Genomic DNA, 90128 nt, shown 5'->3' with positions numbered 1-90128 from the left:
CAGAGCTGGATAAATTGATACAAATTCCTGGCTTGACTAATGCGTGGGTGATGCCGATAAAAACCCGAATTGATATGTTGGCTACGGGTATTAAAACCCCGGTTGGTATTAAAGTGGCGGGCAGTGATCTGGCGGTGATTCAGCGCATTGGCCAAGATATCGAACAAATTCTTGCGCAAATGCCTGGCACCGCTTCGGTTTACTCAGAGCGAGTAGCTGGCGGACGTTATATTAAGGTCGATATTAAACGAGAACTGGCGTCTCGCTACGGACTGAACATTTCAGATGTACAACAAGTGGTATCGACGGCTATAGGAGGCATGAATGTAGCAGAATCCGTTGAAGGATTAGAGCGTTATCCGATTAACCTGCGTTATCCGCAAAGTTATCGTGATTCTCCTGAGCAATTGGCTTTGTTACCTATTGTCACGCCAAGTGGACAACGTATTGCTTTAGCTGACGTAGCAAAAGTGTACGTGGAAGACGGTCCTCCGGGGATAAAAAGTGAAAATGCGCGGATCAACGGCTGGACCTATATTGATATTAAGGATATTGATGTGGGTAACTACGTGCAAAATGCCACGGATAAATTATCTGCAGAGTTAGATTTACCAGCGGGTTACAGTCTAACTTGGGCAGGACAATATGAATATATGCAGCGCGCGAAACAAAAATTAACGTATGTATTACCACTAACGCTGGCGATTATTATTGTTTTGTTATATCTGAATTTTCGTAGCTTTGTTGAAGTTGCGATCATTATCGGCACCTTACCCCTAGCCCTAATAGGTGGCATTTGGTTGCTGTATTTAGAAGGATTTAATTTGTCTGTGGCTTCAGGTGTAGGTTTTATCGCGCTGGCGGGTGTAGCTGCAGAAATAGGTGTGATTATGTTGGTCTATCTCAATCAATCCTATACTGACTTACAACAAACTCACAAAAATAACCATACTCAGCCTAGTCTAGAAGACTTGGTTGAAACCGTTATGCAAGGCGCCGGGCTTAGAGTAAGGCCAGTGATGATGACTGTTGCTACTATCATGCTAGGTTTATTACCGGTTTTGTATGGTTCAGGTACGGGATCTGAAGTGATGAGTCGCATTGCTGCGCCTATGGTTGGCGGCATGGCAAGTGCTTTAGTGTTATCGCTGATCATTGTGCCTGTTGTGTATTTATTGTGGCGCAAACAAGCACTTAAGTGATGCATAAATCCGCGCACTTTAACCGGTTAAAGTGCTGGGAACTGTTGATAAAGTGAAACACACTATGAATGCGCACTTCCAATTAAAGATAAACCTTCATCTATCCAGCCGGTTATACCGCCAATCATTTTTTTCACTGGACGGCCCAATTCAGCTAGCTTAATGGCTGCTTTTTCGGTGCCATTGCAGTGGGGACCTGCGCAATACACCACAAATAATGTAGCGGCTGGATAGTCGATTAAGTTTTCTTTGGTAAGGCGTTTGTGGGGGATGTTCACTGCATTATCGATATGGCTTTGTTCGAACAATATTTCACTTCGTACATCCACTAATACAAAGTCTTGACGATTATTACTGATTGCAAAGTGTACATCCCAACAGTCTGTTTCAAATTGTAGAAGCTTTTGAAAGTGGGCGAGAGCAACGTCGCTTGATGCGCCGGGTATTCTAGAGACAACTGAAGACATAACATTTCCTTGTGCAGATTATGACTGAAAGCATTTTTATTAAGGCGGGCGTTAGTTTGCCTTAAATCAGAGGTGTTGGCTGGTGGCGTATTCGCCATTCTTCGATAATAACAAGCCAGAAAAGCAGGGGCTAATTCTAGGCATAAAAAAAGGCGAGCTGATGCTCGCCTTAAAACGTCATAAAATTTTTACTTTAAATATTTAACTAATATCTGCACAACTTTAGGGCTACCAGCAACAATGTTGCCTTTGTGCATTGGGTCGTTACCACCAAAGAAATCTGTCACTAATCCGCCAGATTCACGAACTAATAATTCTCCAGCTGCGATATCCCAAGGTTTAAGCCCGCTTTCCCAGTAACCGTCATAACGGCCTGACGCAACGTAAGCTAAATCTAAGGCTGCAGAACCACTGCGACGTATATCGCCTGCTTGCATAAATATCTTGTTAAAACCTTCTTGATACTGAGGCAAAGTGGTTTTGTTTCTAAAAGGAAAAGAAGTGGCTAGGATAGTTTGGCTTAATTCTTTGGCTTTACTGGCTCGAATACGAAAACCGTTTAATTGTGCGCCTGCACCTCGACTGGCACTAAATAGCTCGCCACGTATTGGATCAAATACCACTGCCTGATCTAAACGATCTTTGTGCATTAGTGCTATAGATACGGCAAAATGAGGGATGCCTTTAATAAAATTAGTGGTGCCATCTAATGGGTCAATGATCCATTTGAAATCGTTGTCACCTTCAACTACGCCGCCTTCTTCCCCAACAAAACTGTGTTCAGGATAGGATTGCTTAATTTTGTGAATAATCGCTTGTTCAGCTTCTTTATCGACACGTGTAACGTAATCGTTGTCGCCTTTTGCTTCAATTTGCAATTCGGCCTGATTCTCAAACCCTTTAGCAATAATGTTGCCCGCCGTCCGTGCAGCACGGATCGCTATATTCAGCATAGGATGCATAGTTAACCACCAATTTTAAAAGAACATTAAATATAGCCCAGCGATTACTAGATGTAATCTACTGAACAAAAAATCGCCGCGCAGTGTATCAAAATAGGTAAATTTAGCAATCAGAATATTTCAAGTGATTGTTGGTTTTTCTCCGAAGGATAAAGTGTAAAGCTGGTTTTAATCTCACTCAGAGAGTAATTACTTATGGCGATTGGTATTAAACGTGGTTTTGAGGTGGCATATGTATATGCTATTATCCGCGCCCTAAAATTAGCTGCCTAAACGAAAGATACCATTCATCATGTTAGAAAATATTCGCATAGTGTTAGTCAACACCTCGCACACCGGCAACATTGGTTCGGCAGCTAGGGCGATGAAAACCATGGGTTTGAGTCAATTGATCTTGGTTGATCCCATCACTGCACCGGATGGTAAATCTAGTGCTTTAGCCGCAGGTGCAGGTGATGTATTAGCCAATGCCAAAACGGTAAGTTCGCTGGCTGAAGCTGTGGCTGATTGTGGTTTAGTGATAGGTACTAGCGCTCGTTCACGCACGTTATCTTGGCCGATGTTAGAGCCTAGAGGGTGCGGTGAAAAGTTAATTAGTGAAGTATCGAAATATCCAGTCGCACTAGTATTTGGTCGCGAAAATAATGGCTTGAGTAATGAAGAGTTACAACAGTGTCATTTTCACGTGTGTATTCCGGCTAACCCCGATTATAGCTCGCTTAACCTCGCAGCAGCGGTACAGACTTTGTGTTATGAAGTACGCATGGCCTATTTAAATTTGTCCCGAGGCGAGTATCCTGAGAGTCATCCTGAAGATAACGAGTATCCATTGTCTGAAGATCTAGAAGGTTTTTATAGTCATTTGGAACAAACCCTTATCAAAACGAATTTCATCATTCCCAAACATCCCGGTATGGTAATGACCAAATTACGTCGGTTGTTTAATCGCGCTCGGCCAGAAACAGCAGAGTTGAATATCTTGCGTGGTATTTTGGCATCGATTGAGAAAATCACAAAAAACCGGGAACAGTAGACTTTAATTATGTTCAGCAGAATGAAAGAAGATGTGCAGAGTGTTTTTCATCGTGACCCTGCTGCACGCAATACCTTTGAGATACTTACTAATTACCCAGGTTTGCACGCCATTTGGTTTCATCGACTCAGCCATAAATTGTGGAAAGCCAATTGGAAATGGTTAGCACGCTCTATTTCTACTTTCTCCCGTTGGTTAACGGGTATTGAAATCCATCCAGGCGCTAAATTAGGTCGGCGTTTCTTTATCGACCACGGTATGGGTGTGGTTATAGGTGAAACAGCAGAGATTGGTAACGATGTGACCCTTTATCATGGCGTTACTCTTGGCGGCACAAGTTGGAATGCTGGCAAGCGTCACCCAACCTTAGAAGACAATGTAGTAGTGGGAGCCGGTGCCAAAGTATTGGGCCCAATCACAGTGCACAAAGGTGGGAAGGTTGGATCTAACTCAGTGGTAGTGCGCGATGTGCCAGAAAACGCCACGGTAATTGGTATTCCTGGTCGAGTAGTGGTGCAGCAGAATAAACCTGACGCACCGACTAATGGCGAGAGAGAAAAAATTGCCAAGAAGTACGGCTTTGATGCCTATGCAGTAGCAACAGATAACCCTGATCCCATAGCACATGCTATTGGTGTGATGGTGGATCATGTTCATCTTGTTGATACAAAAGTAGAAGAAATGTGCAAAGCCATTAATAAGATGGGTGGTGATGTCTGCGGTAAATCTCTACCAAGTTTAGACTTAGAAGATTTTGCTGATAATGAGTTAGTAAGTGACATAAAAAAGGCCTGTGATGCCTTTGACCCGCAGATATAAGATATACATAATACTTGACTAAAACACTAGGTTAAATACTTGACTAAAATAGTCGGGTATGTGAAAATTCGACCTAAGTTTGGTATTGGATTAATTACTATGAAATTGACTTCTAAAGGTCGGTACGCAGTTACAGCGATGTTGGATGTATCTTTACACTCGCAACGTGGGCCTGTGTCTTTAGCTGATATATCCGAACGACAAGAAATTTCTTTATCGTATCTTGAACAATTGTTTTCCCGTTTACGTAGAGAGAAGTTAGTAGACAGTGTTCGTGGTCCCGGTGGTGGTTATAAGTTGGGCCGTGAGGCTAACGAAATATCTATTGGTGAAGTCATTCGAGCCGTCAATGAGTCTGTTGATGCAACTAAATGCCAAGGTCAAGGCGGTTGCCAAGGCGGAGAACGCTGCTTAACCCATAATTTGTGGGAAGGCTTAAGCGATAGAATTAGTGTATTTCTAAATGGTATTACCTTGGGTGAACTCATGCAGCAGCATGATGTGAAACAAGTTGCCGAAAGACAAGACAAACATAAACATCATAATCAAATAGCGTCAAACGACATCTCTATCAGTTTGCAGCTTTAAGCGGAGTAAAAAATGAGCGAATTAAAGCTTCCGATCTATCTGGATTATTCTTCAACTACACCAGTAGATCCTCGCGTAGCAGCCAAAATGGCTGACTGCTTAACCACTGAAGGCGTATTCGGTAACCCCGCATCTCGTTCACACAAGTTTGGATGGGTTGCGGAAGAGGCAGTGGATATTGCGCGTAATCAAATCGCAGATTTGGTTAATGCCGATCCAAGAGAAATTGTATTTACTTCAGGTGCGACTGAATCAAACAACCTAGCGATTAAAGGCGCTGCTAATTTTTATGGCAAAAAAGGCAAACACCTTATTACCCTTAAAACTGAGCACAAAGCCGTACTAGATACTATGCGTCAGCTAGAGCGTGAAGGGTTTGAAGTGACTTATCTTGATCCTGAGCCAAATGGTTTGGTAGACATGGATAAGTTGGTTGCTGCTATTCGTCCAGATACTATTTTGATTAGTGTCATGCACGTTAATAATGAAATTGGTGTGATTCAAGATATCGCAGCTATTGGTGAAATGTGTCGTGAACGCAAGATTTTATTCCATGTGGATGCAGCACAAAGTACCGGTAAGGTACCAATCGATTTACAAACTACTAAAGTAGATTTGATGTCGTTTTCTGCTCATAAAACCTATGGCCCTAAGGGTATAGGCGCATTATTTGTACGTCGTAAACCACGTATTCGCTTAGAAGCGCAAATGCACGGTGGTGGTCATGAGCGTGGTATGCGTTCTGGCACTATGGCGACTCACCAGATAGTGGGGATGGGCGAAGCTTTCCGTATTGCTAAAGAAGAAATGGCGGCTGAAAACGAACGTTTGATGATGTTACGTAACAAATTATGGAACGGCATCAAGGATATGGAAGCTGTGTATTTGAATGGTGATATGGAACATCGTATCGCAGGTAACTTAAATGTGAGTTTTGCTTACGTTGAAGGTGAGTCTTTGATTATGGCCCTGAAAGATATGGCCGTGTCTTCTGGTTCAGCTTGTACTTCTGCCAGTCTTGAGCCTTCCTATGTACTTCGTGCATTAGGCTTGAACGACGAATTAGCACACAGCTCAATCCGTTTCACTATGGGGCGTTTTACCACAGAAGCTGAAATTGATTATGTGATTGGTGTCATTCGTAACGCCATTGAAAAGTTACGAGACATGTCTCCACTTTGGGATATGTACAAAGAAGGCATAGATTTAAGCACGGTAGAGTGGGCTCATCACTGAGTCGTCAACTAAGAATTAATTTTAATGTGTTGCGGCAATAAACGCGGCAGCACATAACCAAAAGGTAAAAGATCATGGCTTATAGCGAAAAAGTAATCGACCACTACGAAAATCCACGCAACGTCGGTGGTTTTGATAAAAACGATCCTACAATAGCAACGGGTATGGTTGGCGCACCGGCTTGTGGTGATGTAATGAAGTTGCAACTTAAAATAGATGCAAATGGCATTATTGAAGACGCAAAGTTTAAAACTTACGGTTGTGGTTCGGCCATTGCTTCAAGCTCATTAGTAACAGAATGGGTAAAAGGTAAGTCTATTGATGAAGCTACGGCTATCAGTAATATGGACATCGCTGAAGAACTGGCTTTACCACCAGTAAAAATTCACTGTTCTATTTTGGCTGAAGATGCCATCAAAGCAGCAGTTGAAGATTATAAAAGTCGTCAAAAGTAAGTTTATTAAAGTTAAGTAGGAGCAACCAGTGGCAATTACCGTATCCGATTCCGCAGCATTACGTGCTAAAACCTTCCTTGAAAATAGAGGATCAGGTTTAGGGCTGCGTCTGGGTGTCAAAACAACTGGCTGTTCTGGCTTAGCTTATGTACTTGAGTTTGTTGATGATGTGAATGACGACGATAAACTGTTTGAAGATAACGGCGTAAAAATTATTGTTGACGGTAAAAGTTTGGTGTACCTAGATGGCACTCATTTGGATTTCGCTAAAGAAGGCTTGAATGAAGGTTTTCTGTTTACCAACCCTAATGCCAATGGTGAGTGTGGTTGTGGCGAAAGCTTCAACGTTTAATGCTATTTTTGTTAATCTGTGCCGCAATTAAAATACAGCAAGCCTAATAAAACCAGATGAATTATTTCGAACTCTTTAATATGCCTGTGTCATTTGACGTAGATCTGTCTGTGTTGCCGCAAACTTATCAACAACTTCAGCGCTTAACGCATCCAGATAAATTTGCTAGTGGCAGTGAGCAACAAAAGTTAGTCGCTATTCAAAAAAATGCCCAAGTAAATGACGCCTACTCAGTGCTCAAATCCCCATTATCCAGAGCAGAATATATACTGAGCTTGCGCGGTATCGATTTACAGCATGAACAACAAACCATAAAAGACACTTCTTTTTTAATGCAACAAATGGAGTGGCGTGAAGAGTTGGCTGAAGTAGATCAGCAGTCAGATCCATTGAATGTTTTAAGCGCATTAGAAGACGAAATTAGTCAAACGATTAAAAGTGATTTGGCTCAGTTAAAAGCATTTCTTGCAAGTGAAGAAGTAGATGCCGAAAAACAAGCTGCTGATATTATCCGCCAACTTAAATTTTTATATAAAATGCTGTCAGAAATTGAACTAAAAGAAGACTCATTGAGTGACTTCTAACCTTATTTATTGCAACCAAAAAGAAACGAATTAGACCATGGCATTACTGCAAATATCTGAACCCGGTCAAAGCGCCGCTCCACACCAACGTAAATTAGCCGTTGGTATTGATTTAGGTACAACTAACTCCTTAGTGGCATCGGTACGTAGTGGTGAAGCCCTTACATTACCTGACTCCCAAGGTCGGCATTTATTACCATCAGTGGTGAGATATTTAGCTGATTCAGAGGTGATAGGCTATGACGCTAAGCAACAAGCTAGTGCTGACCCGTCTAATACTATTGTTTCGGTTAAACGTTTTTTAGGCCGCTCAGTTCTAGATATTCAAAAGGCTTACCCTCATTTACCTTACCAATTTACCGATTCTCTATCGCCGGTTATGACGGTTACCTCGGGTAATGTAAACCCAGTTCAAGTATCAGCAAAAATATTAACTGAGCTTAAAAAGCGTGCCGAGCAAACTTTAGGTGATGAGTTACAAGGTGCTGTTGTTACGGTTCCAGCTTATTTTGATGATGCACAACGCCAAGGTACTAAAGATGCTGCTGCGTTGGCTGGTTTAAAGGTATTACGTTTACTCAATGAACCCACAGCTGCAGCTGTAGCTTATGGCTTAGATTCAGGCCAAGAAGGCGTAATCGCGGTTTATGATTTAGGTGGTGGCACCTTCGATATTTCTATCTTACGTTTAAGTAAAGGTGTGTTTGAAGTGCTGTCAACGGGTGGCGATTCGGCACTTGGCGGCGACGATTTTGATGCCTTACTGGTGGCGTTTATTCGAGAGCAGTGTGGGCTAAACGGCGATTTATCAAAAGGTTTGCACCGGACTCTTTTAGATAAAGCCAAAGAAGCCAAAGAAACACTGAGTCAAGAATCTGTGTTTACCGTGCAATTTGACGATGACAGTGGACAAAAGCACTCGCTGATAATCACGATCGAAAAATTTGAATCACTAGTAGCGCCATTAGTTAAAAATACCTTAAGAGCATGCAAACGAGCGTTGAAAGACGCCGAACTCGAAAAAGAACAAGTGATTGAAGTGGTGATGGTAGGTGGGTCGACCCGCGTGCCTTTAGTTTGCCAACAAGTAGGTGATTTTTTTGCACGTACACCACTAACCTCAATCGACCCCGATAAAGTGGTAGCTGTAGGCGCTGCGATCCAAGCTGATATCTTGGTTGGCAACAAACCCGATAGTGACATGTTATTACTAGACGTTTTGCCGTTATCTTTGGGAATAGAAACCATGGGGGGGTTGACGGAAAAAGTGATACATCGCAACACCACAATCCCCGTTGCCAAGGCGCAAGAGTTTACCACTTTCAAAGATGGTCAAACTGCGATGATGGTACATGTGGTGCAGGGCGAACGTGAGTTAGTTAAGGATTGCCGATCTCTAGCTAAATTCACCTTACAGGGTATCCCTCCTATGGCCGCTGGTGCTGCGCATATACGGGTAACTTTTCAAGTGGATGCTGACGGATTGTTAAACGTCAGTGCCATGGAAAAGTCTACTGGGGTCAAAGCGCAAATTCAGGTTAAACCATCTTACGGCTTAGAAGACAGTGAAATAGCCGAGATGTTAAAAGCCTCTATGGATTATGCTGACGAAGATATGCAGGCGCGTATGCTCAAAGAACAACAAGTTGAAGCTGCCAGAGTACAAGAAAATCTGCAAGCTGCCTTAGATATTGATGGAAAGGCCTTACTTGAACCAGCAGAAATACAAAACATCGATGCTGGGCTTGCGAAGCTTAATGAGTTTGCCAAAGGCACAGATAAAGAAGCAATCAAAGCCGCTATTGAACAAGTAGACAAATTAAGCGAAACCTTTGCCCAGAAACGCATGGATCAATCCATTAAAAGTGCCTTTTCTGGTCAATCGGTTGACCGAATATAAACTGACTGAATATTAGGAATTTAACTATGCCACAAGTAATCTTTTTACCACATGATGAGTTGTGCCCAGATGGTGCTGTTTTAGAAGGTGAAAAAGGCACCTCAGTATTAAATCTGGCTTTAAAGAACGGAATTGGCATTGAACACGCCTGCGAAAAAGTGTGCGCTTGTACCACTTGTCACATCATTGTACGTGAAGGTTTTGATTCACTAGAAGAAGGCGACGAGTTGGAAGAAGACATGTTAGACAAAGCATGGGGTCTTGAGCCCGATTCTAGACTAGGTTGCCAAGCTATTATCCAAGATGAAGACTTGGTGGTAGAAATTCCTAAGTACACAGTCAACATGGTGAGTGAAGGGCATTAGTCTGACCTTTAAGTTTTTACCTTGATTGAAAGAACCAGCCATGAGCTGGTTTTTTATTGTCTACAGGTTACACTCTTTTGATAAGAATTTTATATTTTACTGTTTATACATACAGTTGTTGTGTTAGTCTTATACTATAAAGTTAAACAAAAGAGAGCAAATTATGGCCGTAATCACACGTTATGTTGTTGAACACAAAGGGGTGGAGAAGTTTGTGACCGCAGATAAAAAAGAAGCCGATCAATACGATAAAATGCTCGATGTGGCAGATAACCTAAGTGAATACATTGAAGGCAAAGGGTTCAAAATTGAAACCAAAGTATTGGAAGAGCTATCCATTATGTTGTCGAAAAATAAAGACTCTCTTAGTAAATTGTTAAAAGGCACAACGGCAGATACGCTTTTGACTGAGGAAAAAGCAGAAGTAGTGGCGTTAGATAAAAAGAAGGCGTAGTTCAGTAGAAGCTCTTTGTAAAATGGTCACGCTCAATTAGGAACTAAAGATATCTACAATGGCGTTGCTTTTTTATGTTTGGCTAAGCGCCTCTTTTTATCAAGTGCCGAAGGTGTAATGGGCCAAAAAAGTTGTTCTGGCCAGGCCGCCTTAAGCATACCCTTTACACCATATTGTCTTGGGTAACGTCGCGTAATTTTAGCTGTGCCAAACAACACATCCCAAAAAAATAATAAGTTGCCATAATTGCCTTTGTAGGTCGTGATCCCGTCTTCGTCATTGTAACCATGGTGTGCGCTATGGGTAGCTGGAGTTGAAATTAACCTCTCAACTATCCACATTAATTTACTGGTGTATTTATTTTCGTAGAGCCTCTTATCCCATTTCCATTCTGCATGTGCGCCTATAATTACAGTTAGTTTAATCGTGACATAAATAGCATATGCCCACCCCAAACCTAGATAAATCAAGATCCCAGAACACCATAACGAAGGCATGATGGCGTAATAAAAGAAGTTATTTCGAAATACGATCCTTACACTCATATATTTAGCATTATGGTGAGCGCGATGTAAATTGTACAACCATGGTGTTGAATGACATTTTCGATGCCACCAATACTGGGTTAAATCATCAAAAATAAGCAGCAATAATATTTGTATGCTTATAGCGGTATTAGCAAGTACGTCAGCCAATTCTGGAAAGACAATGGCCATTAAAAATACCGCGCTAAACAAAACTATCGGCTGTGAAATCGCAAATAACAAAATAGTACTGCCTACCTCAAAAATTCTATCCGCAGGCTCCTCATTTGTCTTATTGAAGAGGCCACTGTGTAAAGCTTCTTTTAAAGCAAATAACACAAATACAATAATAATAACCATTTGATAATTCATAAATTAAGCCAATGATGGATTGATACACTTTTCGGAATGTAGCAAGGTGCAGGCAGCATAAAAATATACTAGTATATTTTTATGCTGCCTTTGTTGGATACTTTAGTGACTATTCATTCGAATATATTAGAAAAAGCATTGTTGTTCGGTCGATGTATAGAATATCAAGACAATGAAACTATTCATGCCCGAGGTGATTTGTTACCAGGCTTGTCGGTTGTGTATTCAGGGCAAGTGAGAGTCGGAAATTATGGAATTGATGGTTGTTATCAATTGACCACAATTTTAGAAAGAGGAGAGACCTTTGGCGAATTTACCTTATTCGCCAATTTGCCCCGCACCCATAATGCTGAAGCAATGGGTAAATCTCAGGTCATACAAATGAGCGTGTCTCAGTACAATGGGTTTATTAGTGAGTATCCTGAAGTGGAAAAGATGTTACTGAGTAGTTTAGCCAATAAATTGCACCAAGCATTAGAGAATTTAGATGATGTACTACGATTACCGACCCATATTCGTTTAGCAAAAGTATTGTTTAAATTAAGTAAACAGCAACAAACTCAAGAGCATAAAATCAAACAAAACCAATGTGCACAGTTGCTTGGTGTTACGGTATTATCGGCGCATAAAGCCCTCAAAAAACTTCAGAAAGCACAGTTGATAAGAACAGCGTACGGAGGAATACATATTGACAGTATTGATGGTTTGCGGGAATGGTTGCTGAAACAATCATCCATTTTTCCAGTGTAGTCTTAATTCTGCGGCGTTGATTAACATCCATTGAGCTATGAAAACTGCTTAGATGGAGATAAACGCCTAAATTATTTAGCCTAAGTAACATCGATATTGTGGTGATTTATTGTCATTGCTTTACGGCATCATAAATTTATATTCACTGGTAGTTTGTTAGACGGCATTACTAATTCATTACGCGAATGTTGAAGAGGTACAAAAATACAAAACAAAAATGGCTTTACACTTATTGAACTAATTATTGTTATTGTCATTTTGGGTATCTTATCAGTTACCGCTTCACCACTTTTTATTGATATCAGTACAGACGCGCGAATTGCTAAGCTCGATGCTTTAGAGGGGAGTATGCGTTCAGCATCTGAACTGGTTAATTACAAAGCGAGGATCGAAAATAAAACAGATTGTTTAATCGATCCCACAATTGAAGTGGCAGGAGAATCTATCACCTTACGCTGCGGATATCCTTGTCCCCATCCTAATGGTATTACCAATTCGGTTGATGCTGATGAAGGCTTTGATTGGGTTGGCGGTAATTGTGCCGGGCGTTTGGGAGCTAAAGATGTGCAAATTACTGACGCTCCTGATCCCAGTAACTGTAAAATTCGGTATGCGGCAGCTAGATCAGAAGACAGCTCACCGATTTTCACAGCAACCACTAGCGGTTGTTGATAAATGCTCAAAGATATTGTTATAAACGCAGTTAACAACTTCCCTGTTATGTCAGCCTTAGTCTAAGGCTTCACTCAGTCGTTTCTTCAACTGTACTTGTTCGGCTTGGGTGAGAGGCTGATCAAGTTCGTTGCTTACGATAAATAAATCTTCTGCTCGTTCGCCGATGGTGGATATTTTTGCTTGGTGTAATTTAAAATTTAGCGCAATAAATTGTTCGCTGATATTAGCCAACAGTCCCGGCGCATCTAGTGCTTCAAGTTCAACTAAAGTGACGTTGGTTTGGCTGGGGTAAAATCTGACTTTTGTTTTCACATCTAACTGTTTCATTTGCCTAGACATTTTACGTCTATTGATATGCTCTTCACCGGGTTTGTTTAACTGGGTTTCTACTGCTTGTCGTAGACTATCCAAGCGTGAGGTTGAGGTGATCCTGTCGCCGTTATGTTCAAAAATAATAAAACTATCGAACATATAACCATCATGAGTACGCATAATTTGTGCGTCGTGGATAGAGCAGTTTCGGCTGTCTAGTACAGAGGCAATTTGGGCAAACATCATAGGTTTGTCTTTACCGTATACAATAAGTTCTGCACCTGATTTAGATGTGTTGGCACTAGTACCCACCAGTAAAAAATCGTCGGTCATTGGGTGGGCAGCTAATATGACATTGGCGTGCCATGCAATTTGCGCCGGTTTAAAACGGGTAAAGTAGTCGTCGCTTAGGCGTTGCCAAAACTGTGAAATTTGACTTTCATTCATACCTTGCTCAAGCAGTGCAGCCATCGCTTTAGATTGGTGTTCGCTGACTCGGTCTTGTAAGGCTACTTTGCATTCTAAACCATTGTCGAGGGCCTTTTGGGTGAGCAAATACAGCTCGCGTAATAAGGTGGCTTTCCAATCGTTCCATAGGTTGTCATTGGTAGCGCGGATATCAGCCAAGGTTAATACATATAAGTGGTTTAAATTGTTGTGTGTACGTACCGATTGAGCAAATTCGTTGATCACGGTTGGATCGTAGATATCCCGTCTTTGTGCAATAACAGACATTAATAAGTGGCTTTCTACTAACCACCTAATCAATTCGGTATCTATGGCATTGATGCCATGGAGCATACAGAACTCTTTTACATCTACGGCCCCCAACTTGGAGTGATCGCCATTTCGGCCTTTGCCAATATCATGATAAATAGCGGCAATATATAGCAGTTCAGGCTTATCTAAATTTTTCACTATATTTCCACAACGAGGAAATTCTTTGTTCTCTGGCTGAGCATAGTGATAGATGTTTTTTACCAGTCTATGTGTATGCTCGTCGACCGTATAGGCGTGGAATAGGTCGAATTGCATCATGCCTACTATGTTATCCCACTGTGGAATATAGGCCTGCAAAATGCCATGTTTATGCATGATGTCCCAACTCAGAGCGAAAAAATTGGGATGTTTCACTAACTGCATAAATAGTGTGCGGCATTCCTCTCGCTCTACATAGTATTGCTTGCGAAACTCTCTTCTAGCGATGCGTAATTGGCGCAGGCAATTTGAGTGTAAATCTTGTATTGCAGGGGTATCGGCAAGTAATAAAAGAAATTGCAAAATGGCTTCGGGAGAAGAGAACGCATCCTCGTGGATAGGTGCTATATAGCCGTCTAGTAATTCAAAATCTTTATTGATCTTGGTTTGTTGTTTAACCTTTAAGCTCAACACATCTTGACTAAAACGTTGCATTAACATCTTGTTCAATTCACTAATGCGTCTGACGGTTCTGAAAAAGATTTTCATCATCTTCTCTACTGACTTTTTCCCGTCGTCGCCATAACCTAGTCTGGTAGCCACATCTGCCTGGTAGTCAAACAATAATCTGTTTTCACTGCGTCCAGCCACTATATGCAAGGCAAATCTAATTCGCCAAAGGATTTCGCGGCACTCAATCAATTCATCAAATTCTTGTTGATTAAAATAACCATGCTCTAATAAATCTTTGCCATCAGTTGCGTTGAAGTGTTTCTTTGCTACCCAGCCAATAGATTGGATGTCGCGCAAGCAACCAGGACTTTCTTTAACATTGGGTTCTAAGTTGTAAGAGGTGTCTTTGAATTTTGCATGGCGTGCTTTTTGTTCTTGGTATTTGGCTACGAAAAAATCTTTACTGGTCCAATATCCACGGGCACTGAGTTTATCTTGTAAACTATCAAAGGTCTTTTGACAGCCATTTAGTAATCTAGCTTCAACCAAATTAGTGGCAATTGTGACGTCTTGTTTAGCCAATTGAACGGTTTCTTTGATCGTTCTAACTGATTGCCCAACATCTAATCCAATGTCCCATAATAGGGTAATGAATTGGCTGATACGTTCTTGTTGTTCCTTAGATAAGGCTTTTTTACTGAGTAGTAATAAATCAATGTCTGAATAGGGTTGCAGTTGCCCTCGTCCATATCCGCCTACAGCGACTAAGGCTAAATTTTGTTCATTGTGTAAATTCATTAGTTGCCAAATATGCCTGAGCAATGTGTCAACTAATGTGGCCCTACCTAATACGAGTCCTGTTATTTCACCTGTACCTAACTCACTGTCTAACCACTCGTAGCTATTTGCGACTATGGTTTTGTAGGCAGCAATATTATCAGTACTGTTAATCAATTTTATTTGGCTAAGTAGGCTTTGAAGAGACAATATAAATACCTTAAAGGAATAACGGCTAGCTTTATTGTCACAAATTACGTGAATATTGAGTTATGACAAATAACTATTTACAGCTAACAATAATTATTTATCATAAGGTTTGATTTATCTTACTTAACTACTTCTAGATTAGTGGTTAATAATACGATCGATTTGTTCGTCGTCTCGCAAGGTTAATATTTCCACGCCGTTTGCTGTGACTAATAAGGTATGTTCCCACTGCGCACTTAAACTGCGATCTTTTGTGACCACAGTCCATTTATCGGGTAACACTTTTGAATAACGTTTACCTGCATTAACCATAGGTTCAATAGTAAAACACATACCCTCTTCAAGCGTTTCACCGGTATTGGGTTTTCCGTAATGCACGACTTGTGGCTCTTCATGGAAATTAGCACCAATACCGTGTCCGCAATATTCACGCACAATTGAATAGTTATGACTTTCGGCATATTGCTGGATAACATGACCAATGTCGCCCAAACGTGCACCAGGTTTAACCATTTTAATTGCTTTATATAAAGACTCTTGTGTCACTCTGATTAATCTCTCGGTCAGAATTGACGGTTTGCCTACTACAAACATTTTGGATGTGTCGCCGTGATAACCATCTTTAATAACAGTGACATCAATATTCACTGAGTCACCCTCTTTAAGTTGTTTATCAGCTGGAATGCCATGACAGATAACATGGTTAACTGATGTGCAAATAGATTTAGGGAAAGGAGGACTACCGTAATTCAGAGGAGCGGGAATGCCCTTTTGCACATCTACAATGTAGTCGTGACAAATCTGATTAAGTTCATTAGTGGTCACACCTTTTTTGACGTGTTCACCGATCATTTGTAATACATCTGCTGCGAGACGGCCAGCGACGCGCATTTTTTCTATTTCAGCTGCAGTTTTAATTGTGGCGGGCAATGGGTTATTCCTACTAAATATATTTGCTCTAATTGGCTCTATTGTATCGTTTAGTCATGTATCCCGCCAGAGCTGAATAAGTATCTAATTTGAATTTACTTGGGTAGTCGAAAGTTATTGGCATAAAGCGACATGTTCATAAGGTTATTGTTTTAAAGTTCATAGGTTACTTCAGCAAAAATAAGCAAGGCACGATCTGAAGCGGGATGTTTATAAATCCTCTGTTTTTAGGTGCTGTTTGTGTATATTAACAGCAATTAGTCATACTTTACTTGAACCTAAACTATCCCCATGCTATAAAGCGCACCGCTGAAATTAATGAGGGTGAAAACCCCACGTAATTATCGCGAAGCAGCTAAATAATTTAGCTTAAATATCACACATACATCGACACATTTTTCGGGGTGTCTGCAAAGAGTTATTCTGAGTGGATCGAAATCTGGGATGTATGGAGGCCTAACCCCATATTGAGGAATCTTTATAATGGCAAATGTATCTATGCGCGACATGCTTCAGGCAGGCGTACACTTTGGACACCAAACTCGTTACTGGAACCCAAAAATGAAACCTTTCATTTTCGGCTCACGTAATAAAGTTCATATCATCAATCTTGAAAAAACTGTTCCTATGTTCAACGAAGCACTTAACTTTGTTGGCGGCGTAGCTTCTAAGAAAGGTAAAATCCTTTTTGTTGGAACTAAGCGTGCAGCAAGTGATGCGGTTAAAGAAGCAGCAGACAAATGTGACCAATTCTATGTTAACAAACGCTGGTTAGGCGGTATGTTAACGAACTGGAAAACAGTTCGTCAGTCAATCAAACGTTTAAAAGAGCTTGAGCAGCAAAGCCAAGACGGTACGTTCGAAAAATTGACCAAAAAAGAAGTGTTAATGCTTACTCGCGAAATGACTAAGCTTGAAACTAGTCTAGGCGGAATTAAAAACATGGGTGGTTTACCAGACGTGTTATTCGTTGTTGATGCTGACCATGAGCATATTGCTATCACTGAAGCTGGCAACTTGGGTATCCCAGTTGTTTCAGTTGTTGATACTAACTCAAACCCAGATGGTGTTGATTACATAGTACCTGGTAACGATGATGCTATCCGTGCCGTTCAACTTTATTTGAACGCTGCAGCTGATGCGGTTATCGAAGGTCGTGATCAAAACCTAGAAGCGCAAGCTGAAAAAGGTGAGTTTGTAGAAGCTGCTGAGTAATCAATCTAGCGACAAACAACACTATAGGTAACGAGTTCCTCGTTACCTAACACGAATAAATTGAACAGGGGCCGTCGCCCCTGTTTTTAAATGTATAATTTCATGTGATTTGTTTAAATAAATTAATCAAATTATTTTGTTGAGGAAACGAAAATGGCAGTTACTGCAGCCCTAGTTAAAGAATTGCGCGAGCGCACAGCCGCCGGCATGCTTGATTGTAAAAATGCCTTGGTTGAAACTGATGGCGACATCGAGCTAGCAATTGAAAACATGCGTAAAAATGGTCAAGCTAAAGCCGCTAAAAAAGCAGGTCGTATAGCCGCTGAAGGTGTTATTTTGACTAAAGTTGCTAACGGTGTAGCAACTATGATGGAAGTGAATAGTGAAACTGACTTCGTTGCTCGCGACGATGGATTCATTAAGTTTGGCCAACAGTTAATTGAAGTAGCCTCTGCTAATAAAATTAACGACATGGACACGCTAAATAACACTGAAGTTGATGGTGTTAAAGTAAGTGATTTACGTGACACTTTGGTGGCTAAAATTGGCGAAAATATCAGCCCTCGTCGTGTTATCTCTGTTGAAGGTGATAACCTTGGTGCTTATGTTCACGGTGCTCGAATTGGCGTTATCGCCATTTTACAAGGTGGTGATGAAGAGTTGGCTAAAGACATCGCTATGCATGTTGCAGCTTCTAATCCTCAATTTGTTAAGCCTGATCAGGTTCCAGCTGAAGTTGTTGCTAAAGAAAAAGAAATTCAACTTGATATCGCACTTCAGTCTGGCAAACCAGCTGAAATTGCAGAGAAAATGGTTTCTGGTCGTATGAAGAAGTTCACTGGTGAAATTAGTTTGACTGGTCAACCGTTTATCAAAGACCCTTCAATGTTAGTTGCTGACTTACTTAAATCAAAAGGTGCTGATGTGATTAACTTCGTACGTTTTGAAGTAGGCGAAGGCATCGAGAAAAAAGAAGAAGATTTTGCTGCTGAAGTAGCTGCACAAATGGCAGCAGTTAAAAAATAAGCAAGTTACAGAGCTAAATCTGTCAAACAATTTTAATTGATGTTGAAACATGCATTTTAACGTTGTTTGGGTATAATACTGGCACCTCAAATTGAGGTGCTTTTTTATATATGCGTTTGTTGTTTTGAAACTGTGGTTTTGAGACAACATAGGCATATGTAGAATTAGTTTACAGGCCCTTTAGTAACGCAGCCTTTTATCACCTTGAGGAAATATCAATCTATGAGTATCGCACCTAAGTCCGCTTATCGAAGAATATTGTTAAAACTAAGTGGTGAAGCGCTAATGGGAGAAGAAGGCTTCGGCATCGATCCTAAAGTGTTGGAACGTATGGCTCAAGAAATCAAAGAAATAGTTGAGCTAGGCGTTGAAGTGGGATTAGTGATTGGCGGTGGAAACCTTTTTCGAGGAGAAGGTTTGGCAAAAGCCGGTATGAACAGAGTTGTGGGAGACCACATGGGTATGTTAGCCACCGTTATGAATGGTTTGGCGATGCGAGATGCCCTACACCGCGCTTTTGTAAATGCTCGACTGATGTCCGCCATTCCACTGAATGGGGTGTGTGACGCCTATAATTGGGCTGAAGCAATTAGTTTGTTAAAGTCTGGTCGTGTTGTGATTTTTTCGGCCGGTACAGGCAACCCATTTTTTACAACCGATTCAGCAGCCTGCTTACGTGGCATTGAAATCGAAGCTGATGCCGTGTTAAAAGGCACCAAAGTGGATGGTGTTTATGACGACGATCCAGCAACCAATCCAGATGCCAAATTATATAAGACCTTGTCGTATGACGAAGTTTTGGATAAAGAATTAAAAGTGATGGATTTAGCTGCCTTTACCCTTGCTCGCGATCATAATGTGCCCATTCGTGTATTTAATATGAATACACCTGGTTGTATGAAAGCAGTTGTGATGGGCGAAGATGTAGGAACTTTGATCTGCCACTCTGAAGAAATAAAATAATAATAGGAAAACTACTGTGATTGACGAAATTAACGATGACGCGCGTCAGCGCATGGAAAAAAGTATTAGTGTATTAAAGGGCCAGTTTACAAAAATTCGTACTGGACGTGCACATCCTAGCCTACTAGATAGCATCATGGTGCCTTATTATGGCGCCGATACACCACTTAAACAGTTGGCCAATATTATTGCTGAAGATTCGCGTACATTAGCGTTAACCGTGTTCGATAAAAGTTCTGCTCAAGCGGTTGAAAAGGCGATTATGCAGTCTGATTTAGGGCTAAACCCTATGAGTGCCGGTTCTGTTATGCGTATTCCTATGCCAGCTTTGACTGAAGAACGACGTAAAGATTTAATCCGCGTTGTACGTCATGAAGCAGAGCAAGGAAAAGTGGCTATTCGTAATATTCGTCGTGATGCTAATAGCGATATTAAAGAATTGCTCAAAGAAAAAGAAATCAGTGAAGATGATAGCCGCAGAGGCGAAGATGATGTGCAAAAACTTACAGATGCTTTTGTTAAAGAAGTGGACGTGATTCTTCTTGCGAAAGAAAAAGACTTAATGGAAGTGTAATTGAGTTATATCTGATAAATGAATTCACCTGAACAATTAGTCGAAAAAAATAGTCCACAACATGTTGCTATCATTATGGATGGCAACGGTCGCTGGGCTAAGAAAAAAGGTAAGATTCGCACTTTTGGCCATAAAGCTGGGGTGAAAGCGGTCAGAGCTTCGGTTTCGTACGCCTTAAAAAATGGTGTGCAAGTGCTCACCCTATTTGCTTTTAGCAGTGAAAATTGGAATCGACCGGCTGAGGAAGTTGGAGTTCTTATGGAACTCTTTAAGATGGTACTTGGCAGTGAAGTGAAAAAACTACATAAGAATGATGTTCGCCTGAATATCATAGGTGATACTAGTCGGTTTGATAGTAAGTTGGTCAGTAAAATACGCGAGGCGGAAGAACTGACTGAAAACAATGACAGCTTAGTGCTGAATATTGCTGCTAACTATGGCGGTCGCTGGGATATCGTTAATGCGGCTAAACAGTTGGCTACGCAAGTGCACACCGGCAAAATTGATGTGGCAGATATCGACGAAGAAACTTTTTCGCGCCACACCTGCGCAGCGGATTTACCCGCAGTGGATTTATTGATCCGCACCGGGGGGGAACAAAGAATTAGTAATTTTTTGTTGTGGCAAATTGCCTACGCAGAATTGTATTTTTCAGAAGACTTTTGGCCAGATTTTGATGAAGCTGCTTTCCAAGTTGCCGTAGATGTTTTTGCTGACCGGCAAAGGCGTTTTGGTAAAACTTCAGAGCAATTAAGTTAATTATGAGACTAATTAAAAATAATCAATATAAGGGGCTAATGTGTTAAAGCAACGTATTATTACTGCACTTATTCTTGCCCCGTTGGCATTATTTGCCATTCTATATCTGCCACTATTTAGCTTTCAGATTATGATCGCTTTAGTGATGGGTTTAGGTGCGTGGGAATGGTCAAGCATGTCTGGTATGACTCGCTCATATACTAAAGGAGCATATGCGGCTCTCATGGTAGTAATGTGTTTGGCGCTGTGTGCGCTGCTACCTACTAATCTGATTTGGTATCAAGGCCATTTAAACAGTCTATATACTTATATTCTCTCGATTTCTGTCATTTGGTGGATCATATCTTTTGGTATGATCCTAGCATATCCCCGCTACAGCTCTATTTGGTATACCAGTAAAGTATTACGTGGCATATTTGGAATTTTGACACTTATTCCAACCTGGGTCGCAATAGTCTCTTTGCGAGCTCATGAGTATGGAGAGCTTCCTTACTATGGTGCATCACTTATATTTTATGTGTTAGGTATTGTTTGGGCTGCAGATATAGGCGCATTTTTTGTTGGAGTGAAGTTTGGTAAACACAAATTACGTCCAGAGGTGTCACCAGGTAAAACGCTAGAAGGATTAATGGGAGGCGTTTTTGCATCATCTGCGATCATTGCTTTTGCCGCATTGCATTTTAAATATGATTCCTCACTCATTTGGTTACACATAGTTGTAGGAGCCTTAACTGTAGGAGTGTCTGCACTAGGTGATTTAAATGAAAGTATGTTTAAACGATGCGCGGGCATAAAAGACAGTGGAAAGTTACTGCCAGGACATGGCGGTATTATGGATAGAATTGATAGCCTGACAGCAGCCTTCCCGGTTTTTGCTTTTTGTTATGTCATGTGGATGGCGTAATGCAAAAGGTGCCAAAAGTGCAAAAAATTAGTGTTTTGGGGGCGACGGGTTCAATAGGTAAAAGTACTATTGATGTAATTCTCAGACATCCCGAATTATTTAGTGTCTTTGCATTGACGGCGAATAGCAATATTGAGTTGTTATTGCAGCAAGCTAAATTATGCTCTCCAGAATATGTAGTCATTGCCGACCCAAAACAGTTTAGTCACGCTAAAGCATTATTTTCAGAGCATCAACTGACTTGCGAAGTTTTAGCCGGTCATGAGGCATTGCAACAAGTCGCGTGCGCGCCGGAAGTGGATACTGTGATGGCAGCCATTGTGGGTGCCGCAGGATTGATGCCTACGTTAGCTGCGGTTAAAGCAGGAAAGAAAGTATTACTGGCGAATAAAGAGTCCTTAGTGATGTCTGGGGATTTATTTATTCAAGCGGCCAATCAGAATAACGCGCAGATTTTGCCTATCGACAGTGAACATAATGCCATTTTTCAATGTTTGCCTGTTGATTTTAAATATGGAGATCTTTGTTCCGCAGGGATCAATAAGATACTTTTAACGGGGTCTGGTGGACCATTTTTGACTACGCCTATGGGTGAGTTACATCAGGTTACGCCAGATCAAGCCTGTGCCCATCCAAATTGGGATATGGGGCGAAAAATATCAGTCGATTCAGCTACCATGATGAATAAAGGTTTAGAATTTATCGAAGCTAGGTGGTTGTTTGGACTGGAAGCATCTGATATTCAAATAGTGTTACACCCGCAAAGTATTATTCATTCTATGGTCCAATACCTAGATGGTTCTGTGTTAGCGCAAATGGGTAACCCGGATATGCGCACACCAATCGCTCATGCATTGGCTTTCCCAAAGAGAATTGAATCCGGGGTGCCCCCTTTAGATTTTAATCAATTGGCAAATTTTAGTTTTACTGAGCCAGAAGCTGACAGATACCCTAATTTAGCACTTGCCATGCAAGCAAGCGAAGCAGGGCAATATGCAACGACCACACTTAATGCTGCAAACGAAGTAGCAGTGGAAGCGTTTTTACAAGAAAAAATAGGTTTCATGCAAATTGCACAGGTGAATGAGCAATGTTTACAGCAAACATCCGCTCATGACTTAGATACGATTGATGCTGTGCTTGAAAGTGATCAGACTGCTAGAAGACTCAGCATGAATATTATTGAGCAACTCAGTCACTCTTCTATGCAGAGGGTTGTGTCTTGAGTTTTCTAATTAGCCTAGTTTCTTTCATCGTTGCGTTGGGGATTTTAGTCGCTGTGCATGAGTGGGGGCACTTTTGGGTTGCTCGTAGATGTGGAGTTAAGGTCGAACGATTCTCTATTGGTTTCGGCAAGGCGTTATGGCGCAGAACAGATAAGTTGGGCACTGAATACGTTATAGCGGCCATTCCTTTGGGTGGCTATGTGAAAATGCTTGACGAGAGAGTCGATGAAGTATCAGAACAAGATCTACCCTATGCATTTAATCGCCAACATGTTTTAAAACGTATTGCTATTATTGCTGCAGGACCAGGCGTGAATTTTCTGTTCGCTATTTTTGCTTTGTTTGTCATGTATTCAATCGGTTTACAAACCGTTAAGCCGGTTGTCGGTAACATTGAACCTGATAGTATTCTTAGCCAAAGTAACATCCCCAAAAATGCTATTTTAACTCAAGTTGGCGACAGAAAAGTCGTTGACTGGGAAGATGTCGCGTATGAGTTTATGTCGTTTATTGGTCATGATGAAATGCTTATTAACTGGACTGATGAAAGAACTACATATGAAAAATCAGCCACAATCAACATAAGCGAGTGGAAATTCGACCCAGATAAGATGTCTGTTTTTACCAGTTTGGGGCTTACGCCATTTCGTCCTAAAGTGCTTGGAATATTGGGCTCCGTAGAAAAAGGCTCGGCGGCTCAGCGCATTGGATTACTGACAAATGACAAAATTGTCAGTTTAAATGGAACTAGTATGCAGAATTGGGAACAAATAGTGGGTTATGTTTCCACAAGACCTAATCAACCTGTTCAAGTTGATGTGCTTAGAAATGGACAAATTGTAAGCTTGAGTGGAACTATTGGTAGTAAGACTGACGAACAAAAAACTAAGGGATATATGGGGTTTACTCCCACCCTTGAACCTTGGCCAGAAGGAGTGGTGTTTGTTCATCAATATGGTTTTGTTAAAGCCATGTCCAAAGCAATGGACAAAACATGGCGTTTGATGACTCTCAGTATTGAGATGCTTGGAAAGCTAATAACGGGTGATGTTTCAGTGAAAAATTTGAGTGGTCCTATTTCGATCGCTCAAGGTGCAGGCTCTAGTGCCAGCTTAGGTTTAGTGTATTTTTTAGGCTTTTTAGCGTTAATTAGCGTTAATTTGGGCATAATTAACCTTTTACCTCTACCAGTACTTGATGGTGGGCACTTACTCTATTACTTTATAGAACTTTTTAGTGGTCGCCCTGTCCCAGAATCAGTGCAAGAAGTAGGTTTTAAAATTGGTGGCGTTTTGCTACTGCTATTAATGAGTGTTGCGATATTCAATGATATTGCGCGTTTATAATTTTTATCGGTCAATGTGTGCCATTCACAACATATACCTTGTGCGTTTAGGAAGAATATTAATAAATGAAGTTTAAACAGTTAGTTGTTGCCGGATTAATATTATCCATTGCTAGCTTTGCAAAAGCAGCTCCGAATAGCGAATTTGTCGTTAAAGATATCAGAATTGAAGGTCTACAGCGTGTAGCCTTAGGTGCTGCTTTGACTTATTTACCTATTACAGTCGGCGATGAAATGAATAGCTTCCGGATTGCACAAGTTATTCGGTCTATGTATGCCTCAACCCATTTTGAAAACATCAAAATTTTTCGTGATGGAGACACTCTGTTGGTGCGGGTAACTGAAAGGCCTACTATCAGTAGTATTGTATTTGAAGACAATGACGATATTAAAGATGAGCAACTACAAGAAAGTCTAAACGACGCGAATATATTAGTTGGTGAGCCATTAGATAAAACCGTTTTGACTTCGATTGAAAATGGCTTAAAAGACTTTTTCTATAGTATTGGAAAGTATAACGCTGATGTAACAGCGATTATTACACCTTTACCAAGAAATCGAGTCGACCTTAAATTGTTATTCGAAGAGGGTGACTCAGCAAAAATTCAGCAAATCAACATAGTGGGTAACAGCACCTTCAGCGACCCTGAATTGTTAGAGCTGGTTGAATTAAAATTTGATACACCTTGGTGGGACTTTTTGTCGGAAACTCGCTATCAGAAACAAACCCTAACAGGTGATATGGAAACCATTACCAGCTATTACAAAGACCGAGGGTATTTGCGTTTTAATATCGATTCAACCCAAGTATCAATGACTCCTGATAAAACTGGTATATATGTCACCTTAAATGTGGAGGAAGGTGAACAATACACTATCTCTGACATAGAGCTAATCGGTGATTTGTTAGGTTATGAAGACTACATCAAACTGGTACTTCCATTAACCAAGGGCGAACTATATAACCAAGCTGAAGTGACTTACACAGAAGAGTTTATTAGTAAGTATCTCGGCCGTTATGGTTATGCTTACCCAACTGTGACTACTATTCCTGATATCAACGAAGAAGACAAAACAGTGAAGTTGGTTTTGTCTGTTGACCCAGGTAAACGTATTTATGTAAGACGAATTAATTTTGCAGGAAATATCAGTACGGCTGATGAAGTACTTCGTCAATCAGTGTCTCAAATGGAAGGTTCATGGTTATCTAATGCTACGTTAGAGTCGTCAAAAAATAGTCTGTCACGTTTGACCTATATGGAAAATGTTGATTTTGAAACGGTTCGTCTTCCGGGTGAAGAAGATAAAGTCGATGTAAACTTTACCGTTAAGGAACAACCATCTGGTGCCTTTAACGCAGGCATTGGTTATGGCGATCGCACTAAGCTAAGTTTACAGGCAGGGATCCAGCAGGATAACTTCTTAGGTACAGGTAAGCGTATTGCATTTAATGTGAGTACAGTTTCTTACCAGAAGAGTGTGCAACTGTCTTACACCGACCCTTATTTCACTATTGATGGCATCAGTTTAGGCGGTTCAATATCTTATAGCGAGTTTGATGGTAGTTCGGCTAATCTAATTCAATACAATAGTAAGCAGTTTTCAATAGGCAGTAATATTGGTTATCCAATAGACCAATTTAACCGAATTAACTTTGGCTTAACTTACAGCACGGTTGAATTATTCCAGAATCAACCTTTTGTTCAAACTACACGTTTTAATAACCAGTTTGTCGATGAAAATAATCCCGATGCTGCAATTAATTATGACAGTTTCTTAGCTTCAGTAGCTTGGTCTCGTAGCACCCTTAACCGAGGGATATTCCCGACAGCAGGTTCATCACAGCGAGCATCATTTGGTATCACTACGCCAAACTCGGATGTTAACTATTTTAAAACAGAACTTGATGGAAAATGGTATTTCCCATTGTCGCGCAATCAGCGTTGGTCGTTCTTAGCCAGGTTGAAAATGGGTTATGGTAACGGTTATGGAGACGTGGGTGGTATTGATCAAATATTACCATTCACCCAACATTTCACCGCAGGAGGATCTGATTCACTAAGAGGGTTTGAAAACAATACAGTAGGACCCCGTGGTGTTCAGGTGACACCATCTAGAGTCATCACAGACCCCAATGGCAAAGTGATTTTAGGTGACAACTCTAACGATTCAATCTCAATTTCTACTCGTTCATTAGGCGGTAATGCCATGATTTTGGGTGGCATTGAGTTAATCGTGCCGACACCCTTTGTTGAAGTCGATTTTGATAACTCAGTACGTACTAGTTTATTTGTCGATGTAGGTAATGTTTGGGATACCGAATTCGATTTCGATCGTTATAAAACGCTAAATGTGAATAATTCATTCAACGATGATGGTTTAATTGATTATAGTGACCCATCACTCTATAGAGCATCGGGTGGAGTTTCTGTACAATGGCTATCACCTATGGGGCCGATGGTGTTTAGTTTCTCGAAAGTGATTCAAGACAGAGAAGGTGATGATTCTAAATTCTTCACTTTCAACATTGGTCAAACATTTTAATTTTTGGTTGGGATAGACTGACCGTAGAACAACAATAAGAAGTAGGAGTTCCTTTTGAAAAAGTTTACTAAAAGTTTAATTGCAGGTGCATTATTATCAACCGCTATGGTTAGTTCAGCTGTACTTGCGGAACAAAAAATTGGTGTTGTGAATGTACAGGGTGTTTTTCAATCTATGCCACAAGCTGCTAGTATTCAAGCGACTATCGCGGCTGAATTCAAAGATAAAACAGAAGAAGTCAGTCGTTTAGAAAAAGACATCAAGTATTATATGGAAAAAAACCAGCGTGATGCAGCGACTATGAGCGCCAAAGAAAAAACTGAACTTGAAGGGAAAATCATCGCTTTACGTGATGAGTACACTGGTAAAGCTCAGCCCTTACAACAAGAAATCCAAAAGCGTTTACAAGAAGAACAAAATAAGTTGTTAGGTTTGATTAAACAAGGCATTGACGCAGTAGCGGCAAAAGAAAAATACGACGTAATATTGAACTCTAATGCTGTCGCTTTTATTAATCCAGAAAATGAAATTTCTAAATCGGTTCTAGAGCAAGTTGGTAAAATCAACTAGATCGCTTAGTGGTTCGAACGGAGGTACTTTGAGTCACGCAATTAGTCTTATTCAATTAGCCCAGAGCATAGGTGCCGAGTTGCACCTATCTGGGGCTGATACTCAAGATACACTCATTAGTGGTTTATCTACTTTAGTGAAAGCTGGCAATGGTCAGATTTCCTTTTTGTCAAATAGTAAGTATCGTAGCCAGCTTCAGGACACGATGGCGCAAGCCGTTATTTTGCACCCAGACGAATTACCCCATTGCAACTGTTCCGCCCTTGTTATGAAAAACCCCTATGTAGGGTTTGCTAAAGCGGCACAATTGCTAGATACAACACCAGAACCCGCGCATGAGGTATCCCCTCACGCTGTCATTGGTGAAAATGTCAAACTAGGGCAAGACGTTAAAATTGGTGCGAATGCTGTTATTGAGTCAGGAGTGATACTTGGCAATAATGTTGTGATTGGTGCAGGCTGTTTTGTTGGTAAAAACGTACAGCTGGGTGCTAATACAAAATTATGGGCCAATGTGACTATTTATCATAATGTGATAATGGGTACAGATTGTTTGGTGCAAGCCAATACCGTGATCGGTAGTGATGGTTTTGGTTATGCCAATGAGAATGGTCAATGGATTAAAATCCCTCAGCTTGGCAGCGTAATCATTGGTAACAGAGTAGAAATTGGCGCTAGTACTACAATAGATCGTGGTGCCTTGGACAATACTATTTTGGCTGATGGCGTGATCATCGACAATCAATGCCAAATTGCACATAACGTTGAAATTGGTGAAAATACTGCAATGGCGGCATGTTCTGTGATTGCAGGCAGTACTGTTATTGGTAAAAATTGCAGCATGGCTGGTTTAGTGGGCATCAATGGTCACATTACCATTTGTGACAATGTGGTTTTTACTGGCATGAGTATGGTCACCAAAAGTATTTCAGAGCCAGGTGTGTATTCTTCTGGTATACCTGCTTCAGCCAACAGAGAATGGCGTAAAAACATGGTAGCATTACGAAATATTACTAGCCTCAATCAGCGCGTCAAAACATTGGAAAAAAGCCAGCAGCTGTAGTGATTTAACTACCGACTGGTTAGTTTAGGAGAACACCTTTTGGCTAATAATTTAAATACTCTCGAAATAGAAGATATCATGGAGTTACTTCCCCATCGTTATCCATTTCTATTAGTAGATAGAGTGACGGATTACACTCTGAATGAGTCTATCTCCGCTTATAAAAATATCACCTTTAACGAACCTTGTTTTACGGGGCATTTTCCAGGTAAACCGATCTTTCCGGGTGTCATGATCCTAGAAGCCTTAGCCCAAGTGGCTGGTGTATTAGGTTTTAAAACTGCAGGAAATTCTGACGATTTATATCTCTATGCAGGTATAGATAAAGCGCGCTTTAAAATGCCGGTAGTACCAGGCGACCGCATGGATATGGAAGTCACCTTAATTAAGGAACGTCGTGGAATTTGGAAGTTTCATGGTGTGGCTAGTGTGGATGGAAAACCTGCATGTGAAGCTGAGTTTATGTGTGCTATGAGGAAATTGTAACAAGTGATCCATTCTACTGCCGTTGTGCACCCCTCTGCCAAACTGGGTAAGAATGTCTCGATTGGGGCATTTTGCCTAATTGATGCTGATGTCAGTATAGGTGATGACACCGTGCTTGAATCTCATGTCGTAGTCAAAGGGAAAACTAGCATTGGCAAAGGCAATCATATTTTTCAGTTCGCTTCTGTTGGCGAAGATTGCCAAGATAAAAAATATGCTGGAGAGCCTACCGAACTCATTATAGGTGACAACAATATCATCCGTGAGTCGGTAACCATTCATCGTGGCACCATTCAAGATAATAGTGTGACTAAAATTGGTTCGAATAACCTTTTGATGTGTTTTGTACACGTGGCGCATGATTGTGTGATTGGCAACAATAGTATCTTGGCGACTAGTGCAATACTTGCAGGACATGTTCACATTGGTGATTGGGTGATTATGGGCGGCGCGACAGCCTCACATCAATTTTGTCGTATAGGCGATCACAGTTTCGTGGGTGGAGGGGCGATAGTTTTAGCTGACGTACCACCTTTTGTTATGTTAGGAAATGATAGTAGGCCTCGTGGTATTAACTCCGAAGGTCTAAAACGTCGTGGTTTTACTAGCGACACTATTTTGCAAATTAAACGCGCCTATAAAATATTATATAGACAAGGTCATGGAGCTGAAGAGGCCGTTAGTTTGATTTTGTCTATGCCAGGTAACTTACCCGAGATACGACTCTTGGCTGATTTTGTAGCCCATTCTTCTCGAGGAATTGCGCGCTAACTCATGAGCGAAAAAACACTTAAGGTAGGTATAGTTGCTGGCGAAGCGTCAGGCGACATTCTTGCCGCAGGTCTTATCAAACAACTCAAAAAGCGTTATCCAAATGCTACTTTTGAAGGTATCGCTGGGCCAAAAATGCAGGCGCAAGGTTGCCAAAGTTTGTTTGATATGGAAGAACTGTCAGTGATGGGATTAGTTGAAGTCTTGTCAAGGATCCGCAGATTAATGTTTGTGCGTAAATCGATGCTAAACCATTTTTTGCTTAACCCACCTGATGTGTTTATTGGCGTCGACGCGCCTGATTTTAATTTGGGACTTGAATTAAAACTTAAAAAGCATGGTATTAAAACTGTGCAATATGTCAGCCCTACGGTTTGGGCATGGCGTGAAAAACGTATATTTAAGATAGCCAAAGCGACCAACCTAGTCTTGAGTATCTTCCCCTGTGAAAAACAAGTATATGACAAGCACCACATTCCATGTGAATTTGTAGGCCACACTATGGCCGATGATATTGCTATCAAGCCAGATAAACAAAAAGCTCGTCATTCGTTGCAACTTAAAGATGAAGAGGTCGTTTTAGCTGTATTGCCAGGCAGTAGACAACGAGAGGTGGATACATTACTCGATGTGTTTATCCAATCTTGTTTGTTATTAAAGTCAGAGATACCAAGGTTAAAAGTGTTAATTCCAGTGGTCAATCGTCAACGTAAAGATCAGGTTGATGAATATATCCAAACCCACACGCCAGATTTGACTATACAAGTGGTCATAGGCCATGCCAGAGAAGTCATGATTGCCTCTGATGCCGTATTATTAGCATCTGGAACAGCTACGCTTGAAGCCATGTTATGTAAAAGAAATATGGTGACAGCATATAAGTTAAGTAGCTTGACCTATCAAATGATGAAGTGGTTATACAAAGCAAAATATTTTGCTTTACCCAATGTATTAGCAGATGAGAAGTTAATTCCAGAGTTGTTACAAGACGATGTGACGCCAGAAACAATAAGCACGTTACTATTGCCTATGCTGACCGCACAAAACGGTGATGAGCAACAGTCACTCATTACTAAATTTGAATCCCTTCATAAGTCACTTAAAAAAGATGCTGATGTGCAGTCGGCATTGGCAGTGGCTAAATTAATTGAGCAACAGCCATGAGCCCAAAAAAGGACATGAATCAGTTTATTGCCGGCGTAGATGAAGTAGGGCGCGGCCCTTTAGTGGGTGATGTGGTGACAGCAGCCGTTATCCTTGATCCAAAGCACAAAATAGTTGGATTGGCAGACTCAAAAAAATTATCTGAGAAAAAACGCGATATTTTGGCTGCAGAAATTAAACAATATGCCTTAGCTTGGTCAATTGGCCGAGCCAGTCCAGCAGAAATTGACCAGCTAAATATTTTGCAGGCCACCATGTTGGCGATGACCCGAGCGGTACAAGGATTGTCGATACAACCAACTCATGTGATGGTAGATGGAAACCGTTGTCCAAAATGGGATTATTCGAGTGAAGCCGTGGTCAAAGGTGATGGTTTAATTGCAGAAATTTCAGCCGCTTCCATTATTGCAAAAGTAACCCGGGATAAGGAAATGTTGGATTTGGATCAACAATACCCAGAATATGGCTTTGCCAAACATAAGGGATACCCCACAGCATTTCATTTGGCTAAGCTAGCGGAGCTTGGACCATTACCTCAATATCGAATGAGTTTTAAGCCGGTTCAGCAGTCTCTAGTTATGCGTGACGGTCAATTGGCGGGTGTTTAAATGACAGAGCAAACAGAACAAGCAGAACAAACAGAACAAACACCGCAACCAGCAGTCGATTTTGTACATTTGCGTGTGCATAGCGACTATTCCATGTTGGATGGGCTAAATAAGGTTAAACCTCTTATTGCCCATGTTAAAAAATTAAATATGCCGGCAGTGGCTATTACTGACCAGATGAACATGTGTGGCTTGGTGAAGTTCTATAGTCAGGCGCATGATAACGGTATCAAACCCATCATTGGTGTGGACTTTTGGGTACAAAGTGACCAAATAGAAGACTCGTTGTTTCGCCTAACATTGTTGGCAATGGATAACGATGGCTACAAAAACATCACCCTATTGATCTCTAAGGCCTATTTACGCGGCAGTATTAAAGATAGAGCGGCAATCGATAGAGATTGGTTAGTTGAACACAACAAAGGTGTGATTATCCTATCTGGAGGTAAATCGGGCGATTTAGGTATGCTGCTGACCAAAGGCAATATGGATATCGCAGCTAATGTCACTCAGTTTTATCAGCAACATTTTGCAGATCGCTTTTATCTGGAATTGACCCGAACCGGCAGGGTTGGGGAAGAAGATTATATTCACCGCGCAGTAGACTGGGCGCATCAATTCGATTTACCAGTAGTTGCTACCAATGAAGTGTGTTTTGTTGATAGACAATATTTTGATGCTCACGAAATTCGTGTGGCTATCCACGACGGTTATACGTTAAACGATCCCCGTAGACCTAAACAATACAGTGAACAGCAATATCTGCGTACAGCTGAAGAAATGGCAGAACTATTCTCAGATATTCCTGAAGCCATCCAAAATACAGTAGAAATTGCTAAACGCTGCAATGTTACCGTGCAGCTAGGTACCTACTTCCTGCCTGATTTTCCTACTGAAGGTATGGATATTAAAGACTTTTTGGTTAAGGTATCTGAGGAAGGCCTAGAAAGACGTTTGGCATTCCTGTTTCCGGACGAACAAGTGCGTATCGAGAAACGCCCAGAATATGATGAACGTCTAGCGATAGAGCTTAAAGTTATAAACCAAATGGGCTTCCCTGGCTATTTCTTGATCGTAATGGAGTTTATCCAGTGGAGTAAAGACAATAACATTCCCGTTGGTCCAGGCCGTGGGTCAGGTGCCGGATCATTAGTGGCTTATGCACTGGATATCACCGACCTTGATCCCCTTGAATATGATTTGTTATTCGAACGATTTTTGAACCCAGAACGGGTATCAATGCCTGATTTCGACGTCGATTTTTGTATGGATAGACGTGATGAGGTAATTGATCATGTGGCCGAAATGTATGGACGAGACGCGGTTTCCCAAATCATTACTTTCGGAACTATGGCTGCCAAAGCTGTAGTACGAGATGTGGGTAGGGTGCTGGGGCATCCTTATGGTTTTGTTGATCGGATCTCTAAACTCATTCCGCCTACTCCAGGTATGACCCTTGAAAAAGCCTTTGTTGAAGAGCCTCGCTTACCAGAGTTATACAACGAAGACGAAGACGTCAAAGAACTTATCGACATGTGTCGTATTTTAGAAGGTTGCACCCGTAACGCTGGTAAACATGCTGGGGGGGTGGTTATTGCCCCTACAGTCATCACCGATTTTGCACCTCTTTATTGTGACGACGAAGGTAAAAACCCGGTTACCCAGTTCGATAAAAACGACGTGGAAACGGCTGGTCTAGTTAAGTTTGATTTCTTGGGTTTACGTACTCTGACGATTATTCAGTGGGCAACTGATATGATCAAATCAGGCAAAGGTATTGATGTTGATATCGCCGCTATCCCTTTGGTTGATGCAAAATGTTTTAGAGTCCTGCAAAATGCCGAGACTACTGCTGTATTCCAGCTTGAATCCCGTGGTATGAAGGAATTAATTAAACGCCTTAAACCAGACAGTTTTGAAGATATCATCGCATTAGTGGCACTGTTTAGACCCGGCCCGTTACAGTCAGGCATGGTAGATAACTTTATTGATCGTAAACATGGACGTGAAGCAGTCTCTTACCCTGACGCTGAATACCAACATGAATGTTTGAAAGAAATATTACAACCCACCTACGGTATTATCTTATATCAAGAGCAAGTCATGCAGATAGCTCAGGTAATGTCGGGATATAGTCTAGGCGGCGCCGATTTATTACGCCGTGCTATGGGTAAGAAAAAGCTAGAGGAAATGGAGAAACAGCGCGAATCATTTGAGACAGGCGCTAAAGAAAACGGAATTGATCCAAATCTAGCTATCAAAATTTTCGATCTGGTAGAAAAATTCGCAGGTTATGGTTTTAACAAATCCCACTCGGCAGCTTATGCTTTAGTTTCTTATCAAACCTTATGGTTGAAAACTCATTACCCCGCAGAATTTATGGCCGCTGTAATGTCAGCTGATATGGATAACTCAGACAAAATAGTGACTTTGGTTGATGAGTGTAATCGTATGGGGTTAACCATATTACCTCCCGATGTGAATGCCGGTAGTCATAAGTTTACTGTTGATGAAGAAGGGCGCATTGTCTACGGTATTGGTGCTGTCAAAGGTGTCGGTGAAGGCCCAATTGAAGCGATTATTGAAGCGCGCGAAGAGCATGATAAGTTTAGCGATTTATTCGACTTTTGCGCCAAAATAGACCTTAAACGTATTAACAAACGTGTACTGGAAAAATTAGTATTAGCAGGAGCATTAGATAATTTAGGCTCACATAGAGCCTCATTAATGTCTTCATTGCCCGATGCATTGGCCGCAGCAGGTCAACATGCTAAAGATAAAACGTCCGGTCAATCAGACATGTTTGGTTTATTGACCACTGAACCTGAAGAGGTGCAACAAGCTTTTGCTGATGTGCCACCTTGGCCAGAAAAGGTATGGTTAGATGGTGAGAAGACTACTTTAGGTTTATATCTAACAGGTCATCCCATTAATCAATATTTGAGCGAAATTAAACATTATGCACCTTGTCGTTTAGTTGATCTTAAACCGACCAACCGAGATCAAACCGCTTTTGCTGTTGGTTTAGTTTTAGGGGTACGGGTGATGACCAATAAACGTGGTCGTCGTTGGGCATTGGTGACATTAGATGATAAAAGTGCCAGAGTGGATGTCAGATTTTTCCCTGATATGCTTGAGCAATACGAAGAATTGCTGCAAGAAGACAAAATATTGGTGATAAGTGGACAGGTCAGCTTTGATGAATTCTCTGGTGGCAATACAATGTCGGCCCGTGATGCCATGGACTTAGTACAAGCCCGTGAGAAAAATGCTAAAGGGTTACAAGTACATTTAGAATCAAGCTGGTGTAATTCCTCAACTGTGGCTAAACTGCAAACAATTTTGCAACCTTATCAAGGTGGAAGTTGTCCGGTTCAGATACATTACGTGCATCCAGATGCAAAAGTAAATTTAACCTTGGGCGCGCAGTGGTATGTTACTCCCCAAGATGAGTTACTATATGACTTACAACAGCTGTTAGGGAAACCTCAAGTTGACTTAGAATTTCATTAACTCGTTAATAAAAGCGAACTGATGACAAGCTGTAAACATTAATTATTAGGTGTTCAATGAGTGTAAATTTTTTAGAATTCGAAAAACCTATCGCTGAATTAGAAGCGAAGATTGAAGAGTTGAGACTAGTCAATCAAGGCGGAGAGTTCGACGTTAATATCGAAGAAGAGATCACCAAACTTCGAGAAAAAAGTGCAGAATTAAGCAGGAAAATTTTTGCTGATTTAGGCGCATGGCAAGTTTCTCAAATTGCGCGTCATCCTATGCGTCCTTATACCTATGATTACGTAGAGCGTATCTGCACAGATTTTGATGAACTTGCAGGTGACAGAGCCTTTGCCGATGACAAAGCCATAGTAGGCGGCTTAGCAAAAATTGATGGGCAGCCAGTGATGATTATTGGTCATCAAAAGGGCCGTGATACTAAAGAAAAAATTAAGCGTAATTTTGGCATGCCTAAACCAGAAGGTTACAGAAAAGCATTACGCTTGATGGAAATGGCCGAGCGTTTTAACTTACCGATTATTACCTTTATTGATACCCCTGGAGCTTATCCTGGCGTAGGTGCTGAAGAACGTGGCCAAAGTGAAGCCATCGCCCGTAATCTAAAAGTTATGTCAGGCTTAAAGGTGCCAATTATATGTACTGTAATTGGCGAAGGTGGTTCTGGTGGTGCATTGGCCATAGGTGTTGGCGACAGAGTTAACATGTTGCAATACAGTACCTACTCGGTGATTTCACCAGAAGGATGTGCTTCAATTTTGTGGAAAAGTGCTGATAAAGCCCCACAAGCAGCCGAAGCAATGGGTGTCAGTGCAGGGCAAATTAAAGAATTAGGTTTAATCAATCAAATTATAAATGAACCCTTAGGCGGAGCCCATAGGGATCATGACTCAATGGCAGCTAATTTAAAAGCTACGCTAAAACAGCAGCTTGCACAGCTTGGTAGTTTATCTACTGAGGAATTGTTAGCCCAACGTTATGAACGATTGATGTCTTTTGGTTATTGTTAAATAATCAGCATTATATAGATTGTATAAGCCATCTTTTAAGATGGCTTTTTTGTTATTGAGATAATTCAGAGAACTATGTCCATATTAAATACACTGAAGGAACAACTAAGTTGTGAGCCACTCTCGTCGGCCACACATCTAGTGGTTGCATACAGTGGTGGTGTAGACTCTCATGTTCTGTTGCACGCGTTGCATTCCGTTTTACAAGAGGCTCAATTCAGTTTTGAGCTCAGCGCAATTCATATTCATCATGGTTTAAGTCAACATGCAGACCAGTGGCAAACACATTGTCAGCAGGTGTGTGCGGACCTACATATTGACTTTCAAACCGCCAATGTTTCGGTTGAAGTGGTATCGAGGCAAAGTCTTGAAGCACAAGCCAGAGAGGCGCGTTATAACAAGTTAGTTGCGTTAGCACCGGCTAATAGCCAAGTACTTCTTGGACAACATCAGGACGACCAACTCGAAACTTTTTTATTACAGTTAAAGCGGGGAGCGGGGCCTAAAGGCTTATCTTCGATGAATCGCACTTGGAATGTTCAATGCCCATTACAATCTGACAAAAAAGTAGGATTTTATCGACCGCTTTTAGACTCATCGCAACAGGTTATTTGGGATTATGCACTGCAGCATAAATTGCAATGGTGTGAAGATGAGTCTAATCAAAACACGGATTTCGAACGTAACTTTTTGCGCCATGATGTATTGCCTGTATTACAAGGTCGTTGGCCAGAAATTTCTCGTTCAGTGGCTAGAAGTGCCACACTTTGCGCCGAGCAACAAAGTTTATTGGATGAAACCTGCGCTGAAAAGCTCAAACAAATAAGAGCATCTGTATATAGTTTACATCTGCCAGCCCTAAAGCAGTTAAGTCAGTCATGGTTACATCAAATAGTACGTTATTGGTTGTCCGAATTGGGTATGCAAAACCCATCTTTAGCAGTGTTAAGTCGACTTACACCTGATTTATTAGAAGCTGCTGAAGACTCTACACCAATATTACAATGGAATACTTGGCAGTTCAGGCGATTTGATCAGCAGTTATTTGTGATCAATGTGCCAGTAAAACACAACGCCTACAGCAAAGAATGGCTAGGAGAAGAAAAAATTCAGCTACCTGATGGTTTAGGGGGGCTGCTCTTTTCGAAATCAGTTAAAACGCCGGTTGATGGAAAGTCACAGATAACCATTGACCCAGCATTAGGCGCGGTGGTGATAAGATTAGGTGGATATGGTGCAAAGTTTAAACCTGCTGGTGCGGATCATTCAAAACCCGTTAAACAATGGTTTAAGCAGTGGAAAATAGCCCCTTGGTTACGAGAGTCAGTGGTATTTATTTTGCAAAACGAAAAAGTGCTGGCCCTAATAATAGAGGAAAGATTACATCCTGGACAAAGTGCGCAATGTCAAAATGAAAATGACTTTTTGGTTAGCCTAAGGTTAGAAAATACTCTCTAGTCACAGTAACTAAATCCAAAACCTAAGTTATTGCTCTGTCTCAAGTACTTTATCAATTCGTTGATTATAGTCATCCAACTTAACTTGTTGACTTTCAGACAAAGTCACTCCTTCTAAAGCCTCTAAACAGCTGGAGACACTTTCCGTTTCTTCTTCGGTTAGTCCTTCTACTTCTGCTAAAATGGCCAATACTTTTAATAGGCTAATAGTGATGTTGGGATTGTTCGGTGACAGCTGTGCAGCTTGGCAGAGTAAGTTATAAGCAGGTTTATAGCGTTTGTTTTTATAATAGGCAGAAGCCATTTCACCCAATTCTTTTGGGCTATAACGAATGTCTTGTCGCTCTTTTGACTCTTGCTCTAAATATTCACTCAACACTTTTCCGGTAAAGGAGTCATTGCCAACTTCATCTTTCATCTGTTCAAGCAAACGCATTGATTGCTCCCACAAACCGACTTCATGAAAGGCTTTAACTTTATCTAGGTTGTCTTCGAAATTTTTCAAGGCACTTGCTCGAGTGTGTTGCAACATGACTTGTTCTGCTTGTTTTTTATTTTGGCGCAAGTTAAGCAGTCTTACTTCGATCACAGTGATCTGATCGCCCAAATCGGAGGCTGCAGCAAAGTCTTGTTTTAATAGTTCTAGCGTTTTTTCAGTGTTGATTAACAGCTTATTTGATTCGGTTTCAGATAAGGTGCCTGCCAGATCTGAACCAGAGCGGATGACATTAAGTTGTAAAGCGGGTGAGTCATGAATCGAGTTTTTAGCGTATTTGGCAATATTTCTGGTGGCTAGGTATTGCCCCATTCTGTCATGATTTAATCTGGCTAAGTTCCATGATTTTTTATTTCGTTCAATACTACGGGGAGCTAATTTAGTCGCTTCTTGAATAATTTCATACCCTTGCTGATAGTCTTCATTATCAATATGATATTCCGCCAGTAAGTCGTAGGTAGCAAATTTTGTATCATTTCGTAAAAGCAGTGCGGAGGTTAATTCGGTTGCTTCATCTATCTTTTTTTGTTTAAGTAAAGTTGCGGCTAAACCCACCTGTACCCATGCGTAAGAATATTTTTCAGCCAGATTTTCATAGAATTCTTGTGCCCCTTGATACTCCTTCATATTAAATAAACTTCTGCCAATCAATCGATTAATATGCGGGTGATACAATGTCAAAGATGAGTCTTGTAACTGGCGTTCAGCGTAATAAATAGCCGTAGGAAATTCACCTTGGTCAAAACAAAAACGCAAGGCGTAAAGTTTCTTTTCGATGGCAATAACTTGACCAATACGCTTGGCAACTTTTAAGCGATCCAGTGGTTTGACCCAAAAATCAGTGGGCTCCATTTCCACTACACAATTGACTAAACCTTTAGATGTATCTGCACTTAGAAATATCACACAAGTGGTTTTAGTGATGTAACCCTTGAACTTCATTTCTTCCAATAAGTTAAAACCATCTTTGTCACTTTTGACGTCAAAGGCAATCAGTACCATATCGAAACGTGTTGCTTGGCAAAACCTTAATGCTGAGTCTGAATTGTGAGCACTTTTTACTTTTTCAATACCCGCATCAAGCAAAGCCCCCCTAACCACTGTATGTACTAGGTCCTGGCCATCTATTATCAGTACTTCAATATCAGCATTAGATTTTTGTTCGGGTATTTTTATCAATTTCTCAGTCCTTTGTTATATAAATCAGTGATTTATATTAAGTAACTAATCTATTCTTGTCGGGACTGATTGTCTAGCAAATAAATGCTCAATAAATGAGTAATTTACACTGCAATAAAAAAGTTTTTTGGCTTATTGTGAACGCCGCTTAAATACAAACTTTGTTTCTTGCTTTTCCCCGTCATTGTCAATTACCACGTAGACATGCATCTCATTCTGGTTGACCAGATTATAGGTGTAACCTTCAAAGTAAGCTGAAGTCTTAGTGAACCTAACCAACTTAAAATCCATGCTTTGGTCTTTCTCCTCCCAACCAATGAGATCTCGACCAAAGTGTTTGAGTCGTAAAATGAGACTACCTTTATGTTCTGATATGGCCATCAATTCATAAAATCTTACTTGATTATCTTGAATAAATTTGAAGGAAGCCATCATAGAGCCTGCCGAGGGTTGTGACCAAATTTCCTCGAACTGACCACCTCAGATATCACCCTGCCAATAACCCGATATCCACTTTACATCCCCAATTGAAGCGGGTGCTGAGGAAGCTCCAGGAGCTAAGGTCTCTGTATTTGATAACACCTCATCAGGGTGAGCCTTCAATGCAAAAGTGAAAACTATTAGCGATAGGAAAAAAGTGAGTCGAATAAAATTAGCCATGATTGGAAATCCGATTAGAAGTGAATGTAATCACCAAGACTATAACCAATAATCAGGGTTAAACTATACAATCCGCATCAAAAATTGATGTTAGGCAGTGCGTAACTTTAATTAAATTATTTTTGAATGGCGCAGGTGGCTAATGGTGTTTTTGTCATAACCTAATAGCTCTGACAACACATTTTCCGTATGTTCTCCAAGATTCGGAGGTGCCTGATTGTACTCGATAGGGGTACGTGAAAAATTAATAGGGTTGGCGACTGTTGGTACTTTGCCATTTTCGGGGTGGTTTAGTTCACCTAGCATATTGCGGTGTTTAACTTGTGGGTTATCGAATACTTGCGCAATGTCGTTGATTGGGCCACATGGAACGCCTTTTATTTCTAGTTGTTGTAACCAAACATCACTGCTTTTTGCTTTGATGATTTCTGCCAATGTTTCAATTACAATTTCTCTGTTGCGCACTCTTGCTTGATTAGTGGTGAAGCGAGGGTCTTGGATTAACGCTTGGCATTCCGCTACCTCACAAAAATCTGCAAATTGTGAGTCGTTACCAACGGTCAAAATGATAAAGCCATCCGCTGTTTGAAACGTTTGGTAGGGCACAATATTAGGGTGGGCATTACCCATGCGCTTAGGAATGTCTTGGCTAACCAGATAGTTCATACCCTGATTGGCTAAACACGCAACTTGTACATCAAGTAAAGCCAGATCAATATGTTGACCTAAACCAGATTTTTCTCGCTCAATTATTGCCGCTTGTATAGCCGTGGTGGCATACATTCCTGTCATGATGTCGGTTAAAGCCACGCCGACTTTTTGTGGGCCTCCACCAGGTAAATGATCAGGCTGCCCCGTTACACTCATTAGTCCGCCCATACCCTGTAACAGAAAGTCGTATCCGGCTCTTTGAGCATAAGGCCCATCTTGGCCAAAACCTGTGATAGAGCAATAAATCAATTTAGGATTAATCGCTGATAAGCTAGCAAAGTCTAGGTGGTATTTTTGTAAACTGCCTACCTTAAAGTTTTCTATCAGGACATCACAGCTTTCTACAAGTTGCTGAATAACGGCTTGTCCATCTTGGTGATGTATATCGACCGTAATCGAGCGTTTACCTCGATTGGCCGATAAAAAATATGCTGAATCTGTTGGGTTTTCAGTTTGTTGATTATTTAAATAAGGGGGACCCCAGTGACGAGTGTCATCACCTTGTATCGGCTTTTCTACTTTAATCACTTCTGCACCTAAGTCCGCCAACATTTGTCCGGCCCAAGGCCCCGCTAAAATACGACTGAGTTCTAGTACGCGTATATGTGACAATGGTGATGGCATAAGTTGCTCTTAGGTTTTTGTAGTTGAGTGACAGCAAACAGGCTGACTAAATAAATTTTGCGGTTTTTAAATAGCCGCACAGTTGATTAACTTTTTTAAAAACACCAACTGAATTATAAACCTTCACTTGTTTTCATTGGTGTACTGCAAATTTAACAAAGTTGAGATGGGCTGGCTCCACTAAATAGTCGTCATGTTGCTGTGTCATTTATTGGGTTGCAAAAAAAAACCCTCAAAATGAGGGCTTAGCTTAACAAGTTTTTAGCATTACAACTTAATAATATTATTGCCAGTGTCTCGGTCAATAAAACGTACAAATGGATCAATACCTGCAAAACCAGGTACTTCATCTACTATTAGTTCGATCACTGAGTCGCCACTTTCTATACGATGCAATCCTTGGTAAATCACTTTGTTGTCGGCATCAAATTTGTTTGGATCGTCGCTAAACAAAACAATTTCAACCTCTTCATTAAAAGGCTGTTCGGTTTCTTGTCCTTTTCCATCTGCACTAAATTGTTGTGCAGATACCGTTAATATAACCTTGGTTTTGCCGTCTTCAAGCTCTTCCTTTACCACCTCTTTGGCGCGCAAATCGTAAATAGTGATTTGCTCAAACAAGTCTTTAATATAAGCCTGTTCTGCCTCGTTCGATACATTATCTAAATGTCTCACCAAGTCCAAAGTGGTAGGGTACAAGTCTTCTCTAAACTGATATTCGTATAGCAATGCTTGTAAGGCTTTATTAAGACGCTCTTCACCTAGTTTGTTAACCAAGGCCATCATCACTATAGAGCCTTTTTGATAATGAATGTATTGTTGGTTTTCTGCGCGTAGCAGTGGCATTTCTTCAATCCGTTCTGCACTGCGACCTCTTAAATAACGATCCAATTCATGGGTTAAAAACTTACGTAGCTTTATTTCACCATACTTTTTCTTCATGACCATTAACGCGCTGTATTGCGATAAGGTTTCAGACAATACCGCGCTACCTTGCACATTGGCAGCGTTGAGTTGATGCCCCCACCACTGGTGAGCCACTTCGTGAGCAGTGACATAATAAACTGGGTCAATATCTTCAGGGTTACGTAAGTCCGAAATAAAACCAATATTTTCGGAATAGGGCACAGTGTTTGCAAAACTTTGTGCAAATCCACGGTAACCTGGAAACTCAATAATCCTTAATTGCTTGTGTTGATAAGGGCTAAATACTTTTTGAAAGTAGTCGAGAGAGTCTTGGCTAGACTCAATCATTCTGTCCACATTCCAATGATGATTTTTATGGTAGTAGACCTCGATATTAATCCCATCATGTTCGACTGTTTTCTTCTCTAGGTTAGCCGACATCACACTAAAAAAGTTGACCATCGGGGCGTCCATCTCGTATCTATAATAATTGCGGCCATCTTGTTGCCATTCTTTTTGCAAATATCCAGGCACAATGGCAAATTGATCATCGCTTGTAGAGACTGTGGCACTAAAATCAATAAACTCGACACCACTACCAAAAAAACTTTCCGTATAGCGGCTAGTATCTTCAAGTTTATATGCCCGCTGTAAAGGCTCTAAGTCTCGTTTACGGCGTTCATGTTGATCTCTTATTTGGTAACCTTCGTTGAAACCAAAAGATGGGAACAATTCGAAGTTGTTTATAAACGTACCGTTCTTCACTAAGGTATTGTCTTCACCTCTGTCTTTAAACCCTTGGTGAGCTCGGATAACATTCAGTTGACCGGTGCGCTCTTCACCAGGTGCCATAGGCTGAGTAAATTCGAACCATGCAAGGTTGTATTTGGTGTTGGTTTCACCTAATTCACCACCTGGGATCACTACATTATAGTCTTTTGTGAAGCGTGGAATATTCACCAGAAAACGACTGATGGGCTGGTCTGTGCGGTTAATCAGATTGACGGAGGCGTTGGCTTGGATACGTCGCTCTTTGGGGAAAACATCTATTGTGGCATTAATGGCTACGACACTTGGCATAGGTGCATCACGAAATTCAATGTAATCTTTTTCGTAATCGGCTTGTGTATCCAAAATCTGATCTTGGCCATAAAAATCATTCAACACTTTGGTGTTGTAATGAATATAGCCACCTGTAGATATAAATATGACTAATGCTACCGCTGCAATACTTTTGCCTTGATTACCTAGCTGATAACTTAACAAACTAAAACGTTGTTTAAGCGATGCCTGAGGGCCCCTTTGCCACATACCATAACTCATCACACCCAACACCACTGACAGAGCTGTCCAATAAAGCATGTACCAATTCTGAGTCTGTATATACCAGCCATAGCCATTTAAATCTGAGTATTGCAAAACAGGTGCGGTGCCAAAATTAAACATGTTGTGTTCAATGCCTATTTGACCAAACACACTGGATACAATTATGTAGCCAACAAAAATTAACATGCCCACATATTTATTGGGGCTTAATACTTGGAGTAAAAACGCCAATACTATGAGTAGGCAAAAGGGCAACACAGCAAAATACAGTAAGCTGATCAAATATTGCCCGAACTCAATGTTTTCATAACCCGAAAGCAATTGTTTGACAATAGCGATGACCAATCCTGCAAAATGCAGCGATACAATCACTAACATCACTGCAAGTAATTTTGATAACCAAAAAGTGACGTTGCGTACGGGCATACTGTCGATAATATCGCCCATACCTACAGTACGTTCACGCCAAACCACTTCTGCTGTGTAATAGGTAATGACAATAATCGTCATTAGGCTAAAAGCACCCACAATGATTTGCACTAAGGTTTGAGTGAGTGGCCAGTTTGGGGCGCCAAAAGCTCCATTTATGTTAAGAAAGCCGGCAATAAGTTGAAAGGCTGAAAACAGCAATAAAACAGGGAATGCTGGGCTCAGCATTACCTGCTTAATTTCAAATTTGGTGCGAATGAAAAATTGCGCAAAACCGTTTTTGGATGAGGCCTTAATCGCAATATTACTGTTGGCAGGAATAACGTCTATTCTTTCTTTCTTGGATTTTTTGCTGGTTTTGTTTGCGCTTAGCGTTAACGGCTTAAACAGTCGACCTGCGGTCAGAAGAATAAAGCTTCCCACCGCTAGCCACAATAAACGGTTTTGTAATATTGCACCCTCAAGAACGGGTAATAATGCGTTCTTTTCAAAGGCTGTCCAATAGCGTGTATATTCGCGAAATGAACCTATGGCAAATGGGTCAAGTAATGCTCTTATGGTTCGTTGCTCGGGTTCATTAAATACTTGCCCTGAAACGAAATATAAAATAAACAAACCCAAGGCACAGATGTAACCAGCCATCACACTTTTAAAGAAATTAGTGACCCCATAGAATAAAGTTGCAAGAACAAAAATAGTGGTGGTGGAAAAAATCAAGAAGGGTTGTAAGTACATCATCAAACTATTTGGGCCAACTCTTTCGCCATCGATCCAAGGCATTAAGCTGCCTATAAATAAACCTAATGGCACCATGGCAAATACGGCTAGGCATATTAAATAAGCGCCAAAAAACCGTCCAAGGTTGTAACTTAAAGGTTTGATGGGTTTGGTATAAATAATCTCTGACATGAAAGATGTATGGTTTCGTGTGGCAGTACTGGCTACAAAATTGACCACCATAAACATACTAATCAGGCCAAAAATTAGCATGGTTTGGCTAACAGCAAAGGGACTGTTAAACAACACATTTCCACCTGAACCAATTTGCACTCCATCAATGGTGATGGCAAGGAATGGCAATAAGAAAAAAACTAAACAAGTCACGATAAAAGAGGGCTGGCGAGTAAAATAGCGCCATTCAAACCTTAACATTTGAGTAAACATAACAGAGCTTCCTTATGCTACTTGGGTTGAATGAGAGTTTTGTCGAGAGTTATGTAAGGTAGAAAAATATACATCCTCTAGAGTCGCAGGGGTACTTTCAAAACCCTCAGGCGCATCAGGCGCCAGAACATGCAATACGGTGCGACCAGCAAACAGACGTTTTGAGATAACAGGCAACGTATTCTCTAATATTGCTGCTTCATCAATTGACACTGTTTTACGCCAAATTTGTCCGTTTAAGTCGGCGGTAATATCCACTGGATTACCTTGAAGTAAAATTTGCCCGTTACCCAAAACAGCCATGTTCGGGCAAAGCTCAGATACGTCATCGACTATATGGGTCGATAGAATAATGACTTTCTCTTCGCCTAAAGTCACAAGAAGATTATGGAAACGATTACGCTCTTCTGGATCAAGACCAGCTGTGGGTTCGTCTACAATCAGTAAATCTGGATCGCCCAATAACGCCTGAGCGATACCAAAACGTTGGCGCATGCCCCCAGAAAAGCCACTGACCGCTTTTTTACGGTGTTGAAACAAATTTGTGTGAGCCAATAAGCCATCAACTGCTTCTTTGCGTTCCCCTTTGTTATCAATGCCTTTAAGAATAGCTAAATGATCTAATAAGTCGTAAGCACTAACACGGGGGTACACTCCAAAATCTTGTGGTAAATAACCTAAGCGTTGACGTAATTCGTTGGGCTGGGTCAGCACATCGATTTTATCGAATTGAATACTGCCTGTATCGGGTTGCTGAAGCGTGGCAATAGTGCGCATCAAACTAGATTTTCCCGCTCCATTGGGCCCAAGCAAGCCAAACAAGCCTTTTGGAATATCCAAGTTGACATTGTTAAGGGCTTTTACCCCATTGTCGTAAGTTTTTGATATATCTTTTATTTTTAGCATGCCTTTATCCCTGTTTTTAGTTTTTATGGGGATAAATATGCAGAATTAATTTTCAATAGTCTATGGATGCAACATTTTCTTACTAAAACAAATAATTTAATTCGTGTTGATGTCGATTCAGTTTATATCCAAGCCACCTGAAGCGTGTATTTTAAGGTGGTTTGGGTATATACTTCGCGGCCTTATTTTTTCATCAGTGTTTACGTTTTTAGAGGTCGTTTTTCATGCGCACGGACTATTGTGGCAATATCAATTCATCTTATATCGGACAAACTGTCACTTTGTGTGGCTGGGTCAATCGCAGCCGAGATTTGGGAGGGGTTATTTTCCTCGACCTAAGAGACCGCGAAGGTGTGGTGCAAGTGGTATTTGACCCAGATTTAGTCGATGTTTTTGATACGGCCGTGACTCTAAGAAATGAATTTTGTGTTCAGCTCACAGGTTTAGTTCGAGCCAGACCACAAGGCCAAGTGAACAAAGATATGTCGACCGGCGAAATTGAAATGCTGGGTAAATCTTTAACTATCTTAAATAAAGCCGCTCCGTTACCACTAGATTGGAACCAAGAAAATTCTGAAGAGCAGCGTTTGAAATATCGTTATTTAGACCTACGTCGTCCTTTGATGAGTGACCGTTTAAAATTCAGAGCTAAAGTGACTAGCAGTGTACGTAACTATCTTGAGAGTGATGGTTTTTTAGATATCGAAACCCCGATCTTGACCAAAGCCACACCAGAAGGCGCACGTGATTATTTAGTCCCTAGCCGTACGCACAAAGGCCAATTTTTTGCCTTGCCGCAGTCACCACAATTGTTTAAACAATTATTGATGATGTCAGGCATGGACAAGTATTACCAAATCGTAAAATGTTTCCGTGATGAAGACTTACGTGCTGACCGTCAGCCTGAATTTACCCAAATCGATATTGAAACCACTTTCTTAGATGCAAATGGCGTGATGTCGATTGCTGAAGGTCTGGTACGTGACTTGTTCCAAAAAATGTTGTCAGTCGATTTGGGCGAGTTCCCTAGTATGACTTACGCGGATGCGATGCGCCGCTTTGGAAGCGACAAACCTGATTTACGTAATCCATTAGAATTGACTGATGTAGCAGATTTGCTTAACGACGTTGAATTTAAAGTGTTCTCTGGTCCAGCAAATGATCCGAAAGGGCGTGTTGCGGTGATTCGTGTGCCTGGCGGTGCAAAGTTGTCACGTAAACAAATTGATGACTACGGTAAGTTTGTAGGCATTTATGGCGCTAAAGGTTTGGCGTGGATGAAAGTCAACGACCTAGACGCCGGAATGGAAGGGTTGCAATCACCTATCCTTAAATTTTTAACTGAAGACGTGGCTAAAGGTATTGTTGAACGCAGTGGTGCACAAAGCGGTGACATTCTGCTGTTTGGTGCTGACACTAACACTGTTGTGACAGAAGCCTTGGGTGCCCTTCGATTAAAACTAGGTGAAGACTTAGAATTGTTAGAAGGTGAATGGAAACCACTTTGGGTGGTCGACTTCCCTATGTTTGAAGAATTTGATGGGCAGTTCCATGCACTACATCATCCTTTTACTGCTCCTCGCGATATGACTCCTGATGAACTCGCTGCTAATCCAGCTGGTGCGTTGTCTAATGCATACGACATGGTGTTAAATGGCTGTGAGTTGGGTGGTGGTTCGGTACGTATTCATCAACAAGATATGCAAGCTAAAGTATTTTCATTGTTAGGTATTAGTGACGAAGAAGCCGAAATGAAATTTGGGTTTTTGTTAGAAGCTCTTAAGTTTGGTGCGCCGCCTCACGCTGGCCTAGCCTTTGGTTTAGACCGCTTAGTGATGTTGATGACAGGTGCAACCTCTATTCGAGATGTGATGGCGTTCCCTAAAACCAACACTGCGGCTTGTCCTTTGACAGACGCACCTGGCGAAGCCAACCCAGAACAACTCAAAGAGCTTTCAATTCAAACGGTAATAGAAAAAAAAGCGGATTAATCGATTTAGTCGACTAATACAATGCAAGCAAAATACCGTATTCCTCAATCTGCCCTGACGGTTGTATATAACCAGTCAGGGCAGGTGTTGGTGATGCAAAGAAATGATGATCCTGAATTTTGGCAATCGGTAACTGGAACGCTAGAGCTGGGGGAAAAACCCTGCGAAACGGCACGCCGCGAAGTGTTGGAAGAAACTAGCATCGATATTACTCAAAAGGTCTATCAATTAATCGATTGCCAAAAAATTAATACCTATGAAATTCGCGATAGATGGAAACACCGCTATCCCCCTGACACCCCTTTCAACACAGAACACGTATTCGCGGTTGAAGTCGCCGACGACCAAGTGATAAGTTTGACAGAACACTCTGCCTATTTATGGCTAGACAAACACTGTGCAATGCAAAAAGTGTGGTCGGACACTAACCGCGAGGCAATCTCTTTATATGTACCAGATGCCAATCAATAAATTCAATCGTCAGCTTAAGTCTTTAACTACGACAACTCGAGCGATGATCTAATGGCGATTATTTTGGGAATTGATCCCGGTTCTCGTATTACCGGTTACGGCGTGATAAAAAAAGTGGGCCAAAAATCTGAATATATCGGCAGTGGTTGTATTCGGTTACAAGGCGATGAGCTTGCGCCAAGGTTAAAACAAATCTTCGATGGCGTGAGAGAAATTATCAACCAATTCCAACCTACTGAGTTTGCGATCGAACAAGTGTTCATGGCAAAAAATCCTGACTCAGCATTAAAGCTCGGTCAAGCAAGAGGTGCGGCGATTGTGGCTGCTACTTTTTTTGATTTACCTGTTGCCGAATATTCAGCAAGACAAATCAAACAATCCGTTGTGGGAAAAGGCAGTGCGGATAAATCTCAGGTTCAGCATATGGTGACCTATTTATTAGGCTTGGCAGCCAATCCTCAAGCCGATGCTGCTGATGCTCTGGCTGTGGCTTTGTGTCACAATCACACCCAACAAAGTTTGATAAAAATGTCTGGCCAAGCTACAAAAACGGTACGTGGTCGCTTGAGATAAGCTGCCACTACGAGCAAAAGACTTAAAACCCAAGGAAACAAAATGATAGGTAATATTCGTGGCATCTTGATTGAAAAGCAGCCACCTGAAATTCTGATTGAAGCAGGGGGCGTGGGGTACGAAGTACAAGTGCCTATGACCAGTTTCTATCAGTTGCCCGAAATTGGCCAAGAAGCCAATTTGTGTATTCATTTTGTAGTGCGTGAAGATGCCCAGTTGTTGTTTGGTTTTGCCAATAAACAAGAACGAGCGGTATTCCGCGAGCTAATAAAAGCCAGCGGAGTAGGGCCAAAATTAGCGTTAACTATCTTATCTGGTATGAACGCCCAACAGTTTATGCAATGTGTGAGTATGGAAGATGTGACAGGGTTAACCAAACTTCCCGGGGTGGGCAAAAAAACCGCAGAACGTTTAGTCATTGAAATGCGCGATAGATTAAGTAAGTTAGCAAAAGAACAGGGATATACAGATACAGTTCATCTGACACCAGATTTGCCAGTAGAAAATACCTTTGTGCAACGTACCGATTCAAAAGAAGAAGCGTTAAGTGCACTGATTGCTTTGGGATACAAACCCCCACAGGCGATTAGAGTGATAAACGCAGTGTATAAAGAAGAAATAAGTAGCGAAACACTTATTCGAGAAGCGCTACGAGCCATGGTTTAACAAAAAGAAATTAAACAGAACAGTCTTTTACAGACGGCTTTCAATAATTTTGTTACTGTATAAAAAAACACTATTTATAACGATTAGTAAAACACCGCATGATTGAAGCAGACCGCATAATAAAACCTACCGCCAGCCACGAAGATGAAGTAGTTGATCGTGCCATACGACCTAAAATGTTGGCTGATTATACTGGTCAAGATCATGTCTGCTCACAAATGGAAATTTTTATTGAGGCAGCGCGAAAACGTAGCGATGCCTTAGATCACTTACTCATATTTGGTCCTCCTGGTTTAGGTAAAACTACCTTAGCAAATATTGTGGCAAACGAGATGGGGGTGAATATTAAAACCACCTCTGGACCTGTGCTTGAAAAAGCCGGTGATTTAGCCGCACTTTTGACAAACCTTGAAGAAAACGATGTGTTGTTTATTGATGAAATTCATCGTCTTAGTTCAGTTGTAGAAGAAATTCTTTATCCAGCAATGGAAGATTACCAACTGGATATTATGATTGGAGAGGGCCCAGCAGCGCGCTCAATAAAATTGGAATTGCCGCCTTTTACGTTAATAGGTGCAACAACAAGAGCGGGCTCGTTAACTTCGCCTCTTAGAGATCGTTTTGGCATAGTGCAGCGTCTAGAATTTTATAATATTAAGGATCTCACACAAATTGTAAAACGCTCGGCGAGTTATTTGAACCTAAACCTAAACGAAGAAGGTGCTCTTGAAATTGCCAGACGTTCCAGAGGTACACCTCGAATAAGCAACCGCCTATTACGTCGAGTGAGAGACTTTGCTGAAGTCAGATCCGATGGAAATATTACCCTAGAGGTCGCCAGTCAAGCGTTGGACATATTGGATGTCGATAAAGAAGGTCTTGATTATATGGACCGAAAGTTACTGTTGGCTATCATTGAAACATTTATGGGTGGGCCTGTGGGTCTGGATAACCTCGCTGCGGCCATTGGTGAAGAACGAGAAACCATCGAAGATGTGATTGAACCCTTTTTAATCCAACAGGGATTTTTGCAACGTACTCCTAGGGGGCGTATTGCTACACAACGTGCTTTCTTGCACTTTGGTAAAGATTACTCAGCAGAGTAATTGACTCTAAAACCTTCAGGCAAAAAAAAAGCCCACATAATAAATGTGGGCCAAACAACTAGTGTTAAAGGAAATAAATCCAGGGAACATGTCAAATAAACTATTTACTTCATCGTTTGCCTCATTTGGAAAACAATGTGCAGTTCAGAAAACAAGACGTATTCTAGTTAAATAAACCAAAGGTTCAATTGAATTAAATTAATCAAAGGATTAGAAAATCTAATGTGTTTTAATCAAAAATGTAAATAAAATGTTTATTTCGCTTTATTTTGTTTCCAACCTACTGAATAATAAAGGGTATTTTAATTCGTTTGATTTTTAAACTATTAATTTTACTATTGCTTGTTAGTGTTTTGTTAGTTAAGTGTTAGTTCTATTTAATTGAATAATTATTCATTTTAAAAGTGTTCATATCGTTAGAGTGTATGTCTTTGTTTCTGCTAAAATCATGATAAATAAGAAAGTTTTTCAGTGAAGTAAATGTTCAGTTCAGCATTTCATATTGTTTGTTAGCATAAAGATTCACAGGTTGGGATATTTGATACCTTAGACTTAGGTATGTAAAAGTAATAACTATTCTCTTAGCATCTATAAAAGTAACTTACCATGAACAAACATAGTCACAATGTGCGAGTGTATTACGAGGACACCGACGCGGGAGGCATAGTTTATTATGCTAACTATTTGAAGTTTTTAGAGCGCGCCAGAACCGAGTGGTTAAGGCAAATGGGCACAGAGCAAGACATTCTTTTGGAACATTCTGTGGGTTTTGTCGTCAAACGTGTTGAAATGGACAATCATGCGCCTGCTCGTTTCAATGAATTGTTGTGTATTCAGTCTGAAATAGTAGAATTAAAGCGTGCTAGTTTAGTATTCAAACAAATAATAATAAGTCCAAACGAAAAGTGTTTGGTCAGTGCGTTAATCAGAGTGGCTTGTGTCAATTTATCTAGTATGAAACCACAAGCTATTCCTGACAAAATTTTAGGGGAATTTTCAAGTGCCATCTGAGTTATCTTTTGTTGATCTTATTCTTGAAGCCAGTTTGCTTGTGCAACTGGTTATGTTGTTATTACTTGCGGCATCTGTTGCCTCATGGGCATTCATATTTGAACGCAGCCGAGCGTTAAATTTTGCTCGTTCTGAAATGAAAAAATTTGAAGATAAATTTTGGTCAGGTGTTGATCTCAACCGTTTTTATCAAGAATTAGCTGCACGCCAATCTCTAGAAGGCATGGCTAGTATGTTCTGTGCTGGCTTTAAAGAATTTGTTCGGTCACGTAAAAACCCTTCCACACCAGCAGATGCGGTTATGGAAGGTACTTCAAGAGCTATGAGGGTGTCTTTATCTCGTGAAATAGATCGTTTGGAAAGCCGCTTACCTTTCTTAGCCACAACAGGATCTATTAGTCCCTATATTGGTTTGTTTGGCACTGTGTGGGGCATAATGAATTCGTTTATTGCTTTAGGTGGGCAACAACAAGCTACCTTGTCAATGGTTGCGCCAGGTATTGCCGAAGCATTGATTGCTACAGCTATGGGTTTGTTTGCTGCAATACCAGCGGTAATTGCTTACAACCGGTTTAGTCATCAAGTAGAAAAACTTGAAAATAGCTACGGCAATTTTATGGAGGAATTCTCCAGTATTTTACATAGGCAAGCACTGTCCTCAAGTGCAGATACGGCTCACCCTACCCAACCTGCTGCTTAGGCTGATTGACTATGTATGTAAGAAAACGTAGACGCCCTGTCTCAGAAATAAACGTGGTTCCATATATTGACGTAATGTTAGTGTTGCTGATTATCTTTATGGTAACGGCGCCACTTGTTACTCAAGGTGTGAAAGTGGATTTGCCCAAAGCTCAAGCTCAACCCTTGGACGAAGAATCCAAACCTCCTCTAGTGGCATCTGTTAATGCGCAAGGCCAATATTTTTTGAATGTGGGTGACAGTCAGCAAGAACCAATGTCAGCAGTAGATTTGGCGACTTTAGTGGCTGCACACCTTCAAGTTGAACCTGAAACACCTGTAGTTGTTAAAGGTGATGGCGCGGTAGCTTACAGTCAAGTTGTGCAGTTAATGGTTTTATTACAAAGGGCCGGTGCGCCTTCTGTCGGCTTAATGACCGCGCCGCCTGAGGAATAACAAACCATATGTCTAAGTTGCGTATTGCGTTTTCTATTTCGTTGTTTATGCATATAGCGGTTATTGCGACCTTACTGGTAAGTGGGCATTTCTCTTTGCCCAAGGTGGCGCCTGAAGCATTTAATCCTGAGCCCATTATTGAAGCTAAAGTAATTGACCAGAGTCAACTGCAAAAACAAGTTCAAAAAGTGAAAGACCAACAAAAAGCCAAACGTATAAAAGAAGAAGATAGGGTAAAAGAACTCGAGCGTAGAGCTGCTATTGCAGAAAGAAAACGCAAGCAACAAGAGTCCGAAGTGTCAAAATTGAAAGCAGAAACTAAAAAACAGCAATTAGACAAGAAAAAAGCTGAACAAGCTGCAGTGGCAGCAAGAGAAAAACAAAAACAGGAAAAAGCCAAAGCCAAACAGCTTGAAGATGATCGTAAACGTAAAGAGTTAGAAAAGAAAAAAGCTGATGATCAAGCCAAGAAAGCTAGAGCAAAACGCGAACAAGAAGAAAAAGCCTTAAAAGACGCAGAACGAAAGCGTCAAGAAGCAAAGGATAAGGCCGCACAAGAAAAAATGCTTGAAGAGCAGCTTGAGGCAGAACAAGCGGTCAGACAACAAAAAAGAAACAAACAAGTTTTGACTGAAGTACAAAAATACCAAGCGCTAATCAAACAGACTATTCAACGAAACTTAATTGTTGATGATGCTATGAAAGGCCAATCTTGTCGTTTTAATATTCGCTTAGCTTCTAATGGTTTAGTGATTCAAGTTAAGGAACTGGGTGGTGATCCATTGGTTTGTAGGGCAGGTAAAACTGCAATTCTCAAAGCAGTAGAATTACCAGTTTCTGATGAGCCTGATGTTTATGAAAAATTACGCGATATCAATTTTACTTTTGCACCGGAAATATAATGTTTAAACCTATGTTAATAACTAAGCAACTATTGCTTTCATTTTTTATTTTATCAATTAGTTTTCCCAGTTTCTCTGCTCTGGAAATTGTTATTACTGAAGGTATAGATACCTCAAGACCAATAGGAGTCGTACCTTTTAAGTGGGTTGGCGAAGGTGTTATGCCAGAAAAACTGACAAATGTTATTGCGGCTGATTTACGTCGTAGTGGTAAATTTAATCCCATCGACGCAAGTGATATGCCGCAATACCCCACTGCAGATAAAGAAGTGGACTACAGCGCTTGGGCCTCACAAGGTATAGAAGCGGTGTTGGTCGGCAAAGTGGAACTATCAGGCATTGATAGATACACCGTGTCTTATGAGTTAATCGATGTATTACGAGGTCAAATTACCGGTGGTCAGTCTCAGGTGTTAAGTGGCGGTAAACTAATTACTAGTAACGACCACGTATTGGCTGTCAGTAAGATGACTATTTCTGGTAATGATTTTAGGCGACATTCACATCGCATAAGTGATGTCGTGTACGAGAAGCTAACCGGTGAACGAGGGGCATTTTTAACACGTATCGCTTATGTCATTGTAAGAGATACAAAGGTGAATGATTTGCCCTTTCAATTAGTCGTGTCTGATTATGATGGTGCCAACGAAACCACATTGTTGCGATCGCCCGAGCCGTTAATGTCTCCTTCTTGGTCTCCCGATGGCACTAAATTGGCTTATGTAAGTTTTGAAAATAAACGTCCACAAATTTTTATTCAAGATATCTACACCATGAGTAGAACACAAATGACCAATTTTCCAGGAATTAATGGTGCGCCAAAATTCTCTCCTGATGGAAAAACACTGGCTATGGTGTTATCAAAAGATGGTAACCCAGAACTTTATGTGATGAATATTGCGAGTAAACAGCTGCGCAGAGTAACAAAAAACAGAGCAATTGATACGGAACCAAGCTGGTCTCCAGACAGTCAGAGCTTAATATTTAGTTCAGAACGGGGTGGTAAACCTCAGATATATCGCGTAACTTTAGCATCAGGTAAGGTTCGTCGCTTGACTTTTGAAGGTGAAATGAACTTAGGGGGGACTATTACCCCAGACGGCAAACAAATGGTGATGGTTAATCGTACTCGTGGCAATTATCATATTTCACGTCAAGATTTGACAAATGGTAATCTACAGGTTTTAACTAAAACCTATTTAGACGAATCGCCAAGTATTGCTCCTAATGGAAGTATGATTATTTACAGTACATTGCATCAAGGAAAACAAGTTTTGTCTTTGGTGTCTTTGGATGGCAGATTTAAAGCGCTACTGCCAGCGGCCAACGGTCAGGTGAAGGCTCCGACTTGGTCACCATTTTTACGTTAAAATTTACATTTGATATTTAATTCTATAAAAACAGGAAAAAAGAATGCAACTAAATAAAATTTTTAAAGGGTTGGTTATCGCTCTTCCAGTTGTAACTATGATGGCGTGTACGTCAACAGACGAAAGTGCAGACAAAGTTGCCGCTGAAGAAGCAAGAATTGCCCAAGAGCAAGCAGTAGCTGATCGTAAAGCGCAAGAAGCACGTGATTCTATGGTTGAAGCCGGTAACGTTAAACCTATGCTGACTCCTGCAGAAGAAATGAAGCAAGAATTAGTCGCGCTAGAAAATAATCAATTAGTTTACTTTGACTTTGACCGCGCAAATATTAGTTCAGAGTACTACAGTGTGTTGGATCAACACGCTGCGTTTTTAGTGAAAAATAGTGGGCAGTCAGTTGTGATTGAAGGTCATTGTGATAGCCGCGGTACGCCTGAATATAATATTGCCTTGGGTGAGTCTCGTGCTAAATCAGTACAAACTTATCTATTGAATGCAGGTGTGAGCCCATCACAAATATCCGTTGTGTCTTACGGTGAAGAGAAACCTGTTAACAATGGAACATCTGAAGCGGCTTTTGCTGAAAACCGCCGTGGTGTTTTGGTTTACTAATAATAGAAGTCTAATATGATGAAACGCACCTTAGCGATAAGTTTGCTAGGGCTATATGGAGCCGCAGTTATTGCGGCTCCTGCGCCTGTGACAGATGTTACCAGCGGTAGTAGCGACCAACGCATTACAGAGCTGGAAAGAAAGTTTTCGACACGTACAGAAGCACAGCATCGACAGCAAGAGCAGCTGGATGTGATGCAAAACGAGGTGAATGAGCTTCGTGGTGCGATTGAAATGCAAAATTATCAGTTAGAGAAAATTCTTGAGCGACAAAGAGAACTCTATCTGGAAATAGATAAACGTATTGAGGCGGTTAATACTCAGCCTTCTTCAATACCAGCAACTGTTATTAACACTATAGCCACGCCTGATGACGTTACTTTATCGTCGAATGAAAATGAAGCTTATGATAAAGCGGTGAATTTGATCCTCAAAGATAGATTGTATGATCAAGCTATACCTGAGTTTCAATCATTTTTACAAAACTTCCCAAGTTCTAGTTATACGCCAAATGCACATTATTGGTTAGGTCAGTTATTGTTTAACAAACAAGATTGGGCTGGTGCAGGTGTACAATTTCAGTCGTTAATTACAGATTACCCTGATTCAAGTAAAAGAGCTGATGCTACACTGAAGTTAGGAATAACTGAAATGGAACGAGCAAATGCTGCTCGTGCTAAGCAGCTTTGGGAACAAGTTGTTGCTGAATTTCCGGATTCGGCCTCAGCGAAGTTAGCTGAAAAACGACTCAAAGGGATTTAATTAATCTGTTTCCTGTTAGATTTCGATTGTTTTGTTAAAACACAATTGAAAAATTCACAGGTGTTTTAGGTCACTTTTTCAACCATCAAGGATTGTGAAATTGACTATTGTTCGGTTTTTCAGCAAACAGTTGGAATTATTGAAATAATAATGCCATTTGGCTTGCACTGAAGTTTCAATTGAGTATTATATGCCGCCCTCGCAGTGAGGCGGAAAGAAAAATTGAAAAGTGGGTCGTTAGCTCAGCTGGTAGAGCAGTTGACTTTTAATCAATTGGTCGCTGGTTCGAATCCAGCACGACCCACCATCTTTTTTTACTTCAGTCCTATAGTACATTCGTAAAACTAAACATTTTTATAGTATCGAAACACTACTTATTGTTCATCATCTCGCAAATTCAATATATCTATCAAATTTTTTAACGATAAAGTAAGAAGTTCACTTAACAAAACAAGTTAAAGCTAAGCATAATATGCACTAGCTATAGTCTTCATGCTAAGTTATACATGTATATGTGGTGAACGCTCGCCAAAAGTCGCATTTAACCTACCCTAGTTGATTGGTATTGCTTGTTACAGTTATATTTTTATAACTTGTTACGATTGGACATGCAGTAAAATTAATCTAAGATTACAATCAATGTAATAGACCCAATGGTGTACTAAATTAATGAATGTACAAGAATATGCTGTAAACGCTGGTGATATATTTGTTTTGCCTGAAGCTGTGATAAAAGTTAAGCAATTAATCGATGATGATGCGACATCTATGGACGATATTGCAGAAGTGATTAATTATGATCCGGCCATCATGTCACAAGTCTTAAAGATTTCTAACAGCGCCTTGTATAAATTCCCTCACACTATTACCACAGTGACAAAGTCTATTCAGGTTATTGGTACGCGTTCAATCTATGATCTTGTTTTAGCTTATGGCGTGGCAAACGCTTTTAAAGATATAGATCCAGAAACAATCGATACGGAAAAGTTTTGGGAGCAAGCAGTAAGTTGCGCCTTAATATGTAAATATCTCGCTGAAGAAATAAACCTAAAAGAACCGGAAAAATTGTTTGTTTGCGGCCTGTTACATAATATAGGTGAATTGGTTTTAGTGCAGTTAAACCCAGAAGTAGCGAAAAAATGTGCCTCTATCTCAAGTGAAAATACGCCTTTGATGTTGCAAAAAAAGTACTTGAGTTTCTCTTATGCAGATATTTCATCTGAACTATTGAAAATTTGGGGGATTCCCAACGATATTTCGCAAATAGTGTCAAAAATACATGTTAATGAGCACTCGGCTCAGAGCGAAGAGGAAAAAATTATTCAATTAGCTTACTTATTAGCTCTAAATAACGTTAATGGTGAATTCTATTCATCCCATGCGAATGTTACTGAGGAAATGTACGAAAGCCTAGGGGTGGATATAGAGAATATTAACGATGCACTAGACTTTAGTAATTTACAGTTAATGAGTGTTTTAGCTTTATTTAGCCCTTCTTCTTTCACGATATTCTAAAAAAATTGCGCGCGGTTAATTAGAGTTAGCCTTTGCGCGTAATTAGTTAGCCATTGAATTAGGCAAATACTGCCACTACCTGTCTGCTAATGGCCACTAAAGTGCCATGCTTGTCAAAAATATTAGCCTCGGTATGGGCATAACCGTCTGCCGCTTGCCTTGTTTCAGCCTGGTAAGCGAACCAGTCACTTCCTGAACTTTTTTGATGTGGATGGATAAACTCTAGATTCCAGCTCATTGTACTAGCCATAGCGGGTAGATCTAACATTTGTAAAACTGTTGGTGGCCATATGTCGATTAAGGCAACCAAATGAGCATCATAAAAGTCACTTGGTTTTTTATTGAAACGCATCCATCCGTGCACATCACTGTCTTTTTTACCTGTAAAGGGCAACCCGCCTTTCGTTTGCGCCAAATCGAAATGTCCTAAAAACTTGGGTATTCCATTTGAATTTTTGGGTGAAAAATCTGATTTTTGTGGGTAATCCATTTTGTGTTGTAAGTCATTCGATACAATAATTTGAGATGGCCGGGCAATGCCAAAGCTCGCTTGGCTCATTACTGCTACTTTATTGTCTTGTACTAGATGAGCTACCACCTGAGTCACATTCTTGCCCTCTCTTAGCACTTCAACGGTGATGCTAAACTCACTATCCGGCTCTATAGGGCCAATAAAATTGGTGTTAAGTGAACGCATCACTTTTTCTGGAGAAACTGCTTCACGCATGGCTTGATATAATATCGATGCTGAAATACCACCATAAAGTGTACGACCTTGAGACCAGCTGCTGGCTACTGATAGTGTTATAACTTTAAGATTTGATTTTGCTTGCTGTTTGACAGAATTTAACAATGTATCAATATGCATGGTGATATTTGCTCGGTTATTAATTAGTCATAAACTGACCTGATTTGTATTTATTTATATTAATGATTAGTTAACGTTGCATGATTTCATGTCTTTATAATTGGACATAACTATTTGTTATATTTACAAAAAATTAACAAATTAGCTTGAAATTACTAGGTCTGCAACCGTAACATGAGGAACGAATTTAAATACGTAGGTCAGAGGGTATATTGATGGTAGGTGACGATAAAGTGGGTAGCGAATCCGAAGAAAGTCCAACAGCCATTTCAAATGGCTATCGTAATTATGTGTTATTCATATTGACTCTGATTTATGCGTTTAATTTTATTGATCGTCAAATAATAGGCATATTGTCGCCTTTTATAAAGGCAGATTTGGGTTTAGACGATGCACAATTGGGCTGGCTTAAAGGAATTTACTTTGCTCTGTTGTATACCCTCCTAGGTATTCCTATTGCTTGGCTCGCGGATAGATATAGTCGAGTTAATATAGTTGCAATTTCACTGACGCTTTGGAGTGGTTTTACTGCTGCATCAGGTTTAGCCGGAAACTTCACTCAACTTGCTTTAGCCCGAATCGGCGTTGGTATTGGAGAGGCGGGTGGTAGTCCGCCTTCCCATTCAATCATTTCAGATTTGTTTCCCAAGGAAAAACGCGCTGGTGCTTTAGCTGTTTACTCGTTGGGCATTCCATTTGGTATTATGTTGGCGTTTTTTGCATCGGCATTTTTTCTCAGAGGTGGAGAGGCTGACTGGCGCATGGTCATGATAGCGGTTGGTTTACCAGGAATCGCATTGGCCATCTTGCTTAAGCTAACGGTCAAAGAACCTGCTCGTAGTGGTAATATGCAAACGGCTTCGGCTCAGGGGAAATCATGGCATTCAATTAAGGCGCTATTATCTATTAAGTCTTGGTGGGGAATGTGTTTTGCTATTTCTTTCGGATCCTTTGGTAATTACGCTATATCTACCTGGATGATTGATTTTTACGTGCGTGCTCACGCTGGTTTAGATATCACTCAATTCCTAATCATATTGGGAGTTATCAATGGAACTGCTTATGCAGGCGGTGTTTGGCTTGGCGGTGTATTGGTTGATAAGTGGGGAAAAACTAACAGAGGGGCATACGGACTAGTGCCAGCATTAGCTTTGATAGTAGGCGCACCAGCGTATTACTTTTCATTACAAGTTGCATCACTAGAATTGTCTATCGCACTGGTGACCATTTTGCTCTTTACTAGTGGATTTTATCTTGGACCCTCTTTTGCTTTGGCGCAAACTCTCGCCCCAGTAAAAGTTCGGGCGATGTCTACGGCGTTATTCTTCTTTGTGTTAAATATCATTGCCTTGGGTGGAGGACCGACTTTTATTGGTATAGTGAGTAACTTTTACACGGAGCAGCATGGTGAAGTAGAAGCGTTAAGATTATCCTTATCTTGGTTAGCAGTGCCTTACATCATGTCGATTATCGCATTCTTTTGGACTGCGAAGCACATTCCGGCTGATTGGAAGGCTGCTGAAATTCGTAATGGATAACAAAAGTGACAAACCCATGTTTGTTAAGGTTTGTTTGGTCTAGCTGCGGGTATTTGAGATTATTAATTTAGAACATCACTGAAGGATTAGTCATAAAATAAGGCTCTCATATGGGAGCCTTATTTCATTCAAACTAACGGGTTATAAATGACTGAATCAACAAATATTAATTTACACTTTGCCCATGCTAATGGGTTTCCAGCTGGCAGCTACCAAGAGATTTTCAATCAATTCCCCGATGATTTTGAGGTGTTTGCCTTAACTAAATTTGCCCACTCAGAACGTTTTCCGGTGAATGCCAATTTAGCTAATCAAGTGGCAGAGTTGATTGATTATTTAACCAATAAGGTAGCCAAACCTGTTTATTCAGTAGGCCACTCAATGGGCGCTGTTGTGTCTTTTATGGCCGCGTGTGAAAGGCCTGATTTAATCAAAGGTGTTATCATGCTCGACCCGCCCATCGCCTCAGGGCTGGCTAGAATAGCATTTAAGCTATTAAAATATTCTCCGTTAATTGATAAAGTTTCACCGGCAGGAAAAGCCAAAATTCGCTGTCAAAGCTGGCCTTTAGGTACTGACTTGGTGGATTACTTCAAGAACAAAGCTTTATTCAAAAAATTTCAATTGGACTGTGTCCAAGATTACGTATTAGCTGCAGTTGACGAAGGAGAGGGGCAATTAAAACTTAACTTTGACGCGCAGATTGAGGCGAGTATATATCGCAATGTGCCACATAATATTAACCAATATTACAAACGCCTAACCGTTCCTGGGCTACTTGTTACTGGCAGTGATAGCGATGTGTGTATCCCATCACTTTTGGCGACTTTTGTTAAAAAGAGCAAGATTGAACATGTTATTTTTGAAGGTGGTGGGCATATGTTCCCCATGGAAAAACCACAGCAAGTCGCAAAAATCATTAGCGATAGAATTCGTTTATGGGAGAATACAGGGATTAGGTAGTAAAAAGCCGCTAATTAGCGGCTCTGTATTAACTGTGTTGGTGTTTTAAAGAGAAAAGCTTAGTAACCTACTTTTAACCCTAACATTTCCCGTGTAACCAACACCACGCCTTTTTCTGAGACTCTAAAACCCCGGGCTAAATCTTCTTCACGGCTATGACCTATAGTGGTGCCTTCAGGAACAATACAACCACGGTCAATAATCGCTTTTCTAATTCGACAATTGCGCTGCACTTCAACGTCTGGCAATAATACAGAGTCCTCTATTTCACTATAAGAATGCACTCTGACGTTTGAAAAACATATACTACGGCGTAAGGTAGCCCCGGAAATTATACAGCCACCGGACACCACTGAATTAATCGCTGTACCTCTGCGGTTATCTTCTTCCCATACAAACTTGGCGGGAGGTAATTGCTCTTGGTAGGTCCAAATAGGCCATTTTTTATCATATAAATTAAGTGCAGGTACTGGCGCAACCAATTCCATGTTGGCTTGCCAGAAAGAATCTAAGGTCCCTACATCACGCCAATAAGCTTCATGTTCACCATCACTTTCGAATTGGAAGGCGTAAACTGAACCTTCTTCGATGATTGAAGGAATAATATCTTTACCGAAGTCTCGTTCAGAGCCTGAAGTTTCGGAATCTGCTTTTAACTGCTCAAACAAAAATTCAGTATCAAATACGTAATTGCCCATTGAAGCTAAACATTTTGTAGGATCGTTAGGCAAAGGTGTCGGGTGTTCTGGCTTTTCTTCGAAGCCTATAACTTTTAAATTTTCATCTACCGACATGACACCAAACTGTCCAGCTGCTTCTTCTAAAGGAACTGGCATACAACTTACTGTCATTTTTGCACCAGACTCGGCATGTTGCGCAAGTAGGTTGCCGTAATCCATTCGATATATATGATCACCAGATAACACCATCACATACTTAGGTAATTCGTCACGGATAATGTCGATGTTTTGAAAGACTGCATCTGCAGTACCTTCATACCAGTTATCTGAAAACCTTTGTGATGCAGGAAGAATTTCAACTGACTCTCCCAGTTCTTTTTTGAAGTGTCCCCATCCTCTGACAAGGTGGCGGATTAAGGAGTGGGATTTGTATTGTGTAACAACACCTACATTGCGGATCCCTGAGTTAATACAATTAGACAGGGGGAAATCAATGATTCGAAACTTTCCCCCAAAATATAGGGCAGGTTTTGCACGCCAGTTCGTTAGCTCATAAAGTCTCGAACCTCTGCCCCCCGCTAGAATAAGTGCGTAAGTATCGCGCGTTAAATTACTAATATAGCGAGATGGTTGTTTTGCCATAAATTCTTACTCCATCAAAAATAAAATTGCTTAATATTGTGTTACATGACTCTTAACTGACTGTTTAAATACTAAGTTCAGTTTACACAACAACCCTCTTAACTCAATCCTAAAGTCCTCTGTTTACGATGAGTTGGACTTTGTTGTCCTTGACAATTAACTTAAACGGTTAATTCCTATACAAATTGCTCAACCAAGCATGAGTCAATGATTGTGCTAAGTGATTTAATGGCTAATTTTTCTATTATCGACAGCTCTCTTAACACCGCTACTCACCTTTTATTCTTTTTGAATATACTAATCGTAGGGTAAGTTACTCATGAGTTAGATTATTTTGGTTTGAAGCCATTTCAAGTAATGAAGTAGGGCAAGGAGAAATAAACATGTTGAAAGTCGCCATATTAGCATTTGAGAAAATCGCAACTTTTGAACTGGCATGTGCGATTGAAATTTTCGCGTTACCACGACCAGAATACGACAATTGGTATCATGCCGAGGTGGTTTGTTTTGAGAAAGGCCTATTGGCAGCAACAGGTGGAGTGAATATTTCTGCGAAAACAATACAGACATTAAATCATTATCATACATTAGTGATCCCCAGTTGGAATACACGAAACAATCATGTCCGTTTAGATATGGCTGAACAAATCAATTCGTTCTCGAAACGGGGAGGGCGAATTGTTTGTTTTTGCTCTGGAGCCTTTCTATTGGCTCAGTTAGGCTTATTACAAAATAAAAGCGCAACAACACATTGGCGCTATAGCGAAATATTTAAACAACGATTTCCCCTAGTCAATTTAATGAATGATGTGTTGTATACCCATGATCAAAATATAAGCTGTTCTGCAGGCAGTGCTGCCACTTTAGATTTAGGTATTGACATAGTTCGACAAGATTTTGGTCATGAAATAGCTAATCAGGTGGCCAGACGCCTTGTTATATCGCCTCATAGGCAAGGTGGTCAGGCACAATATATCGAAACGCCAGTGACTAAAAATACTGGCGCTTTTAGTCGCACACTAGACTGGGCAATTAAACATCTAAATCACCCCCTATCGGTAGACGATTTAGCTAAACAGGAAAATATGTCACGGCGTACTTTTGATCGGCATTTTAAGCGTTCCATAGGACTTAGCCCTAAAGCTTGGATAAATCAGCAAAGGATCAATTTGGCTAAACAATTGTTAGAAATTGAAGATTTGTCCATCGAACAGTTGGCCGCAAAAGTTGGATATGATAATGGCATCACATTAAGATTTAACTTCAATAAATATGTAGGTGTGGCGCCAAGTCAATATCAGTCACAGTTCAAAAACATCGGAGTTTAGAGTAAAAAAATCAACCAAAGTGCTTGATAAACCTACAATTTACTAGTTTACTATTCAGTAGGTTAAGGCATTTTATGCTGCATCGAAGATTCGTTTTTGAGAGTAGCGTTTATTAAGGATAGTTAAATGACAGGTTTTACAGTTCATGGAAGTCTTGATTTACATATTCAAGATAGAATTTTATTTATTGAAGGTTGTGGGCCTTGGAATCTAGAGTCAGTAAAAGATGCATATAATCGATTTGGACCCTTGGTAGAATCTTTGTACGGAAGTCCTTGGGGGTCGTTAGTTATATTACACGGTGATCCGATTTATGTGCCAGATGCCGCAGATCACATAATCAAAACAATTATAAATGAGCGTAAGAAGGGCAATGTCGCCAGTGCTATTTTAGTTGGTGAGTCTAATTCGCCAGAGTTTGCAAAACGCCATCTGAGTGAATTACATACAAAAGCCGGCGATACGTTTCGTTTTTTTTCTAATCGAGAGGACGCTGCCTGGTGGTTAGTGCAAAAAATCACCTCAGCTCAAATTATTTAGAGCTTGGTAAATTTTATGCTTGCAAAACATCTTGGTAATTTAATGCTTTCTCAATTTTAGTCAAAAGTTGGTGAGTGACAAAAGGTTTAACGATAAGATCAGTTGCACCCTCACTTTTACATAGGTTGGTAAGCTCGTCATTATTAAAAGCTGAAATAAACATAAAAGGAACTGATATATTTTTCTTTCTAAATTTAATTAATATATCTAAGCCATTATATTTAGGCATTTCATAATCACACAATACCAGATCTATGCGAGTCTTATTTTTGTTAATTAAAAAATCAAGTGCTTCCGATGCGTGCTGAAACTTGTTTACATTGACCTCAGTCAAATCAGAAACAACGTGCGCCAGTAGCTCTAAATCAATTTCATTATCATCAATAATAACCACGTTATAGTTTTGAGTATGTGACAGAGTGACAGCTGATTGCTTAAAAAGTACAGCATAATCTTAAACTTAGGCTTTTGAAAAGGTTAAATTTTTAAAACTGCCGTAAAGGTTAGAAGAAAAAAAACATTCATATTCAAAAACATCTGCATATGAATGGATATCTCGTCTCTTAAGTTCGCTTTTTATTCCATGCTCTTAACAATAGATATATACCGACCATAAAAAATGGAATGCTCAGCGCTTGTCCTGTGCTAATCCAAACGTCTCCTGTATATGCGGCTTGTTTTACTTTGACGAATTCGATCGCGAATCTAGCAGTGAACACTAGACATAAAAAAGCGCCGAATAGAGCGCCTAATTGCCGCTTAATGTTTGAAAAGCGATAGAGTAATACCAGCACTATAAATATGCTCAAATAAGACAATGATTCGTATAGTTGGGCTGGATGCCTAGGTAGTAGGTCTATGCGAGAAAATACCACAGCCCAAGGCACATCAGTTTGAATTCCGATTATTTCGGAATTCATGAAATTAGCAAATCGAACAAAAAAGCCAAATAGAGCAGTGGCGATCGCTAGCCTGTCTAATAACCACAAATATTCAACTTTATGTTTTCGTTGGAAAAAATATACCGCTAGGATCACGCCTAAACCACCACCATGGCTGGCCAATCCGCCCTCCCAGATGGCTAATATCTTCAGTGGGTTATTAAGATAAAATTCTGGGTCGTAGAATAAGCAATGACCGAGTCTGGCACCCACGATAATTCCGAAAACACAATGCATCAGCAATGAGTCTAGTAATTCCAATTTGACTTTTTCTTGCTGGAATATCCATTTCATGACTTGTAAACCGGCTAAAATTGCGGTGGCAAATAAAGCACCATACCAATGTATTTTTAATCCAAAAAATTCGACTAATACTGGGTTAACATCCCAAGTGAAAAATTCCATTCAATCTAGTCCTACTGATGTTTACGTAAAAAATAAAGTGATAAGTTTTAAGATTGTACCTGAATGCGTTTTTTCACACACCGTTTTGCTTGGGATTTTTTAATCGAAGTCGAGGTGGGTGACCTGTTATGACTGTGTAGTAGGCCAAAACACATAGAAGTGAAAAAATGATCATGCTGATACTGATTTTTTGCCAACCATCCACAAATAGTGTGTACAGCAACATACCCACTACTAATAAAGTGGGTGATGCGACTAATGCAATCATCACTCTGACATTTGCTGGCAATACCTTGGGTACAGAAAGTTGTTCAGTCAAAGGGAGTTTTGTCCTTATATGTTTAGGGCTAGCGCTACCTTAGAGTTAGACCGTCTGCCTAAGGATTGCATCATGTTTAGTCCCGCATGAGTTAGCTTTGTAAGATCTATGCCGGTTTTAATATTCATGCCGTCTAACATATAGATTAAGTCTTCCGTGGCAACATTGCCAGAGGCACCTTTTGCATAAGGACAACCGCCCAATCCTGAAACAGCACTGTCTACTACTGAAATACCTTGTTGTAAGGCAATCAAAATATTTGCCAGTGCTTGGCCATAGGTATCGTGAAAATGTACCGCCAGTTTATTTTCAGGAATAAGATTTAATACTGTGTTCAACATCTGCTGTGTTTTTACGGGTGTACCCACACCAATCGTATCGCCCAAAGACACTTCGTAGCAGCCCATATCAATTAATTGTTTACTGACTTGAGCTACTTTTTCAGGCGCAATGTGCCCTTCGTAGGGACAACCCAATACACAAGATACGTAACCCCTAACGGGAAGTTGATGTTTTTGTGCCAGCTCAATCACGGGTAAAAATCGCTCAAGACTTTCAGCGATAGAGCAATTAATATTTTTTTGTGAAAAGGCTTCTGATGCGGCACCAAAAATAGCGACTTCATCTGCTTGCGCTTCAATCGCAGCCTCTAATCCCCGTAAATTTGGCGTCAGGGCGGTATAACGCACATTATTTTGCCGTTTAATTTGTTGAAACACCGCGGTACTGTCAGCCATTTGCGGCACCCACTTCGGTGAAACAAAACTACCCGTTTCAATTACAGTGCAACCTGCATCAGCCAGTTGTTCAATTAGGGCTATTTTAGCGGCTAATGGCACCATACCTTGCTCATTTTGTAAGCCGTCTCTTGGACCAACTTCGACTATTTTCACCGACTTAGGTAACATTATCTTATGACTCTTGAATGGGTTGAAAAGCTAATAATTCGACACCACCATCGACTAAATCACCCGCTTTAAAATAGAATTCACTGACACAACCCGAAGCGTGTGCTTTTAAGCTGTGTTCCATTTTCATGGCTTCCATAATCATTAACGTTTGGCCTTGTTCAACCTGCTGGTTGGGTTCGACTAAAATGGCAACCACTGTGCCGTTCATCGGCGCGATAAAGCCAGTATCTGAAGCGGTATCTTGCGTATCTCCCAGATCAGCCTGCAGTGATCTAAAACGAATGACCTTACCATTGCAAAATATCGAATAGCCTTCTTGGCTAGCATTCACATTGGCAACGGTTTTGTGACCATTGATTGTGGAAATTAGCTGACTTTTTTCAATGGCCCCCGTGCAATGGTAATCTTGCTGGTCGATTCTAATCTCAAATATGCTGCTATTTCCAACCCCCTTTTGGCTGACTTGAACAGAAAACGAGGTTTCGCCCACCACTAATTCTAGGTTATGAAGGTGTTGCTCGTTCGCCCGCCATGCATTGCCAAGTGACCAAGGAGAAAATCGGTCTTGTTGAATAGATGTATTATTTTGTTGGCTGCTTAACATCACGTACAAAGCTGCCATTGGTAATAAAGCGTTAATATCTTGTGCATTATTCAGCATTAACAAATCTTGATTTTTATCTATAAAACCAGTGTCTATTTGTTCTGCTTTAAAGGGCGCACTGTTGGCTAAGTTATACAAAAATTCAATATTAGTAACCACACCATCAATATGATATTCGGTTAAAGCTTTCGTTAATCTAGCAAGGGCTTTATCGCGGTTTTCGTCCCACACAATTAACTTTGCGATCATGGGATCATAAAAAACAGATACTTCATCACCCTGTACTACACCGGTATCTACTCGAACATGTTCGGATTCAATCGGTGGTTGCAACAGGGATAGCTTGCCGGTAGCAGGTAAAAAGTCATTATTAGGATCTTCCGCATAAATTCTGGCTTCAAAAGCGTGACCATGAATACGTAAGGCGTCTTGTGTTAAGGGTAAAGACTCATTGTTGGCGACGCGTAATTGCCATTCAACTAAATCTTGACCTGTGATCATTTCGGTTACGGGATGCTCAACCTGCAAACGGGTATTCATTTCCATAAAGTAGAATTGCCCATCACTGTCTAACAAAAACTCTACTGTGCCTGCTCCCGCGTAATTGATTGCCTTTGCGGCTTTTAATGCGGCTTCACCCATCTGTTTACGTAATTCTTCGGTCATACCAAAAGCAGGGGCTTCCTCGATGACTTTCTGATGACGACGTTGCACCGAACAGTCTCGTTCAAATAGATAAACGCCATCGCCAAAATTGTCACAGAATACTTGTATCTCTACATGACGTGGAGCAGTCAGGTATTTTTCGACTAACATTAGGTCATCGTTAAAACTTGACATCGCTTCACGTTTGGCAGCTGCTAATGCATCGTTAAACTCAGTTTCCTGCCAAACTTGACGCATACCTTTACCACCACCACCGGCGGCGGCTTTGAGTAAAACAGGATAGCCCATTTTGTCTGCGTGAGACTTTAAGCCCTGTACACTTTGATCATCTCCATGGTAGCCAGGTACTAATGGAACTTTAGCTTTCTCCATGATCTGTTTGGCCGCAGATTTTGAACCCATTGCTTGAATAGCGCTAACCGGAGGGCCAACAAATACAATATTGTTTTTCTGGCACAGATTAGCAAAAGTGGCATTTTCTGATAAAAAACCGTAACCAGGATGGATCGCATCGGCACCAACTTTTAGTGCAATTTGAATGATTTTTTCTGCTTGAAGGTAGCTGTCTTTAGAAGGTGCAGGACCGACATGAATAGCTTCGTCGGCCATCTTTACGTGTAAAGAGTGTTGGTCGGCATCTGAATATAAAGCAACCGTTAATATGCCCATACGTTTTGCGGTTTTGATGATGCGGCAGCTAATTTCTCCGCGATTGGCAATTAATAATTTAGTGAACATAGATTACTCCATTACCCAGTTAGCGCGGCGTTTTTGTAGAAATGCATTGAGGCCTTCTTGACCTTGTTCAGAGACTCTAATTTTTGCAATTTTGTCGCTAGTCATTGCGATCATATCCTCTGAAATCGGTTTGTTTTGTATTTCCAAGATGAGCTTTTTAGCTTCTAGGATAGCAGCGGGTGAGTTTTTCAGAAGATGCTCAATTAAGTTGTCAATTGTGCTGTCTAGTTCTTCTTCTACTACCGCTTCGCTAAGCAAGCCTAAACGTCTAGCCCGGCGCGCAGAAAATACCTCGGCGGTGGTAAAGTAGCGTCTGGCAACTCTTGCACCAATAGCGTCGATTACATAAGGGCTAATGGTGGCAGGGATTAATCCTAGCTTCACTTCACTTAAACAAAACTTACTTAATTTACTGGCAATGGCCATATCACAACAGGCAACTAGCCCAACAGCACCGCCAAAAGCAGCACCTTGTACTCTGGCAATGGTAGGTTTATCAATGCTGTTTAAAATTTGAAACATGCTGGCCAGCGCATTCGCATCGGCTAGGTTCTGTTCGTAGCTGTAAGTGGCCATACGCCGCATCCAGTTTAAATCAGCGCCAGCACTAAAACTTTTGCCCGTAGACGCAAGTACCATCACCCTAATGTTTGAGTTTTGATCAATGTGAGTAAATATGTCAGTCAGCTGAGCAATCAACTTGTCATCGAAGGCATTATGAATGTCAGGCTGATTTAAGGTGACAGTTGCCACACCTCTTTTATCAATATCAAATAGCACTTTATCGGTTGAATTCATTACATTCTCATCCCTACATTCTAAAGACACCAAAACGGGTGTCCTCAATAGGTTTATTTAAGCTGGCTGAAATACACAAACCTAACACCTGACGGGTGTCAGCCGGATCGATTACACCGTCGTCCCATAAACGCGCCGAAGCGTAATAGGGGTGACCTTGTGTTTCATAGGTGTCAATAATGGGTTGTTTGAACTGTGTTTCTTGCTCAGCACTCCATTGCTCATTGACGCGTTCTTTTTGTTCTCGCTTAACTTGCGCCAATACACCTGCAGCTTGTTCTCCGCCCATGACTGAAATACGCGCGTTTGGCCACATAAACATAAACCGAGGATCGTAAGCACGGCCACACATGCCGTAGTTACCTGCACCAAAACTGCCGCCAATAAGAACGGTAAATTTAGGTACTTTGGCGCACGCCACAGCTGTGACCATTTTGGCCCCATGTTTTGCTATTCCGCCTGCTTCATATTGTTTACCGACCATAAAGCCGGTAATGTTTTGTAAAAATACCAAAGGAATTTTGCGTTGTGCACAGAGCTCAATAAAGTGCGCGCCTTTTTGTGCGGATTCTGAAAACAAAATACCGTTGTTGGCAACAATACCCACTGGATAGCCAAAAATTCTAGCAAAACCGCAGATCAATGTTTGACCGTATAAGGCTTTAAATTCATCAAATTCTGAGTTATCTACCACCCTGGCGATGACTTCTCTTACGTCATAAGGTTGGCGCTTATCTTTGGGTATTACCCCATAAATTTCATCACTGGAATAGTTTGGTTCAACAGGTTCAACGACATCGAGTTCAATTGATTTTTTACGGTTTAATCTAGCGATTGCATCTCTGGCAATTTTTAATGCGTGATGGTCGTTGTTGGCTAAATGATCGACCACACCTGATGTGCGACAATGTACATCACCTCCGCCTAAGTCTTCTGCACTTACTACTTCACCAGTAGCCGCTTTCACTAACGGCGGGCCACCTAAAAATATCGTGCCTTGTTGTTTAACAATAATGGACTCATCTGCCATAGCAGGCACGTATGCGCCACCTGCTGTACAAGAGCCCATAACTACAGCTATTTGCGGGATGTTTTGTGCTGATAAGTTGGCTTGGTTAAAGAATATTCGACCAAAATGTTCTCTGTCGGGAAATACTTCATCTTGACGGGGCAGGTTAGCCCCACCTGAATCTACCAAATAAATACACGGCAAATTATTCTGTTCAGCGATGGTTTGTGCACGTAAATGTTTTTTAACGGAGAGGGGATAATAACTCCCGCCTTTTACTGTGGCATCATTGGCCACAATCATACATTCAACACTAGACACACGACCTATGCCTGCAATAACACCTGCAGCAGGCACGTTGTCTTCATACACTTCATAGGCAGCAAGTTGCGATAGTTCTAGGAAGGGAGACCCTGAATCGAGTAGGGCATTGATCCGCTCTCTTGGAAGTAATTTCCCACGATCAAGATGCCTTTGGTTAGCTTTTTCGCCACCACCGAGTTTGATTGCTGCAATCTTAGTTTTTAAGTCATCGACTTGCGCTTGCATATGCGAAGCGTTAGCCAAAAATTCTTGGCTTTTGGTATTTAACTTACTGATGATTTTAGGCACAGTATTGCTCCAGTTATTTGCAATAGAAGAATTTAGGTAGACTCTTTAAACAACTCACGACCAATCAACATTCTACGAATTTCAGACGTGCCGGCACCAATTTCATATAACTTCGCGTCTCGCAATAATCGACCCGCTGGAAATTCGTTAATATAACCATTACCACCTAGCAGCTGAATGGCATCCAAGGCCATTTTTGTTGCCAGCTCTGCAGAATAAAGGATCGCGCCTGCTGCATCTTTACGGGTCGTTTCACCTCTATCACAAGACCGAGCGACGGCGTAAACATAAGCTCTAGCAGCATTCATCTGAGTATACATATCAGCCACTTTTCCTTGGACTAATTGGAACTCACCAATAGATTGACCAAACTGCTTACGGTCATGGATGTAAGGCACAACTAAGTCCATACACGCTTGCATAATGCCTAGCGGTCCACCGGATAAAACTACACGTTCGTAATCCAAACCACTCATTAATACTCGTACACCACCGCCTTCTTGGCCTAAGATGTTTTCTGCAGGCACTTCACAATCTTGAAATACCAATTCGCAGGTGTTGGATGAGCGCATACCTAATTTATCTAGTTTTTGTGCCTGACTAAAACCTGGGGTACCACGATCAACAATAAAGGCTGTCATGCCTTTGGCACCTGCTGCTATATCTGTTTTGGCGTACACTACAAAGGTATGCGCATCAGGACCATTAGTGATCCACATCTTGTTGCCATTTAACACATACACATCACCACGTTTGTCTGCACGTAGTTTCATGCTCACTACATCAGAGCCAGCGTTTGGCTCGCTCATTGCCAAAGCACCAATGTGTTCACCGCTAACTAACTTGGGTAAGTACTTTTGTTTTTGTGCTTCGCTTCCGTTCTTATGAATTTGGTTAACACATAAATTAGAGTGCGCACCATAACTTAGGCCAATGCCTGCAGATGCTCGGCTCACTTCTTCCATTGCGATAACATGTGCCAAATACCCCATGTCTGATCCACCATATTGCTCGGCAACCGTTACACCGAGTAATCCCATCTCACCGAGTTTTGGCCATAATTCATTGGGAAAACTGTTAGCTTGATCGGCTTTTTCAGCCAAAGGTGCAATTTCACCTTGAGCGAAGTTATTTACGTGGTCACGTAACATATCGATGTCTTCACCGAGACCAAAGTTTAGAGTTGGGTAGGGAGCATTCATGCGGATTGTCCTTGCTTTAAGGTGGTGAGTGTTAAGGCATTGAGTTCGTCTTGGCAGCGAGCTTCTACGTCTTCGAGCTCTACTTTTAACATTTCAATGTCTTCTAGTTGTTGTTGCATATGAGCTCGCTTAGTAGCGGTCATCTTAAGCATAGCTTCAAGCTGTACTTTTGAATTTTGGTGACTGTCATATAAGTCAAATAAGGTTTTGGTTTCTGCTAATGAAAACCCCAAACGTTTACCACGTAAAACCAACTTTAGTCGCACTTGGTCTTTTTTAAGATAAATACGGTTCTGACCATTTCGAGTGGGGTTCAATAAACCTTGCTCTTCATAAAAGCGAATAGAGCGTGGTGTAATATCCATTGATTTGGCTAGTTCGCCTATGCTGAAGGTTCGTTCACTCATCATTTATTCATCTCGGTAAAAACGTTAATAAGGTTTACGTTTACGTAAACTGAAAGTCAATGTAAAGTGTTAGGGTTTTAAAATCAATCTTGCAATGCATATATTGGCTAAGTCAGTATGCGTAATAAAATCCAAAGCGTGCAAATTCCTGTACGCTAAAGATTAAAAAGTTTAGTGAATAGAGCAACATTTAGGAGTTTTTATGTCTGATAATACTATTGTAATTGTATCGGCCAAGCGCACACCTATGGGTGGGTTTATGGGTAGTTTGTCACCAATGACCACTACTGAAATGGGAGCCAGCGCGATTCAAGCTGTACTAGAAGAAACGCAAGACTCAGCTGCGGTATCGTCACATATCGATGAAGTAATAATGGGCTGCGTATTACCAGCCGGTTTAGGACAATCGCCCGCTAGACAGGCTTCTTTAAAAGCGGGGTTGCCGTTATCTAGTGGTGTTACCACTATAAATAAAGTATGCGGTTCCGGTATGAAAGCTTTGATGTTAGCTCACGATCTGATCAAAGCGGGTACCGCGGAAGCAATCGTGGCAGGCGGCATGGAAAGCATGAGCAATGCACCTTATTTATTGCCAAAGGGCCGTGTAGGATATCGTATGGGACATGGGCAGGTGTTAGATCACATGATGCTTGATGGCTTAGAAAACGCTTATGATGGACAAGCTATGGGGTGTTTCGCTCAAGCAACAGCTGATGCTGAAGGTATCACACGGGAACAAATGGATGAATTTGCACTAGCAAGTTTACAAAAGGCCAACAGTGCTCAAGAAGCGGGTTTATTCGTTGATGAAATTACACCCGTTACCATCAAAAACCGCAAAGGCGATGTTGTTGTTGATAGTGATGATGGACCCAAACAAGCCAAACCTGAAAAAATACCCACTTTGCGCCCAGCCTTTAAAAAGGATGGCACCGTAACTGCTGCAAACTCAAGCTCGATTTCTGACGGTGCGGCTGCTTTGTTGGTCATGTCTGCGAGTAAAGCACACGCACTAGGTTTAACTCCAATAGCTAAAATTGTGGCCCACAGCTCGCATGCCATTGAACCAGAAAATTTTACCGTGGCTCCAGTAGGTGCCATGCAAAAACTTTTTGCAAAAACCGGTTGGTCCCACGAAGATGTAGATTTATTTGAAATTAATGAAGCCTTTGCCATGGTGACTATGCTGGCAATAAAAGAGCTTGGGCTAAACTCAGATAAGGTAAACATCAAAGGTGGTGCCTGTGCCCTTGGTCATCCTATTGGCGCCTCTGGTGCACGAGTGATTGTCACCTTGTTACATGCCCTTAAACAAAAAAATCTAAAAAGAGGCATAGCATCATTATGTATTGGCGGAGGCGAAGCGACCGCAATCGCAGTTGAAATGATCTAATCCAAATGTCGGTTTAGTGGGTATACAAGCAGTGTTATTTTTAACACTGCTTTTTTATTTAAGGAAACAACTATTTTGAATTGGTTAATAACATTATCACTGTGCATTTTTTCGATAATCGCCAGCGCTTCACCACCCAAAATCACCTTTGCAAAAGTGGACAGCAATGTCGCCTACTCAAAAGTTGCTGCCTTGTCATTCTCGCCAGCTGATCAAAAGATTGTTTATGGTGCGGACCCTTTGCAATACGCCTTACTCTGGCGAGCCAACGAACTTGACACTGCAGCACAAAAACCATTGGTTGTTTTGATCCACGGTGGTTGCTGGTTAAGTGCCTACGATATCCAACATACCTATGCGTTAAGCACTGGATTAGTTCAAGCCGGCTTCAATGTATGGTCATTAGAGTATCGTCGTACTGGAGATAAAGGCGGAGGGTGGCCTGGTACTTATGATGATGTTAAAGCGGGGATTTTAGCGGCGGGCAAATACAATAACAGTGAATTTGATTTAGCCAGTACAGTATTAGTCGGTCATTCTGCGGGGGGGCATTTAGCCTTGCTCGCTGGAGGTGAAATAAACAATCTTAGAGGTGTGATTGGTTTAGCCGCAATTACAGATATCGAACAGTATGCTGCGGGCGAAAATAGTTGCCAGCAAGTCACCAAAAATTTTATGCAAGGGCTACCCAAAGACTTACCCGAGCAATACGATTTGGCTAATCCGAGTAAGCAGCCGTTACATATCAATACCGTTATTTTACAAGGTGGTAAAGATAATATTGTTCCCGCGTTTGAGTTGGATAAGTTAGATCGTAAGATCATTATATTAGATGACGTGGGGCATTTTGATTGGATTCATCCTGGTTCTGAGGGTTTTAGCACACTGACTCAACGTTTAAGAGACTTAACAAAATGAATATTGACGAGATTATTGCACTAGATAAAGCAGATCCCTTGGCAAAAAAGCGCCTTGAGTTCGACCTTCCTGTTGACACTCTCTACTTGGATGGAAATTCATTAGGGGCTTTGCCTAAATCGGTTAAATCGAGAGTGGCAGAGGTGGTTAGCCAGCAATGGGGAAACGACTTAATTAAAAGTTGGAATAAACATAACTGGATTGATTTACCAATAAAGGTTGGTGAAAAAATAGCGCCACTTATTGGTGCGGCTAAAGGTCAAGTCATCTGTTGTGATTCTATCTCTGTGAATCTATTTAAGTTGTTATGCAGTGCACTGACTCTTAGTTCAGATCGAAGTGTGGTGTTGTCTACAAAAGATAATTTCCCAACTGATTTGTATATGGTGCAAGGGCTGAGTGATTTGTTAGGGCCTGACTTGTGTCAATTACAACTAGTCGAAGAGCAGTTGATTCAGCAGAGCATGACAGAGTCAGTGGCAGTCTTGTTATTGACTCAGGTAAATTTTCGAACGGGGAAATTACTGGATATGGCAAAGCTGACCCAACTCGCTCATGACAAAGGAATTCTGGTGATTTGGGACTTAGCTCATAGCGCCGGAGCATTGCCTGTAGAGTTAGATAAGTGTCAGGTGGACTTTGCTGTTGGTTGTGGTTACAAATATTTAAATGCTGGACCTGGTTCACCGGCTTTTTTATATGTAGCCAAACATCACCAAACAGCGGTTAAGCAGCCATTATCGGGCTGGATGGGTCATGCTAACCCTTTTGCATTTGAACCCGAATACCAAGCAGCAGACAGTATCAATCAATTTCAGTGTGGTACCCCTAGCGTGCTGGCAATGAGTGCCTTGGATGCAGCACTTGATGTTTGGCAGGATGTGAATATGCAGCAGATTCGAAATAAATCTATTGCCTTAGCGGACCTATTTTTAGGGCTTATTCACATGCATGAATGTTTGCATGACTTGATCCTATGTTCGCCGAATACTGCTAAACAAAGAGGCAGTCAGTTAGCTTTCTCACACAATGATGCCTTTGCCATTTGCCAAGCGTTAATTGAAAAAGGCGTGATAGCTGATTTTCGTGCTCCAAATATATTACGCTTTGGTTTCACACCACTGTATACCTCGTTTGAAGATGTATGGCAGGCAGTGACCACCTTGGCAAGTATTGTAGAAACTGAATTATATAAAGCAGATCGTTTTAATATTAGTTTAAAAGTGACTTAGGATTAATTTGTTCATTAAGTAAGAGCCTAAATTAATGGGAATCAATATGACAACGGATAAGGTAGTTATTATTACAGGTGCCAGCCGAGGAATTGGCGCAGCTACAGCTAAACTTTTTGCGCAAAATGGTTATGCGGTATGTATTAATTTCATGACCAGTGACATTGCTGCTGAACAACTAAAAAATGAAATACTGCAATACACAGCAAAATGTATCACGGTTAAAGCCGATGTTGCAAAATCTAGCGAAGTGCAACGTCTATTCGATATAGTTGATAAAGAACTAGGTTGTTTGTCAGTGCTGGTTAACAATGTTGGCATATTAAAAGCTCAGTGTCGGTTCGATGAAATCGACGAGCAACGATTTGGCCAAGTGTTGAATACCAACGTCATGAGTTGCTTTTTGTGTTCAAAACAAGCTGTTAAACGTATGTCTAACAAATATGGCGGTGTAGGTGGGGCGATAGTCAATGTTTCATCTGCTGCGGCAAAAACTGGCTCTCCTTATGAGTATGTTGATTATGCCGCTTCAAAAGGTGCAATTGATAGTTTAACCAAAGGCTTGGCAATGGAAGTGGCTGCAGAAGGTATTCGGGTTAATGCTGTAAGGCCGGGTCTTATTCACACTGACATTCATGCTTCGGGGGGCGAGCCAAACCGTATCGACAGGCTTAAAACTAAAATACCCATGCAAAGAGGTGGTGAACCTACTGAAGTAGCTGAGACTATATATTGGCTTGCATCAGAAAAATCTTCGTTCGTTACCGGCAGTTTGGTCGATATTGCTGGTGGCTTGTGAATGCCTAATAAAAATATTTAACCCAATGTAAAACTATTCCATTGCGTCGAGGCTAGTGCGAATTTTGTGATACCTTTCCTGCTGCGCTTCATCCAACTCACTGTTTTCAATGGTTTTAATACATCGTTTCAACATAGGAGCAGAGACAGCCGCTACACCTGCTTTCGCAGCTTTAGATGAAATAGCCTGCAACAGATTAAGGGCAATTGAGGTGTTTTTGGGCATGATAGTGAATGCTTGAGTAAATACCTGCATCGCATTGTCAATATCACCTTTTTGAAAGTACCTTACTGCGGTGTTATTTAGGTCTTTTGAACTAAATTTAATCGCAGACTTCTCTTCTTTTTCTTGAGTGATGTAGTGCATAAATATTTCACTATGCTCTGAATTACCTTTACAGCGTTCTTCTATTTGATTTAGCACCGCTTGTGAGCGTTCATGTAAACCTACATCATGAAATATTTTGGATTTATCTAATAAGGCGTCTACGCCTTCGTTGTCCCAACTGTCTTCGTCGAGCATATTTAGTAATGCCAACGCGTTGTCTTTTTCATCCTCGAGATATAATAAACGAGCATTGATCACTTTCATTTGTTCTTGAACGTCTGCTTTGGGGAACGCCTGCTTAAGCTGTCTAACGTATTCATTTGCTTGTTTGATTAAGCGTTCGGTATCTTTAGGCTCGGTTGTCATCGCATAGTCGATACCCGATCTGGCTACATTCAAATAATTTTCGGGTTTATCATGAATAGAGTTTTTAGCGAATCGAACAATCTTTTTTGCTGCTTCAAATTGGGTTTCATAATCATGAGTAATACGGGATAAGTCCATGGCTGTTTTATGCCGACGAATACTCCTTGGAGAAATGTCAGTGGCCATCATTACGCATTCAAGTGCGGTTTCAAAATCATTTTGTTTAATCTGCAATGCAGTTAACAAGTCATATGCGGCAAGCTGTGAGTCTGGCTTGAAGGCCAAACGTAGGACTAACTTTTCTGCTGACTCATCTTCATTCAGGCGTAAGTAACTGTTTACTAACCCTAGTTGTGCCCAGGTAAAAGTTTGTACCTTTAAAATGGCTAAATAGAAGTCTTTGGCCTGTTGAAAGTTGCCGCTGGCAGTGAGCATTTCGCCTTTAATTTTTAACGCCAAAGGAAAAAATTCTGAATGTTTTGGATTACCTAAGAATAATTCCACCTCTGATAATGCCCGCACATATTGATTTTTTTCAATACACAGGTAGACATCATTTAAGGCTTTTTTACGGGCCAATACTCGGCTTAGTCTTCGATCTAAATCTTTGACGGTAAAAGGTTTTGCTAAAAAATCGTCGGGTTGTAATTCAATAATACTTTGTACTAAGTCAGAATTGGTATCCGCACTAATAAACACAAATGCGGTGCTTAAGGGCAGCTCACCGTTGGTTTTAATTTCATCATAAAAATAATAACCATCTTGTTCGCGTTTTAAGTTGTAGGAACAAATGATTAAATCAAAACGCTGACTTCTTAGCGTGGTCAAAGCGAGGTTAATTTTATCCACATAAGTAATATCGCTAAACCCCAACTCCTCTAAGGAATATTTCATATATCCCTTAGCTAAGACTTGATCGTCTACGATAAGTACTTTGGTATTTTTAGCCAGTTGTGAATTCATTGGTTGCCAATATTTCTAATATGCATAAAGGTTATCGTATTTGTAACTAAAATAATAAGGCCTAAACGCAGAAATAATGCGAATTTGTTAAGGCTGAAAAAAATGGAGTCATTATTCCTATCCTTGGAGCTTTCAATACGCCTTTGTGAATGGATTGTTTTTAACTCTCTCTAGATGCTTAGAAGCCTAGATTGATGGATATTAGGCTTTAAGCAATTGTTCAATGCCTACTTGTTTTATTTTATGGGTTTTGGGCGGTTTTTGATTGACTAATATTTCGCCCTCAGCAAACTCAAAACGTCTTAACACTTCGTCAGTGACATCAATAATGTCGCCCATTGCAGATACATTCCATAGTTGCTCCTCTAGGGATTTCGCTTTATGAACCGCGTACACACTCACATAGTTGAGTTCTGACTGCATAGTTTCAAAGTCGGGTCTTCCGGTGCGTCCGAGAAAAACTTTTACGGCAATAAATTGACCATTTTGTAACGCTTGGGCGATAAACTGTCTACGTTTTTCTGGCTTAGTAAACTGCTCAGCAAAATAGCTGGTGATTGCGTCGCCTATTGCGTCTTTACCGGGATCAAATGCAATATACAACTCGCGCATTTCAGGGCGGTCATTGGGTTTGATTTTAGCCAAAGTGAGATTGATAAAATCGTGACGTATTTTAACATTTCGATAAAGTGGGTATAGATTGAACTGACCGGGTTTTGCTTGAAAGCTCAAGAGCTGTGTCAACCTATTACTGGTTGATGATGTTGCGACCGCATCGGGCACAAATTCAACACTGTCTTTGCGTAAAAAATATGCCACGTTAATCACATTATGCGAATAAATGTTGCGCAGTGCTTCACCTATGCCAGAAACTTCCTCTTCGTCTCGATAAGCTCTTAGTTTTGAACGATTAGATTTAATTAATGCTTCAAAAAAACGTCTAGCAACATTGCTTTCTTTGGTAACAAAATTTTGTAAATGTACTACATGCCGATCTTTAGACACATTTCTAACCACATAGGGTAAGTCTGACAATTCATACTTTGTTGTTACCGATTGAAGTTGTGGAAAGGTTAGGGTTATTTTAGCTTTATCGTTTTGATGAAAAAATTTGTCTAACTCTATTTTTAACCCTTGGGCTGATATATCTTCGGTATGCCCTTCAAATATCACATTGTCAATGCTGACTTGTACTGCGGTACGAAGTAAAAATCGTGTTTCTCTACGTTGATTAAAGTATTTGAACCGATACACAGTAACTATTGCCGGCGGTTTATTTCGAGGATGTCCAAATACTTTAAGTTGAGCCAACTGCTCACGCTTTATTTTAAATTTTTGATAGTGTTCTGTACTGATGTCATCTGTAATATTGGTTAGTAATGCGACATGTTTAATGTTCTTTAATCTCGACATCAAACGTGGGGAGGGCTTTTGGTTTTGTCTTTTGACTTTGTCATTAATGGAGTTACCAATAGACAGAGGACGATAACTTTGTTCTGGGTCTACTTGGGTAAACTGTAATTTGTATACTCTCCAACTGGCTTTACGTGAACCAAAGCCTAAAAATAATTTTTTTAGTTCAGGTTTAGCATTTAACTCAGCGTGTGTGGCCGAGTAAAAATAGACTTTTTCATTTTTAATATGATTAAACACAAAAATAAACATTTCTTGTTGGCCATTGGCCAGGGAAAGTCCATGTTTTATGCGTTCTTCAGTTAATAAATAACCAATTTTCAAGTCCTGTAATTCATTTGCCCAATACTGAATTTCTTCCCTGTTACAGTCATTCGCTAAGGCATATTTGGGTATGTATTGGTTGTCTACTTGTTCGATAAATACCGGTATTGAAGCAAAATTAGGAATATAATATTGCTCGTAAGTTTTGTTTTGAATAGCGGTGATTGTATTGTCTAAATTGACTTTATAGCGACGTTTATTACCGTGAATAAAACGTTCAAAAAACTTATCAAAAGAAGGGAAGGGGATATCAAATTGACGTTTGAGGTTTAATCTTTGATCTTCTTTAATACGTTCAACACTACTAATTATGTAAGCTACGCCTTGGCGCTTATCGAGCAAATATTCTTTTTCTAAACCACGAAATTGCACAGTAAGGCGATCGCCAGGTTTGAACAAATGTTCTTTGTTGGCTTTAACTTTTAGTCCGTTTACTGATACGTCGATGGTAGTCGCTTGAATACTTTTGTTCATTTCAGTAAACATTTCTATGTTTACTGAAAAATTCATTCTTTCTTCGCCTCTTTGGGCAAAAGTACCAAATTGAATAAGCGGAGCTTGAAAATTTTCAATTTTTGCCTTGATTACTTCAGGCTTGTTTCGATTGACTTTCGCTGCTTGTTGCTCTTTTTTGTACATGACCCGAAAATTATTTTCGGTATTCGTCACTGCTTCATATACACCAATGGTGTATTCACCAAAAATACGAACTTGGCGTTCAAAGGTTTCAATCGCTACATCATCTAATGAGTGCTCTTTACCTTGATGTTCATAAATTCTGCATTTGCCATCGACCAAGCCGCGTAAGTCTATTAGACGGATACACGGGCGAGCTAGGCGCATCAGTTCCATCTTTAACAAAAAACGTTTTTGCTTTGGGATATCTGAAGCAACCTGATTCAATACCTGATTAAACTCAGGCTCATTGATCATTGGCTTAAGTTCTTCAATGATGTCGTGGTATTCTTCTAAATCTTGGCTCATGAATTCAGGGTAAACTCACTAATATTGTTATGTGCTTTTGCGTTTGTTGTAACAGTTATCGGCAAAAAAGCTAAAACTATGATTTATAGAGCATATTGCCTTAATGTAAAATACGATAATCACATCATGAATACCAACTCAAAATGAAAAAAGATAACGATTAATATGGCTAAACGTAAAACTGCTTATGTATGTTCCGACTGTGGGGCGGAATACCCCCGTTGGCAAGGACAATGTAACGATTGCAACACTTGGAATACTATCACTGAATTTGCCGTGTCTTCGACTAGTAATTCAAGTGGTCGAAATACCGGTGGGTATTCCGGCCAAACTCAAGCCAAAGTTGAATCTTTAGCTAACATTGATTTACAAGCATTACCTCGATTTGCATCGGGCTACAAAGAACTTGATAGAGTTTTAGGGGGCGGCATAGTGCCCGGGGCGGCCATATTAATTGGTGGCTCCCCTGGCGCGGGTAAAAGTACCATGTTGCTACAAGTTATGTGTCAAATGGCGAACAATAAAAACGCACTGTATGTGACGGGTGAGGAATCATTGCAACAAGTGGCTATGCGGGCCCAGAGACTTGGATTACCTAATGACAAACTAAAATTGCTGGCCGAGACCAATATAGAAGTGATTTGTGATCTCGCTTTACAGCACAAACCAGAGTTAATGGTGATTGATTCCATTCAGGTCATGCAAGTACCCGATGTACAGTCAGCTCCCGGCAGTGTCTCGCAAGTGCGCGAAAGTGCCGCCTATTTAACGCGATTTGCCAAACAACATCATATCGCAATGTTTTTAGTTGGGCATGTGACCAAAGATGGCAGTTTGGCAGGTCCAAAGGTACTAGAACATTGTATTGATTGTTCAATGATGCTTGAAGGAGAAAGTGATAGCAGATATCGGACTTTGAGAAGTCAAAAAAACCGCTTTGGCGCGGTGAATGAATTAGGTGTATTTGCTATGACTGAAAAAGGATTGAAGGAAGTCAGTAACCCTTCTGCCATTTTTCTTAGTCGTGATGACCAACAATCACCAGGTAGTATCGTTATGGTTGTGTGGGAAGGGACGCGGCCTTTGCTAGTGGAAATTCAAGCCTTGGTTGATTATTCGCAAATGGCTAATCCAAGACGAGTGGCAGTAGGATTAGACCAAAATCGACTAGCGATGTTATTGGCAGTGTTACATAGACATGGCAATGTGCAAATGAATGATCAGGATGTGTTTGCCAATGTAGTAGGCGGGGTTAAAGTAAATGAAACTAGCGCTGATTTGGCTTTGCTGCTGGCAATAGTTTCGAGCTTTCAAAATAAGGTGTTAGATAAAGAGTTAATTGCTTTTGGTGAGGTTGGGTTATCGGGGGAAATAAGGCCTGTTCCCAATGGGTCAGAAAGAATAAGTGAAGCAGCTAAACATGGCTTTAAGCGGGCCATCGTACCAAAAGCTAATGTACCCAAACAACGGGTTGCTGGTATCGAAATTATAGGGGTGTCGCGCTTGTCAGAGGCGTTAGAGGCTATCTAATTAACTTAAGGTTGGGGAATTTATACTGTTCAAAATCACGATAATTACGTCTAGCTTTGATGAACCTGCTGTTAATAGTTGCGCTGATTGTATCCAATGCCTTTGCAAAGTAATTATAATTACTTGTGGAGGATAGGTTGGTCTTAATTCGATAGCAGCTAAACTAGCTTTTACATTTCAAACTTAACATTGCTTATTAGCTACAATGTTAAGTTTGAAAAATCAAGTTATAGACACTCAGTTATTGAATATATTTATTGTGCAAAATTAAATGTACTGTCAAACCTGAAAGTACTATCGCTTTGAGAATCATAGAGGAGGTATGAAATCACATATATACTGGCTTCAACATCGCTTTCTAATTCATAACCAATATAATTAAATTCTCCAGCCGTTAAATCCCCATTACTTACAAATGCACCAGATGATATTGGTGACTCAGGAAAGTTAACGAAAGCATTATTATTATTCGGATCCAAATAGCCAAAATTTATTTGCTCAACAATAAACGCCCTATTAGTCAAGTTCTTGACGAACAAGTAGAAAACACTGCCCGCTTTGAGCGTATTATTCTCATACACTGCAGACCCTTGACCAATTACAGAGAAAGCATCAGTTAATTCATCAGTACTAGACACACCAGCACCTACAGAATAATTACTCGCTGTGGCAGATAATGAAATAAAACCATCATAGGTAGATTTTAACAAGTAGCTCACAGCGCCATTTGTGGTTACTAATTCTTCATCTCGATTAGTTGTGCCTTCATTGATTGTTAATGTTATGGGAGTACCGTCTGCTATTACCCCAGTTTCAGCATTAGGCACTAACACCAGATTAACTAGGGCAGTATCATTGTCATCATTTAATATAAAGTTGGGTTGCACAGTCAAACTTAGGGCTTTGGGTAAATTAGGCTCAAGAGAAACTTCAAGGGGCACGAGTAAAGAATTAATACCCAGTATAGACGCCGATATGTTAACGCTACCCGCTGCCAGCGCTTTAACTAGACCTTTGTCCGCTGATGAATTTCCTACCTCAGCAATATTAGTATCACTACTTAACCAATTGACTTGAGATGACACATCTAGGGTGGAAGAATCAGAAAAATTCGCAATTGCTGTGGCCAATATGGATGACGGCACTATAACCTGAGTGCTTGCACTATTGACTTGAATACTAGTCAACTCTGCATCGGTAACATCAATATTAATTTGGTCGGTGAGCAGATCTAAGTTGGCTGATATTGTTAATTGACCTGGGCTAATGGCTGTTACTAAACCTGATTCTGTATTGTTATTTGCAACAGTGGCTTTTAGCACATCATCACTCTTCCAGCTCACTTGTTGGCTAACATCTCTAGAAGTCATATCAGAGTATGTTCCAACTGCAATAAGACGTTGGGTTATACCGCTGGGCACTGAAGTTTGTGCTGCATTGATGAAAATACTCTGTAACGTTGCTGATGTGACAGTTATATGCCCTAAGCCAACCAATCCCTGCAACTCTGCGCTTATCAAAGCTGAACCTTCATTTTGAATCAGGACAGATCCGTTACTTGAAGATTGCACGTCTACTGAGCTGGTATTGGAAGAGCTCCATAAGACTTGTGAAGTTAAATCGATTAGTGAACCATCGGTAAAATGACCAAGGGCCTTAATTTGCGTATCGGTACCTTTTGCCACTGTTTGATTAGTAGGCTGAATCTCAATACTGCTTAGTACAGCATTACTAATGGTTAACATGGTGTTTTGTTGAATACTTCCTAAAACCGCAGTGAGTGAAGTGCTGCCTAATGCAACAGAGTCAGCTAAACCTGGAGAAGATTGGGTGTTGCTAATCAGCGCTTTGTCTTGATTGCTTGATAACCAGGTAACCTCAGAGGTTAAGTCCTGAACTGTGCCATCGGAAAACGTACCTTGAGCAGAGTATTGCTGAGACTGACCAAGTGGAATTGATGTGTTAATTGGAGACAATGTAAGAGAAACAAGTTCAGCATCGGTTACATCAATTGATAACTCTGCCTGTTGACCCGAAAGACTAGCGGTAAGCGTTGTTGAACCTGGCATTAAGGCTGATACGGTTGATGGATCACTTTCAATGCTTGCTATTTCATTATTCGAATTTGTCCACTCCACTTGACTACCAACATCTAGTTTAGTGTTATCTGAAAACGTTGCTGTTACTGTAATAGGTTCAATTGTGCCCTTGGCTAAGGAAAGCTCTGAAGGCGTAATGGCTATTCCAGTTAAAGTTGCCGCACTTACGGAGATGGATAAAGAACTAGTTAGTCCCTGTTTGCTGGCAATGGCTGAGACTGAACCTGTTTGTAATGCCGTTAGCAAACCTGTTTCAGAATTTATCGAAGCTATTGTAGAGTCCGAAACACTCCAAACAACTTGGTTACTTAAGTCTTGCTCTGTGCCATCGGAATAAATGCCTTTTGCTGAAAAATTCGAGGTTAAACCTGCTGCTATTTGTATAATTGGGGAGCTAACCACTATAGACTGCAGTGTTGCTGGAGAGATGGTCACATTCAAATTGGAACTTAGCTCGCCAACACCAGCGGTAATAGAAACCGTACCCACTGAAATTCCTAGCACCACCCCAGTATTGGAGATACTAGCGATACTCGGGTTGGAAGATTGCCAAGTAATCCCATTAGTCAATGTTTCGTTACTGTTATCAGAATATATACCCGACAAACTTAATTGTTGAGAAGAAGCAATCGCTAATGTCACAGTTGTGGGTGAAATGGCTAATGCGGTTAGGGCTTTTACGGAAATGTTTTGTTGGGTAGACAATCCTTCGAAAGTGGCAGTTACAGAAGTAGTGCCAGCCGATAAAGCTGTTACTAAACCAGTATCTGATACATTTAACACTTCTGAGTCGGCAACTGACCAGCTTGCCAATGATGTTGAATCTTGGCTAGAACCATTAGCCAGAGTGCTAGTTGCGATTAGTTGAAATGTTTCTGCTATTTTAAGGGGAGAGGTAACCTCTGTGACTGACAAAGAGACAAAATCTTGCAACACTCTGATTGGTAATGTTTCACTGATTCCTTGAAAGCTAGCGGTTATCGAAGTGGTACCCTCAGAAATCGCTAGCAACACGCCAGATGTTGAGATACTAGCGACACTGGGATCAGAGGATTCCCAAGTGACCGAACTGTTCAAATTTTCGTTACTGTTATCTGTATATTGTCCCGTTACATTTAACTGCTCTGATGAACCTATTACCAAAGTCATCACTATGGGCGAAATCACTAAGTCGGTTAAGGCTTTGACCGTGACTTGAAATGTTTTACTGACGCCCTGCAAACTAGCGGTTATTGAAGTGCTACCCGCAGAAACCGCTAGCAACACGCCAGATGTTGAGATACTAGCGACACTGGGATCAGAGGATTCCCAAGTGACCAAACTATCCAAATTTTCGTTACTATTATCTGTATATTGTCCCGTTACATTTAACTGCTCAGACGAACCGATTAGCAAAGTCATAACGACGGGTGAAATCACTAAATCGGTTAAGGCTTTGACCGACACACTGATTTCATTCGATTTTCCTTCATAGGTTGCCGTCACAGTAGTGGTGCCAGCTTCTAGCGTGGTTATTAAACCAGTGTTTGATACTTCAAGCACTGCTGCATCGGCAACAGTCCAAGTAGCGGAAGATGTTAGATTCTGAGTTGAATTATTGGAGTATGTACCTGTCACACTTAATTGGAATGTTTCTGATTTTTTTAGCGTTGACTCAACAGGAGTGATGCTCAATGAGCTTAAAGTGGGAGTTGTGGGAGTTGTGGGAATAGGCGTAGAACCTCCGTCGTCGCCACCACCACATCCTGAAAGTAATAGAGCAACGAAAAAATAGCTGAGAAGTGAATGAAATAAATGAGTGTCTTTTAATCCTGACATGTTGTACTGATCCTATATTTATCACTTAAGGTTTTACTAAACTTATTGATACTGATGGTATTATTTATTGCCCATTACTGCACGGTTTTAATCATCTTTGTAAACTGATTGTTTTTATTTATTGTCTTGAATGCGCATATATTTGCAAATTGCAATTTTGTGAAGTAAATAAAATTCAAATAATTATCGATACTCTACATTTAAGGAAAAGAAAAGCAGTATAAAAATTTCTGTTATTAAGTTAATTTAAAAAACTCAAATACAATTGAGGTGTAGTTAAAGTGCATCGCAGAAAATTTACGAACTTAGGTGTTGATGTAAAAATGCAGCTGTTGTATTTCGTATAGCTGCTGCAGAAAGGGTGTTATTAAAGCCTACCTTCAGTTCAGAAAACTACTCTTCTCTAAAATGTTTGCAATGCACAGATTTACTATCTTTTGGATGTATGTAGGTTGTCGTTGATACTTAAGTTTTGCATAGGACAAGGGCGCTAAATGCGCCCTTGTGTTGTTATTTACTAATCTTTTTATACTTAAGCCTATGGGGTTCAACTACATCTGTACCATAGGTCGCTTTTAACCAAGCGGCATATTCGGTGTAGTTACCTTCGTAGAAATTGATTTTTCCTTCATCACGATAGTCCATTATATGCGTCGCTATTCTGTCTAAGAACCACCTGTCATGTGAAATCACCATGGCACAACCAGGGAATTCCAAAATGGCATTTTCTAGGGCGCGTAAGGTTTCTACATCCAAGTCATTGGTGGGCTCATCCAGCAGTAATACGTTACCACCGGCTTTTAATAATTTAGCTAAATGTACCCGGTTGCGTTCACCACCAGACAAGTTTTTCATAAACTTCTGTTGATCCGATCCTTTAAAATTAAAACGTCCACAATATGCACGGCTGTTTAATTCAAAGTTGCCTATGCGGATAATATCTGAGTCGTCTGATATTTCTTTGTAAACTGTATTGTCGTCATTCATATCATCGCGGAACTGGTCGACACTGGCTAATTGTACCGATTCACCCAGGTCAATTTTACCTGCGTCAGGCTTTTCATCGCCGCTGAGCATTCTAAATAACGTAGATTTACCTGCACCGTTAGGACCAACAATGCCAACAATGGCACCTTTGGGCATTTTGAACGAGAGGTCGTCAATTAACACTCGGTCGCCATAGGATTTTTTAAGACCTGTCACTTCAATGACTTTTTCACCTAAACGTTCACCAGGTGGGATAAACAACTCATTGGTTTCATTACGCTTTTGGTAATCCCCTGTATTGAGCTCTTCGAACCTAGCCATACGGGCTTTGCTTTTAGATTGACGACCTTTAGCGTTCGACCGTACCCATTCAAGTTCGGTTTTAATCGATTTCTGTCTGGCGCTTTCGGTTTTTTCTTCTTGCTCAAGACGTGCGTCTTTTTGTTCTAACCAAGATGAATAGTTACCTTCCCAAGGAATACCTTGGCCACGGTCAAGCTCCAATATCCAGCCAGCCACGTTATCGAGGAAATACCTGTCATGGGTAATCGCGACCACTGTGCCTTCATAGTCATGTAAAAAACGTTCTAACCAAGCTACTGATTCTGCATCCAAGTGGTTGGTAGGTTCGTCGAGTAATAACATTTCAGGTTTTTCGAGTAACAATTTACATAGTGCAACTCGACGACGTTCACCCCCAGAAAGTTTGCTTACATCGGCATCCCAAGGTGGTAGACGTAGGGCATCGGCTGCTCGCTCTAAGGCATTGTCGAGATTATGACCATCCTTGCTTTGGATGATGGCTTCTAATTCACCTTGCTCTTTAGCTAAGGCGTCAAAGTCCGCGTTTTCTTCTGCGTAGGCTGCATAAACTTCATCGATACGTTTAAGCGCATGGGCTACATCTGCTACTGCTTCTTCGATGTTGCCTCTTACGTCTTTACTTTCATCAAGCTGAGGCTCTTGGGGTAGATAGCCGATTTTTAATCCCGTTTGAGGAATGGCTTCACCTTCAATATCTGTATCTATGCCGGCCATGATCCTGAGTAAGGTCGATTTACCAGAACCGTTCAAACCTAACACGCCGATTTTGGCACCGGGGAAAAAGCTGAGAGAAATGTTTTTTAAGATATGTTTGCCGGGTGGAACCACTTTACCGACACGAAGCATGCTGTAAACGTATTGCGCCATTATTTATTATTCTTGGTTAGAGTTTAATTATAAGTAGTGTAATTCACTCGCGTCTAGGTATAAATGGGTGAGTAACAATTAAATAGGTTTTGATATTTTAAATATTGAAAATATTTTTGTTTTTTTATCGTCTCTTTGAATCGTAAAGTATGCTTAGTGCTAATGATGCGACAGGAGCGGTAACACAAATAAAGTTTACCTATAGGTTGGTAAATATGTGTTGATATTCAGTTATAAGCCGTATTTTATTTTACTGAATTTATGAAGCTTGATACCCTGTTCATGGGATCTATATAGGCAATTGTTTCATTGGTTTTAACTTCCTGTTCGATAACTTTTTCAATGTATTTAATTACCAAGGTTTTATAAATGAAACGATTTGTATACTGGGCATTATTTTTCATTGCTTTTAAAAGTTTTTCTGCTGAGACACCTACTCCTAATGTACTTGTTTTTGCTGTACAACCTAGTTATGCAAAGATGTTTGACGTGGTTGAATAGATACGACCACCCCAGTTAAGACATAATAGCCTTAACTGGAGATAGATAATGACAACACGTA

General features: G+C 40.7%; 79 protein-coding genes, 1 tRNA gene and 1 pseudogene. 55 read left to right on the top strand and 26 right to left on the bottom strand.

Annotated elements, in window-relative coordinates; translation table 11 throughout:
* The coding region (locus QZ488_RS02325) for an efflux RND transporter permease subunit (RefSeq protein ID WP_293746022.1) at positions 1 to 1202 on the top strand (1202 nt) is incomplete at its 5' end.
* Between the two features lie 62 nt (positions 1203 to 1264).
* On the opposite strand, the gene QZ488_RS02320 is transcribed toward QZ488_RS02325, so the two are convergent.
* Together QZ488_RS02320 and suhB are read right to left on the bottom strand one after the other, a co-directional pair.
* Positions 1265 to 1669, bottom strand: coding sequence for a rhodanese-like domain-containing protein (locus QZ488_RS02320; protein WP_293746021.1), 405 nt, complete (start codon positions 1667 to 1669; stop codon positions 1265 to 1267).
* A 188-nt stretch (positions 1670 to 1857) separates the two neighbouring features.
* Positions 1858 to 2631 carry an inositol-1-monophosphatase gene (suhB, locus tag QZ488_RS02315; protein ID WP_293746020.1) on the bottom strand — a complete coding sequence of 258 codons (774 nt, stop codon included), beginning with the start codon at positions 2629 to 2631 and terminating at the stop codon, positions 1858 to 1860.
* Between the two features lie 292 nt (positions 2632 to 2923).
* Here suhB and trmJ point away from each other — a divergent pair, with 292 nt between their 5' ends.
* The 10 genes from trmJ to QZ488_RS02265 all read left to right on the top strand — a co-directional run bounded on the left by trmJ (position 2924) and on the right by QZ488_RS02265 (position 10417).
* Positions 2924 to 3664 carry a tRNA (cytosine(32)/uridine(32)-2'-O)-methyltransferase TrmJ gene (gene trmJ, locus QZ488_RS02310; protein ID WP_293746019.1) on the top strand — a complete coding sequence of 247 codons (741 nt, stop codon included), beginning with the start codon at positions 2924 to 2926 and terminating at the stop codon, positions 3662 to 3664.
* Positions 3665 to 3673: 9 nt separating this feature from the next.
* Positions 3674 to 4483: a serine O-acetyltransferase gene (gene cysE, locus QZ488_RS02305; protein WP_293746018.1), complete on the top strand. Its 810-nt coding sequence runs from the start codon at positions 3674 to 3676 to the stop codon at positions 4481 to 4483.
* A 99-nt stretch (positions 4484 to 4582) separates the two neighbouring features.
* On the top strand, positions 4583 to 5071 hold the full coding sequence (gene iscR / locus QZ488_RS02300; protein ID WP_293746026.1) for a Fe-S cluster assembly transcriptional regulator IscR: 489 nt from the start codon (positions 4583 to 4585) through the stop codon (positions 5069 to 5071).
* A gap of 12 nt (positions 5072 to 5083) precedes the next feature.
* On the top strand, positions 5084 to 6307 hold the full coding sequence (locus QZ488_RS02295; RefSeq protein WP_293746017.1) for an IscS subfamily cysteine desulfurase: 1224 nt from the start codon (positions 5084 to 5086) through the stop codon (positions 6305 to 6307).
* Positions 6308 to 6381: 74 nt separating this feature from the next.
* On the top strand, positions 6382 to 6762 hold the full coding sequence (gene iscU, locus QZ488_RS02290) for a Fe-S cluster assembly scaffold IscU (protein WP_293746016.1): 381 nt from the start codon (positions 6382 to 6384) through the stop codon (positions 6760 to 6762).
* Between the two features lie 28 nt (positions 6763 to 6790).
* Positions 6791 to 7114: an iron-sulfur cluster assembly protein IscA gene (gene iscA, locus QZ488_RS02285; RefSeq protein WP_293746015.1), complete on the top strand. Its 324-nt coding sequence runs from the start codon at positions 6791 to 6793 to the stop codon at positions 7112 to 7114.
* Between the two features lie 56 nt (positions 7115 to 7170).
* Positions 7171 to 7698, top strand: a complete 528-nt coding sequence (hscB, locus tag QZ488_RS02280; RefSeq protein WP_293746014.1) for a co-chaperone HscB — start codon at positions 7171 to 7173, stop codon at positions 7696 to 7698.
* A gap of 37 nt (positions 7699 to 7735) precedes the next feature.
* Entirely contained in the window at positions 7736 to 9598 is a 1863-nt protein-coding gene (gene hscA / locus QZ488_RS02275; RefSeq protein ID WP_293746013.1) for a Fe-S protein assembly chaperone HscA, read from the top strand.
* Positions 9599 to 9624: 26 nt separating this feature from the next.
* Positions 9625 to 9963 carry an ISC system 2Fe-2S type ferredoxin gene (gene fdx / locus QZ488_RS02270; protein ID WP_293746012.1) on the top strand — a complete coding sequence of 113 codons (339 nt, stop codon included), beginning with the start codon at positions 9625 to 9627 and terminating at the stop codon, positions 9961 to 9963.
* Positions 9964 to 10126: 163 nt separating this feature from the next.
* Positions 10127 to 10417, top strand: coding sequence for a YebG family protein (locus QZ488_RS02265; RefSeq protein WP_293746011.1), 291 nt, complete (start codon positions 10127 to 10129; stop codon positions 10415 to 10417).
* Between the two features lie 53 nt (positions 10418 to 10470).
* On the opposite strand, the gene QZ488_RS02260 is transcribed toward QZ488_RS02265, so the two are convergent.
* Entirely contained in the window at positions 10471 to 11313 is an 843-nt protein-coding gene (locus tag QZ488_RS02260) for a sterol desaturase family protein (protein WP_293746010.1), read from the bottom strand.
* 81 nt (positions 11314 to 11394) lie between these two features.
* Between QZ488_RS02260 and QZ488_RS02255 the strand changes: the two genes are divergently transcribed.
* Both QZ488_RS02255 and QZ488_RS02250 read left to right on the top strand, forming a co-directional pair.
* Positions 11395 to 12063 (top strand): Crp/Fnr family transcriptional regulator, encoded by a 669-nt coding sequence (locus tag QZ488_RS02255; protein ID WP_293746009.1) that lies wholly within the window; start codon positions 11395 to 11397, stop codon positions 12061 to 12063.
* Between the two features lie 204 nt (positions 12064 to 12267).
* On the top strand, positions 12268 to 12735 hold the full coding sequence (locus QZ488_RS02250; RefSeq protein WP_293746025.1) for a prepilin-type N-terminal cleavage/methylation domain-containing protein: 468 nt from the start codon (positions 12268 to 12270) through the stop codon (positions 12733 to 12735).
* Positions 12736 to 12792: 57 nt separating this feature from the next.
* On the opposite strand, the gene glnD is transcribed toward QZ488_RS02250, so the two are convergent.
* A complete protein-coding gene (gene glnD, locus QZ488_RS02245; RefSeq protein ID WP_293746008.1) occupies positions 12793 to 15408 on the bottom strand; it encodes a [protein-PII] uridylyltransferase in 2616 nt (871 codons plus the stop codon).
* A gap of 138 nt (positions 15409 to 15546) precedes the next feature.
* A complete protein-coding gene (map, locus tag QZ488_RS02240) occupies positions 15547 to 16338 on the bottom strand; it encodes a type I methionyl aminopeptidase (RefSeq protein ID WP_293746007.1) in 792 nt (263 codons plus the stop codon).
* 483 nt (positions 16339 to 16821) lie between these two features.
* Here map and rpsB point away from each other — a divergent pair, with 483 nt between their 5' ends.
* The 18 genes from rpsB to tilS all read left to right on the top strand — a co-directional run bounded on the left by rpsB (position 16822) and on the right by tilS (position 37540).
* A complete protein-coding gene (gene rpsB, locus QZ488_RS02235; RefSeq protein ID WP_293746006.1) occupies positions 16822 to 17553 on the top strand; it encodes a 30S ribosomal protein S2 in 732 nt (243 codons plus the stop codon).
* A gap of 153 nt (positions 17554 to 17706) precedes the next feature.
* Complete coding sequence (gene tsf, locus QZ488_RS02230) at positions 17707 to 18579, top strand: translation elongation factor Ts (protein WP_293746005.1); 873 nt, start codon at positions 17707 to 17709, stop codon at positions 18577 to 18579.
* 222 nt (positions 18580 to 18801) lie between these two features.
* Positions 18802 to 19542 carry a UMP kinase gene (gene pyrH / locus QZ488_RS02225; RefSeq protein WP_293746004.1) on the top strand — a complete coding sequence of 247 codons (741 nt, stop codon included), beginning with the start codon at positions 18802 to 18804 and terminating at the stop codon, positions 19540 to 19542.
* A 16-nt stretch (positions 19543 to 19558) separates the two neighbouring features.
* Positions 19559 to 20116 (top strand): ribosome recycling factor, encoded by a 558-nt coding sequence (gene frr / locus QZ488_RS02220; protein WP_293746003.1) that lies wholly within the window; start codon positions 19559 to 19561, stop codon positions 20114 to 20116.
* An 18-nt stretch (positions 20117 to 20134) separates the two neighbouring features.
* Positions 20135 to 20875: a polyprenyl diphosphate synthase gene (gene uppS / locus QZ488_RS02215; RefSeq protein ID WP_293746002.1), complete on the top strand. Its 741-nt coding sequence runs from the start codon at positions 20135 to 20137 to the stop codon at positions 20873 to 20875.
* Between the two features lie 40 nt (positions 20876 to 20915).
* Positions 20916 to 21779, top strand: coding sequence for a phosphatidate cytidylyltransferase (locus QZ488_RS02210; protein ID WP_293746001.1), 864 nt, complete (start codon positions 20916 to 20918; stop codon positions 21777 to 21779).
* 17 nt (positions 21780 to 21796) lie between these two features.
* A complete protein-coding gene (ispC, locus tag QZ488_RS02205) occupies positions 21797 to 23005 on the top strand; it encodes a 1-deoxy-D-xylulose-5-phosphate reductoisomerase (RefSeq protein WP_293746000.1) in 1209 nt (402 codons plus the stop codon).
* A complete protein-coding gene (gene rseP, locus QZ488_RS02200; protein ID WP_293745999.1) occupies positions 23002 to 24351 on the top strand; it encodes a sigma E protease regulator RseP in 1350 nt (449 codons plus the stop codon). Before ispC ends, rseP begins: the two co-directional genes overlap by 4 nt.
* Before the next feature lie 65 nt (positions 24352 to 24416).
* Positions 24417 to 26894 (top strand): outer membrane protein assembly factor BamA, encoded by a 2478-nt coding sequence (bamA, locus tag QZ488_RS02195; RefSeq protein ID WP_293745998.1) that lies wholly within the window; start codon positions 24417 to 24419, stop codon positions 26892 to 26894.
* A gap of 54 nt (positions 26895 to 26948) precedes the next feature.
* Positions 26949 to 27464 (top strand): OmpH family outer membrane protein, encoded by a 516-nt coding sequence (locus QZ488_RS02190; RefSeq protein WP_293745997.1) that lies wholly within the window; start codon positions 26949 to 26951, stop codon positions 27462 to 27464.
* Positions 27465 to 27492: 28 nt separating this feature from the next.
* Positions 27493 to 28527 (top strand): UDP-3-O-(3-hydroxymyristoyl)glucosamine N-acyltransferase, encoded by a 1035-nt coding sequence (gene lpxD, locus QZ488_RS02185; RefSeq protein WP_293745996.1) that lies wholly within the window; start codon positions 27493 to 27495, stop codon positions 28525 to 28527.
* Positions 28528 to 28566: 39 nt separating this feature from the next.
* A complete protein-coding gene (gene fabZ / locus QZ488_RS02180) occupies positions 28567 to 29013 on the top strand; it encodes a 3-hydroxyacyl-ACP dehydratase FabZ (RefSeq protein ID WP_293745995.1) in 447 nt (148 codons plus the stop codon).
* 3 nt (positions 29014 to 29016) lie between these two features.
* Positions 29017 to 29784 (top strand): acyl-ACP--UDP-N-acetylglucosamine O-acyltransferase, encoded by a 768-nt coding sequence (gene lpxA, locus QZ488_RS02175; RefSeq protein WP_293745994.1) that lies wholly within the window; start codon positions 29017 to 29019, stop codon positions 29782 to 29784.
* 3 nt (positions 29785 to 29787) lie between these two features.
* Entirely contained in the window at positions 29788 to 30948 is a 1161-nt protein-coding gene (gene lpxB / locus QZ488_RS02170; protein WP_293745993.1) for a lipid-A-disaccharide synthase, read from the top strand.
* A gap of 14 nt (positions 30949 to 30962) precedes the next feature.
* Positions 30963 to 31556 (top strand): ribonuclease HII, encoded by a 594-nt coding sequence (gene rnhB / locus QZ488_RS02165; protein ID WP_293746024.1) that lies wholly within the window; start codon positions 30963 to 30965, stop codon positions 31554 to 31556.
* Positions 31557 to 35069, top strand: a complete 3513-nt coding sequence (gene dnaE, locus QZ488_RS02160) for a DNA polymerase III subunit alpha (protein WP_293745992.1) — start codon at positions 31557 to 31559, stop codon at positions 35067 to 35069. It abuts the gene before it with no gap.
* Between the two features lie 56 nt (positions 35070 to 35125).
* Positions 35126 to 36082 (top strand): acetyl-CoA carboxylase carboxyl transferase subunit alpha, encoded by a 957-nt coding sequence (accA, locus tag QZ488_RS02155; RefSeq protein WP_293745991.1) that lies wholly within the window; start codon positions 35126 to 35128, stop codon positions 36080 to 36082.
* Positions 36083 to 36157: 75 nt separating this feature from the next.
* A complete protein-coding gene (tilS, locus tag QZ488_RS02150; RefSeq protein ID WP_293745990.1) occupies positions 36158 to 37540 on the top strand; it encodes a tRNA lysidine(34) synthetase TilS in 1383 nt (460 codons plus the stop codon).
* Between the two features lie 27 nt (positions 37541 to 37567).
* Here the strand turns inward: tilS and QZ488_RS02145 are convergent, their stop codons facing one another.
* From QZ488_RS02145 to QZ488_RS02120, 6 genes and pseudogenes are all read right to left on the bottom strand, one after another.
* The gene (locus tag QZ488_RS02145) at positions 37568 to 39214 is read right to left on the bottom strand and encodes a response regulator (protein ID WP_293745989.1); all 1647 of its coding nucleotides are present in this window, start codon (positions 39212 to 39214) and stop codon (positions 37568 to 37570) included.
* A gap of 132 nt (positions 39215 to 39346) precedes the next feature.
* Positions 39347 to 39682: pseudogene (locus QZ488_RS02140) on the bottom strand (DUF6265 family protein); the annotation flags it as partial.
* A 12-nt stretch (positions 39683 to 39694) separates the two neighbouring features.
* Positions 39695 to 39874 carry a hypothetical protein gene (locus tag QZ488_RS02135; protein ID WP_293745988.1) on the bottom strand — a complete coding sequence of 60 codons (180 nt, stop codon included), beginning with the start codon at positions 39872 to 39874 and terminating at the stop codon, positions 39695 to 39697.
* Between the two features lie 111 nt (positions 39875 to 39985).
* Positions 39986 to 41209 (bottom strand): CaiB/BaiF CoA-transferase family protein, encoded by a 1224-nt coding sequence (locus QZ488_RS02130; RefSeq protein ID WP_293745987.1) that lies wholly within the window; start codon positions 41207 to 41209, stop codon positions 39986 to 39988.
* 267 nt (positions 41210 to 41476) lie between these two features.
* Positions 41477 to 45034: a M1 family aminopeptidase gene (locus QZ488_RS02125; RefSeq protein ID WP_293745986.1), complete on the bottom strand. Its 3558-nt coding sequence runs from the start codon at positions 45032 to 45034 to the stop codon at positions 41477 to 41479.
* A gap of 12 nt (positions 45035 to 45046) precedes the next feature.
* The gene (locus QZ488_RS02120; RefSeq protein ID WP_293745985.1) at positions 45047 to 45940 is read right to left on the bottom strand and encodes an ABC transporter ATP-binding protein; all 894 of its coding nucleotides are present in this window, start codon (positions 45938 to 45940) and stop codon (positions 45047 to 45049) included.
* Positions 45941 to 46164: 224 nt separating this feature from the next.
* On the opposite strand from QZ488_RS02120, the gene aspS reads away from it, so the two are divergent.
* From aspS to QZ488_RS02050, 14 genes are all read left to right on the top strand, one after another.
* Positions 46165 to 47931, top strand: a complete 1767-nt coding sequence (gene aspS / locus QZ488_RS02115; RefSeq protein ID WP_293745984.1) for an aspartate--tRNA ligase — start codon at positions 46165 to 46167, stop codon at positions 47929 to 47931.
* 21 nt (positions 47932 to 47952) lie between these two features.
* On the top strand, positions 47953 to 48402 hold the full coding sequence (gene nudB / locus QZ488_RS02110; RefSeq protein WP_293745983.1) for a dihydroneopterin triphosphate diphosphatase: 450 nt from the start codon (positions 47953 to 47955) through the stop codon (positions 48400 to 48402).
* 51 nt (positions 48403 to 48453) lie between these two features.
* Entirely contained in the window at positions 48454 to 48975 is a 522-nt protein-coding gene (gene ruvC, locus QZ488_RS02105) for a crossover junction endodeoxyribonuclease RuvC (protein ID WP_293745982.1), read from the top strand.
* A gap of 42 nt (positions 48976 to 49017) precedes the next feature.
* On the top strand, positions 49018 to 49641 hold the full coding sequence (gene ruvA, locus QZ488_RS02100) for a Holliday junction branch migration protein RuvA (protein WP_293745981.1): 624 nt from the start codon (positions 49018 to 49020) through the stop codon (positions 49639 to 49641).
* A 98-nt stretch (positions 49642 to 49739) separates the two neighbouring features.
* Positions 49740 to 50747 (top strand): Holliday junction branch migration DNA helicase RuvB, encoded by a 1008-nt coding sequence (gene ruvB, locus QZ488_RS02095; protein ID WP_293745980.1) that lies wholly within the window; start codon positions 49740 to 49742, stop codon positions 50745 to 50747.
* 606 nt (positions 50748 to 51353) lie between these two features.
* Positions 51354 to 51758: a tol-pal system-associated acyl-CoA thioesterase gene (ybgC, locus tag QZ488_RS02090; protein WP_293745979.1), complete on the top strand. Its 405-nt coding sequence runs from the start codon at positions 51354 to 51356 to the stop codon at positions 51756 to 51758.
* Entirely contained in the window at positions 51748 to 52458 is a 711-nt protein-coding gene (gene tolQ, locus QZ488_RS02085; protein WP_293745978.1) for a protein TolQ, read from the top strand. The genes ybgC and tolQ overlap by 11 nt, the downstream gene beginning before the upstream one ends.
* 11 nt (positions 52459 to 52469) lie before the next feature.
* A complete protein-coding gene (gene tolR, locus QZ488_RS02080) occupies positions 52470 to 52892 on the top strand; it encodes a protein TolR (RefSeq protein WP_293745977.1) in 423 nt (140 codons plus the stop codon).
* Between the two features lie 8 nt (positions 52893 to 52900).
* Positions 52901 to 53794: a cell envelope integrity protein TolA gene (gene tolA, locus QZ488_RS02075; RefSeq protein WP_293745976.1), complete on the top strand. Its 894-nt coding sequence runs from the start codon at positions 52901 to 52903 to the stop codon at positions 53792 to 53794.
* Complete coding sequence (gene tolB / locus QZ488_RS02070) at positions 53794 to 55164, top strand: Tol-Pal system beta propeller repeat protein TolB (protein ID WP_293745975.1); 1371 nt, start codon at positions 53794 to 53796, stop codon at positions 55162 to 55164. Before tolA ends, tolB begins: the two co-directional genes overlap by 1 nt.
* Positions 55165 to 55207: 43 nt before the next feature.
* On the top strand, positions 55208 to 55774 hold the full coding sequence (gene pal / locus QZ488_RS02065) for a peptidoglycan-associated lipoprotein Pal (protein WP_293745974.1): 567 nt from the start codon (positions 55208 to 55210) through the stop codon (positions 55772 to 55774).
* Between the two features lie 15 nt (positions 55775 to 55789).
* A complete protein-coding gene (ybgF, locus tag QZ488_RS02060) occupies positions 55790 to 56536 on the top strand; it encodes a tol-pal system protein YbgF (RefSeq protein ID WP_293745973.1) in 747 nt (248 codons plus the stop codon).
* A 231-nt stretch (positions 56537 to 56767) separates the two neighbouring features.
* A tRNA-Lys gene (locus QZ488_RS02055) sits at positions 56768 to 56843 on the top strand.
* A 362-nt stretch (positions 56844 to 57205) separates the two neighbouring features.
* Positions 57206 to 58051: an HDOD domain-containing protein gene (locus tag QZ488_RS02050; protein ID WP_293745972.1), complete on the top strand. Its 846-nt coding sequence runs from the start codon at positions 57206 to 57208 to the stop codon at positions 58049 to 58051.
* A 58-nt stretch (positions 58052 to 58109) separates the two neighbouring features.
* Here QZ488_RS02050 and QZ488_RS02045 read toward each other — a convergent pair whose 3' ends face one another.
* On the bottom strand, positions 58110 to 58919 hold the full coding sequence (locus QZ488_RS02045; RefSeq protein ID WP_293745971.1) for a thioesterase family protein: 810 nt from the start codon (positions 58917 to 58919) through the stop codon (positions 58110 to 58112).
* Between the two features lie 215 nt (positions 58920 to 59134).
* On the opposite strand from QZ488_RS02045, the gene QZ488_RS02040 reads away from it, so the two are divergent.
* Complete coding sequence (locus QZ488_RS02040) at positions 59135 to 60457, top strand: MFS transporter (protein ID WP_293745970.1); 1323 nt, start codon at positions 59135 to 59137, stop codon at positions 60455 to 60457.
* A 147-nt stretch (positions 60458 to 60604) separates the two neighbouring features.
* On the top strand, positions 60605 to 61420 hold the full coding sequence (locus tag QZ488_RS02035) for an alpha/beta hydrolase (RefSeq protein WP_293745969.1): 816 nt from the start codon (positions 60605 to 60607) through the stop codon (positions 61418 to 61420).
* A 59-nt stretch (positions 61421 to 61479) separates the two neighbouring features.
* Here the strand turns inward: QZ488_RS02035 and glgC are convergent, their stop codons facing one another.
* Positions 61480 to 62742, bottom strand: coding sequence for a glucose-1-phosphate adenylyltransferase (gene glgC / locus QZ488_RS02030; protein ID WP_293745968.1), 1263 nt, complete (start codon positions 62740 to 62742; stop codon positions 61480 to 61482).
* Positions 62743 to 63125: 383 nt separating this feature from the next.
* On the opposite strand from glgC, the gene QZ488_RS02025 reads away from it, so the two are divergent.
* Together QZ488_RS02025 and QZ488_RS02020 are read left to right on the top strand one after the other, a co-directional pair.
* Entirely contained in the window at positions 63126 to 64070 is a 945-nt protein-coding gene (locus QZ488_RS02025) for a helix-turn-helix domain-containing protein (protein ID WP_293745967.1), read from the top strand.
* Positions 64071 to 64196: 126 nt separating this feature from the next.
* Positions 64197 to 64610 carry a hypothetical protein gene (locus QZ488_RS02020; protein WP_293745966.1) on the top strand — a complete coding sequence of 138 codons (414 nt, stop codon included), beginning with the start codon at positions 64197 to 64199 and terminating at the stop codon, positions 64608 to 64610.
* 13 nt (positions 64611 to 64623) lie between these two features.
* Here the strand turns inward: QZ488_RS02020 and QZ488_RS02015 are convergent, their stop codons facing one another.
* The 9 genes from QZ488_RS02015 to QZ488_RS01975 all read right to left on the bottom strand — a co-directional run bounded on the left by QZ488_RS02015 (position 64624) and on the right by QZ488_RS01975 (position 73222).
* A complete protein-coding gene (locus tag QZ488_RS02015) occupies positions 64624 to 65004 on the bottom strand; it encodes a response regulator (protein WP_293745965.1) in 381 nt (126 codons plus the stop codon).
* A gap of 169 nt (positions 65005 to 65173) precedes the next feature.
* Positions 65174 to 65956 (bottom strand): prolipoprotein diacylglyceryl transferase, encoded by a 783-nt coding sequence (gene lgt, locus QZ488_RS02010; RefSeq protein WP_293745964.1) that lies wholly within the window; start codon positions 65954 to 65956, stop codon positions 65174 to 65176.
* 73 nt (positions 65957 to 66029) lie between these two features.
* On the bottom strand, positions 66030 to 66275 hold the full coding sequence (locus tag QZ488_RS02005) for a hypothetical protein (RefSeq protein ID WP_293745963.1): 246 nt from the start codon (positions 66273 to 66275) through the stop codon (positions 66030 to 66032).
* A 14-nt stretch (positions 66276 to 66289) separates the two neighbouring features.
* Complete coding sequence (locus tag QZ488_RS02000; protein WP_293745962.1) at positions 66290 to 67183, bottom strand: hydroxymethylglutaryl-CoA lyase; 894 nt, start codon at positions 67181 to 67183, stop codon at positions 66290 to 66292.
* Positions 67184 to 67187: 4 nt separating this feature from the next.
* A complete protein-coding gene (locus tag QZ488_RS01995; RefSeq protein ID WP_293745961.1) occupies positions 67188 to 69194 on the bottom strand; it encodes an acetyl/propionyl/methylcrotonyl-CoA carboxylase subunit alpha in 2007 nt (668 codons plus the stop codon).
* Between the two features lie 3 nt (positions 69195 to 69197).
* Positions 69198 to 69992: an enoyl-CoA hydratase/isomerase family protein gene (locus tag QZ488_RS01990; RefSeq protein WP_293745960.1), complete on the bottom strand. Its 795-nt coding sequence runs from the start codon at positions 69990 to 69992 to the stop codon at positions 69198 to 69200.
* Between the two features lie 13 nt (positions 69993 to 70005).
* Positions 70006 to 71613 (bottom strand): carboxyl transferase domain-containing protein, encoded by a 1608-nt coding sequence (locus tag QZ488_RS01985; protein ID WP_293745959.1) that lies wholly within the window; start codon positions 71611 to 71613, stop codon positions 70006 to 70008.
* A 32-nt stretch (positions 71614 to 71645) separates the two neighbouring features.
* Complete coding sequence (locus QZ488_RS01980) at positions 71646 to 72815, bottom strand: isovaleryl-CoA dehydrogenase (protein ID WP_293745958.1); 1170 nt, start codon at positions 72813 to 72815, stop codon at positions 71646 to 71648.
* Positions 72812 to 73222: a MerR family DNA-binding transcriptional regulator gene (locus tag QZ488_RS01975; RefSeq protein WP_293745957.1), complete on the bottom strand. Its 411-nt coding sequence runs from the start codon at positions 73220 to 73222 to the stop codon at positions 72812 to 72814. The genes QZ488_RS01980 and QZ488_RS01975 overlap by 4 nt, the downstream gene beginning before the upstream one ends.
* 202 nt (positions 73223 to 73424) lie before the next feature.
* Here QZ488_RS01975 and QZ488_RS01970 point away from each other — a divergent pair, with 202 nt between their 5' ends.
* From QZ488_RS01970 to QZ488_RS01955, 4 genes are all read left to right on the top strand, one after another.
* Positions 73425 to 74615: an acetyl-CoA C-acyltransferase gene (locus QZ488_RS01970; RefSeq protein ID WP_293745956.1), complete on the top strand. Its 1191-nt coding sequence runs from the start codon at positions 73425 to 73427 to the stop codon at positions 74613 to 74615.
* 117 nt (positions 74616 to 74732) lie between these two features.
* Positions 74733 to 75533 (top strand): alpha/beta hydrolase, encoded by an 801-nt coding sequence (locus QZ488_RS01965; protein ID WP_293746023.1) that lies wholly within the window; start codon positions 74733 to 74735, stop codon positions 75531 to 75533.
* Positions 75530 to 76765 (top strand): kynureninase, encoded by a 1236-nt coding sequence (gene kynU, locus QZ488_RS01960; protein ID WP_293745955.1) that lies wholly within the window; start codon positions 75530 to 75532, stop codon positions 76763 to 76765. Before QZ488_RS01965 ends, kynU begins: the two co-directional genes overlap by 4 nt.
* Positions 76766 to 76811: 46 nt before the next feature.
* Positions 76812 to 77564 carry an SDR family oxidoreductase gene (locus tag QZ488_RS01955; RefSeq protein ID WP_293745954.1) on the top strand — a complete coding sequence of 251 codons (753 nt, stop codon included), beginning with the start codon at positions 76812 to 76814 and terminating at the stop codon, positions 77562 to 77564.
* Positions 77565 to 77597: 33 nt separating this feature from the next.
* Here QZ488_RS01955 and QZ488_RS01950 read toward each other — a convergent pair whose 3' ends face one another.
* Both QZ488_RS01950 and QZ488_RS01945 read right to left on the bottom strand, forming a co-directional pair.
* Positions 77598 to 79220: a response regulator gene (locus QZ488_RS01950; protein WP_293745953.1), complete on the bottom strand. Its 1623-nt coding sequence runs from the start codon at positions 79218 to 79220 to the stop codon at positions 77598 to 77600.
* Between the two features lie 201 nt (positions 79221 to 79421).
* Entirely contained in the window at positions 79422 to 81941 is a 2520-nt protein-coding gene (locus tag QZ488_RS01945; protein WP_293745952.1) for a PilZ domain-containing protein, read from the bottom strand.
* Positions 81942 to 82106: 165 nt separating this feature from the next.
* Between QZ488_RS01945 and radA the strand changes: the two genes are divergently transcribed.
* Positions 82107 to 83471: a DNA repair protein RadA gene (gene radA, locus QZ488_RS01940; protein ID WP_293745951.1), complete on the top strand. Its 1365-nt coding sequence runs from the start codon at positions 82107 to 82109 to the stop codon at positions 83469 to 83471.
* Between the two features lie 254 nt (positions 83472 to 83725).
* Here the strand turns inward: radA and QZ488_RS01935 are convergent, their stop codons facing one another.
* Positions 83726 to 87388: an Ig-like domain-containing protein gene (locus QZ488_RS01935; protein WP_293745950.1), complete on the bottom strand. Its 3663-nt coding sequence runs from the start codon at positions 87386 to 87388 to the stop codon at positions 83726 to 83728.
* 510 nt (positions 87389 to 87898) lie between these two features.
* Positions 87899 to 89566 carry an energy-dependent translational throttle protein EttA gene (ettA, locus tag QZ488_RS01930; protein WP_293745949.1) on the bottom strand — a complete coding sequence of 556 codons (1668 nt, stop codon included), beginning with the start codon at positions 89564 to 89566 and terminating at the stop codon, positions 87899 to 87901.
* 369 nt (positions 89567 to 89935) lie between these two features.
* On the opposite strand from ettA, the gene QZ488_RS01925 reads away from it, so the two are divergent.
* Positions 89936 to 90067 (top strand): hypothetical protein, encoded by a 132-nt coding sequence (locus QZ488_RS01925; protein WP_293745948.1) that lies wholly within the window; start codon positions 89936 to 89938, stop codon positions 90065 to 90067.
* The last annotated feature ends 61 nt before the right edge of the window (positions 90068 to 90128 follow it).

The organism is uncultured Paraglaciecola sp., assembly GCF_913020055.1.
Classification (GTDB): Bacteria; Pseudomonadota; Gammaproteobacteria; order Enterobacterales; family Alteromonadaceae; genus Paraglaciecola.
This window is presented reverse-complemented; position numbering and strand designations above follow the sequence as displayed.

Coding starts and splice junctions, on each gene's coding strand:
- QZ488_RS02320 (WP_293746021.1), bottom strand. CDS start 1,669: ATGTCTTCAGTTGTCTCTAGAATACCCGGCGCATCAAGCGACGTTGCT.
- suhB (WP_293746020.1), bottom strand. CDS start 2,631: ATGCATCCTATGCTGAATATAGCGATCCGTGCTGCACGGACGGCGGGC.
- trmJ (WP_293746019.1), top strand. CDS start 2,924: ATGTTAGAAAATATTCGCATAGTGTTAGTCAACACCTCGCACACCGGC.
- cysE (WP_293746018.1), top strand. CDS start 3,674: ATGTTCAGCAGAATGAAAGAAGATGTGCAGAGTGTTTTTCATCGTGAC.
- iscR (WP_293746026.1), top strand. CDS start 4,583: ATGAAATTGACTTCTAAAGGTCGGTACGCAGTTACAGCGATGTTGGAT.
- QZ488_RS02295 (WP_293746017.1), top strand. CDS start 5,084: ATGAGCGAATTAAAGCTTCCGATCTATCTGGATTATTCTTCAACTACA.
- iscU (WP_293746016.1), top strand. CDS start 6,382: ATGGCTTATAGCGAAAAAGTAATCGACCACTACGAAAATCCACGCAAC.
- hscB (WP_293746014.1), top strand. CDS start 7,171: ATGAATTATTTCGAACTCTTTAATATGCCTGTGTCATTTGACGTAGAT.
- hscA (WP_293746013.1), top strand. CDS start 7,736: ATGGCATTACTGCAAATATCTGAACCCGGTCAAAGCGCCGCTCCACAC.
- fdx (WP_293746012.1), top strand. CDS start 9,625: ATGCCACAAGTAATCTTTTTACCACATGATGAGTTGTGCCCAGATGGT.
- QZ488_RS02265 (WP_293746011.1), top strand. CDS start 10,127: ATGGCCGTAATCACACGTTATGTTGTTGAACACAAAGGGGTGGAGAAG.
- QZ488_RS02260 (WP_293746010.1), bottom strand. CDS start 11,313: ATGAATTATCAAATGGTTATTATTATTGTATTTGTGTTATTTGCTTTA.
- QZ488_RS02255 (WP_293746009.1), top strand. CDS start 11,395: ATGCTGCCTTTGTTGGATACTTTAGTGACTATTCATTCGAATATATTA.
- rpsB (WP_293746006.1), top strand. CDS start 16,822: ATGGCAAATGTATCTATGCGCGACATGCTTCAGGCAGGCGTACACTTT.
- tsf (WP_293746005.1), top strand. CDS start 17,707: ATGGCAGTTACTGCAGCCCTAGTTAAAGAATTGCGCGAGCGCACAGCC.
- pyrH (WP_293746004.1), top strand. CDS start 18,802: ATGAGTATCGCACCTAAGTCCGCTTATCGAAGAATATTGTTAAAACTA.
- uppS (WP_293746002.1), top strand. CDS start 20,135: ATGAATTCACCTGAACAATTAGTCGAAAAAAATAGTCCACAACATGTT.
- bamA (WP_293745998.1), top strand. CDS start 24,417: ATGAAGTTTAAACAGTTAGTTGTTGCCGGATTAATATTATCCATTGCT.
- lpxB (WP_293745993.1), top strand. CDS start 29,788: ATGAGCGAAAAAACACTTAAGGTAGGTATAGTTGCTGGCGAAGCGTCA.
- rnhB (WP_293746024.1), top strand. CDS start 30,963: ATGAATCAGTTTATTGCCGGCGTAGATGAAGTAGGGCGCGGCCCTTTA.
- dnaE (WP_293745992.1), top strand. CDS start 31,557: ATGACAGAGCAAACAGAACAAGCAGAACAAACAGAACAAACACCGCAA.
- accA (WP_293745991.1), top strand. CDS start 35,126: ATGAGTGTAAATTTTTTAGAATTCGAAAAACCTATCGCTGAATTAGAA.
- tilS (WP_293745990.1), top strand. CDS start 36,158: ATGTCCATATTAAATACACTGAAGGAACAACTAAGTTGTGAGCCACTC.
- QZ488_RS02135 (WP_293745988.1), bottom strand. CDS start 39,874: ATGGCTAATTTTATTCGACTCACTTTTTTCCTATCGCTAATAGTTTTC.
- QZ488_RS02130 (WP_293745987.1), bottom strand. CDS start 41,209: ATGCCATCACCATTGTCACATATACGCGTACTAGAACTCAGTCGTATT.
- QZ488_RS02125 (WP_293745986.1), bottom strand. CDS start 45,034: ATGTTTACTCAAATGTTAAGGTTTGAATGGCGCTATTTTACTCGCCAG.
- QZ488_RS02120 (WP_293745985.1), bottom strand. CDS start 45,940: ATGCTAAAAATAAAAGATATATCAAAAACTTACGACAATGGGGTAAAA.
- aspS (WP_293745984.1), top strand. CDS start 46,165: ATGCGCACGGACTATTGTGGCAATATCAATTCATCTTATATCGGACAA.
- nudB (WP_293745983.1), top strand. CDS start 47,953: ATGCAAGCAAAATACCGTATTCCTCAATCTGCCCTGACGGTTGTATAT.
- ruvC (WP_293745982.1), top strand. CDS start 48,454: ATGGCGATTATTTTGGGAATTGATCCCGGTTCTCGTATTACCGGTTAC.
- ruvA (WP_293745981.1), top strand. CDS start 49,018: ATGATAGGTAATATTCGTGGCATCTTGATTGAAAAGCAGCCACCTGAA.
- ruvB (WP_293745980.1), top strand. CDS start 49,740: ATGATTGAAGCAGACCGCATAATAAAACCTACCGCCAGCCACGAAGAT.
- ybgC (WP_293745979.1), top strand. CDS start 51,354: ATGAACAAACATAGTCACAATGTGCGAGTGTATTACGAGGACACCGAC.
- tolR (WP_293745977.1), top strand. CDS start 52,470: ATGTATGTAAGAAAACGTAGACGCCCTGTCTCAGAAATAAACGTGGTT.
- tolA (WP_293745976.1), top strand. CDS start 52,901: ATGTCTAAGTTGCGTATTGCGTTTTCTATTTCGTTGTTTATGCATATA.
- tolB (WP_293745975.1), top strand. CDS start 53,794: ATGTTTAAACCTATGTTAATAACTAAGCAACTATTGCTTTCATTTTTT.
- pal (WP_293745974.1), top strand. CDS start 55,208: ATGCAACTAAATAAAATTTTTAAAGGGTTGGTTATCGCTCTTCCAGTT.
- ybgF (WP_293745973.1), top strand. CDS start 55,790: ATGATGAAACGCACCTTAGCGATAAGTTTGCTAGGGCTATATGGAGCC.
- QZ488_RS02050 (WP_293745972.1), top strand. CDS start 57,206: ATGAATGTACAAGAATATGCTGTAAACGCTGGTGATATATTTGTTTTG.
- QZ488_RS02045 (WP_293745971.1), bottom strand. CDS start 58,919: ATGCATATTGATACATTGTTAAATTCTGTCAAACAGCAAGCAAAATCA.
- QZ488_RS02040 (WP_293745970.1), top strand. CDS start 59,135: ATGGTAGGTGACGATAAAGTGGGTAGCGAATCCGAAGAAAGTCCAACA.
- QZ488_RS02035 (WP_293745969.1), top strand. CDS start 60,605: ATGACTGAATCAACAAATATTAATTTACACTTTGCCCATGCTAATGGG.
- glgC (WP_293745968.1), bottom strand. CDS start 62,742: ATGGCAAAACAACCATCTCGCTATATTAGTAATTTAACGCGCGATACT.
- QZ488_RS02025 (WP_293745967.1), top strand. CDS start 63,126: ATGTTGAAAGTCGCCATATTAGCATTTGAGAAAATCGCAACTTTTGAA.
- QZ488_RS02020 (WP_293745966.1), top strand. CDS start 64,197: ATGACAGGTTTTACAGTTCATGGAAGTCTTGATTTACATATTCAAGAT.
- lgt (WP_293745964.1), bottom strand. CDS start 65,956: ATGGAATTTTTCACTTGGGATGTTAACCCAGTATTAGTCGAATTTTTT.
- QZ488_RS02000 (WP_293745962.1), bottom strand. CDS start 67,183: ATGTTACCTAAGTCGGTGAAAATAGTCGAAGTTGGTCCAAGAGACGGC.
- QZ488_RS01995 (WP_293745961.1), bottom strand. CDS start 69,194: ATGTTCACTAAATTATTAATTGCCAATCGCGGAGAAATTAGCTGCCGC.
- QZ488_RS01990 (WP_293745960.1), bottom strand. CDS start 69,992: ATGAATTCAACCGATAAAGTGCTATTTGATATTGATAAAAGAGGTGTG.
- QZ488_RS01980 (WP_293745958.1), bottom strand. CDS start 72,815: ATGAATGCTCCCTACCCAACTCTAAACTTTGGTCTCGGTGAAGACATC.
- QZ488_RS01975 (WP_293745957.1), bottom strand. CDS start 73,222: ATGAGTGAACGAACCTTCAGCATAGGCGAACTAGCCAAATCAATGGAT.
- QZ488_RS01970 (WP_293745956.1), top strand. CDS start 73,425: ATGTCTGATAATACTATTGTAATTGTATCGGCCAAGCGCACACCTATG.
- kynU (WP_293745955.1), top strand. CDS start 75,530: ATGAATATTGACGAGATTATTGCACTAGATAAAGCAGATCCCTTGGCA.
- QZ488_RS01955 (WP_293745954.1), top strand. CDS start 76,812: ATGACAACGGATAAGGTAGTTATTATTACAGGTGCCAGCCGAGGAATT.
- QZ488_RS01950 (WP_293745953.1), bottom strand. CDS start 79,220: ATGAATTCACAACTGGCTAAAAATACCAAAGTACTTATCGTAGACGAT.
- QZ488_RS01945 (WP_293745952.1), bottom strand. CDS start 81,941: ATGAGCCAAGATTTAGAAGAATACCACGACATCATTGAAGAACTTAAG.
- radA (WP_293745951.1), top strand. CDS start 82,107: ATGGCTAAACGTAAAACTGCTTATGTATGTTCCGACTGTGGGGCGGAA.
- QZ488_RS01935 (WP_293745950.1), bottom strand. CDS start 87,388: ATGTCAGGATTAAAAGACACTCATTTATTTCATTCACTTCTCAGCTAT.
- ettA (WP_293745949.1), bottom strand. CDS start 89,566: ATGGCGCAATACGTTTACAGCATGCTTCGTGTCGGTAAAGTGGTTCCA.
- QZ488_RS01925 (WP_293745948.1), top strand. CDS start 89,936: ATGAAACGATTTGTATACTGGGCATTATTTTTCATTGCTTTTAAAAGT.